111 protein-coding genes, 4 tRNA genes and 1 other RNA gene (1 of these 116 only partly in view) are annotated in these 96,223 nt (G+C 62.7%); 34 read left to right on the plus strand and 82 right to left on the minus strand.

Features of this window, described 5'->3' with window-relative positions:
• A protein-coding gene (locus tag DP106_RS05530) for a type I 3-dehydroquinate dehydratase (RefSeq protein WP_120083940.1) crosses the window boundary here: on the plus strand, window positions 1-614 show its 3' portion. Its footprint begins 115 nt before the window's first position; only the last 614 of its 729 coding nucleotides appear in the window; its start codon lies off the left edge, out of view; its stop codon occupies window positions 612-614.
• Between the two features lie 24 nt (window positions 615-638).
• Window positions 639-1,112, plus strand: coding sequence for a zinc ribbon domain-containing protein (locus DP106_RS05535; RefSeq protein ID WP_120083942.1), 474 nt, complete (start codon window positions 639-641; stop codon window positions 1,110-1,112).
• Window positions 1,113-1,117: 5 nt separating this feature from the next.
• On the opposite strand, the gene DP106_RS05540 is transcribed toward DP106_RS05535, so the two are convergent.
• From DP106_RS05540 to DP106_RS05555, 4 genes are all read right to left on the minus strand, one after another.
• Window positions 1,118-2,287 (minus strand): 3-dehydroquinate synthase II, encoded by a 1,170-nt coding sequence (locus tag DP106_RS05540; RefSeq protein WP_120084085.1) that lies wholly within the window; start codon window positions 2,285-2,287, stop codon window positions 1,118-1,120.
• 112 nt (window positions 2,288-2,399) lie between these two features.
• Window positions 2,400-2,828: a type II toxin-antitoxin system VapC family toxin gene (locus tag DP106_RS05545; RefSeq protein ID WP_120083943.1), complete on the minus strand. Its 429-nt coding sequence runs from the start codon at window positions 2,826-2,828 to the stop codon at window positions 2,400-2,402.
• On the minus strand, window positions 2,828-3,085 hold the full coding sequence (locus tag DP106_RS05550; RefSeq protein WP_120083944.1) for an AbrB/MazE/SpoVT family DNA-binding domain-containing protein: 258 nt from the start codon (window positions 3,083-3,085) through the stop codon (window positions 2,828-2,830). The genes DP106_RS05545 and DP106_RS05550 overlap by 1 nt, the downstream gene beginning before the upstream one ends.
• A 196-nt stretch (window positions 3,086-3,281) precedes the next feature.
• Window positions 3,282-3,355 (minus strand) — tRNA-Lys (locus DP106_RS05555).
• 200 nt (window positions 3,356-3,555) lie between these two features.
• Here DP106_RS05555 and DP106_RS05560 point away from each other — a divergent pair.
• On the plus strand, window positions 3,556-5,007 hold the full coding sequence (locus DP106_RS05560; RefSeq protein WP_120083946.1) for a DHH family phosphoesterase: 1,452 nt from the start codon (window positions 3,556-3,558) through the stop codon (window positions 5,005-5,007).
• Here DP106_RS05560 and DP106_RS05565 read toward each other — a convergent pair.
• Together DP106_RS05565 and DP106_RS05570 are read right to left on the minus strand one after the other, a co-directional pair.
• Entirely contained in the window at window positions 5,004-5,294 is a 291-nt protein-coding gene (locus tag DP106_RS05565; RefSeq protein WP_120083947.1) for a PRC-barrel domain-containing protein, read from the minus strand. The two genes, DP106_RS05560 and DP106_RS05565, sit on opposite strands and share 4 nt — an antisense overlap.
• Window positions 5,295-5,411: 117 nt before the next feature.
• Window positions 5,412-6,215 (minus strand): helix-turn-helix transcriptional regulator, encoded by an 804-nt coding sequence (locus tag DP106_RS05570; protein ID WP_120083948.1) that lies wholly within the window; start codon window positions 6,213-6,215, stop codon window positions 5,412-5,414.
• Between the two features lie 355 nt (window positions 6,216-6,570).
• Between DP106_RS05570 and DP106_RS05575 the strand changes: the two genes are divergently transcribed.
• From DP106_RS05575 to DP106_RS05595, 5 genes are all read left to right on the plus strand, one after another.
• Window positions 6,571-7,173 (plus strand): FAD-dependent oxidoreductase, encoded by a 603-nt coding sequence (locus tag DP106_RS05575; protein ID WP_120083949.1) that lies wholly within the window; start codon window positions 6,571-6,573, stop codon window positions 7,171-7,173.
• A 77-nt stretch (window positions 7,174-7,250) separates the two neighbouring features.
• Window positions 7,251-8,738, plus strand: coding sequence for a 4-alpha-glucanotransferase (malQ, locus tag DP106_RS05580; RefSeq protein WP_120083951.1), 1,488 nt, complete (start codon window positions 7,251-7,253; stop codon window positions 8,736-8,738).
• 56 nt (window positions 8,739-8,794) lie between these two features.
• Window positions 8,795-9,709 (plus strand): DNA-3-methyladenine glycosylase family protein, encoded by a 915-nt coding sequence (locus DP106_RS05585; RefSeq protein WP_120083953.1) that lies wholly within the window; start codon window positions 8,795-8,797, stop codon window positions 9,707-9,709.
• Between the two features lie 74 nt (window positions 9,710-9,783).
• Window positions 9,784-10,152: a DUF555 domain-containing protein gene (locus DP106_RS05590; RefSeq protein WP_120083954.1), complete on the plus strand. Its 369-nt coding sequence runs from the start codon at window positions 9,784-9,786 to the stop codon at window positions 10,150-10,152.
• Between the two features lie 49 nt (window positions 10,153-10,201).
• Complete coding sequence (locus DP106_RS05595; protein ID WP_120083955.1) at window positions 10,202-11,101, plus strand: HFX_2341 family transcriptional regulator; 900 nt, start codon at window positions 10,202-10,204, stop codon at window positions 11,099-11,101.
• A gap of 3 nt (window positions 11,102-11,104) precedes the next feature.
• Here the strand turns inward: DP106_RS05595 and DP106_RS16365 are convergent, their stop codons facing one another.
• The 21 genes from DP106_RS16365 to purK form a co-directional block, all read right to left on the minus strand.
• Window positions 11,105-11,233, minus strand: coding sequence for a hypothetical protein (locus DP106_RS16365; RefSeq protein ID WP_276310056.1), 129 nt, complete (start codon window positions 11,231-11,233; stop codon window positions 11,105-11,107).
• 106 nt (window positions 11,234-11,339) lie between these two features.
• Window positions 11,340-11,410, minus strand: a tRNA-Pro gene (locus DP106_RS05600).
• A gap of 98 nt (window positions 11,411-11,508) precedes the next feature.
• On the minus strand, window positions 11,509-12,459 hold the full coding sequence (locus DP106_RS05605; RefSeq protein ID WP_120083957.1) for an RNA-guided pseudouridylation complex pseudouridine synthase subunit Cbf5: 951 nt from the start codon (window positions 12,457-12,459) through the stop codon (window positions 11,509-11,511).
• A 12-nt stretch (window positions 12,460-12,471) separates the two neighbouring features.
• Window positions 12,472-13,050, minus strand: coding sequence for a (d)CMP kinase (cmk, locus tag DP106_RS05610; RefSeq protein WP_120083958.1), 579 nt, complete (start codon window positions 13,048-13,050; stop codon window positions 12,472-12,474).
• 96 nt (window positions 13,051-13,146) lie between these two features.
• On the minus strand, window positions 13,147-14,031 hold the full coding sequence (locus tag DP106_RS05615) for a DUF106 domain-containing protein (RefSeq protein WP_120083960.1): 885 nt from the start codon (window positions 14,029-14,031) through the stop codon (window positions 13,147-13,149).
• A 95-nt stretch (window positions 14,032-14,126) separates the two neighbouring features.
• A complete protein-coding gene (locus DP106_RS05620) occupies window positions 14,127-14,744 on the minus strand; it encodes an adenylate kinase (protein WP_120083961.1) in 618 nt (205 codons plus the stop codon).
• 101 nt (window positions 14,745-14,845) lie between these two features.
• Window positions 14,846-15,634, minus strand: coding sequence for a CBS pair associated ParBc domain-containing protein (locus tag DP106_RS05625; protein ID WP_120083962.1), 789 nt, complete (start codon window positions 15,632-15,634; stop codon window positions 14,846-14,848).
• Between the two features lie 40 nt (window positions 15,635-15,674).
• Window positions 15,675-17,129 carry a DHH family phosphoesterase gene (locus DP106_RS05630; protein ID WP_120083963.1) on the minus strand — a complete coding sequence of 485 codons (1,455 nt, stop codon included), beginning with the start codon at window positions 17,127-17,129 and terminating at the stop codon, window positions 15,675-15,677.
• Between the two features lie 54 nt (window positions 17,130-17,183).
• Window positions 17,184-18,713, minus strand: coding sequence for an NADH-quinone oxidoreductase subunit N (locus tag DP106_RS05635; RefSeq protein WP_120083965.1), 1,530 nt, complete (start codon window positions 18,711-18,713; stop codon window positions 17,184-17,186).
• Window positions 18,710-20,239, minus strand: a complete 1,530-nt coding sequence (locus tag DP106_RS05640; protein WP_120083966.1) for a complex I subunit 4 family protein — start codon at window positions 20,237-20,239, stop codon at window positions 18,710-18,712. The genes DP106_RS05635 and DP106_RS05640 overlap by 4 nt, the downstream gene beginning before the upstream one ends.
• Complete coding sequence (gene nuoL / locus DP106_RS05645) at window positions 20,239-22,269, minus strand: NADH-quinone oxidoreductase subunit L (RefSeq protein ID WP_120083968.1); 2,031 nt, start codon at window positions 22,267-22,269, stop codon at window positions 20,239-20,241. Before nuoL ends, DP106_RS05640 begins: the two co-directional genes overlap by 1 nt.
• 3 nt (window positions 22,270-22,272) lie before the next feature.
• Window positions 22,273-22,575: an NADH-quinone oxidoreductase subunit NuoK gene (nuoK, locus tag DP106_RS05650; protein ID WP_120083970.1), complete on the minus strand. Its 303-nt coding sequence runs from the start codon at window positions 22,573-22,575 to the stop codon at window positions 22,273-22,275.
• Window positions 22,576-22,953: a hypothetical protein gene (locus tag DP106_RS05655; protein ID WP_120083972.1), complete on the minus strand. Its 378-nt coding sequence runs from the start codon at window positions 22,951-22,953 to the stop codon at window positions 22,576-22,578.
• Window positions 22,950-23,216 (minus strand): NADH-quinone oxidoreductase subunit J, encoded by a 267-nt coding sequence (locus tag DP106_RS05660; protein WP_120083974.1) that lies wholly within the window; start codon window positions 23,214-23,216, stop codon window positions 22,950-22,952. Before DP106_RS05660 ends, DP106_RS05655 begins: the two co-directional genes overlap by 4 nt.
• A 123-nt stretch (window positions 23,217-23,339) precedes the next feature.
• Window positions 23,340-23,801 carry a NuoI/complex I 23 kDa subunit family protein gene (locus tag DP106_RS05665; protein ID WP_120083975.1) on the minus strand — a complete coding sequence of 154 codons (462 nt, stop codon included), beginning with the start codon at window positions 23,799-23,801 and terminating at the stop codon, window positions 23,340-23,342.
• Complete coding sequence (locus DP106_RS05670; RefSeq protein ID WP_120083976.1) at window positions 23,798-24,871, minus strand: complex I subunit 1/NuoH family protein; 1,074 nt, start codon at window positions 24,869-24,871, stop codon at window positions 23,798-23,800. Before DP106_RS05670 ends, DP106_RS05665 begins: the two co-directional genes overlap by 4 nt.
• Complete coding sequence (locus DP106_RS05675) at window positions 24,871-26,529, minus strand: NADH-quinone oxidoreductase subunit D (protein WP_120083978.1); 1,659 nt, start codon at window positions 26,527-26,529, stop codon at window positions 24,871-24,873. Before DP106_RS05675 ends, DP106_RS05670 begins: the two co-directional genes overlap by 1 nt.
• Window positions 26,526-27,230, minus strand: coding sequence for an NADH-quinone oxidoreductase subunit B (locus DP106_RS05680; protein ID WP_120083979.1), 705 nt, complete (start codon window positions 27,228-27,230; stop codon window positions 26,526-26,528). The genes DP106_RS05675 and DP106_RS05680 overlap by 4 nt, the downstream gene beginning before the upstream one ends.
• Complete coding sequence (locus tag DP106_RS05685; RefSeq protein ID WP_120083980.1) at window positions 27,227-27,640, minus strand: NADH-quinone oxidoreductase subunit A; 414 nt, start codon at window positions 27,638-27,640, stop codon at window positions 27,227-27,229. The genes DP106_RS05680 and DP106_RS05685 overlap by 4 nt, the downstream gene beginning before the upstream one ends.
• A gap of 110 nt (window positions 27,641-27,750) precedes the next feature.
• A complete protein-coding gene (gene purE, locus DP106_RS05690; RefSeq protein WP_120083982.1) occupies window positions 27,751-28,374 on the minus strand; it encodes a 5-(carboxyamino)imidazole ribonucleotide mutase in 624 nt (207 codons plus the stop codon).
• A 396-nt stretch (window positions 28,375-28,770) separates the two neighbouring features.
• Window positions 28,771-30,042 carry a 5-(carboxyamino)imidazole ribonucleotide synthase gene (gene purK, locus DP106_RS05695; RefSeq protein ID WP_276310057.1) on the minus strand — a complete coding sequence of 424 codons (1,272 nt, stop codon included), beginning with the start codon at window positions 30,040-30,042 and terminating at the stop codon, window positions 28,771-28,773.
• Here purK and DP106_RS05700 point away from each other — a divergent pair.
• Window positions 30,031-31,683, plus strand: a complete 1,653-nt coding sequence (locus DP106_RS05700) for a phospholipase D-like domain-containing protein (RefSeq protein WP_120083983.1) — start codon at window positions 30,031-30,033, stop codon at window positions 31,681-31,683. The two genes, purK and DP106_RS05700, sit on opposite strands and share 12 nt — an antisense overlap.
• A 27-nt stretch (window positions 31,684-31,710) precedes the next feature.
• On the opposite strand, the gene DP106_RS05705 is transcribed toward DP106_RS05700, so the two are convergent.
• Complete coding sequence (locus tag DP106_RS05705; protein WP_120083984.1) at window positions 31,711-33,609, minus strand: DHH family phosphoesterase; 1,899 nt, start codon at window positions 33,607-33,609, stop codon at window positions 31,711-31,713.
• 97 nt (window positions 33,610-33,706) lie between these two features.
• On the opposite strand from DP106_RS05705, the gene DP106_RS05710 reads away from it, so the two are divergent.
• The 4 genes from DP106_RS05710 to DP106_RS05725 all read left to right on the plus strand — a co-directional run bounded on the left by DP106_RS05710 (window position 33,707) and on the right by DP106_RS05725 (window position 35,416).
• Window positions 33,707-34,225: a Mov34/MPN/PAD-1 family protein gene (locus DP106_RS05710; RefSeq protein ID WP_120083985.1), complete on the plus strand. Its 519-nt coding sequence runs from the start codon at window positions 33,707-33,709 to the stop codon at window positions 34,223-34,225.
• Window positions 34,222-34,659, plus strand: a complete 438-nt coding sequence (locus tag DP106_RS05715) for an adenylyltransferase/cytidyltransferase family protein (RefSeq protein WP_120083987.1) — start codon at window positions 34,222-34,224, stop codon at window positions 34,657-34,659. Before DP106_RS05710 ends, DP106_RS05715 begins: the two co-directional genes overlap by 4 nt.
• A gap of 74 nt (window positions 34,660-34,733) precedes the next feature.
• Complete coding sequence (locus DP106_RS05720) at window positions 34,734-34,913, plus strand: DUF5786 family protein (protein WP_120083988.1); 180 nt, start codon at window positions 34,734-34,736, stop codon at window positions 34,911-34,913.
• Window positions 34,914-34,996: 83 nt separating this feature from the next.
• Entirely contained in the window at window positions 34,997-35,416 is a 420-nt protein-coding gene (locus DP106_RS05725; protein ID WP_276310058.1) for a DUF5830 family protein, read from the plus strand.
• Between the two features lie 20 nt (window positions 35,417-35,436).
• Here DP106_RS05725 and DP106_RS05730 read toward each other — a convergent pair whose 3' ends face one another.
• The gene (locus DP106_RS05730; RefSeq protein WP_120083989.1) at window positions 35,437-36,627 is read right to left on the minus strand and encodes a DUF7115 domain-containing protein; all 1,191 of its coding nucleotides are present in this window, start codon (window positions 36,625-36,627) and stop codon (window positions 35,437-35,439) included.
• A gap of 173 nt (window positions 36,628-36,800) precedes the next feature.
• Here DP106_RS05730 and DP106_RS15785 point away from each other — a divergent pair.
• A tRNA-Met gene (locus DP106_RS15785) sits at window positions 36,801-36,951 on the plus strand.
• 71 nt (window positions 36,952-37,022) lie between these two features.
• Here DP106_RS15785 and DP106_RS05735 read toward each other — a convergent pair.
• The 4 genes from DP106_RS05735 to DP106_RS05750 all read right to left on the minus strand — a co-directional run bounded on the left by DP106_RS05735 (window position 37,023) and on the right by DP106_RS05750 (window position 39,328).
• Window positions 37,023-37,205 carry a hypothetical protein gene (locus tag DP106_RS05735; protein ID WP_120083991.1) on the minus strand — a complete coding sequence of 61 codons (183 nt, stop codon included), beginning with the start codon at window positions 37,203-37,205 and terminating at the stop codon, window positions 37,023-37,025.
• A 201-nt stretch (window positions 37,206-37,406) separates the two neighbouring features.
• The gene (locus DP106_RS16065) at window positions 37,407-38,309 is read right to left on the minus strand and encodes a hypothetical protein (protein ID WP_205738893.1); all 903 of its coding nucleotides are present in this window, start codon (window positions 38,307-38,309) and stop codon (window positions 37,407-37,409) included.
• A complete protein-coding gene (locus tag DP106_RS05745; RefSeq protein ID WP_120083992.1) occupies window positions 38,309-38,545 on the minus strand; it encodes a hypothetical protein in 237 nt (78 codons plus the stop codon). The genes DP106_RS16065 and DP106_RS05745 overlap by 1 nt, the downstream gene beginning before the upstream one ends.
• A 192-nt stretch (window positions 38,546-38,737) precedes the next feature.
• Entirely contained in the window at window positions 38,738-39,328 is a 591-nt protein-coding gene (locus DP106_RS05750; RefSeq protein ID WP_120083994.1) for a DUF1684 domain-containing protein, read from the minus strand.
• 118 nt (window positions 39,329-39,446) lie between these two features.
• Between DP106_RS05750 and DP106_RS05755 the strand changes: the two genes are divergently transcribed.
• Window positions 39,447-39,737, plus strand: coding sequence for a transcriptional regulator (locus tag DP106_RS05755; protein WP_120083996.1), 291 nt, complete (start codon window positions 39,447-39,449; stop codon window positions 39,735-39,737).
• A gap of 6 nt (window positions 39,738-39,743) precedes the next feature.
• Here DP106_RS05755 and DP106_RS05760 read toward each other — a convergent pair whose 3' ends face one another.
• The 3 genes from DP106_RS05760 to DP106_RS05770 form a co-directional block, all read right to left on the minus strand.
• Window positions 39,744-41,996: an NADP-dependent malic enzyme gene (locus tag DP106_RS05760; RefSeq protein ID WP_120083997.1), complete on the minus strand. Its 2,253-nt coding sequence runs from the start codon at window positions 41,994-41,996 to the stop codon at window positions 39,744-39,746.
• 202 nt (window positions 41,997-42,198) lie between these two features.
• Window positions 42,199-43,329, minus strand: a complete 1,131-nt coding sequence (locus DP106_RS05765) for a DUF7544 domain-containing protein (protein WP_120083998.1) — start codon at window positions 43,327-43,329, stop codon at window positions 42,199-42,201.
• 52 nt (window positions 43,330-43,381) lie between these two features.
• On the minus strand, window positions 43,382-44,503 hold the full coding sequence (locus DP106_RS05770) for a M24 family metallopeptidase (RefSeq protein WP_120083999.1): 1,122 nt from the start codon (window positions 44,501-44,503) through the stop codon (window positions 43,382-43,384).
• Window positions 44,504-44,665: 162 nt separating this feature from the next.
• On the opposite strand from DP106_RS05770, the gene DP106_RS05775 reads away from it, so the two are divergent.
• Window positions 44,666-45,478 carry a COX15/CtaA family protein gene (locus DP106_RS05775; protein WP_120084089.1) on the plus strand — a complete coding sequence of 271 codons (813 nt, stop codon included), beginning with the start codon at window positions 44,666-44,668 and terminating at the stop codon, window positions 45,476-45,478.
• Window positions 45,479-45,517: 39 nt separating this feature from the next.
• Here DP106_RS05775 and DP106_RS05780 read toward each other — a convergent pair whose 3' ends face one another.
• Window positions 45,518-47,014: a replication factor C large subunit gene (locus DP106_RS05780; protein ID WP_120084001.1), complete on the minus strand. Its 1,497-nt coding sequence runs from the start codon at window positions 47,012-47,014 to the stop codon at window positions 45,518-45,520.
• A 112-nt stretch (window positions 47,015-47,126) separates the two neighbouring features.
• Here DP106_RS05780 and DP106_RS05785 point away from each other — a divergent pair, with 112 nt between their 5' ends.
• On the plus strand, window positions 47,127-47,564 hold the full coding sequence (locus tag DP106_RS05785; RefSeq protein ID WP_120084090.1) for a pyridoxamine 5'-phosphate oxidase family protein: 438 nt from the start codon (window positions 47,127-47,129) through the stop codon (window positions 47,562-47,564).
• A 129-nt stretch (window positions 47,565-47,693) separates the two neighbouring features.
• Complete coding sequence (locus tag DP106_RS05790) at window positions 47,694-48,401, plus strand: helix-turn-helix domain-containing protein (RefSeq protein WP_120084002.1); 708 nt, start codon at window positions 47,694-47,696, stop codon at window positions 48,399-48,401.
• Window positions 48,402-48,478: 77 nt separating this feature from the next.
• Here DP106_RS05790 and DP106_RS05795 read toward each other — a convergent pair whose 3' ends face one another.
• From DP106_RS05795 to rnpB, 6 genes are all read right to left on the minus strand, one after another.
• Window positions 48,479-48,853: a DUF5811 family protein gene (locus DP106_RS05795; protein WP_120084003.1), complete on the minus strand. Its 375-nt coding sequence runs from the start codon at window positions 48,851-48,853 to the stop codon at window positions 48,479-48,481.
• Between the two features lie 76 nt (window positions 48,854-48,929).
• Window positions 48,930-49,409, minus strand: coding sequence for a pyruvoyl-dependent arginine decarboxylase (locus DP106_RS05800; RefSeq protein ID WP_120084005.1), 480 nt, complete (start codon window positions 49,407-49,409; stop codon window positions 48,930-48,932).
• A 110-nt stretch (window positions 49,410-49,519) separates the two neighbouring features.
• Complete coding sequence (pan2, locus tag DP106_RS05805) at window positions 49,520-50,743, minus strand: proteasome-activating nucleotidase Pan2 (protein ID WP_120084006.1); 1,224 nt, start codon at window positions 50,741-50,743, stop codon at window positions 49,520-49,522.
• Window positions 50,744-50,845: 102 nt separating this feature from the next.
• On the minus strand, window positions 50,846-52,660 hold the full coding sequence (pepF, locus tag DP106_RS05810; protein ID WP_120084007.1) for an oligoendopeptidase F: 1,815 nt from the start codon (window positions 52,658-52,660) through the stop codon (window positions 50,846-50,848).
• Window positions 52,661-52,684: 24 nt separating this feature from the next.
• Complete coding sequence (gene truA, locus DP106_RS05815) at window positions 52,685-53,542, minus strand: tRNA pseudouridine(38-40) synthase TruA (protein WP_120084008.1); 858 nt, start codon at window positions 53,540-53,542, stop codon at window positions 52,685-52,687.
• Window positions 53,543-53,601: 59 nt separating this feature from the next.
• An RNA gene (gene rnpB / locus DP106_RS05820) (RNase P RNA component) lies at window positions 53,602-54,052 on the minus strand.
• A gap of 117 nt (window positions 54,053-54,169) precedes the next feature.
• Here rnpB and DP106_RS05825 point away from each other — a divergent pair.
• Window positions 54,170-54,772, plus strand: a complete 603-nt coding sequence (locus tag DP106_RS05825; RefSeq protein ID WP_120084009.1) for a TIGR00296 family protein — start codon at window positions 54,170-54,172, stop codon at window positions 54,770-54,772.
• A 17-nt stretch (window positions 54,773-54,789) separates the two neighbouring features.
• Here the strand turns inward: DP106_RS05825 and DP106_RS05830 are convergent, their stop codons facing one another.
• The 4 genes from DP106_RS05830 to DP106_RS05845 all read right to left on the minus strand — a co-directional run bounded on the left by DP106_RS05830 (window position 54,790) and on the right by DP106_RS05845 (window position 58,772).
• The gene (locus DP106_RS05830) at window positions 54,790-55,962 is read right to left on the minus strand and encodes a nicotinate phosphoribosyltransferase (protein WP_120084010.1); all 1,173 of its coding nucleotides are present in this window, start codon (window positions 55,960-55,962) and stop codon (window positions 54,790-54,792) included.
• Window positions 55,963-56,016: 54 nt separating this feature from the next.
• A complete protein-coding gene (locus DP106_RS05835) occupies window positions 56,017-57,564 on the minus strand; it encodes an Hvo_1808 family surface protein (protein WP_120084012.1) in 1,548 nt (515 codons plus the stop codon).
• Between the two features lie 31 nt (window positions 57,565-57,595).
• Window positions 57,596-58,165 carry an NUDIX hydrolase gene (locus tag DP106_RS05840; protein ID WP_120084013.1) on the minus strand — a complete coding sequence of 190 codons (570 nt, stop codon included), beginning with the start codon at window positions 58,163-58,165 and terminating at the stop codon, window positions 57,596-57,598.
• Window positions 58,166-58,358: 193 nt separating this feature from the next.
• A complete protein-coding gene (locus DP106_RS05845) occupies window positions 58,359-58,772 on the minus strand; it encodes an Lrp/AsnC family transcriptional regulator (protein ID WP_120084014.1) in 414 nt (137 codons plus the stop codon).
• Between the two features lie 96 nt (window positions 58,773-58,868).
• Between DP106_RS05845 and carA the strand changes: the two genes are divergently transcribed.
• The 5 genes from carA to DP106_RS05870 all read left to right on the plus strand — a co-directional run bounded on the left by carA (window position 58,869) and on the right by DP106_RS05870 (window position 62,030).
• Complete coding sequence (carA, locus tag DP106_RS05850; protein WP_120084015.1) at window positions 58,869-59,930, plus strand: glutamine-hydrolyzing carbamoyl-phosphate synthase small subunit; 1,062 nt, start codon at window positions 58,869-58,871, stop codon at window positions 59,928-59,930.
• A gap of 103 nt (window positions 59,931-60,033) precedes the next feature.
• Window positions 60,034-60,426 carry a DUF5778 family protein gene (locus tag DP106_RS05855; protein ID WP_120084017.1) on the plus strand — a complete coding sequence of 131 codons (393 nt, stop codon included), beginning with the start codon at window positions 60,034-60,036 and terminating at the stop codon, window positions 60,424-60,426.
• Window positions 60,427-60,496: 70 nt separating this feature from the next.
• A complete protein-coding gene (locus tag DP106_RS05860) occupies window positions 60,497-60,718 on the plus strand; it encodes a hypothetical protein (RefSeq protein WP_120084018.1) in 222 nt (73 codons plus the stop codon).
• Window positions 60,719-60,815: 97 nt separating this feature from the next.
• Window positions 60,816-61,064, plus strand: coding sequence for a hypothetical protein (locus DP106_RS05865; RefSeq protein ID WP_120084019.1), 249 nt, complete (start codon window positions 60,816-60,818; stop codon window positions 61,062-61,064).
• Window positions 61,065-61,154: 90 nt separating this feature from the next.
• Complete coding sequence (locus tag DP106_RS05870; RefSeq protein ID WP_120084021.1) at window positions 61,155-62,030, plus strand: homoserine kinase; 876 nt, start codon at window positions 61,155-61,157, stop codon at window positions 62,028-62,030.
• Window positions 62,031-62,132: 102 nt separating this feature from the next.
• On the opposite strand, the gene pdxS is transcribed toward DP106_RS05870, so the two are convergent.
• The 26 genes from pdxS to DP106_RS06000 form a co-directional block, all read right to left on the minus strand.
• Window positions 62,133-63,041, minus strand: coding sequence for a pyridoxal 5'-phosphate synthase lyase subunit PdxS (pdxS, locus tag DP106_RS05875; protein ID WP_120084022.1), 909 nt, complete (start codon window positions 63,039-63,041; stop codon window positions 62,133-62,135).
• Between the two features lie 150 nt (window positions 63,042-63,191).
• Window positions 63,192-64,670 (minus strand): preprotein translocase subunit SecY, encoded by a 1,479-nt coding sequence (gene secY / locus DP106_RS05880; RefSeq protein ID WP_120084024.1) that lies wholly within the window; start codon window positions 64,668-64,670, stop codon window positions 63,192-63,194.
• A 3-nt stretch (window positions 64,671-64,673) separates the two neighbouring features.
• Entirely contained in the window at window positions 64,674-65,156 is a 483-nt protein-coding gene (locus DP106_RS05885) for an uL15m family ribosomal protein (protein ID WP_120084025.1), read from the minus strand.
• Window positions 65,156-65,620, minus strand: coding sequence for a 50S ribosomal protein L30 (rpmD, locus tag DP106_RS05890; RefSeq protein ID WP_120084026.1), 465 nt, complete (start codon window positions 65,618-65,620; stop codon window positions 65,156-65,158). The genes DP106_RS05885 and rpmD overlap by 1 nt, the downstream gene beginning before the upstream one ends.
• On the minus strand, window positions 65,620-66,267 hold the full coding sequence (locus tag DP106_RS05895) for a 30S ribosomal protein S5 (RefSeq protein ID WP_120084028.1): 648 nt from the start codon (window positions 66,265-66,267) through the stop codon (window positions 65,620-65,622). Before DP106_RS05895 ends, rpmD begins: the two co-directional genes overlap by 1 nt.
• Window positions 66,264-66,818 carry a 50S ribosomal protein L18 gene (locus DP106_RS05900; RefSeq protein WP_120084029.1) on the minus strand — a complete coding sequence of 185 codons (555 nt, stop codon included), beginning with the start codon at window positions 66,816-66,818 and terminating at the stop codon, window positions 66,264-66,266. The genes DP106_RS05895 and DP106_RS05900 overlap by 4 nt, the downstream gene beginning before the upstream one ends.
• Window positions 66,818-67,276: a 50S ribosomal protein L19e gene (locus tag DP106_RS05905; protein WP_120084030.1), complete on the minus strand. Its 459-nt coding sequence runs from the start codon at window positions 67,274-67,276 to the stop codon at window positions 66,818-66,820. The genes DP106_RS05900 and DP106_RS05905 overlap by 1 nt, the downstream gene beginning before the upstream one ends.
• Entirely contained in the window at window positions 67,269-67,988 is a 720-nt protein-coding gene (locus DP106_RS05910) for a 50S ribosomal protein L32e (RefSeq protein ID WP_120084032.1), read from the minus strand. The genes DP106_RS05905 and DP106_RS05910 overlap by 8 nt, the downstream gene beginning before the upstream one ends.
• A gap of 1 nt (window position 67,989) precedes the next feature.
• A complete protein-coding gene (locus DP106_RS05915; protein WP_120084033.1) occupies window positions 67,990-68,529 on the minus strand; it encodes a 50S ribosomal protein L6 in 540 nt (179 codons plus the stop codon).
• A gap of 2 nt (window positions 68,530-68,531) precedes the next feature.
• The gene (locus tag DP106_RS05920) at window positions 68,532-68,924 is read right to left on the minus strand and encodes a 30S ribosomal protein S8 (protein ID WP_021041401.1); all 393 of its coding nucleotides are present in this window, start codon (window positions 68,922-68,924) and stop codon (window positions 68,532-68,534) included.
• 2 nt (window positions 68,925-68,926) lie between these two features.
• The gene (locus DP106_RS05925) at window positions 68,927-69,118 is read right to left on the minus strand and encodes a 30S ribosomal protein S14 (protein ID WP_120084035.1); all 192 of its coding nucleotides are present in this window, start codon (window positions 69,116-69,118) and stop codon (window positions 68,927-68,929) included.
• Window positions 69,115-69,639, minus strand: coding sequence for a 50S ribosomal protein L5 (locus tag DP106_RS05930; RefSeq protein ID WP_120084037.1), 525 nt, complete (start codon window positions 69,637-69,639; stop codon window positions 69,115-69,117). The genes DP106_RS05925 and DP106_RS05930 overlap by 4 nt, the downstream gene beginning before the upstream one ends.
• Window positions 69,636-70,472 (minus strand): 30S ribosomal protein S4e, encoded by an 837-nt coding sequence (locus DP106_RS05935; protein WP_120084038.1) that lies wholly within the window; start codon window positions 70,470-70,472, stop codon window positions 69,636-69,638. The genes DP106_RS05930 and DP106_RS05935 overlap by 4 nt, the downstream gene beginning before the upstream one ends.
• A complete protein-coding gene (rplX, locus tag DP106_RS05940) occupies window positions 70,469-70,831 on the minus strand; it encodes a 50S ribosomal protein L24 (protein ID WP_120084040.1) in 363 nt (120 codons plus the stop codon). The genes DP106_RS05935 and rplX overlap by 4 nt, the downstream gene beginning before the upstream one ends.
• On the minus strand, window positions 70,828-71,226 hold the full coding sequence (locus DP106_RS05945) for a 50S ribosomal protein L14 (protein WP_120084042.1): 399 nt from the start codon (window positions 71,224-71,226) through the stop codon (window positions 70,828-70,830). The genes rplX and DP106_RS05945 overlap by 4 nt, the downstream gene beginning before the upstream one ends.
• Window positions 71,226-71,567 (minus strand): 30S ribosomal protein S17, encoded by a 342-nt coding sequence (locus DP106_RS05950; protein ID WP_120084043.1) that lies wholly within the window; start codon window positions 71,565-71,567, stop codon window positions 71,226-71,228. The genes DP106_RS05945 and DP106_RS05950 overlap by 1 nt, the downstream gene beginning before the upstream one ends.
• Window positions 71,558-72,043, minus strand: a complete 486-nt coding sequence (locus tag DP106_RS05955) for a ribonuclease P protein component 1 (protein WP_120084045.1) — start codon at window positions 72,041-72,043, stop codon at window positions 71,558-71,560. The genes DP106_RS05950 and DP106_RS05955 overlap by 10 nt, the downstream gene beginning before the upstream one ends.
• Window positions 72,044-72,113: 70 nt before the next feature.
• Complete coding sequence (rpmC, locus tag DP106_RS05960; RefSeq protein ID WP_120084046.1) at window positions 72,114-72,320, minus strand: 50S ribosomal protein L29; 207 nt, start codon at window positions 72,318-72,320, stop codon at window positions 72,114-72,116.
• Window positions 72,317-73,279, minus strand: a complete 963-nt coding sequence (locus tag DP106_RS05965) for a 30S ribosomal protein S3 (protein ID WP_120084048.1) — start codon at window positions 73,277-73,279, stop codon at window positions 72,317-72,319. The genes rpmC and DP106_RS05965 overlap by 4 nt, the downstream gene beginning before the upstream one ends.
• The gene (locus DP106_RS05970) at window positions 73,279-73,746 is read right to left on the minus strand and encodes a 50S ribosomal protein L22 (RefSeq protein ID WP_120084049.1); all 468 of its coding nucleotides are present in this window, start codon (window positions 73,744-73,746) and stop codon (window positions 73,279-73,281) included. The genes DP106_RS05965 and DP106_RS05970 overlap by 1 nt, the downstream gene beginning before the upstream one ends.
• Before the next feature lie 3 nt (window positions 73,747-73,749).
• Entirely contained in the window at window positions 73,750-74,172 is a 423-nt protein-coding gene (locus DP106_RS05975; protein WP_120084050.1) for a 30S ribosomal protein S19, read from the minus strand.
• Window positions 74,172-74,900, minus strand: coding sequence for a 50S ribosomal protein L2 (locus DP106_RS05980; protein ID WP_120084052.1), 729 nt, complete (start codon window positions 74,898-74,900; stop codon window positions 74,172-74,174). The genes DP106_RS05975 and DP106_RS05980 overlap by 1 nt, the downstream gene beginning before the upstream one ends.
• Window position 74,901: 1 nt before the next feature.
• A complete protein-coding gene (locus tag DP106_RS05985) occupies window positions 74,902-75,156 on the minus strand; it encodes a 50S ribosomal protein L23 (RefSeq protein ID WP_120084053.1) in 255 nt (84 codons plus the stop codon).
• Window positions 75,153-75,899, minus strand: a complete 747-nt coding sequence (gene rpl4p, locus DP106_RS05990; RefSeq protein ID WP_120084054.1) for a 50S ribosomal protein L4 — start codon at window positions 75,897-75,899, stop codon at window positions 75,153-75,155. Before rpl4p ends, DP106_RS05985 begins: the two co-directional genes overlap by 4 nt.
• 2 nt (window positions 75,900-75,901) lie before the next feature.
• On the minus strand, window positions 75,902-76,918 hold the full coding sequence (locus DP106_RS05995) for a 50S ribosomal protein L3 (RefSeq protein WP_120084055.1): 1,017 nt from the start codon (window positions 76,916-76,918) through the stop codon (window positions 75,902-75,904).
• 4 nt (window positions 76,919-76,922) lie between these two features.
• Complete coding sequence (locus DP106_RS06000; RefSeq protein ID WP_120084057.1) at window positions 76,923-77,801, minus strand: putative RNA uridine N3 methyltransferase; 879 nt, start codon at window positions 77,799-77,801, stop codon at window positions 76,923-76,925.
• Window positions 77,802-78,026: 225 nt separating this feature from the next.
• Here DP106_RS06000 and DP106_RS06005 point away from each other — a divergent pair, with 225 nt between their 5' ends.
• Both DP106_RS06005 and DP106_RS06010 read left to right on the plus strand, forming a co-directional pair.
• Entirely contained in the window at window positions 78,027-79,067 is a 1,041-nt protein-coding gene (locus DP106_RS06005; protein ID WP_120084059.1) for an NAD(P)-dependent alcohol dehydrogenase, read from the plus strand.
• A 185-nt stretch (window positions 79,068-79,252) separates the two neighbouring features.
• Entirely contained in the window at window positions 79,253-80,497 is a 1,245-nt protein-coding gene (locus tag DP106_RS06010; protein WP_120084060.1) for an inorganic phosphate transporter, read from the plus strand.
• 52 nt (window positions 80,498-80,549) lie between these two features.
• Here the strand turns inward: DP106_RS06010 and DP106_RS06015 are convergent, their stop codons facing one another.
• A complete protein-coding gene (locus DP106_RS06015; protein WP_120084062.1) occupies window positions 80,550-81,785 on the minus strand; it encodes an RNA-guided endonuclease InsQ/TnpB family protein in 1,236 nt (411 codons plus the stop codon).
• A 3-nt stretch (window positions 81,786-81,788) separates the two neighbouring features.
• Complete coding sequence (locus tag DP106_RS16370) at window positions 81,789-81,917, minus strand: hypothetical protein (protein ID WP_276310059.1); 129 nt, start codon at window positions 81,915-81,917, stop codon at window positions 81,789-81,791.
• A 204-nt stretch (window positions 81,918-82,121) separates the two neighbouring features.
• Here DP106_RS16370 and DP106_RS16225 point away from each other — a divergent pair, with 204 nt between their 5' ends.
• Entirely contained in the window at window positions 82,122-82,367 is a 246-nt protein-coding gene (locus tag DP106_RS16225; RefSeq protein WP_240625332.1) for a DUF2270 domain-containing protein, read from the plus strand.
• 13 nt (window positions 82,368-82,380) lie between these two features.
• Window positions 82,381-82,451, plus strand: a tRNA-Gly gene (locus tag DP106_RS06025).
• Between the two features lie 170 nt (window positions 82,452-82,621).
• Here DP106_RS06025 and DP106_RS06030 read toward each other — a convergent pair.
• On the minus strand, window positions 82,622-83,071 hold the full coding sequence (locus DP106_RS06030; protein ID WP_120084063.1) for a type II toxin-antitoxin system VapC family toxin: 450 nt from the start codon (window positions 83,069-83,071) through the stop codon (window positions 82,622-82,624).
• Window positions 83,068-83,343, minus strand: a complete 276-nt coding sequence (locus tag DP106_RS06035; RefSeq protein ID WP_120084064.1) for a hypothetical protein — start codon at window positions 83,341-83,343, stop codon at window positions 83,068-83,070. The genes DP106_RS06030 and DP106_RS06035 overlap by 4 nt, the downstream gene beginning before the upstream one ends.
• Window positions 83,344-83,449: 106 nt before the next feature.
• On the opposite strand from DP106_RS06035, the gene DP106_RS06040 reads away from it, so the two are divergent.
• From DP106_RS06040 to DP106_RS06050, 3 genes are all read left to right on the plus strand, one after another.
• Entirely contained in the window at window positions 83,450-83,788 is a 339-nt protein-coding gene (locus DP106_RS06040; RefSeq protein WP_120084066.1) for an MTH1187 family thiamine-binding protein, read from the plus strand.
• Between the two features lie 23 nt (window positions 83,789-83,811).
• Window positions 83,812-84,747: a methenyltetrahydromethanopterin cyclohydrolase gene (gene mch / locus DP106_RS06045; RefSeq protein WP_120084068.1), complete on the plus strand. Its 936-nt coding sequence runs from the start codon at window positions 83,812-83,814 to the stop codon at window positions 84,745-84,747.
• Between the two features lie 98 nt (window positions 84,748-84,845).
• Window positions 84,846-86,060, plus strand: coding sequence for a potassium channel family protein (locus DP106_RS06050; protein WP_120084069.1), 1,215 nt, complete (start codon window positions 84,846-84,848; stop codon window positions 86,058-86,060).
• Here the strand turns inward: DP106_RS06050 and DP106_RS06055 are convergent.
• The 4 genes from DP106_RS06055 to DP106_RS06070 form a co-directional block, all read right to left on the minus strand.
• The gene (locus tag DP106_RS06055) at window positions 86,057-87,688 is read right to left on the minus strand and encodes a GTPBP1 family GTP-binding protein (protein ID WP_120084070.1); all 1,632 of its coding nucleotides are present in this window, start codon (window positions 87,686-87,688) and stop codon (window positions 86,057-86,059) included. The genes DP106_RS06050 and DP106_RS06055 overlap by 4 nt on opposite strands.
• Before the next feature lie 108 nt (window positions 87,689-87,796).
• Entirely contained in the window at window positions 87,797-88,324 is a 528-nt protein-coding gene (locus tag DP106_RS06060; protein WP_240625334.1) for a J domain-containing protein, read from the minus strand.
• A 75-nt stretch (window positions 88,325-88,399) separates the two neighbouring features.
• Window positions 88,400-89,215, minus strand: coding sequence for an orotidine-5'-phosphate decarboxylase (gene pyrF, locus DP106_RS06065; RefSeq protein WP_120084071.1), 816 nt, complete (start codon window positions 89,213-89,215; stop codon window positions 88,400-88,402).
• 59 nt (window positions 89,216-89,274) lie between these two features.
• Complete coding sequence (locus DP106_RS06070) at window positions 89,275-89,670, minus strand: universal stress protein (protein WP_120084072.1); 396 nt, start codon at window positions 89,668-89,670, stop codon at window positions 89,275-89,277.
• Window positions 89,671-89,780: 110 nt separating this feature from the next.
• Between DP106_RS06070 and DP106_RS06075 the strand changes: the two genes are divergently transcribed.
• Together DP106_RS06075 and tgtA are read left to right on the plus strand one after the other, a co-directional pair.
• The gene (locus tag DP106_RS06075; RefSeq protein ID WP_120084074.1) at window positions 89,781-90,323 is read left to right on the plus strand and encodes an NUDIX hydrolase; all 543 of its coding nucleotides are present in this window, start codon (window positions 89,781-89,783) and stop codon (window positions 90,321-90,323) included.
• A gap of 69 nt (window positions 90,324-90,392) precedes the next feature.
• A complete protein-coding gene (tgtA, locus tag DP106_RS06080; protein WP_120084075.1) occupies window positions 90,393-91,892 on the plus strand; it encodes a tRNA guanosine(15) transglycosylase TgtA in 1,500 nt (499 codons plus the stop codon).
• Here tgtA and DP106_RS06085 read toward each other — a convergent pair.
• A complete protein-coding gene (locus DP106_RS06085; protein ID WP_120084077.1) occupies window positions 91,889-93,781 on the minus strand; it encodes an ABC transporter ATP-binding protein in 1,893 nt (630 codons plus the stop codon). The genes tgtA and DP106_RS06085 overlap by 4 nt on opposite strands.
• Window positions 93,782-94,003: 222 nt before the next feature.
• On the opposite strand from DP106_RS06085, the gene arcS reads away from it, so the two are divergent.
• On the plus strand, window positions 94,004-95,767 hold the full coding sequence (gene arcS / locus DP106_RS06090; RefSeq protein ID WP_120084079.1) for an archaeosine synthase subunit alpha: 1,764 nt from the start codon (window positions 94,004-94,006) through the stop codon (window positions 95,765-95,767).
• The last annotated feature ends 456 nt before the right edge of the window (window positions 95,768-96,223 follow it).

Genomic DNA, 96,223 nt, shown 5'->3' on the forward strand with positions numbered 1-96,223 from the left:
TCGCCGACGACCCACTCGATCAGCTGGCTGGCTACGACGGCGAGCTCCCGATTATCGCCACCAACCGCGCCGCGTGGGAGGCCGGTGGCGCGAGCGATGAGACCGAGCGACTTCGCACACTGGAGACGGCGCTTGAACACGATGCCGTCGCCGCGATCGACCTCGAATGCCGCGCTCTTGATCGGAGTGTGGCTGCGGCCGATACCGAGACCGCCAAGCAGGTGCAAACGAGTGCCCGCGAGGCGGGAGTGCCCGTGATCGCCTCGATCCATGACTTTGAGGCAACACCGCCACGCGAAGAGCTGATCGCGCTGTTGGATCGCGCAGCCGACGCCGGCACAGTCGGCAAACTCGCTGCGACGGCCCACGACCGCGGGGACGCGCTTGCGTTGTTGTCCGCGACCCACGCGGCAACAGCAGCCGGCAAGACGGTGGCGACGATGGGGATGGGCGCGGCCGGCCAACACACCCGCGCGGTCGCCCCGAGCTACGGCTCAGCGATCGGCTACGCGCCGGTTGAAGCCGCCGAGGCGACCGCCCCGGGGCAGTACCCGCTTGCGACGCTCCGGGAGTTAGTCGACAGGCTGGCGACGCCGACGAACAACGACGTTTAACACGGACATGGTCTAATCCGGGGTATGGACAGCGCACGACGACGGGTGTTGGTGACCGCCCTTGTCGCCCTCGCCGGCGCGGTGATCGGCGTCCCGGGGGTCGGCCACGCGTATCTCCGTCGCTGGAAACGGTCGCTGCTGTGGCTGACGGTGACGCTTGGGGCGGGAATCTTGCTGCTCAGCTACTACGTGCCGGATCCCTCAACGCTCGATCCCTTCGATTTCGGAGCTATCCCGATGGAGGTGCGGCTGACCATCTTCGTTATCACAGCCGTCAGCGTTTTCGATGCGACGCTGCTGGCGTATCTGGACGGCCGATCGACAGCCGGGATCGGCAGCGACGACGAGCCAAGCGAGGATGGAACACGCTCGTGTCCGCACTGCGGCAAGCCGACCGATGCCGATCTCGACTTCTGTACGTGGTGTACGGAACCGCTCACCACTGAAGCCGAACAGGAACCGCCTGCGGAGCCGACCGCCGACGAACGCGGCCGGTAGCGAACTTATTTTTCGATAATGCTCTCTTCGACGGCTTCGCCGAAGTGCCGGGCGACATCCTCGTAGTACAGTAGCATCTCGTCACCGGCTTCGAGATCGGTGACGGCTTTCCGGCCCTCGCCGGTGGCAACCTTGATCGTCTCGGCGTTCTGCAGCAGCGTCTCGATGCGGTCGCCGTCGATATCCAACTCCACCCGAAACATCGGTCGCTTCTCGATTTTGACGCGGCCGACAATGGCCTCGCGGGTGTTGCCATCGGTGTCGACGACCTGCACCTTGTCGCCGCTTTTGAGCTCCGAGAGGTATTTTGTGCCGCCATCAGGCGTCCGCACATAGGCGTGTACCGCGCCGGCGTTGACCCGGAACGGCCGGGAGGCAACATAGGGCGATTCGGCGGTTTCGGCGTGAACAAAAAAGAGGCCACGCGACATCGAGCCGATAAGCATCCCCTCGTCGTGATCCATCAGACTGCCCGTGTCGATACAGACCCGATCGGCCATCCCGGCGCGTTCGACATCAAGCACCTCGCCGTACGTGAGATCGAGCGTTTCACGCTCGGCGGCATCCCGAACCTCGACCGTGTTGTGGATCTCATCGGGGTTGTCGGTGTCGAGCAGGACGCCATCCGCGCCGAGTTCCAGCGTCTCGAAGGCGGTTTGGGCCTCCTTGGCGGTGGTGACGCCGGCCAGCAGATCGGTCTCCTCGCCGATACGGGCGATCAGGTTTTCCAGCGGGATGATCGTCCAATCCTCGCCGATGACGGCGGTGTAGTCGGCGTCTTCGGCGGCGGCCTCGGCGAAGGCCTCGTAGTTGTCATCGAAGATCCGAACGTACGCGCCCTGCGGGCCGGTGCGACCGCGGCGGAGCGTCGAGAGGTCGGCGGAGCCGGCGAAATCAGCTGGGAGATCAACGGTGCCGTCGCCCTCGCCGTCCTTACCGACAAAGTAGGCGTCAGCAGCCGCGCCCTCGCCGGCCGGCTCGGCCTCGTCGAGCATGTCGGCATCCGAGCGGAAGGCAGCGACGTTGATCGCGCCGAGTTCGCGGACGCGGTTGACATCGGCCTCGTCAACGAGCACCCAGTCGACGCCGGCCTCGATGGCGGTCGTGATCCGTTGTTTGCGGGTCTCCCAGTCGCCGACGGTGTCGTCGGCTTTGATCCAGACGGTGCGTGTCATTACCGGGCTGTCGCCGCGCGTCGGCTTGAACATGGCGGAAGCGGGTGACGTGGGGAGCTACAGATACCGCCTGGTAGCGGAACACAGCCACAGAGGTGATGTGGTGACTGATCTACGAAAACGGATTCTCAGCGGTATCAAGCCGAGTGATCCCATCGACGCTATCGAAATCATTGTCAAAGGAATAGATGTACTCTATCCCTTCTCGATCCATATATGCTGCAATCGTCGCGTCACCAAAGGCAAGCCCATCGCGCGTTTTGAAGCGGTCGATTGCGTTGATGAAATCCTTCTGTGCAGCGTGAACGAGTTCGAAACCGGCGGATTGGTTGAGGCGTGAATACGTATCAACCGCCTTTTGATGGCGTTTCCGGGTATGAATCCAGTTGAGCGTTTCGAGGAGCACGTAATTCGTCACGCGACCAGTCGGCAGCGTTCCGTGGTCGATCTCGCGGACGATCTCCATCGCACCATCGTGGTGTTGATCATCAGTATCGACCATCCCGATGAGGACACCCGTGTCAACGACTGCGACTGCCATTACTGGGACTCCGTGACCGTCGGATCGTCTTCATGGCCTGCAACGTCATGTGTCTCGGTTCCACCGCCGCCCATCGCTACCGGTTCGAAATCGTCGAACGCACCGTATCGCTGTTTGACGACCTCGACGGAGAGGTTCCCCTCGTCGTCAGCCTCCCACCGTAGTTTATCGCCAGCCTCAATGTCGAGCCGGCGGCGAAGTTCGGCGGGGATCGTGACCATCCCCCGATCGCTGACTTTGGTTTCCTCGACGGCCATACGCAGGAATAGTTCCGCAGCTCGTATACATGTTGCGCCGCATGTGAAGGAACTATAGAGACGAATCAACACATAGAATACGGATACATCTGAACAGCCAGCTGTTGCTACATGCTACAAACAAACGTCTCAGACGCTAACGACCTAACTCCAAATCGGTAGCCGCTTTGCTCCTCACGTTTGTTCGTCACAAAAGCGGGCTGAGCGCGATTCGAACACGCGACCGACGGATTAAGAGTCCGTCGCTCTGCCAAACTGAGCTACCAGCCCTCGCCGCTCCGTACCCGTGTCGTTCTAAAAGAGGTTTCCTTTCGTGGACGCCTGCCGGCGGGCCAGATCGCCAGCAAATCGTTTGACAGTAACAGCCGGTTGCCGGCAGAGCCGCGGCCTCGGTCGCGTTGGCGGCCGCTGTGGCGGTCATAGAGAAACAAACGGCATTAAGTGGTCACCGACGCTGTCTCATAGTAATTATGAGCCCTGGTGTGACCGGCTCCTCACGGTCGACCTACGCGATCCTCGGCTGTGGCAGTGTCGGCCACGCAGTTGCTGAGGATCTCGCCGAGGCGGACAACGACGTGCTCATCCTCGATACGGACGCCGACCGGGTTGAGGCCCTGCGCGATCAGGATCTCAATGCGACGGTACAGGACATCAGCAAGCCCTCGGTCGCCGAGGCGGTCGCCGACCGCGATATTTTGCTGGTGTTGGCCTCCGATATCGAGGCCAACAAGGCGGCGGTCGCGGCGATCCGAGAGGCCGGTGGCGATCAGTACATCGTTGTCCGTGCCTCCGATCCCGTCAGCCAAGACGAGCTCAGCGAGCTTGGGGCAGATGTCGTTGTCAACCCCTCGGAGGTGATCGCCGACTCCGCGCTGCGCAGCCTCGAATCCGGCGAGCTCCAGTATAAGGCCCGCCAGCTCGCCGATATCCTCGAATCGACGGAAGGCCGGCTGGCGATTCTCACACAGGATAGCCCCGATCCCGATTCGATCGCCAGTGCGACCGCGCTGCAGGCGATCGCCGCCGAGTTCGGCGTTGAGGCCGACATCCGCTATGAGGGCGATATCGGCCACCAAGAGAACCGCGCGTTCGTCAACCTGCTTGGGATCGAACTGCTGGCCAGCGACGACGAGCCCGCAATCGAGGAGTACGACCGGGTTGCTCTCGTCGACAACGTCCAGTCCGGCAGCGACGATCCCACCTTCGAGATCGATATCCTCATCGACCACGCCGAACCCGACGAGGAGGTCGACGCCCCCTTCGTCGACGTGCGGACAAACCTCTCTTCGACATCGACGATCCTCACCAAATACCTCCAGGAGTTCGATCTCGGTCCGGGCGAAACGGTCGCTACCGCGCTGCTGTATGGGATCCGGGCAGAAACACTGGATTTCAAGCGGGATACGACACCCGCGGATCTGACCGCCGCCGCCTACCTCCATCCCTTCGCCAACCACGACACGCTTGAACAGGTCGAATCGCCGTCGATGTCGCCGGAGACGCTGGATGTGCTCGCGGAGGCGATTCAGAGCCGCGAGGTACAGGGGAGTCACCTGTTTTCGACAGCCGGCTTCATCCGCGATCGGGATGCCTTAGAGCAGGCCGCGCAGTATCTGCTGGATCTGGAAGGGATCACCACCAGCGCGGTCTTCGGGATCGTCGACGAGCGGATCATCGTCGCCGCTCGCTCGAAGGATATCCGGATCGATATCGGCAGCGTCCTTGAGGGAGCCTTCGAAAACAGCGGCGACATTGTCGGCCACTCCACACAGGGCAGCGTCGAAGTCCCGCTGGGCATCTTCACCGGTATCGAGACCAGCGAGGACAACCGCGACACGCTTCTGCGGTTGACCGAAGAGGCCGTCAGAAAGAAGCTCTTTGCGGCGTTGGGCGTCGAAGGCAGCGATACAAACGGGTCTTAGGCAGCGGCTTCGTCGGTGTCGTCGGTCTCTTGGAGGCGTTCGATCGTACTGTTGACAAGGACGATATCGCCGACGGCTCGCACCCACCGGTAGGGGATCAACACGCCCTTACCTGGGCCAACGGTGTCAGCAAACAGTTCGTCGTTGAGTTCACCGACCGCCAAGCTCGTGACCGATTCGCCATCCAAGTTCAGCTGTACGTCCTCGATCTCGCCGACAAACACACCACTGTTCGAGTAGACCTCACGGCCGACGAGCGTCGTGATCTCCTGGGGAGTCCCATCCATGCACCTACCGTTGGGGGCACCGATAATAAGATTTCGTGGTCGACAGACAGGTGTCAGACAGCGACGCGTCGACGACACCACTACCAACCTGTCACTGCCCCGAACCGAGCACGACGGTTATCGTAGCATCGACTCCTCGCCATCGAGCTCGGCCAGCGGCAGGGGTGTCGATGCCCCACGCCAGTGATCGAGTCGGCTGGTGGCCCACGAGATGGCGTCGTCGCCACAGTTGCGGATCAGCGCGCGGCCACCACTGTCATCGATAACCAGCAAGCCGGCCGTCGATCCCATGGGACGGTCAACGACAACAAGACCATGCGACGGCGTCGTCTCGAGCAACCGGAGATCGGCACCGGCCTCTTTGAGTGCGGCTAAGGCGTCCGAATAGGTATCGACAAGTGCTGACACGACCGAATCGGTGACGATGATCTCAACTGTTTCCGTGTTGTCGGTCGCCAGCGCACAGGCGTCGATCAGCTGTGGAAACACCGCTGGACAGAGAATGCGGATCGACTGGGCCTCGCCTAACAGCGCACAGAGCGCGGAGATCGGCTGATGGGGCGTCGCCTGGGTGGCGGTGATGATCGTCGCATCATCAAGCATCGACCGATCGATCTGCTGTGTTGGCGGCAGCTCGGCAAAGACATCGCCCGCCGAGAGCAGTTCGGCCGTCTGAGCTTTAAATCGGTAATACTCCGAGAGCAACAGTTCGCCGAGGAGCGTCCGTCGGTAACCCTCCGGCGATCGAGTCACGAGGCCAGCGGCTTCGAGATCACGGATGCTTCGGTCGACAGTCGAGCGTGAGGGTGGAACCGCTTCAACGATATCGCGTTTCTCACAGCCGGCGACATCGACGGCGTACAACACCGACTCCCGCTGGATGAGCGTCGACAACACATCGGATGGGTCAGTGGTTACCATTGGTGGACGTGCGGGAACCTCGTATACTGGTATAAACGACCGTGATATATTTAAACGTTCGTCACACGGCGATACGTTCGTGCAGACGGTGATGTAAAACCATAGCCTACCATTATGTTAGACGCCGGAGTGCCTCTGATAACCCGGCAATCCTGTCGGTCGCCCTGCCCGGACGACCGTATTATGTTTGTCGACCCTGCCCGGATCGACAAGCGATACCGGCCGGCTTGCCCGGGTCGGCTTGGTACCGTCACGCTGGCTGCCAGGTGGCGGCCACACGACACTTTTCAACGCCTGACCACGTGACATCCATGTCGCCTGTGTTTATTTACCGCTCCCGCACCCACAGCAGGATATGAGTCAGACTGACGCTGACGCGACCGTCAGTATCGTTGGTGGCGGCCCCGCCGGCCTGAGTGCCGCGCTATTCGCCCAGAAAAACGGCCTCCAAGCCCGCGTTTTCGACACCGACGGGACGTGGATGCACAAAGCGCATCTGTTCAACTATCTCGGCGTTGGCTCCCAAGACGGCACAGCGTTCATCGAGACCGCTCGCCAGCAGGTCGATAGCTTCGGTGTCGAGCGACACCAAGGCGAGGAGGTCACCGACGTGACCGCAACTGACGATGGCTTCAGCCTCGAAACCGCCGAGAGTAGCTACGACGCCAACTACGTCGTGTTGGCGACAGGTGCCAACCGCGACCTTGCGGAATCGCTTGGCTGTGGCTTCGACGGTGATGTCGTCGATGTTGGCGTCGACATGGAGACCAGCGTCGATGACGCCTACGCTACGGGCGCGATGGTACGCGCCGAGGAGTGGCAGGCGGTCATCGCAGCCGGTGACGGCGCGGCGGCCGCGCTCAACATCCTCTCGAAGGAGAAGGGCGAACACTTCCATGACTTCGACGTGCCGGCCGACGCCGACGGCGTTTTCGGCGCGATGAGCGACGAGGCGTAACTCGACGGCAAGGCTCGTCGTCACCGCGGCCGCCGAAGACCACAACGTTTGACACGGATGCCACCGACAGTGCGGATATGGAGTTCGATCGAACGAGCGGCGTCTTCCTGCATCTCACCTCGCTTCCGGGGCCACACGGCATCGGCGATCTCGGCGACGGGGCGCGGGAATTCCTCTCATTTCTCGACACCGCCGAACAAACCTACTGGCAGTTCTGCCCGCTGGGGCCAACCTCGGCGGCCCACGGCAACTCGCCGTATCAGTCGTTTTCGGCGTTTGCGGGCAACCCGCTGTTGATCAGCCTTGACCGCCTCGTCGACGACGGCTGGCTGACCGACGACGACCTCGAACCTGTCCCTGATTTCGATCCCCACGCCGTCGAGTACGAGCGGGTCGCCGAGTACAAACGTGACAAGCTCAGAGCCGCCTACGGGCGGTTCGACGAGACGGCGACCGAGGACGACCGCGCGGCCCTCGCCGAGTTCCGTGAATCCGAGCCGTGGGTCGAGGAGTACGCCCTGTTTCGGGCGCTCAAACAGAAACACGACGGCGTCGCGTGGATCGACTGGCCCGAACCGATCCGTACCCGCGATCCCGGCGCACTCGACGAGGCGCGCGAAGAACGCAGCGAGGAGATCGAGTACCGCGTGCTCGTCCAATACTGGTTCGACAAACAGTGGAACGCGTTTAAAGCCGACGCCGAAGACGCCGGTATCAAACTCGTCGGCGACGTGCCGATCTACGTCGGCCTCGACAGCGCGGACGTGTGGGCTAGCCCTGAAACGTTCCAACTCGACGACCAGAACCGGCCGACAGCGGTCGCCGGTGTTCCGCCGAACAGCGGCGACGACGGGCAAAAATGGGGGAACCCGCTGTACGACTGGGGAACGCTTGCCGACAACGACTACGACTGGTGGGCCCGCCGGCTTGAGCGGCTGTTCGGCCAGGTCGATGTGACGCGACTGGATCACTTCCAGGGCTTTCTGGAGTACTGGGCGATCCCAACCCATGCCGACTCAGCAGCGGCGGGCGAGTGGCGCGACGGCCCGGCCTACGACTTTTTCGAGACGATCCGGGATCGACTCGGCGAACTCCCATTTATCGCTGAGGATCTCGGCTTTCCGGACGCCGAACTCAACGCCCTGATGGATCAGTTCGGCTTCCCCGGCATGCGCGTCCCGCAGTACGCCGACTGGTGTCAGGACGGCAACGCCCACCAGCCGATGCATTACCCCAAAAATTCGGTCGGCTACACTGCAACGCACGACACCAACACGTTCCAGGGCTACTACAACGGGCTTGGCGACCGCCAGCGGGAGTGTCTGCACTACAATCTCGGCGTCGATGGCGAGGAGATCAACTGGTCGATAATCGAGGCGGTCTGGCGATCCGACGCCGTGTTGGCGTTTACAACGATGCAGGACTTGCTTGCCCTCGACAGCCACGCCCGGTTCAACACGCCCGGCACCGCCGAGGGCAACTGGGCCTGGCGTGTTACCAGCGATGGTCTTGACGAGGATGTTGCCACCAAGCTCGGCACGATGACGATGATCGAGCTTCGATAACACGGCCAGCCGCGGAACCGAAACCCCGAAGCCCACCGTATCCTACCTACTGTGTAATGGAGACAGGCGTTATTTCGATCGATGACCTCGCCGGGCCGTTCGATCTGCAAGCGACGGTCGAAAGCGGTCAGAGTTACCTGTGGAGCCGCCTCGACGGAAAGATGTACACCACCGACGACGCCCACGGCGGGCAGGCGTGGTACGAAACGGTCGTCCCGCCGCTCGACGGCGTCAGCGACGAGCAGGCTGTCGTTCGTATCCGGCAGGTCGATGACGGAATCGAGTGGGAGTCGACGACCGATGCCGTCCCGATTCTCACCCATCTCCTCCGGCTTGACGACGATCTCACCGAGATCACCGCCGGCGCGCCCGATGAGCCGCTGTTCAACCGCGCCTTCGAGCAGTATCGTGGGCTGCGCCTCGTCCGCGATCCACCGTTTGCCTGCCTCATTTCGTTCATCTGTTCGGCCCAGATGCGCGTCAGCCGAATACACGGGATGCAGCAGCGACTCGCCGCCGAGTACGGCAAGTCCGTTGAGTTCGACGGCCGCACGTATCAGGCGTTTCCAACGCCGGAGGCGTTGGCCGCCCGCACCGAAGCCGAGTTGCGCGACCTCAGCCTCGGCTACCGCGCGCCGTATGTCCAGCGAACCGCCGAGATGGTCGCCGACGGCGAGGCCGATCCAACCGCTGCTGTCGGCCGCGAGTACGAGGCCGCCCGCGAGTATCTCACCCAGTTTGTCGGCGTCGGCGACAAGGTCGCCGACTGCGTGTTACTGTTCTCACTTGGCTATCTCGAAGCGATCCCCCTTGATACGTGGATTCGCACCGCTATCGAGGAGTACTACCCTGACTGCGAGCAGGGCAACTACACCGACACGTCGCGGGCGATCCGCGGGCGGTTCGGCGGCGAGTACGCCGGCTACGTCCAGACGTACGTGTTCAACTATCTCCGCAACGGCGGCGAGTAGGTCGGCAGCGACAGTTCTGTGCAAGCTGTCGTTGCGGCCGAACTTTCATACTTGCTGCCCTGCTATCCAAACACATGGATTGCCGGGTCGTCGTCGAAGCTGCGGTATCGGTATACGACGTAGAAACAGTCGATGAGGCCGTCCGTATTGCGATCTCGAAAACCGGCGAGCTGTTGAACCCGGATCTCAACTACGTTGAGATCGATATGTGCTCACCGACCGGCCCCGACGGCGAGGAGTTGCCGCCGGCGTACATCGTCGCCGACGAGGCCCTCGTTGCCCTTGAGTTGACAATGGACGTCTTCAACGTCGAACAGGAAGAACACGCAAAGCGGGTCGCCCGCACGGAGATCGGCCAGCGACTCACCGAGATCCCACTGGAGATCGCATCGGTCACCGAGATTGTCGACGAGGAAGCCGACACCGAATCCACCGACGAGTAGTCTCCGCCGAGCAGGAGTGTTTTTAGGGCCCTCCCCACCACCACCACGTATGCAAACCCATATCGTCCCGGTCGGCTTTGATTACGACCGGCTCATCGCGCCACTGATCCGCGATCAGTTCGACGTTGATCGCGCGATCCTGCTTGAGGGCGCGGTCGGCAGCGAGGCCAACGTCGAATACTCCCGCAACCTCGCCTCCAAGCTCGAAACCGACTTCGAGAGCCTGCTCGGCGCGGAAACCGACCGAATCCGCCTCGAAGACGTCTACGACTACGACACCGCCTTCGAGGGTGCCTTCGAGCTCATCAACGAACAGCTCGACGGCGGCGCGGAGGTCTGGGTCAACGTCTGCTCAATGCCCCGACCCGTCAGCTTCGCCTTCGCAACCGCGGCCCACTCGGTGATGGTCGAACGCCAGGAGGACAGAGACCGGATTCACACCTACTACACCGCCCCTGAGAAGTATCTCGAAACCGAGTTGGCCGAGGAGCTGCGGGCCGAGCGCGAACTGCTCGGTGATCTGCTTGCGGCCGACGATTTCGACCGCGATCGCATCGAAGAACGATTAGAGAGCACGGCCGACCTGCTGGCTGAGTTCGACGAACGCGGCAGCACCATCGGCGCAAAGGAGATCAACGGCAAACATATCGTCGAACTCCCGGTGGCCTCCTTTTCGAGTGTCAAACCCTTCGAGGAGCTCATTCTCTTTACGCTCGGCGAACACGGCGAGTTCGACTCCGTCAGCGAGCTTGCGGAGGCACTCGCCCGCGATCTCAACGAGGAGTACACCGACAGCTTCCGATCGAAGGTGATCTACAACGTCGACCGCCTCGGGCCCGGCGGCAAGGGCTACATCGAACAGGAGGAGGTCGGCAAATCCTACCGGACGACGCTCTCGCGGATCGGCGAGCTATGGGTTCGCTCACACGCCGATACGACCCGGCAGTGAGCCTTAGAGGACGACCGTGATGAGTTGGTAGAGCAACCCGAGGGCAAACACCGCGACCAACAGCACCGTCGTCATAACGACCGCCGGCGAGAGCTCCGTTTCCTCGGTGGTGATGTACGAATCCAGTTTCATATCCGGAGTGATCACTCCGAGGTGTAATGTTTTGGGACTTCAGGTAGCTGTATTTCAATGACGACGCCAGCACGCCAGAGCGGTCGCTCACGAGCTACCGACAGAGTGGGACTGCCGAGAGTCGAACTCAGGTCCTACGGACCCCATCCGCAGAGGATACCACTACCCCACAGTCCCGCATCCGGGAGAATGCGAGGCGGTCGTTTAACACCTTTGTTTCACTCGTCGCTGCCGACCCCGTCCGGCGGTTTGCGGTAAAACAACGCGGCCACCGATCAGACCAACACGGCTTCGAGATCAACCACAACACCGCTGTCGGCGTCGGGGTCGCCGACGAGCCGGCCGAGACAGACCGCACTCCCATTGGGCGTATAGCAGGCCACAAGCGCGTCGTCGACGACGGTGTCTGGGCCCTCGATCACCCCCGGCGCGTACACCGGCGCGCCGGTGGCGACTTGTTCGGCCGCCGAGGGGGCGATAATGACGCTCGGCAGATGGTCGAGTGCGCGTTCAGCCGGCTGAACAACCTCCCGCAGCCACTTGGTGTCGCCCTCGCGGGCGACCGCCAGCGCGTCGGTGAACTCGTGAAGATCGATCAAGGAGGTGTCGTCGAAGGGATCGGTCGCGGTGCGGCGAAGGTGGCCCATGTGGGCTCCTGTCCCGAGTGCCAACCCGATATCGTGACACAGTTTGCGGACGTAGGTGCCGCTTTCACACGCGATCCGGAGCAACGCCTGACGGTCGGTGTAATCCAACAGCTCAAGAGCGTAGATCTCTCGAACACGAAGCTTGCGGCGCACCGCGCTTTTTTTCGGCGGCTTCTGGTAGAGTGGGGCCGCAAACCGATTCAACACCGACTCAAAATCCGCCGGCCGCGGGCCATGGAGCTCCAAAACGGCGATATACTCCTTGCGGCCTTCGAGAAAGACCTGGGCCGTTCGGGTGGCGTCGCCGAGCAGCATCGGGAGACAGCCCGTCACCTTTGGATCCAGCGTCCCCGCATGCGCTGCGCGGTCGACAGTGGGTGATTCCGCAGCCGATGGCGATCCCTCGTTGTCCGCAACCGAGGCACCGAGGTCGTCAACGGCGTCGCCGGCCAGATCCCGCACCCAGCCGGCGACCTGGTGGGCCGAAGGGCCGGCGGGCTTATCCAGATTGACGACGCCGAAGGCCAACAGTTCGGCGGGCGTGCGGTCGTCAGGCGCGGAACGAAGTGGATCACTCATTGGTAGCTGAGCTCAAAACTCGTAGGCGACGCCCTCGACCGGGGCTTTCCCCTCATCGATAGCCGGATCGTAGGCCCCGACGGCGGTGGCAAGCATCCGCTGGATAGCCTCAGGCCCCCAGCGGGCGGTGTTGTAGGTGATATCGTAGATCGAGAGATCCGCGATATCGATGTTGTAATACGCCTGATACCGCTTGCGCTCGCTGTGTTCGCGACGTTCGGTCTCCTCGCGGGCGACGCCGATCGATTTGTCCTCGCGGTCGGCGATACGCTCGGCGCGGACAGCCAGCGGCGCGTCGAGCCAGATTTTCACGTCCGCGTGGTCGCCGGCAAGCCAGCCGGCGAGCCGGGACTCCAAGACGACATCGTCGTCGTCGACGGCGATCTCCCGCAGCCGGGCGTCGAGATCACGATCGATCTGGTCGTCTTCCTCGGCTAGCTCGTTGAACTCGACGGGCGAGAGGCCGCGTTCGGCGGCCAGCTCACGGAAGATATCCCCGCCGCTGACGTGGTCGAGATCGAAGGCGTCGGCGAGGGCGGCAGCGTTCGTCGACTTCCCGCTGCCGGGGGGGCCAGAGACGGTGAGTAACATATCCACCCTGCGGTCGTCCACCTAAAAGAGATTACCCTTCACCGCGCCCATGAGTCCCAATCGCACACCGACGCCGGTAGCACCCGAGGCCCCGGTTCAGTTTGCGGACGGCGTCATGCTGATGTTGAGCCCCTTCTGGATGATCTGGTTGAACGCCATCGAACACAGGAAGTACCAGACGATCCAGATCTGCATCGGGCCGACGATCCCGGTCGTCCACTCGACCTCACCCGCAAACGGGATGACGATATTCTGGAAGGCGTAGTGTTCGACCCCGCCACGGAAGCCAAGCGCCCAGTACATCCAGAGGAACGCCGGGATGGTGAGAAACATAATCCAGACCATCGGGCGGAACTGCTCTTTGAACATGCCGAGTTGATCGCCCATCGCCTCCATCTGCTCCTGTTGGATCTCTTCGAGAGCCTCATCATCGCCGCGCTCCTTGGCGGCCTCGCGTTTCTCCTTGATCTCATCCATGCGGGCCTTGTACTCGCCCATCTTTTCGGTGTCCATCAGCGCGACCCGCAGCAGCGTCGAGTACAGCCCGGTCGCCAACGCGATGATCATCACGACGACGTAGAACGGCACGACGTTCGTTAGCGGCCCGATGACAACGTCGATCGCCCCAGCAACGACATTGCGAGCGGGGGCCCACGCGTAGCCCGCAAAGAGGCCGACGGTCAGGCCGGCGGCGGCCTTATCCCATTTCGTCCAGGAGGTCGATTCGATCTCCTCGGCGTCGCTTTCCTCGGTCAGCCCCTCACGGACGGCCTCGGGCGATTCGATCCGGAACCCACCCTCGCCGTCAACGAGAATCCCCTTTTCGATCAGCCGGCCCCACTGGCCGCTGGTGATCTCATCCCGAACGTCGACCCACTGCACCTCGTTGTCAGTGGCGTTATCGAGGACGGTCTCGATGGCGGGTTTCATCTCGGCGTCGGCGGTGACCAACGAGCGAACTTTGCGTTCGATTCGGCTCATTGTGCTCTCGTTGGCAACGCGTCAATAAGAAGGTTGTACTCTGTCGGCGTCAGCGTCGATGGGTTGCCGGTCGGTCGACAGGCGCCGATCGCCGGTCAGTCGTCGAGACCGACGGCGTTGACGATGCGATCGAAGACACCGTCCGGGTCGGCTTCGCCGTCAACTTCGATCAGCTCGCCGGTCTCCCGGTAGTGTTCGACGACGGGCTCGGTGTTTTCCCGGTAGACCTCCAGTCGCTCGGTGGCGACCTCCTCGGTGTCGTCGTCGCGCTGTTCGAGTCGCTCGACGATCTCGTCGTCGTCGGGCATGTTGAACTCGGTGTGATACACGTCGCCCGTTTCAGGGTCGACACGTCGGCCCGTTAGGCGGCGGAGCAGCTCGTCTTCGCCGACATCGAGGAACACGACCGCATCAAGCTCGGTGATCGAGTCGAGATACTCGACCTGCGAAAGATTTCGCGGATAGCCATCGAGAATGAAGCCGTCGGCCTCGTCGATGGCGGCCTCGACGATCTCGTTGACTAGGCCGTCGGGGACGAGCTCGCCGGCATCCATATACTCCCGTGGGGTGCCGTACTCGGTTTCCATGTTCTTGTTTGCCCGGAGGGCGTCGCCGGTCGTGATGTGTTCGAGATCGAAGGTCTCGGCGAGTCGTGAGCTTTGGGTTCCTTTACCGGCACCGGGCGGACCAAGCAACAGCAGTCGGTTGCTCATATCACATTCACTTCGGGCTGCCTTATAGGTTTGAACAATTCCGTCTCTCGGCGTCGATTGCGCCGTCGAGATCGGCGCTGCTGTCGCCGACGACGACCATGCTACCCTTGTAGCTGCGTCGTTGTTTCGACCAGGGGGTGACGATCCTGTTCGATAACGGTTACATCCTCGATCGAGGATAGCCCCTGCTCGGCGGCGGTTTGGGCCATTCCCAGCTCCAGTGGTTCGGCGGGGACGATAACATAGGAATCCATCTCGTCGATGCCGAGGCGGTCGGCGGCGAGCACGCGGTGGTGACCATCGGCAAGATACATCTCCTCACCGCCGCCGGCATCGATCACGACCAGCGGCTCGGCAAGACCGCGTTCAAGTTCGTACCGCCGACCGTCGAGTTCGTCGCCGTACACCTCCGCCTGTGTTGGCACAAGCTCGGCGAGTGACACCTGCCGGCGTTCCTGGGTAAGCTCAACGCCGTGGAGCTCGGTGAGCGTTCGGCTCAGCTTGGCGACCTTCTCGGGGGTCGCTCGCTCGATCTGGCTGCGGATCACGTCTGTGTTCGAGAGAATGCCGACGAGTTCGCCGTCATCGACGACCGGGAGCTTCTGAATGTCGGAGCGAACGATCACCCGCGCGGCGTCGGTGACCGCCATCTCGGGGTCGGCAACGATCGTCTCCTCGCTCATCACCGCCGCAACCGTTGTCTCGGGGTCGGCAGCAAGCAGATCCCGCCCGGTAACAAACCCCTCAACGTGGCCGTCACGGGTGACCGGAAACCCGTTGTGGCCGTCGTTGCCGCCGATCTGCTCGCGGACAGCCCCGACAGTATCGGTCGGATCGACCGTCGTGACCGATTGGGTCATGTACGCTGCAACCTGTGGCTCGCTGTCCATCAGCGGTTCTACACGAAGCCTCGTAAAAAAACCACGGTCGTTACTCCGGCGGAAACCGCACCAGCGGGTGGCCGTACTGGCCTGGTTCGGGTGCGGTATCGAGGGCTTCGAAGAACCGCCCGGCGATCGTGTCGTGGACAACAACCGACAGCGTCTCCCAGTCTTCGACGGCATCAAGGACGCCCATCGGTACCTGCGCGCCGGCCATCGTCGCGTGGCCGCCCGCGCTGCCGACCTGGTCGAAGGCCTCACGTAACGTTTCACCAAGATCGACCGCCGAACCGCGGGTACGGCCGGAGACGTAGATGGTTTCGGCGTCGTAGCCGAAAACGATGATCGTCTCGACACCATCCATATCCAGCAGCTTGTCGGCAGCCTGCGGGAGTGCGTCCCGCTCGGCGAGCCGGCCGACACAGCTCGCCAGCGCGGAGCCACGAACCTCCCGTCCGTCGATGGCGGCCGCCAGCGTGTCAGCAACGCTGTGGCTCATCGTTGGCGATTCGATCTTTGTGAGCGCGCGCTCGTCGGCATGTGCTGAGAGGAAGGCAGCCGCCTCGAAGTCAGCGGGGGCGACCCCACGAGTGAAGCCATCGGTGTCGGTCTGAATCCCATACAGTAGCGCGGTCGCCAGCGATTCGTCGGGCGTCAGGCCGAGCTGTTGGAAATACTCGACCATGATCGTACTCGTCGATCCCAGTGCCGGGCGGATGTCCAGATAGCCGCCGCGCTCGTCGATCGGCTCACGCTGTGGATGATGGTCGACAACGAGCCGAACGATCGTCTCCGGCGGCAGCCCGTCGTTGACGCCGGGACGAGCATGGTCAACCAACGCGATCGCCCCCACGTCATCGACCGCAAATGACTCCGGGGTCGTCGCCGTCAGCGACAGCGACAGGAGGTTTACCAGCGCGCGGTTCTCTTGATGGGTAATCTCCCCAAAGTAGTAGGCCTCACTGTCGACGCCAACATGGTCGGCGATCTCGGTGAGCGCGATCGCACTGGCGATAGCGTCAGGATCTGGGTTGTCGTGGGCGACAACCGCCAACGGCTCCGATAGCGGCCGGATCGCCGCCAGCAGCCGCGCCATTCGGCCGCCGCGGTCGTCGCCGGCGATCGAGTGGAGTTCGGCCGCCACCGCGTCGGTCGATTCGACGAGGTCGTCGGCAACGCGCCGGAAGGTTGTGCGGTGGGCGTCGTCAACGGTCTTCGTACAGACCGCGATCAGCGTCGCGTCGGGAAAGGACATCCGCGCGCGCTCGGCGATCGCACAGCCACGAGCGTCGTCGCTGGCGGCAACAACGACCACGTCGGCGTTATCAGGATACTGTGCCGGATCGGTCGGATCACCCTCAGTCGCCCCGATCCCGGCCTCCCGAAGCGTGGTTGACCAGCCATGGTCGTCGGTGACGACGTACAGCGTCCCGGGCTTGTCGGCGACGCTGGTCGCGACGGCGTTGCCGACGGCACGGTCACCGAGGACGAGCCGACGCATCATAGCTGTGGGTTGGTGGGAGTTTGGGAAAACCCTGCCGTGTCGACGACAGGCGTCTTAGGCGAACAGTGCGGCCGCGGCGGCCTCGGCGGTCTCGATGACCGGCCCGAAGCCTGGTAGCAGCAGGACGGTCACAACGCCGGCGACGATGACAGCGGCGTAGAGCCCGGTTGGCGCGTCGCCGATGGCGTCGAGATCGGTTGTCGCCTCTTCAAGCCACAGGGCCTTGACGACTCGGCTGTAGTAGAACAGCGACAGTGTGCTGGTGACCGCCCCGACCGCCGCAAGCCACCAGAAGCCGGCGTTGATCGCCCCAAGGAAGAGAAAATACTTCGAGAAGAAGCCGCCAAACAGCGGGAGACCGGCAAGGCTGAACATAAAGACCGCCATCGCCAGGCTGGCCATCGGCGCGCGCTCGGCGAGGCCGGCGTAATCCTCGAAGGTGCGGCCGACGCCCCAGCGTTCGACCATCGCAATGAAGAGGAACGCGCCGGTGTTCATAAAGCCGTAGACGAACAGATGCGCCATCGCCGCGCCCATCACCGTTGCGTTGGTGGCACTCGCGCCGGCGGTGACCGCCGCCAGCCCGATCAGCGCGTAGCCGGCATGGCCGATCGAGGAGTACGCCAGCATACGTTTGACCTCGGTTTGGGTCGCCGCCGCGAAGTTGCCGAGCACCATCGTCACGACCGCGAGGATCCCGAACAACAGCCCCCAGTCGATGCCGATATCGATGGCGGGCTGGAAAGCGGTCGCGAACACGCGGAACCCAACGGCGAAGCCGGCGGCCTTCGACGCAGAGGAGAGGAAGGCACTCACGGGGGCGGGCGCGCCCTCGTAGGCCTCCGGTGCCCAGAAGTGGAACGGCACCGACGCCGTTTTGAACGCGACGCCGCCGGCGATCATCACGATCCCGATCCCAAGCACGCCGTTGAGATCGCCGATCGAGCCGATCTGGGCGGCGATATCGGGTAGCAACAGCGATCCCGTCGCCGCATAGACGAGGCTGATCCCGAAGGCCAAGACGGCCGAGGAGACCGCACCGATCAGGAAGTATTTCAGGCCGGCCTCGACGCTGCCACGGTTGTCCTTGAGATACGCAACGAGCGCGTAGGATGGCAGCGATGTCATCTCAAGGCTGACAAAGACGGTCACAAGCGAGTTCGAAACCGCCATCAGCCCCATCGCCGTCGTCGACAGCAACAACAGCGAGTAGAACGACGCCGGGTTGGCGTCGGTCTCGAAGTAGTCGTAGCTGGCGGCGATAACGAGCGTGGCGACGCTGGTGAAGATGGCGGTGAAGAACAATCCGAGCCCATCGACGACGATCGCCCCGCTGAAGAGGCTGATCGCACCGCCGTGAGTCGGCTGGCCGGTGCCGGCGAACAGATACCAGACGGTAACCGCCAGCGCCGACAGCGTGCCGGCGATCGAGGTCAGTGCCAACAGCTTGTTGTCACGACCGTCGGGCCGCAGGCTGTTGATGCCGAAGACGGCGAGGCCGGTGAGTGCCAGCAAAACGACCGGCAGCAGCGCGCGCACGCTGAACACCCAGTCGGTTGTGGTGCCTTGGAGAACGAGGCTCATGGGGCCCCACCTCCCAGCAGCTCAACCAGCGGAACGGTTGCATCGCGGATCATATCGAAGAACAATGACGGAACAACGCCAAGCACGATGATCGCCGCCAGCAGCGCGACCAGCGGGGCGACATCGTGGAGCGGCGCGCGGTCGAGGTCGTAGTCAGTTTCGAGGTTGAACGGGCCAAACAGCGTCCCCTGCATCGCACGCAGGAGGTAGCCCGCAACGATGACGATGCCAAACATCGCTACGGCGGTAAACACCGGCGCGTACGGCAGCACCGTCGAGCCGAAGGAGCCGACGAAGATGAAGAACTCCCCGGCGAAGCCGGCCATCAACGGCAGGCCCATGTAGGCGAACGCACCGGCAACGAGAATCCAGACGGCGATCGGCATCCGATCGGCCAGCCCGGACATGTCGCCGACCAACCGGGTGTGGGTCGCGTTGTAGATGACGCCGACGGCCATGAACATCAGCCCCGAGATCAGGCCGTGAGCAACCATCTGGAACGTTGCACCGCCGAGGCCGAACTCGGTGAACGCGACTAACCCAAGGAGGACATACCCCATTGAGGACACAGAGGAGTAGGCAACGATCCGTTTGAGATCCTCCTGGGCGAGGGCCAACATCGCGCCGTAGATCACGGAAACGACGGCGATAATCGCGATCGGCACCGCGAAGTACTCCGCCTGTGTGGGCAACATCGTGTAGTTGTACCGGAGAAGCGCGTAAGTACCCATCTTCAGCAGGACGCCCGCCAGCATCACCGACACCGGTGTCGGAGCCTCAACGTGGGCATCCGGCAGCCACGTATGAACGGGCACGACCGGCACCTTCACCGCAAACCCGATGAACATGGCCGCGAAGGCGACCAAGGCGAGGGTGTCTGCGGGCAGCCAGAAGAAACTGCCAAGTTCGCCGGCGGCCAGCGACTGGCTGATCTCCGGCAGCCCAAAGCTGTTGACCGGCAGCCCGATCACCAACATCATAAACCCGATAAACATCACCAGCGAGGCGATGTTGGTGTAGACAAAGAACTTGATAGCGGCGTACCTCCGGCGTGGGCCGCCCCAGATCCCGATCAGGAAGTACATCGGGACGAGGACAGCCTCCCAGAAGACGAACCAAAGGAAGAAATCCAGCGCGGTGAACACGCCGAGCAGGTTCGCCTCCATCAGCAACATCAGGCCGTAGAACTGACTCTTGCGGTCGTCGATCGGTGTCCACGCGCTGACGATCGCCAGCGACGTGAGGAAGCTCGTGAGGATGACCAACGGCAAGCTGATACCGTCGAGGCCGACGTACCACTGCAGTTGGTAGCCAGCGACCTCCAGCCACGGCACGGCCGTGCTGAAGGCGATCTCGCCGCCGGTCAGCGCGTTGCCGCCGGCCTCAAAGGCCGACCACAGATAGAGGCTGCCGGCGATCGGCAGCAGGCTGAGGCCGAAGGCGAGTTTGGGTGCGTACTCGTCGGGGGCCGCAAAGACGAGCAGGGCCGCTGCGAACGTGACCGCCAGTAGTGCTCCGAGTATCATTAGAACCACCCTCCGAGGAGGCCAAAGACAACAAGCAGCGTCGTCAGCCCCAGGGTCAACAGCAGGGCGTAGTTGCTGACGACGCCGCTTTGAATCCGTCTGATCCGCTCGCTGCTCAGCAGGCTCACCGAGGAAACACCGTTGACCACGCCGTCGATGACACCCTGATCGAAGATGTCGGCACTTCCGGCGGCCGCGCGGGTGTTGTCGGCGACCCAGACCTGGAACTCATCCTGATAGTAGTTGTTGTACAGCAACTCCTTGATCCCGCCGAGTTTGTCGGTGTGCTCGTCGGGATCAGCCACATTGTACAGCACCCACGCCAGCGCGAGGCCACCGAGGGCGAGCCCAAGCGAGACAGCCGCACCGGCGAGGACGGTTGGCACCTCGCCACCGAAGAGGTACTGACTGCTGTAGGGGTTGAGCTCGGCGTAATGATGCGACGAGAGCCCCTCAATGCCGCCCCAGTGGTTGTCAAGCCAAAGATGCAGGTAGTCGATCCCCTTGATGCCGAGTACCTTTTTTACCGGCACAAGGTTGATGCCGCCGGTGACGACAGCCAACACGCCGAGTACCGACAGCGGCCCTTTGATGTTCCACCGAACCGGGTGTGGGTCGCGAGCGAGGCTGCTCCGTGGCTCGCCGTGGAAGGTGAGGAACACCATCCGGAACGTGTAGAACGCTGTGACGGGTACCGCAAGCAGGCCCATCACGTAGGCCCCGAGGATCAGCGGCTCGTCGAGGCCGTGGATCAGCGCCTCATACAGAATCTCGTCTTTCGACCAAAAGCCGGCAAACGGGAAGATGCCGGCGAGTGCGAGCGAGCCAGCGAGAAACGTCCAGTAGGTGACCGGTAGCTTGTCTTTCAGCCCGCCCATCTCCCACATATCCTCGTTGTGGTGCATGGCGATGATGACCGAGCCAGCCCCGAGGAAGAGGAGTGCTTTGAAGAAGGCGTGGGTCGTCAGATGGAAGACCGCCGCAACGTAGCCACCCGAGCCGAGTGCGAGCATCATATAGCCGTACTGTGAGATCGTCGAGTACGCAAGCACCTGTTTGAGCTCGCGTTTGACGACGCCCATCGTCGCCGCAAACAGGGCGGTAAAGCCACCAACGAAGGCGATAATCGCCATCGTCGTCGGCGACAACACGTAGAAGCCGTACATCCGGGCGACGAGATAGACACCCGCCGCGACCATCGTTGCGGCGTGAATCAGCGCCGAAACCGGCGTCGGGCCTTCCATCGCGTCCGGCAGCCACGTATGCAGGGGGAACTGCGCGGATTTCCCGATGACGCCACCCAAAACCAGCAGGCCGACGATCGTAAACCACGTTGACTCCGCGAGGCCGCCGGGCGTCCACACCGTCGCCTCACCGTTGAGCGCGGCCTCAGCGAGTGCCGGGAACGATTCCGCGCCCGCAAAGGCGGCGGTTCCAAAGGTCGTGAAAACGGCGACGACGCCGACAAGGAAGAAGTAGTCACCGAACCGGGTGACGAGGAACGCCTTCTTCGCTGCCGACGGCGGGCCAGGCTCCCGGAAGTGGAAGCCGATCAGCAGGTAGGAACACAGCCCCACCAGCTCGAAGAACATGAACGCCATGAGCAAGTTGTCGGCGATGACAAAGCCGAGCATGCTGGCCGTAAAGAGGCCGAGCCCGGCGTAGTACCGCGGCAGATCACGCTCGTCCTCGTCGTTCATATAGCCGAGACTGAAGATATGGACGAGCATGGCGACCACGGAGACGATCACAAGCATGAGCGCCGACAACGGATCGATCAGCGCGCCGAATGTCAGCGTCCAATCTTGAGCACCGGCGCCAGTCGCCCACGTGTAGTAGGTCTCCTGGAACGCCGCGCCGTTGCGCACGGAGAGAAGTACCCACAGCGAGAGCCCCAGCGACCCCGCGGTCGCGGCGATCCCGCCGAATGCCCCCCGTTTTGGGAGGTGCTCACGACCAAACAGTGCGATGATAAACGAGACGAACGGCAGCAGGACGATTGCCGGAACGGATGCGGATGCTGATACCATGGATTACCACCTCATCGAGTCGGCGCTCAGCACATCGATCTCACCGAAGTTACGATACAGTACGAGGACGATCCCGATCCCGACGGCGACTTCGGCGGCGGCCAGCGCGATCACGAACAGCGCGAACGTCTGGCCGGTAAGGTTGCCCCACTGGAAGGAAAACGCGACGAGGTTGATGACCGCCGCGTTCAACATCAGCTCGGCGGACATCAGGAAATACAGCGCGTTCCGCCGGGTGAGAATGCCGAACAGGCCGATACAGAAAACGGCCGCCGACAACACCAGATAGTATTCCGGCGGCACCATCTATCGGTCACCCCCCTTATCAGCGGGGTCGCGTTCAGCCACGTCGCCGGCGACGATCTCGCGGCCGCCGTCGGTCAGCGCCGAGACGATCGACCCCTCATCCTCGCGTTTGGCGAGGTAGATCGCGGCATCGAGGGCGACATCGAGGGCCAGCGCGATGATCAGGAACGCGGCGAGAAAGCCCTCCGCAGGGATCTCGCCGAGGCCGATATCGAACAGCGCGTAGCCGATGTTGTGGACGATCGATGCGTCGGCCGGGAAGCCGGTTGGCGCAGGGAAGCTACCGGCAGCCCCGAATGCCATCGTTGCGATGACGGCAAACAACGCGGTCACAGCCAACGCCGCGGCTGCGCGGTCTGAGCCGTCGGTATCGGTCATACGTTGGTCACCTCCGGGTCGGTCTCGCGTCGGGTCAGCATCACGGCAAACGTGATCAGGATGAGAACCCCGCCGACGTAGACGAGGATCTGCATCGCCGCAAGGAACTCCGCTTGCAGCAGGACGTAATGCACCGCGACGCTCAGCAAGGAGCCGCCCAACAGCAGCGACGCGTGAAACACGTCGTCGACAAGGACAACACCCAAGCTGAAGCCCACCGTCAGGAGGGCGAACAGCGCGAACGCGATGGTCTCATAAACCATTACCTGTATGTCCCAATGGAATCCCTTTGAAGATTTCGAGACTGATCCGTAACCGATAGATCCGCTCAGACAGCTGCACAGCTCTGTATAGCAGGAAAACAGGGACAATACGTGATGGGATAACTACTGGTAGTCGACTTCGCCGTCGCCCTCGCCGATCCAGGCGTCCCGATCCGGGTTCCGTGAGTTCAGCGGGTCGATCCCTTTGTACCACGGCACGTTTTTGAGCTGTTCTTTGTTGTAGACGAACTCGTCTTTCGTGTCGGCGGTGAACTCGAAGTTCTGTGTCAGCAGGATCGCATCGACGGGACAGACCTCCTCACAGAGCCGACAGTAGATACACTGCCCGATGTGGAGGTTGTACTGCTCGCCGTTGCGTTGGTCGTCCATCACGATCTGGATCGTGTCGTTCGGACAGACGTTTTCGCACTGTCGACACCAGATACAGCGTTCCTGGCTGAACTTGTGGACACCGCGGAACCGCGGGCTGACTTCCGGGGCTGTTTCGGGGTATTCGACCGTGAAGGTCTTGCCGTTCAATGCGTGTTTCATCGTCGTCGCCATCCCTTTGAGAAGTCCGATCATGCTATCACTCCCACGATAATGGCCGTGAGCACCAGGTTAGCGAAGGAGAGCACAAGCATCCCCTTCCAACCGATCTCGATCAGTTGGTCGATACGAACGCGCGGCAGCGCCGAGCGACACCACTGCGTGAACAGGAAGAACGCCCAGATCTTGATCACAAACCAGACGAAACCCGGCAGTACCGGCCCCGCCGGGCCGCCGAGGAAGATCGTCGCCATGATCGCCCCGCCGAGGAAAACGTGGAGGAACTCCCCGAGATAAAACAGGACGAAGTACACCGACGAATACTCCGTCTGGTAGCCAGCAACGATCTCGGTCGGTGCCTCCGGGATATCGAAGGGGTTGCGGCCGATCTCCGCCATGTTTGCCACGAGGAACAACACGAACGCGAAGGGGTTGACGAAGGCAAACCACGCCGGAATCGACACCCCAGCGATCGAGAACAGCGTTGTGCTCTGTTCGGCAACGATCGTACTCAGCTGCAACGAGCCGGTGAAAACGACAACCGACATCGCTGTCACAACCAGCGGGATCTCATAGGCGATGTTTTGGGCGACCGCCCGCAGCCCGCCCATCAGCGAGTACTTGTTGTTCGAAGCGTAGCCGCCCATCACCAGCGACACTGATGCGATCGACGCAAACGCAAAGACGAGCGCGAGGCCCGCCTCGGGGTCAGCAAGCTGGATGTTGAGCGGGCCAAGGCTGCCCATCGGGATCACCGCAAAGCCAAGCATCGCCGACGCCGGCAGGATCAGCGGCGCGAGATCGTAGGATGGGCGATCGGCCCCATCCGGGATGATCAGCTCCTTCGAGAGCAGTCGCACTGAGTCGGCGACGATAATGAACAGGCCGAACGGCCCGATCCGGTCGACGGCGATCCGGTCGGTGAAGGCGGCCGTGATCTTCCGTTTGGCCCACGGGCCGGCAACACCGGTAAACGCCAACATAACATTGCCGACGACGAACGCGCCGATGAGCGCGCCGACAGCCGCGCCAAGGGCACCCTCAAGCCCGAGCAGATCGGCGATCTGTTCCGGCAACAAGACCTCGCCTTGGAGCACGCCAGCCATCAGCGATCCACCTCGCCAAGCACGATATCGAGGCTCCCGAGTGAGGCGATCGCATCGGGGACGTACTCGCCGTTGGACATCTCCGGCAGCGTCTGCAGATTCGAGAAACACGGGCTCCGGATCTTAAACCGGCCGGGCTCCTCGGTGCCGTCCGATCGGATGTAGATCCCAAGTTCGCCCTTCGCACCCTCGACGGCTTTGTAGATCTCTGTGTCGTCGTCGGGTTTGATCGTTCGCGGGACGTTTGACTGAATGTTGCGCTCATCTTCGGGCCAGTCCTCCAGCAGGTCGATACACTGCTCGACGATCTTGGCTGATTCCTCAACCTCGCGCATCCGGACGAGCAGGCGGCTGAAGTTGTCACAGCCATCCTCGGTGACGACATCCCAATCGAGGTTCTCGTAGTAGCCGTAGGGGTCGTCACGTCGCACGTCGTAATCGATGCCCGAGCCGCGGGCGACCGGGCCGGTCGCACCGTAGCTTTTGGCAACCTCCGGCGGCAACACGCCGGTGTCGACCGTCCGCACCTGCAGGATCTCGTTGGAGGTCATCATGTCGTGGTATTCCTCCAGTGCGGTCGGTAGATCCTCAAGGAAGTCCCGGGTCATCTCGAAGAAGTCCTCGCGGGGCTCCGGCAGATCCCAGACGACGCCGCCGAGCCGGAAGTAGTTGAACATCAGCCGCTGGCCGGTCAGCTCTTCGAGGATGTTCTGCACCTTCTCGCGATCCCGGATCGAGTACATGAACAACGCGGTGAAGTCGCCGTAGATGTCGAGGGCGAACGTCCCCAACGCGAGGAAGTGCGCCGCCATCCGGCAGAGCTCCGCGCCCATGGTTCGGATGATCTGGGCGTATTCGGGCACCTCGATGTCAGCCAGCTCCTCGGCCGTCCGCGCGTAGGCCCACTCGTTGAGCAACCCCGCCGAGATGTAGTCCCAGCGGTCGGGGTACGGCATAATCTGGTAGCGATACGTGCTGTTCTGACACATCTGCTCCTCACACCGATGGAGGTAGCCGATGTCGGGTTCGAGGTCGACGACCTGCTCACCGTCGAGGACGGTCTTGATGTGGAGGACGCCGTGGGTTGCCGGGTGATGCGGGCCGATGTTGAGGTACATCGTCTCGCTGTCGTTGTCGGCTGTCTGATCCTCCAACAGCGGGTTCTGGTGTTCCCGCAGCGGGACAACCTGTGGCTGATCTTGGTCGTAGGACTGCCCCAGCGGGTGGCCCTGCCACGTTTCAGGAAGGAGAATCCGGCGGAGATCGGGGTGGTCGTCGTACTCGATGCCGATGAGATCGTAGGCCTCCCGCTCGTGCCAATCAGCCGTCCGGAAGACCTCGTTGGCCGATTGGCTGACGGGGTTTTCCTTGTCGGCGGGGACGACGATGCTGACCTCCTGGGTGCGGTCGTCGTAGCTCGTCAGGTGGTAGATCGACTCGTAGCGATCCTCGTACTCTTGGGCGGTGACACACGAAAGGTGATCGAAGCCGGCCTGATCGCGGAGCCGACGCAGGGCATCGACAACGGAATTAGGTTTGATGACGAATCCCGGCGCGTTCAGGTGTTCCTCACGGCCGATGACGAGGTCACCAAGGAGGTCGGCGACCTCCGCGGGGGTCTGTACCGCGTCGGCGTCGGCGGGGAGTTCCACGCTCATGGTGAATCAGCCCAGTTGTACCGCATCACAAGATCCTCGACATCGATCTCCTCGGCGAGTTGGTCGATGATCTCATCGCGTTCGAGGTCGCCGAACTCCTCAAGCTCGTAGGGTTTGACCGTCACCGGCGAGGACTCGCCGTTGGCGATCCGCTCTTGGAGCTTGGCAACGCCGTAGACGAGCGCCTCCGGCCGCGGGGGACAGCCCGGGATGTGGATGTCGACCGGGATGACCTCCTCGGCTCCCTTGACGACGTTGTACCCCTCCTGGAATGGGCCGCCGGAGATGGTACAGGAGCCCATGCCGATGACGAACTTCGGCTCGGGCATCTGGTCGTAGACGCGTTTCATCCGTGGGGCGAACTTCGAGACGATTGTGCCGGGGATGATGATCACGTCGGCCTGCCGGGGCGACGCGCGGGGGACGCCAGCACCGAAGCGGTCGAGGTCGTGTTTGACCGCGTAGGTGTGCATCATCTCGATGCTACAGCAGGCGATGCCGAACTGCAACATAAACATCGAGGAGCCCCGCACCCAGTTCATGAACTTATCGAACTTGGTAAGGATAAACGGCGAGGAGCCAAACGCCTCCCGCAGCCGGGAGTTAAACCGGTTGTCTTGTCCCGAGAGCCGGGCCTCGCGGGTTGCTGTGCCTACCTTCGAACTGTCGGTAACGAACGGTTGTTGATTGTCGCTGCTCATGTGTTCTGTCGCTCCGTTTTCTGTGTGGCCGCACGAATACTCCGCGTCCACTGGACGGCACCGACGCGCCACGCCCAGATGAGGCCGACGACGAGAATCCCGATGAAGGCCAAAAGCGGGAGTACCGCCTGCGAGAGGGGGACACCCGCCTCTAGCGCGGAGCGGTACATAACCGCCCACGGGAAGACCATCACCGTCTCAATATCAAAGACGACGAACAGCAGCGCGACCATGTAGTACTGAATGTTCAGCTGGACGCGCCCCGAGCCGGTTGGGATCTCACCGCTCTCGTAGGTCGTTTTCTTACCGCTTTCTGGGACGGCTGGACGTAACAGCGCCGACACCACGATCATCGCAAGCGGGATCGCAATGCCGACCAACGCCAGTGCCCCGATAGCTAACCATGACATTCGATATACTCCGTAACACCTCTTGGTTCGCGCTGGGCCCTCATAAGCATTGATTTTCTACCGGCTAGGTGGGCATTCATGGGTCGACACACCGGTCGGCGAGCAGCACGCTACGCGTCGCGCTCGCGAAAGCCGTCGATTCCGCGGTCGTGAAGGGTTTTTGAAACCTCGCCGACGCCGCCCTGCAGCGAATCGTGGTACTCGATCAGTGCCTGCTCGATCTCGTCGTGTTCGCGCGCGATGATCTGACCCGCTGAGAGCCCAGCGTTGAACGATTTACCGGCATCAACTGCCGTGAGCGGCGCGCCGGTCGGCATCCCGATGACGCTATCGACGGATTTCTCCTGTACCGGGACACCGATCACTGGAATCGGGTAGGCGATCGAGGCGGTCATATTCGGCAGATCGGCGGATTTCCCGCCCGCGCCGGCGATGATCACATCCAGCCCACGGTCGGCGGCGGTCTCGCCGTAGACAGTCATCAGTTCCGGCGTCCGGTGGGCCGAAACGACGTAGCTCTCGAAGGTAAATCGACTTTCAGGCGGATTCTCAACATCCGTCTGTTCGGCGAAGCCGAGTTCTTCGAGGGCGTCGTACGCGCCGGCCATCACGTCGAGATCTGAGTCCGAGCCCATAATGATGCCAACGTCCGGCGTCGCCGCCGAACCACGCTGTTGGTCGGCTTCGGCTTCGAGTCGATCCATCAACGCTTGGACTTCAGGTGCGGTTGTCATTGGCCGTGAATGCTCCCAGCGGCGGCAAGTGCGTTGCGGTTGTGGCTACTGGGCGTGTTCAGATACATCGGAAAAATTGGAACCTTCTCGAAAGCCCCGAGTCGCTCCGGTCGAGAGCCTCGCCGCGCGCCTCGTTCGCTCCGCTCACTGTGGTGCTTGCGTCGGCCGTCTTCCCGGAGCGACTCGCCCCTTTCAGTCCCGCCCGACTGCGGCTGCTCGGCCTGCCAACGCGGGTGGGACTGAAAGGGGCCGGCGGCTCGGCGCGCCTGGACGACGCAAGCACCGCAGGAGTGAGCACCGCGAACGACAAGGAGCGCAGCGAGTCCCGGGAGCCGAGCCGTCGGGGGCTTTCGGGGTGGTCTCGATACAATCGCAGTGAGCTAAACAGTACCGTGGCTACTCGTCGACGAAGGTGACGCCGTCGCGGAGCGATTCCGCGCGATCAAGGAGTGCGTCATAGTCGTCGGCGTCGGCAGCGTCGGGATCGGTGACGGTGATATGGCCCATCTTCCGGAGCGGGCGGGCCTGTTTCTTGCCGTACCAGTGGAAGTGAGCATTCGACGATTCAAGCACGCTGTCGACGTTGTGCAGCGTTGCAGACTCCGGTTCGTCGACATCGCCGAGGAGGTTGACCGAGACCGTCGGCTCGGCGAGATCAGTCGATCCGAGCGGCCAGCCGAGGACGGCACGAACGTGGGTTTCGAACTGTGAGGTGTGCGCGCCTTCGATCGTCCAGTGGCCGGAGTTGTGTGGCCGCGGTGCGATCTCGTTGACGAGAATGTCGCCGTTCTCAGTTTCGAAGAGCTCGATCCCGTAGACGCCGTAGCCGTCGAGGAACTCCAGTACGTCAACGGCGACCTCGCGGGCGCGATCACGTACGCTGTCGTCGGTGCGCGCTGGCGAGACGCTGGCCCGAAGGATTTCGTCCTCGTGGATCGTCTCGGTGACAGGATACGTAGCGACGCCGTCGGGCCCTTTGACGCCGATCACCGAGAGCTCACGCTCGAAGGGGACGAACGCCTCGGCCATCGTGTCGACGCCGAGTTCGTCGAGGGCGGCAGCCGCGTCGTCGGGCTCCTGTACTGGTGTGTTACCCCGGCCGTCGTAGCCGCCCTCCCGTGCTTTCAGCATTACACCGTCGAGTTCCTCAACTGCCAGTTTGAGATCTTTCTCGCCGCCGACCCCGATAAAATCCGGTACCGGAATCCCGGCGTCAGCGAGGGCCTCCTTCTGGACGAGTTTGTCCTGAATCGTCCGGAGGGTGCCGGGATCGGGATTGACCGGCACGTCATGCTCGTCGGCGACATCTGCAAGCAGGTCGGGATCGGCGAGTTCGATCTCGAAGGTGAGGGCGTCGCTTGCGGCGGCGAGTTCCCGTACTGCGTCGGGATCGTCGAACTCGCCGACGATCTGCTCGCGGGCGACAAGCGAGGCCGGACACTCGGGCGTCGGATCAAGCACGATTACCTCGACGCCAAGCGGCGCGGCGGCTTCGGCGAGCATACGACCGAGTTGACCACCGCCGACGACGCCGAGCGTCGGGCCGGGAAGCGTTGTCATACGCGAGAGATTCCGGCGGGCGAAAATAAGGGTTCTCACCTGGGATGTCGTCGGTGCTGACCGGACGTTTTTATCCAAAGCCGCAGCAGACCCAGCGTGACCTGTCACCGCTGGCTCCGGCCGGTTGGTTGGCTTCTCGTCTGTGGCTGCCTCCTCCTCGCCGCGCCAACTGTGGGTGTAGCGGACGCGACAACAGCGGTAGCAACGACAGCAGCGACAGGAGAGATTACCGAACTCTATCCGAATCCAACGACCGACGAAAACCGCGGTGAGTACGCGGCCGTTAAGATCGCCGAACCGGGCAACTGGACGCTCACCGACGGGGAAGGCGTCGTCGACTTGCCGGATGGTCAGACGGGACGATTCGTCGCGACACGGCACCCCGACAAAACCGCGGCCTACACGAACGCAGCCCCGGTCGTCGCCAGCGGCAGCTTCCAACTCGCTGTCAGCGGCGAAACACTGCGGCTCCGCCGTGGGAACAGCGTTGTCGACACCGTTAATTACGAGGATGCGCCTGAAAGCCAGCAGTGGCGCGCCGGCCGCGAACCACGCTGGCAGCCCGCGGGCTTCGAGCCGCGGGCACCCACCACCGTTAGCGACGCGTCAGTCGAGGCCTTCGTGCTCCCTGACAATCCGGCCGCGCCGGTCGAGGCGATCGACAACGCCGACAACCGACTGTATCTCGCGGCCTACACGCTGACCGATCAACGGGTCGTCGACGAGTTGATCGCCGCCCGCGACCGCGGGGTCGACGTGGCCGTCCTCGTTGAGGGTGGCCCAGTCGGCGGTATGACCGAACAGCAGGCGACCGTCCTCGATGAGCTCGCCGCCGCCGGCGTCGACGTGCGCGTGATGACCGGTGACGCTGCCCGGTTTCGGTACCACCACCCGAAGTACGCCGTCGCCGACGACACCGCCGTCGTGCTCACCGAAAACTGGAAGCCGGCCGGCACCGGTGGAGCCGACAGCCGCGGCTGGGGGCTAACAGCCGAGTCGGAGGGGGTCGCCAACGAACTGGCCGGGATTTTCGAACACGATACAACGTGGAAGGATACCCCAGAATGGGAGACTGTCCGCGAGGAGATCGAAACCGTCGAAGCCGAGGCGGCGACCGGCTCGTATCCACAGCACCATCCGCCGGTGTCGACGACAGCTGAGGAGCTCACCGTGCTCGCTGCCCCCGATAACGCCGAATCGGCACTGGTCGAACGCATCAACAACACCGACGACGAGTTGCTTGTGATCCAGCCGTCGATCGGCGACCGCGACTACCGACTGCTTCGGGCGGCGATCCGCGCGGCCGACCGCGGCGTTGAGGTGCGGATCCTACTAAGCGGAACCTGGTACGCCGAAGAGGAAAACACAGCACTGGCGGAGCAACTCCGCGAGCGAGTGGCCGATGACAACGTTCCGCTCAATGTCCGCGTCGCCGAGGAGAACAACCGGTTTGGGAAAATCCACGCAAAGGGGATCGTCGCCGACGACACCGCTGTCATCGGCAGTCTCAACTGGAACGACAACTCCGCCGAAAACAACCGCGAGGTGGCGGTCGCCGTCACCGACGACGTCGTCGCCGACTACTACCGGGAGGTCTTCACCGGCGACTGGCAGGCCGGCGGCGACGGTGGTGGATTCAGTCTTCTCCCGAGTGGTGAGCTTCCGACCGGGCTCGTGGTTGTCGCTGTCGCTGTGATCAGTGCCACCGCGCTGCTCGCAAAGCGGTGGCTGGTCTTCGCTGAAAGGTAATGTGAAAACAGCGGTGACGGAGCCGTGTTATTCCAGCGGAGCGGTACTCGACAGCGACTCATCGAGGTCGGCGTCAGCCATCTTCTCGACCAGCAGATCGATCACAGACTCGCGGCGACCCTTGACGAACTTGATCGAGCCGACAACGAGGTGGCCGCCGCCGGAGACGCCGGCACCCGGCAGTTCCTCGTTGAGTTCGGTGACCATCCGCGGGATGTCGAGGCGGACGCCATCCGAACGGAGCACGGCGAAATCCGGACCGTAGCCGATCGTGATCACGGGTTCGCCGGTCTCGGTAACCTTCCGGTCGTGGAGGTTGCCGGTCGTCTTCCCGGGTGCGGGGTAGGTAAACCGGTGGGCGAAGTTATCGAGGTCGATGCGGTAGAGATGCGCCTCGGAGTCGAGTCGTTCGTGTTCGACGTGTGGCTCAAGAGCGTCAAGTTGGCGTTCCACGTCGCGTTCGGCGCGCTCGGCGAGGAACTCGATGAGGCGTTCGTGGCGCTCGGAGTCGTCACAACCCACGTCGAGCACGTCGTTGACGAGTGTTTTGCCCTCGTTGTAGCGCAGCCAGTGGGCGGCGTAATCAAGCGCTTCGCCGATGGCTTCGAGATCGTCGCGGTCGTAGCCGGCCTCCTTGGCGCGGAAGACAAACCGCGGCATCACGTCAGCCTTCGAGCGATCCGAGAGGCCAGCGACCGCCGGCACGTGTTCGACATCGTCGCTGATCGAGGGGTCGATCAGCCGGGCGAGTTCGACCGACATCATCCCGGTCGTGATCCGGTAATCCTCGCCGTAGAGATAGGGATTGATATGGGCATCCAACAGCGGGTCAACCGCCTCCGGATCGGGGTGGTGGTGATCAAGGACGGCGATCGGGATATCGTAGTGGGCGAGGTTTCGGTAGGCCGGCACATCCTCCTCGGTCGAGCCGTTATCCAGCATGACCAACAGTGGGAGCTTCTGGCCGTGGCGATCCTGGCCCTCTAAGGCGAAGTTGAGATCCCGCGTTACGTCCTCCATCTCGTAGTAGGGGGCCTTACTCGGCAGCCGTTTACAGAGGTGTTCGGGCGCGTCAGGGTCGGCGTGTACCTCGGCGATGAAGTTCTCCAAGGCGAGTTGTAGCGGCGTCGCCCCACACATCCCGTCGCCGTCGGCGTGATGCCGGATGCGGATCGGACGGCCCTCAAGAACGGTCTGTCGCAGGCGTTCAGCGAGGGCAGCGAGGTCGTCGAAGATCGGCTCAAAGGCGGGCCACTCGACCAGCGGCTCAATGTCGGCCGGTGTCGCCCGCTCCGAGAGCGTCTCATCGATCGTCTCGCGTGCTGCCGCGGCGGTCTCGTCGGCGAGCACCGTCAGCGACTCGATTTCCAACTGTCGCACATCGTCGTGGAGCTCGACATCGCCGGTGATCCGGACGGCATCGTCGACGGCGGCGTCGGGATACGCTCGAACGCCGGCCTCCTCAAAGGCCGCACCGCTGACGATCCCGGTGCCGTCGGTGGCCTCGAAGATGGTCGGGCCGCCGGTCTGTTTGATCTGGACGAGTCGCCCCTCGACGGTCACGGTTTCGCCGGTTTCAAGCTCATTGATCGGCGTGATATCCGGTTCATGTTCCCGAAGCTCTGTCCGGTAGTCGTCGAAGGCGGGGATAGCAAAGGCGATATCACCGTTTTCCTTCTGAGAATCGAGGGTAACGACGAGGCGGTCGCCCACGTCGTAGGAACGATCGAGATTTGACTCGTGAATCAACCCCGAGACGGTATCGGAGATATCGACGAAGACGCCGTAGTCGACGACACCGTTGACGACAGCGTGGTAGTGGTCGTCCGGTGAAACATCGGTGATCGTACAGTCAGGGGCGAGATCGTACACGACGGGACGCGAATCATCCCGAACGCCGGAATCCCCGGCGGACTTATCGCTCATATATCCTCGGTAGGAGTGACCAACGTGTTAACCTTGTTATCTCCGCTCGGCGGGGCTTTCGGAACGCTTAGATGGCCGCCCGGCCGAGATGGTGGCAATGCGGCTGTTCCGTTCGAGTGAGATCCTCGGCATCGCCCGTGAGACCTTGGAGTTCGCACTCGAAGCCAGCGAGGCGACACACCCCAACGAGTATATGGGCCTGCTTCGGGGTGAGGACGCCCGCAAGTTCGATCTTGAACGGCGCGGCCAGGTCATCACCGACGTGTTGGTGATCCCCGGCACCGAATCCGACCCACAGAGTGCGACGGTCAAATCAAATATGATCCCCAACGACCGCAAAGCAGTCGGCTCGGTACACTCCCACCCAAACGGCGTGTTGCGACCGAGCGACGCGGATCTGAAAACCTTCCACAAGGGTAACGTCCACATCATCATCGGCGCACCCTATGGCTGGCGCGACTGGAAGGCCTTCGACAGCAGCGGCGACCCACGATCACTCGATGTGCTCGATGTCGACCTCCCCGAGGAGCAGTTTTTCGACTTCACGCAGGCTGATATCGACGCCGAACTGCGGGCTGAGGGCCGTGATCCCGGCAACGAGGAGCCAGAGCGATGACCGAGCCGACACGCGCGGTCGCCCAAGGCACCTTCGACCTGCTGCATCCGGGCCATATTCACTATCTGGAGGCGGCGGCGACCTACGCCGATGAACTGCATGTGATCGTCGCTCGACGGGCCAACGTCACCCACAAGCAGCCGCCGATCCTCTCGGATCGCCAACGCCGGGAGACGGTTGGGGCCCTCGACGTCGTCGACGAGGCCCACCGCGGGCATCCTGAGGACATCTTCGTGCCGATCGAACAGATCGACCCCGATGTGATCGTCCTCGGCCACGACCAACACCACGACGCCACGGCGATCAACGAGACACTGGCCGACCGTGGGGTTGACTGTGAGATCGAGCGAGCAGGCACCCGCGAGCCGAGCCACGACGCGGAGCTGCTGTCCTCGCGGGCGATCATCGATCGGATCATAGAGCAACGCGGCTGAGAGCCGGGTCGGTGCCGACAAGGCGACATAGCGACATCGGTCGGTTTTTGTGGGCGACAGATGGTTCGATCAGTATGGGATTTGGAAGCTACGATGAATCCGAACAACAGGATCAGGACGTCGAAACAGATGACAGCGACAGCGTCGCGGTGCACGAAACCGACCACGACGGCGAGATGTCGTTTGAGTCCGATACCGATACCGACGATCTCATCGACCGGCTCGCAGAGATGAAAGACGACGAAGACGCGTAGGCGACGCCGATAGCAGTCCGGCACAGATGAGCGACCACCTCAGTTGACGGAACGATTATGCGCACCGGCGGCAAAGCCGGGCTGTGACCGACGGCGACCCGGCAGCCGGTGGAGCGTCCGACGGCGGTGAGACGGCCCAGCGGCGGGCGAGAAAGCGTGAGCTCGCACTCACGCTTATCGAACACCTCGAAGCCGATGAGCTGTCGCTGTCTGCGGTGATCGATCGGATCGAGACGGTGACCACGAGTCCATCGCTCACCCGAGAGATCCTCGATACCGCCGAAAAACGGGGGCTCATTGAGCGTGAGGACGGCAGAATTCAGGTACGGCGCGGCGGAAGCTTCGTCCGCTTCGACCAGCAGATCGTCGCCCGCGACGGCGAGTTTACCTGTCAGCGATGTGGTGCGGGGCTCTCAACGGGCCATTTCATCGTCTTTGAGACCGGCGAACTCGGGCCGTTTGGCTCGGCGTGTATTCGAAAGGTTGTCGGCCGCGACGATTAGACTAACAAAAATGAGGGCTGTTATCGGCCACGGCGAAGCTCTTCGATCAGCGTCTCGATCAACTCGTTTTGACGGGCCAACTGCTCCTCTTGGCGGTCGATCCGCTCGGCGAGGGTGGCAACTGTCTCGGCCAGATCACCCTCGTCGACCGGGCCAGCGGACTCAAAGCCGGAGTTTGTAAAGCCACTCGACTGTGTCGTTTCGGGCGTCGTGGCGTCGGCGGTCGTCGCCGAATCAGCTGTGGATCCGGCGGTAGTCGTCGGCTGGCTCTCAGGTTCGGTGTCAGTGGGTGCCGGCGGTGTGTCCCCACCGGTGGTCGCTGTCCCGCTGTCAGCGGTCGTCGCGGGCTGACCCTCGGCAGCGGTCGATGATTGGTCGCTGCCACCGTCGTCGAGCGACGCCGCAAGAGCTTCATCGCCGACGGTGTCTGTCGATTCCGTACCCGAATCCAGGGCTTCGTCGGCATCGACCGCTGGTGGATCAGCTCCGAGCGGGTCGATCCCTTCGCCGAAGTCGAGCTGATCAGCCGAGGCCTCCGCGTCGGCTGGCGTGTCCGGCTCGTCGGCGGCCGCCTCGGCGACCTGCGCGCGCAACGCGTCGATGCTATCGACATCGTGGAACGCACAGACCGCATCAACGACAGCCTCTCGGACGGCACGAGCGTCATCGCTGGGGATCTTAAACCGATCCTGCCGGCCGTCGTGGGTGAGGACGACCGTGGTGGCGACGCTGCCCTCCTCGAAGGTCACGTCGGTGATCGACGCGTACTCAAAGCTCTCGAAGTCCTCGGTCCAGACCGGCGTCCCGATATGTTTGACGACCTGCCGGCTGGTGATAATCAGCGTGATCTCACTAAATCGGAATGTCTTCAACACGCTTTCGCCGGGGTCGGTGACGCCGGCGGCGTTGATGACGCCGGCAAGGATCGGGAACAGCGCGTCGTCGATCCGGGATGACGGCAGCGACAGCGTCTCCGTGCCATCGAGGCCGTACTCCATGGTCAGCTTGGCCTTCCGACGGCCCTCCGACAGCGTGAGGCGTTCGGCGTCGTGAGGGTACTCCTCGACGGCCTCATCGGAGAGGAGCCCCTCAGCACGGTAGACAAGCGTCCGCGTCGGCGTGACCGCAAGGATGTCGTCGCCGCCCAGCGAGACCTCCGCGACGGCAGGTTCCTCGCCCAGTGCGGACGTGAGTGCGTCGGGCAGACTCATTGCCGTATGATGCCGGTGGTGGGTGATAAATCCGGCTGTCTCATTGGGTATAAAAGGGCCGTCGACAGCGAAATCGACGGGACACCGGCAGTTCGGATAGCCGATAAATCGCCTGCCGAGAGACCGTCGCAGATGAGAAGGTTAAAGAACCGGATCGGGGTATATTGGGGTGCGGCCGGGTGGCTTAGCTGGACATAGCGCCGCACTCATAGGGTTACTGAGATTCGGTGCGGTACCGCCTTGGAAGCGTCCGCTCCCATGAGGCCTGCCGAGCCTCGTACCTGGGATATGCGGAGATCGTGGGTTCGGAGCCCACCCCGGCCATGATTCGACTGGCAGCCTCGTGTGACACCGAGTAACCACGCTTTGAGCAGTTGCAAACGAAACGTGAGCCGTTAGACCGGTCGTTCGGTACCGCTGGTGCCAAAGAGATAGGTGCCGGTCGTCAACAACACAGCAGCGACAAGAAGAATACTGTACGTTAGCAGTCCCCCCTGCCACAGCAGACTGGGGATGAAGAGCAACGCCCCGACAACGAACAGTGCGATCCCGATACCGGACTGATTCGGTATATCCATACTGCCCGACAGTCCGGACGCAACTGTCTTGAGCGTTCTGCTCTCCCGGCTTCAGGTGGTAGCAGTCACTCACAGTCACACCAACGGTGGCAGAAACGCTGGGATCGGAGGCAGAGTGCCACGCAAACGAAAGCAATGTGATTCGGGCATATGGCAGAACAGACCGACCGCAACAGAGGACGCCGGCAACGAACCGGTCAGCTATCCGTCAGCGGGTTTGATGACTGTCGTTGCGCTGTCGGCAGCCGCGGGAATGAACACGTCGGTGTCAACCGTCTTTTTTTGTCCGGACGCGATAGTGCCAACCGGACAACTCCGACTCGATAGCAGTGTCTCGCCGTCATAGAACTCGACAACGAGGTCGATATCGATGGCTTCGCCGTCGTTGTCGATCGTGACCTCGGCGCGCCCAAGTTCATCGTTGATATCGGCTACAGCCTGTTTGGTATTCGTACTGTTGTAGAAGGTCGGGTCGGTGGCTGTAAAGTGCTCTGCTGTGTCGCCGATATACCGGAACAACCCTTCGCTGATCCGCTCGTAGTGGTTGTACGCCTGGCTATCCTCGTCGAGAATCGTCCCGATCGGGTTGAGATCGGCCCGGAGGTCACTGGCGATAGTCGATCGGTTGCTGGGGTTCGTTTTGAGCCGCTTGTACTCCGTAATAAACGGATCAAACTGTTCAGGGAGATCACCGTCGTACTGCTCGCTCAGTGCCTGGAGCTCCTGATCAAAGTTGAGCATCGGCGGCAACGACGCAGACACCGGCTCGGCTGGAACCCACGGTCGCTTTGTGTCGGTCGGACGGGAGGTCTCGGCGCTCTGCTCCGGCACCGTCGCATCGAAATACCCCAGCGAGTCAAGGAGTGCGGCAAACCCGGCACTGACCACGGTGATGATGAGCACACCAGCGGTCAACAGGTGTGAGACCGGCGGTTCAACCGGGCCGAGCTGAAACAGCGCGATAAACACGCAGGTAACGCCACCGATCGTCAACAGGAACGAGCCGAGGTTGGGATCCTCGCCGGTCAGAAACTCGATGCCAGAAAGGAACCCTGCCTCGGCGGTCGATGTCGTACTGTCAGATGAGGATTCTGGCGAGCTCATTAGTCGGCCTGTAGCTGGCTGGTGGCGTTGTTGGCATCGATGGCCCGCCGAAGCACCTGCACGAGGTGTGACACCCAGATGCCGGCGGTAAACCCAAACAGGGTGCCAACGGTTGTCATTCGGAGCGTGTATTCAAACGGCGAAAACGCGGCAAGAATACAGAGCCCACCGAAGATGACCATCAACACATACTGAACGCGGGTGTCGCTGTTTGCACGGCGTATCTCACTAAGCATCTTTACGCAGTGGAGGGGGTACAGTGTGTTAAATCCATTGCGTAGCACAGGCTCACAAGTTGCGGCGGTGTCGGCAGGATACGTCAGGAGAACAGCGATCCGCTATCGTCGTCGGTGATCGCTTACGCTGACTGCTGGCAGCAGTTGAGATGCAATGGTCGAGAGCGGGCAGTCGGTATATGCAACCGGTGGCTACTCGACGATTTCCTCGGGTGGCTTCCGCTCGCCGGCCGGCACAACGACATCAAGCCAGTTTTCCTCCGGCGGGAGTGGACAGGCGAACGTCTCGCTGTAGGCACAGAAGGGGTTGTACGCGAGATTGAAATCTAGTGTGACGGTGTCGCCGTTAGTCAGTTCCTCATCGGGCTCAGTCTCCATATACCGCCCGCGGTCGTAGGTTTGTTGCCCCGTCGTTTTGTCGCGGAACGGGATGAAGATCGTCTCCGTATCCTCGTTTTCCTGCTGATAGCCGGCGAGCTGTTGGCGTTCATCGCGGAGTTCAAACTCGAAGATGTAGGCACGAAGATAGCGGATCGGTTGGCCCGCCGTTACGTCAAGTTCGACCGGCTCAGGGTTCCCGTAGACACGGACGCGCGTCGGCACACGGAATTCTGGCTTGGGGTCGAAATACGACAGCCCCTGGAACGCATCCCGCACCTCTGGTTGGATCGGCGACTGTGGGTGTTCGGTCAAAAACTCGTCTTTATCGGCTCGCATCTGTTTGATCTCGCTGACCCAGCGTTCGTACTCTGCTTCGGCGTCAGTCGCGTCGGGATCGGTCATACCCCGAATGTGAGACGAAGCTACCTAACGGCGTTGCACCGTGGCGCGCCTCGTTGTCTGTGGTCGGCGGACGACCCGCAATCGAAGGGTCGTTACTGCCAGGGGTCGAACGCCGGGTATGGCCGATCTCAACCCGATCGCAAAGCGGATTCACAACGTGACACCAGACCCGGTTCAGCTAACACTAGCTGATGGCACCGAGGCCGTCTTCGAATTCGAGTGGACGGAGTTCTTCCAACAGGAGTTTCAGGCGGAGGGTAGCCGCGTTGACGACGATGCCAGCTATCGGCTCGTCTCCAGTGACGACAACGAGGACATACTTATCGGCCGGCAACCCGCCGGCGACGATGGCTGGGAGATGCTCGGCGCGATCGACGCCGCTGAGGCCGCCGACGGCGACGCGTCCTGACGGCTGTTAGTCGGAATCCTGGGCGTCGACGACGGCGACGCCGGCGAGATTAACGATATCTTTGACCTCGTCGCCGCGCTGGAGGACGTGTACGGGTTTGTCCATCCCGACGAGCATCGGGCCGATCGCCGCCGCGCCGCCGAGCCGCTGGAGTAGCTTATAGCCGATGTTACCCGACTCCAGGTTTGGGAAGATGAGCACGTTTGCGGGTGCGTCGAGTTGGCTAAACTCGTAGGTGTCGCTGAGGATATCCTCGACGACAGCGGTGTCGGCCTGCATCTCGCCGTCGATCGGGAAGTCAACCGCGCTGTCGCCGTGGAGCCGTGAGACAGCCTCCCGGATGGTGGCCGTCGCCTCGTTGCGAACGCTGCCGAAATTCGAGTACGACAGCATGGCTGCTCGCGGCTCAACGTTGAAGCTGCGGGCCAGCTCGGCGGTGTGTTTGGTGACCTCCGCCAACACGTCGGCGTCGGGGTGCTGATTGACCGTCGTATCGGCACAGAAGACAACGCGGTTTTTAAATGCAAGCAGGTAGACCCCGGCGGCGTAGTTGGCGTCGTCAGCGGTGCCGATTACCTGCAGCGGGGCGCGCAACGCCGAGGGGTAGTGGTGGGTAAGCCCGGTCAACATCGCGTCGGCGTCGCCGGTTTCGACCATCACACTGCCGAGGTAGTTGGTGTCGCCTTCGATGAGCTCCGCCGCCTCGCTGCGGGTGACCCCTTTGCGACGCCGCAGCGCATACAGCTGGTCGGCGTAGGCATCGAGTTCGCGGCCGCTTGGGTCGACGACCTCCGGCTCGAAGGCCAACCCAAGGCGGTCTGCTGTCCGGCGGATTTCGGCTTCATCGCCCAGAAGAACGGGGTCGGCGATCCCCTCCTCGGTGAGCTGGTAGGCCGCCCGGATCATCTTTTCATCCGTGCCCTCGGAGAGGGCGACACGTTTGGGATCACTTTTCGCCTTGTTGAGGACGATCCGCATCATCTCGCGGGATTTACCGAGTCGCGCTTCAAGCTGTTCGGCGTAGGTGTCGAGATCGTCGATCTCAGTGCGGGCACAGCCGCTGTCCATCGCCGCCTCGGCAACTGCGGGGGCGACCTCAAACAGGACGCGTGGATCAAGCGGTTTCGGGATCACGTAGTCGGGGCCGAATTGGAGTGGTTGGTCGCCGTAGGCTTTGACGACCTCATCGGGGACATCCTTGCGGGCCAGTTCCGCCAGCGCCTCGGCGGCGGCGCGTTTCATGTCCTCGTTGATGTCGGTCGCCCGCACATCGAGCGCGCCACGGAAGATAAACGGGAAGCCGAGGACGTTGTTGACCATGTTTGGATAGTCGGAGCGACCGGTGGCGACGATCACGTCGTCCTCGCGGGCAGCCTTGGCCGACTCGTAGTCGATCTCCGGATCAGGGTTGGCCATCGCAAAGATGATCGGGTTGTCGGCCATCGACCGCACCATCGACTGGGAGACGATGCCGCCAACCGAGAGGCCGACAAACACATCGGCACCCTCCATCGCGTCGGCGAGATCGCCGTCGGGCACGTCGCTGGCGAACCGCTGTTTGTACTTGTTGAGGTCATCCCGGTCGGTCGTGATGATCCCCGAGGAGTCACACATCGTGATACTGTCGTGGTCGACGCCGAGTGAGACATAGAACTCGGCTGTCGCAATCGCCGAGGCCCCAGCCCCAGAGAAGACGATATCCAACTCATCGAGGGGCTTGCCGGTGATATCGGCGGCGTTCAGCAGGGCTGCACCCGAAATAATGGCTGTGCCGTGTTGGTCGTCGTGGAAGACGGGGATATCCATCCGCTCGCCGAGTCGATTCTCGATCTCGAAGCATTCCGGCGCTTTGATATCCTCTAAGTTGATGCCACCGAAGGTTGGCTCCATGGCGGCAACCGACTCGACAAAGGCGTCGGGATCGCCGAGATCGAGTTCGATATCGAAGACATCGATGTCGGCGAACCGCTTGAAAAGCACACCTTTGCCCTCCATGACGGGTTTAGATGCCTGCGCGCCGATGTCGCCGAGGCCGAGGACGGCCGAGCCGTTGGAGACGACACCGACGAGGTTGCCCTTTGCGGTGTACTCGAAGGCGGCCGTCGGATCGTCGTCGATATCGCGACAGGGGGCGGCGACACCCGGCGAGTACGCGAGACTGAGGTCGCGTTGGGTGTTGGTCGGCTTTGTCGTCTCAATGGCGATCTTGCCTGCTGGGGGCTCCCGGTGGTACTCGCGTGCATCGTCATCTAATCCCATAGGCGATGATTACAGGGCAGTTACAAAAACGATTGGTCGATTGACGGCGACACCCAGGCGTTGTCGGCGAGTCAGTAGATCACCCCTCCTCGTCGACAGCGGGGAGACGCAGACCGGCTGCACCGTCACAGGTGTCCTGTCGCGGTGGAATCATACCGTGACGACCGCTGGCGACGGGTACAGACGGCGAAGTCAACTGTAGTTAGTCGATTACGGGGGATTCGCCATCGTCGGCACTAGTCGTCGTCGCCGGTCGCAGCCGTAGTTCCTCGTCGCAGGCTGCCAGCATCGCCACCTCGTAGTTTGTGACGTAGGTCAACACCGCGATCTGCACCGGCAACAGCACCACCCAGCCGATCAACAGCGTCACCAAAGCGAGCAGCCCCAACACCACGAGGGCGGCTGTCGACGAGGCGGCCGCGCTGAGCCCACCAAACAGCCCGAAGACGATGACAAGGCCGATCACGCCGCCGATGGTAAGAACGATCCCGTAGACGATGATCGAAAGGATTGCTCGGGCGATGCCGACAGCCAACAACAGCAGGAGGTGGACAACGAGGTAGACGCCGAACTGTGACAGCTGCCCGCGGAAAACGGGCCAGAACCGCCGCCACCCATCGAGAACGCCGCTGTCGGTGACGACCATCGTTGGGACAACAAACTCATCCGTAATGCGGCTCACAATTGTCGAGAGGAGCATGACGCCGATGATAAAGAGGCCGGCTGCCGCAAATACCAGCAAGCCAACCGGAATGTCGGCAACAGCGAAAAACACCACAAGTCCAGCGAGCGGCCCGACAGTCAGCAGCCCGAGCCCAAGCTTAAACGCATACAGCCGGAGTGCCTGCCCGAATCGACGTTTGGCCGGCTCAATGAGCCGCACCGTGTCGGTCTGGAGGTCGTCGTAGAAGACGAACCGCAGCGTCTCCGTGAGGAGGCCGATCACCAGCACGATAGCGAATGCCAGGAGCCCGATCGCAACAAGCAGCCCAAGCTCGGCACCGGCCATCTCAAGCAGTTCACTCGGTGGCGGCACCTCGCCGGTCGGCGGCGCGCCGGCAGTTACGTTGCCACCGGGGGCAAATTCGCCGCCGGATGGGGGTGTGATGTTCCCATCGGTTGTCACGTTGCCGCTGCCGGCACTCATGTTACCGGGAGAGTCGTCGCCAGGAATCGAGGAGGGGAGATTCAGCAGGCTGAGGCCGGAGCCGCCCGTCCCAACAAAGATCGAGATGAGGGCGAGTTTCAGCCATCGACCGACGGCAAACGGGGACAGAAACGACCGGGTTTCCTCGATCGCTTCGTCGACACTATCGATCGCGTGCCATGACATACCCGTGACCAGTCTTGACGAGCTAAAAGGGGTTTCGAAGGCTCAAATCCCGCTAAGGATTCCGATGTAGCACCGCCGGCCGAGCGAGTGTGGCGTCGCCGACGGTATCATCAACGGCGTCGACATCGATCGTCGGCCACGCGTCGGACAGCGTTAGTGGCTCGATGGCGTCGTCGGTGACCACCACGGTGCCCTCGCTTTTCGCGCCCTGCACGGTCGGATTCCACGCGTAAGCCATCGGCGTGAAGATGCTGGCCGCGTGGTCGGGCATGGCGATCCACTCCCGGCCGGCGAAGCCGGCGGCCCCACCCTGATGGTGGTGTGTCCACTCGTCGGGCCAGTCGACAGCGGCGTAGGCCTGCTGGATGGCGTCAAACACGTCGCCGGCGGTGCCATCTGTGGCTGCAACCTGCTGGGTCGCCGCCAGCGCGCTTGTCTCGACGACCGCAGCGGTGCGGTGGCGGTCGACGAGCCAGTCCGGCGCGTCGAAGGCAACCGTTCGGGTCGCACTCGCATGGAGGCCGCCGCGGTGGGTGGTCACCGACAGCAACGCGTAGTCGCCAACTGCCGTCTCGGTCGGCGTGTAGTGCCGATACTGTTGAGCGCGCTCGTCGCCACCGACGAGAACGACCGGCGCGACGAGCCCGCGGGCTTCGAGTGCCGCCCGGAGCTCGGTGGCGACCTCGCGTTCGGTATCCGTGGGGGCGATCGATCGCCCGGCAGCCTCGATGGCCGCGGCCACATCCGCGCCGACAGCCCGATAGCGGTCGATATCAGCGTCGGCTAGCGGTTGCCGGAGTGTTGTTGGGTCGACCGTCGCAAAGCCCGGCACATCGAAGTCGGCAGCGGCCGGCGTCGGCGACCGCTCGGCGACAGCCTCGGCCAGCGAGTCGGCATACCAGTCGACGGCGGCGACCGTGAACTCGGATGGAAGCTCTTCGTCGCGAAGTCGCGGGGCTTCGATGGTGTCGGTGACGACGCGGAAGCCGGCCTCGCGGTCGTAGCCGGCGGCGGCGACGCCGACCGACCCCTCACGGTCGACGACATTGCTGCCGCCGGTCAGCCACGCGAAGCTGTTTGGGCGGGCAAACCAGACGGCCGCGAGATCGGTCGCATCGAGATAGCGTTCAACTCGTGGCTGACGGTCGGCTACCGGCGGTGCTGCGGGTGGCATATCACGCTCTTCGGTTGCAGCTACTTGAAGCCGGAGCACCCATACAGATGACAGCGAGCGCGCGTGTGAACAGGTCTAAATAGCCGGCGGCCTGACCTGCGACCAATGCTTGAACGCCCAAACTGGTTCACGTTTCGACGGTTTGCGGCGGTCACAACAGCCCTGACGGTGTCGCTGATCACCCTCGGCGTCTACACCTCAGCGACCGGCTCCGGGCTGGCCTGTCAGGCCCAGTGGCCGCTGTGTTCCGACCAGTTGATTCCGACGCTAACGATCAACCCGGATTTCATCGAGTGGTTCCATCGTTTCGTTGCGATGATCACCGGCTTTCTCATTCTCGGCACGGCCGGCTGGGCGTGGCGACGCGGTGATCGGCGGACGACACGCACCGCTGTTGGAGCGGTTGTGCTGCTCCCGCTACAGATCTCGATCGGCGCGATCACCGTGACGATCAACGGGCTCGTGCCGTGGGGGTATGCGGTGCCGACACATGCGGCACACCTCGTTGCCGCGCTGTCGATTTTCACGCTGTTGTCGCTGACAACGATCTACGCCTACCGCGAGCACCACAGTCGCCCGCCGCGGGCACGGGGCCGACGCGCGCTTGGTGTCACCCTCGTCGCGCTGCTGGTTAGTGGCCTGTTCAGCCGTGGCGTCCCGCTGTTGCAGTATTCGCCGGGCGCACAGGCGTGGTATTATGCTGTGTCGCTGATCGCGGTCATCGGGCTGTTGGCGACGGTGTACTGGCTGACCGGCGTCGACCGGCTTGGTCGGCAGTTGGCCGGTCTCGCTCTCGCGATCATTGTCGGCACCATGCTGATCGGTCGGGATCTTGTCGCTTACACACCGACCGTCCAACTCCTCAATTTCGGGCTGTATGTGGCCGCGGTGGTGCTCGTCGCCGGCGGGCTCTGGCGGCTGTTTGGGCGGGTACAGTCGCCGTCAACGCCGTTTGGAACCGAGCACTCAGAGTAAGACGCAACGACGACAGATCCTCACGAGTGTGCCCGCCACCTACACGAAGTCGTTGAGCCCGGCCTGATTCTCATCGTCGTCGTCGGTCTTGGCTGGATCGTCGCCGTCAGTGTCGGCATCGCTATCGGAGCGACGTGTCTCGCTGTCGTCACCCCGGTCGGAGACAGCAGAATCGCTGTCCGCCGTTGTAGCGTTGTCGTCGCCGTCTCCTGTGCCCCCGGCAAACGCGCCGCTGGAGTGGGCTTTGATCGCCTCCGCGCGTAGTTCCTCGGCGTCGGCGACGATCGACTCAACCTTGTTCGTTGACTCGCCGCTGCCGGTAATGAAAGACACCGCCGCTTCGTCGAGGTCGTAGGCCGCCGTCATCGTCACAGTCAATTCCCTTGGTTTGCAGTGGTGTGTCATCGCCGACAGGAACGGCAACACCTCACGGCGGGCGGTGTCAATGCTGAGGCCGCTCCGCTCGGCGATCCGTTGGCAGACCTCGTCTGCGGTCTCATCTGATCCGGGCCAAAACTGCGGGCGGCTGTAACGCGTCCAGCCGCCGTTGGTGCCGTCGCGGGCGGCGGCGACGCCGGCAGCCGCGTTGTCGGTCGCATACCGCCAGTAGCTGTAGTTTTGGGTGGCACGCACGCGGCCCAGCCACCGGTCGGCGTTGGCTAAGACATCGTAGGCGCGGGCGGCCTCGGTTGGCTCATAGACCGCCAACAGATTGTTTTCGAGCCATTTTGTCAGATCATCGGGCGTCTCATCGACGCGGTAGGCCGACTGCAGGGCCTCCTCGGCGGACTCCTCTTTGAGAACAACATCAAGGAACGGAAAGAGACCCATCGCCCGATCCCGCCCGCTGGTGACGACATCCTCGGCGGTGATCGCATCGCGGCCCTCTGTGGCGGCTTGCAGATCCTTGATCGCCCCACGGAGGTCACCGTCGTTGGTGTCGGCGATCACGTCGAGGGCGTCCTGTTCGTACTCGATGTCCTCCCGGCGACAGATATCCCGCAGGACAGGAACGATCGAGCGTGCGGATACGTCGCGAAACTCGATGTCCTCACAGGCGTTGCGCAGTCCGCGAGACATCTCGTAGAACTCGTTGGCGATCAGCACGATCGGTTGGCTGGCGTCTTTGACCAGCTTCGTGATCGCCGACGCGCCGCCGCGGTCGTATGTGCCGTGGATGTTGTCGGCCTCATCAAGGATGACGAGTTGGCGGCTCTCGGTGTCGCCGCCGCGGGCGCCGCCACCGCCCGCACTGCCGGCCAAGGTGGCGTTGTTTGCCGCCCGCCCGGCAAACCGCTCGATCACGTCAGCGGTTCGCTGGTCGGAGGCGTTGAGTTCGACTGTCTTCCAGCCCATATCCGCGGCCAGCGCGTGGGCCGCGGAGGTCTTGCCGACCCCCGGCGAGCCATAGAGGATCACCGCCTGCCCGTGGTCGTCCCACGTTGTGGCCCACTCGTGGAACGCATCGCGGGCTTTGTCGTTGCCGCGAACCTCCGAGAGGGTCGTCGGGCGGTAGCGTTCGGTCCAATCAGCCATTATTGTGATGTGGCTCGTCGCTTGCTTAGTGGTTGCGACCGCGGGTGCCCCGACAGTCGGGCGGACTCGTTCCGCCGGTAGATTCATGCAGACTGTCCTGAAAGAGTGTGGTATGACAGAGCATCAATCACACGCGATGGACGACAACGAGATCGGTGCCTTGCTCGGTTCCGGCGGCACCGGCGTGATCGCCTTCGCCGACGAGGACGAGCCATACGCCATCCCGATCTCCTACGGCTACGATGACGACACCGAGGCGTTCTATATCCGGTGTGGGTTTGCTCCCGACAGCGAGAAACGCCGGTTTGTCGACGACGGCGTCACGGCGTCGTTGGTCATTACCGATGACACCGGCACCTGGCGGAGCGTCATCGCCCGTGGGTCGCTCACCGAGATCTCCGAACCCGCGATCGAGGGCGGGGCCGCCCAAAGCATCCGCCGGATGAACATCCCCTACGTGACGATTCACGAGACGCCAGCGACAGCGATGGAGTTTGAGCTTTACCGACTCACCCCTGAGTCGGTGACCGGTCGCAAGGAACAACCCTGACCGGCCGGGCGATATGGCACCACCAGCGGCCAATCAAGCATATACGACAGTTGTCTAGCCCATGGTTCGACAGATTTTTTCCCAGACCGTCGGTAGCAATGATATGGGACAACTGGCGGTAGGGCGGCGATGACAGCGACCGTACGCGAGGATCTCGCCCACCGGATCGCCGGCGAGGTCACGCTGAGTGACGACCCCGGCGCGACGCTGAAGAAGTGGCGCACCGATTTCAACATCTCCCAAACCGAGTTGGCCGCCCAGATTGATGTCTCCTCGTCGGTGATCTCGGATTACGAGAGCGGTCGCCGGGAGAGCCCCGGCATCGGCATCGTCCACCGGCTGGTCACCGCCCTGCTCGATGTCGATGAGGCCCGTGGCGGCAGTCACATCCGACAGTACGGCCGTGTGCTGTCGGCCGGCTTCGAGAGCGACATCGTCCACGACCTACGAGAGTATCCAGCCGCGCTCCCGCTGGATGATTTTTATGACGCACTCGACGCCACCGAGGTCAGCGAGGGCAAATGGGACTACGTCAACGGTCACACCGTCATCAACAGCATTCAAACGATCACCCGGCTGAGCAACGAGGAGTTTTATCGACTGTACGGGCAAAGCACCGACCGCGGACTCGTGTTTACGAACGTCAGCCGCGGCGAGGGGCCACTGGTCGCCATGCGCGTCGTCACACCGACGCCGAACGCGGTCGTCCTCCATGGGATCGAGGCCGATGACCTCTGGGAACACGCCCCCGCACTTGCCGAGATCGACGGCTTCTCGCTGGCGACCTCGACCCGGGATCTTGATGACGCGCTGGCGGAGCTGCGGGAGTTGGCCTGATTGACGGCATCGACACCGCTCGGTAGTCGCGCTGGTTGTTGATGCCGACGACTGCGACTATCGGAATCTCAAAACCGCTATCTGGCTGTCGGCGTAATGCCGTCGCCAACGGCGTCCATCACTTGGAGGACGGCACTGGCAGCCAGCCCTTGGGCAACCTCGCGTTGGGTCTCGTCGTCGAGGCCGGCTTCCAAATCATCAACGTCGGGCGTGTAGCCCGCGGTCACGGGGTGGCCGGCTGGGGGGTCGACCGCAACGGTGGCGGTCGGGCCGCCGTCTTGGAGTTCTGAGCCGACATGGTAGCCATCCGGGAGATACGACTCCGTCTCAGAAACGATAGCTGCGACAGCATGTCGAAGCGCGCGCTTCTGGCCGCCGGAGAGTTCGACATCAGCGGTCGGCTGGTCGTCGATGCCCATCCCGGCACCTGCCCCCGGATAGTTTCCGTTCATTGAAAGTCAAACGGAATAGGTGCGGCCGTAATAAAAAGGCGTCGGCGATCCGCCGGGGCGCGTTGGATCGATGGCGTCAACAGATCGGCTCGCTGTCGCCGTAGGCTGCGAGTACGACCGCGGCGGTGTGGCTACTACCGTCAGCATCAACGGTGGAGACAAGCGCGTCGCGATCAGTGAACTCCCACTCGCGGAGTTCACAGCCGGCATCGAGGCCGCGGCCGGCGGCAGCCTCGATGGCGTCAGGATCGGTGCCGGAGGCCTCATAAAACAGCCCTGGCCCTGGCCCGGTCGCCCACGCGATGGCGGTTGCCGCCGTCTCGGCCGCCGCATCGGGGCCGACGACAGACCGCCCCTCAACGACAGTCAGTTGATTGCCGGCCGCCCCGAGATCCGGCGCGCGGTCGACAACCTCGATCGTTGCGTCGGCCGGGATCACCGAGGAGACGGCCACAAGATTGTAGTTGTGGAGGTTCGCGTCGGCGAGGGCGGCGTCGTAGGCAGCCATCGCTGTGGGGGCGCGACCGATCCCGCCGGCGACGTGGATCGTCGTCATTACCATACCGCGGTGGCCTGACGGCTAATCGGTTACGACTCAGCAGAAGAAACGAGACGGGTCACGCAGCCGCTTGCGGATGCCACCGCCGTCAGTTGGCAGCAGCAGCGTTAGTGGCGGTACCGAACAACGCCGTCGTCTGTCTCGTTGGCGTCGAGTTTCTCGCGGGCGTCGTCGATATCCGCTCGGGAGACCGTCGTCCGGTCGTCACGGATGGCAAACATCCCGGCCTCGGTGATGAGGCTCTCGATGTCCGCGCCGCTGTAGTCGTCAAGCTCGGCTGCGAGATCCGCAAAGTCGACGTCGGTGTCAACGCTGATCTGCTGGCTGTGGATCTCAAGGATACGCTCGCGACCCTCGGCGTTGGGTTTCGGCACCTCGATGAGACGGTCGAAGCGGCCCGGGCGCAGGATGGCCTCATCCAGCATATCAAAGCGGTTCGTGGCGGCCATCAGCTGAATCTCGCCGCGCTCATCGAACCCATCCATCTCCGAGAGCAGTTGCATCATCGTTCGCTGCACCTCGGCGTCGCCGGAGGTTTTCGAGTCGGTTCGGCGGGAGGCGACAGCGTCGATCTCGTCGATGAAGACGACGGCTGGTTCGCGCTCGGCCGCCAACGAGAACAGATCGCGGACGAGCCGCGCGCCCTCGCCGATAAACTTCTGGACGAGCTCGGAGCCCGTCATCTTGATGAACGTGGCGTCGCTCTCGTTGGCGACAGCCTTCGCAAGCATCGTCTTTCCGGTTCCGGGTGGCCCATGCATCAGCACACCCGACGGTGGGTCGATGCCGACAGCGTCGAACTGCTCGGGGTTTTCGATGGCGTCCTCGACGGCTTCTCGCACCTCCGTCACCTGGTCGTCGATTCCGCCGATGTCGTCGTAGGTGACGTTGGGGGATGCGGTGACCTCCATCGCCTGCGCTCGGGCATCGGTTTCGTCATCAAGCAGCTGCTGGATGCCGAACGATTCGTTGATCGCAACACGGTCGCCGGATTCGAGTTTGTCCTCCAACTCCGGCGTTACCTCGGTAAGCACCTCTTGATTGTTGCCGTGCTGTTTGATGACGACATTGCCGTCGTCGGTCAACTCCTCGACGCTGGCAATATAAAGGGCGGCCGTCTTCAACGCCTCGTTGCGATCTTTGAGGCGGCTGACCTCATCATGGAGGTCGGTGCGCTGTTCGGTGGCTTCCGAGAGCCGTGTTTCGAGCTCCTCGTTGACAGCCATAAGCCGCTTAAAGTGTTTCTTGAGTGCTGACAGCCGCTCGGCTGGTGACATCTCAGGATCCAGATCCAGCCGCGGCCGATCGGGAATCGACGGGCTACGTGACATTCGTTATGTGGTTCGGTCTGGCGGTAAATGTGCCTTTGGGTCGCGGGGAATGTGCCGTGATACCACGGTTGATATGCGTGCTGAACACCGCCGGAGGCTCGTTCAGCGCAGCTCGTCGATCCGGTCGAGATAGGTGTCGTAGACGCCGAGAGCGGACTCGATGGGGTCAGCACTGGTCATGTCGATACCGGCGAGTTCGAGGGCCTCGATCGGGTAGACGCTGCCGCCGGCGGCCAGCATCTCGCGGTAGTCAGCGGCTGCGGCGTCGTTGACCGCGTTGTCACTGCTGTCGCCGTCGCCGAGAATCCGATCGACGATGGCAACGGCGGCGGAGATGCCGGTCGCATACTGATAGACATAAAAGTTGTAGTAGAAGTGTGGAATCCGCTGCCACTCGCGGTGAATCCGGTCGTCGATGACGGCTGGCTCGTAGTAGTCTGTTTTGAGGCCACCGTAGAGTTCGTCGAAGACATCCGGCGTCAGCGGCGCATCATTCTCGGCGCGTTCGTGGATCTGGTGTTCGAACTCCGCAAACATCGTCTGGCGGTAGAGCGTCGACCGGAACCGTTCGAGATACTCGTCGAGAACGTACAGCCGGAGTTCGTCGTCGTCGACGGTCTCAAGCAGGTGCTGTGTGAGCAGGGTCTCGTTGACCGTCGAGGCGACCTCGGCGACAAAGATCTCATAGCTTGCGTCGTGCCACGGCTGGGCCGCTTGTGCCAGCTCCGAGTGCATCGAGTGGCCCAACTCGTGGGCCAGCGTAAACATCGAGGAGATATCGTCCTGGTAGTTCAGTAGGATGAACGGCTGGGTGTCGTAGGTGCCCGATGAGAACGCGCCGGAACGCTTGCCGCGATTCTCATACACGTCGACCCAGCGGCTGTCCAGCCCCTCGGCGAGTCGATCACGGTAGGCCTCACCAAGCGGTGCGACCGCCTCGATGATCCACTCCTTCGCTTGTGTGTATTCGACATCCGGCCCCTCCTCACCGGTGATTGAGGTGTAAAGATCCCACATCCGAAGATCGTCGACACCGAGAGCATCGCGTTTGAGCTCGGCATGCCGGTGGAGGGAATCGAGGTTGTCGTGAACCGTCTCAACAAGTGTGTCGTAGACCTCGACGGGGACGTTTGGGCCGTCGAGAGCGGCTTGGCGGGCTGTCTCGTAGTTTCGGGCGCGAGCGACTTTCACATCCTTCCGCACCTGTTTTTTCAGCGATGTGCCGACGGTGTTGCGAACCGTCTCCCATTCGTCGTAGTAGGCCTCATACACTCGTTGGCGGAAGGCACGGGTTTTGTGTTTCTGGAGCGTCGTGAAGTTGGCCTGGCTGATCTCGATCTCTTCGCCGTCGGGGGCTTCGACGGTCGGGAACTCCATATCCGCATTCGACAGCATTGAGTAGATCTCACTCGGCGATGAGGTGACCTCGCCCAGCTCAGCCAGCAGCTCCTCGACTTCCTTCGATCGGGTGTGGGGCTTGCCCCGAAGCACGTCATCAAAGAAGTGCTCGTAGGCGGCGAGGGCCGGCTCTTCGTCGATGAATGCCTCGATGTCGTCGTCTGTCAGCGCCTGAAGCTCGGGTTCGATGTAGGAGGTCGCACTAGAGGCCTCCGAGGAGAGCGCTTCAGCCTTTCCCGAAAGCGCCTGATACTCCTGATTTCGCGTATCCTCACTGGAGCGAAGGTTCGCATAAACCGACAGTTGGGCGACCTCGCGCATGAGCTCCTCACGGAGCTCCAGCAGTTCCAACAGGGTTTCAGGGCTCTCGGTGACCCGTCCCTCGTAGGCGTCGAACGCCTCGATTCGCCCGGAGAGATGCTCAAACTGCTCGGCCCATGCGTCATCAGACTCGAATATCGATCCGAGTGCCCACTTGTGTTCCTCGGCGATCTCGGATCGCTCGGGTACCGTGCTCATACAGAAAGATGGCCGACAGCGCGCCTAAAGGTTGTCCTCCGCACCGTCGAGGTGAGCAGCCAACCTCGTGGTAACGCGATGGCCAACGAACGCATCGACTGCGCGCTCACCGAAGGCCGCAGCCCCACTGGCCGTGGCGTGGGGGTCGCGCTCGAAGTCGATTCCGGGATACTCGACGGCCGACAACACCAGCGGTTCGGGCGACGCCGTCTGTGGCCGCGGGTCGACCGGCGTCTCGCCGAGTAGCGAATCAATCCACGAGACGGGTTTGTTGCCGCTGCCGACGGCCTGCACGACCGCGATGAACCGACGGACGAAATGGCGCGGGAATCCGCCGGCAGCGATCGTGAATACCAACATATCGCCGTCACGGTCAAGGGTGGCGGTAAGGTCGCGCTCGGTACCGGTATCGTCGGGCGTCAAGTTGTGAAAATCGTGGAAGCCGGTGAGCGCGTCAACCGCGTCGGCCACGCGGTCGTCGTCGATGGTAGGTCGGCCGTCGAGCGTTCGGCCGTCGTCGCCGACTTCTTGGGGCGCGTAGAGCTGATAGACGTATTCGCGTCGGGTCGGGTCGTGAGTCGCATGAAAGTCGTCGGCAACGTCGGCACTCGCCCACGCCCGAATCGTCGCCGGCAACTCGCTGTTGAGCGCGCGCGGCGACAGCCAGTCGGGACACTCAAACGCAACTGTCTGGGCGACCGCCGACACGCCAGCGTCGGTGCGACCGGCGGCGGCGTAGCCGGTCGGCTTGTCGGCTTCGGGTGAGAGGATCGACAGCTCCCGGAGGGCGTCGAATAGCGCGCCCTCAACGGTCGGCACCGACGGCTGTCGCTGAAAGCCGTAGAACGGGCGGCCATCGTAGGCAAGACGGAACGCTCGCATCGGCTGTTCGTTCCACCGCGGCGGCGAAAAGGGTTCACCTGTCGCTCAGCGACGAACCGGGTTGAGAGGAGTAAGCCCCCTTCTGTTTTGACCCGACATTCGGCTGAGCAGTCGCGTCGTGTTCGGACTACCTCGGCGACCGTCGACCACTCCGCATGGCCGATCGACCGCCTGACGCGACCTTGCACCGGTGAGGATTCACCGTTCCATCCGTTCCTGCCCGTCTGGTAGGCAATGCCTACGACGGTTCGATGGCGATGCCATCGTAGCCCTCGCGGCTTCACCGCTCGGGGTAACGTGGCGCGTGGCACCACGCCCTCGACGGGTTAGCTCCATTCCCTTACGGGTCAGTTCACACGTCTCATCGGTCAGGGCAGGGGGTCTCGTTGCTGTTTCAGCGCCAGCCGTCTCCGACTCCGGACTTGCGCCCGGTCACCTGTCCGAACGGTGGGGGGACTTTCCTCATAGCCGTCACCGAGTGACAGCCACGGGGGTCGGGCTCTCTCTACCCAGCTGATATGGGCGCAGCCGTCGCATAAACGGTTCGGTGATGCGGATGGTCGGCGATCCCGGTTCCTGCACAACGAATGGGAAGAATTGAAGTCGGCAGCCCTCATGCATACCTCTATGTCCGAGGCACAGACCGTTCAGCTGAGCTATGATGACGGTGCACGAGCGGTCGAGCTTGCGCGGGAAGCAGTCGAATCGTACGTCCGCCACGGTCAACGTGAACACCCGGGAAGCATGCGAGATGCCTTCTATGCCCGAACGGGTGCGTTCGTCCGTATCCGATCAACACGCGGACGGGGACAACTCCGCGGCTGTGCTGGCGCGTATCGCACCGACGACCAGCTCGGCCACGCCATCGTCGACGCCGCGATTCAAGCCGCCTCTGGCGATTCGGCGGGCTCGGAGATCGGCGGAAAAGAGCTCTCCGATCTCTCGATTTCGGTCTGTGTCGTCAGCAACACGCTGCTGACAAACGATCCGACCGAGGATATCGAACTTGGCACCCACGGCGTTGCCCTCGACACCGGCAACGACCACGCGTGGCTGTATCCGACACTCCCCATCGAGCAAAACTGGAGTAAGGAAAAGTATCTCTCCTTGGTGTGTAAAAAGGCGAATGTCTCCCCGGTTGCCTGGCAGGATGATGATACGATGCTCACCCTTTTCGAAGGTCAAGTCTTCCGCGAGCGCCCGGATGGCGGTAGTGTCGAATCGCTCTGACTGACCGATCAAGCGTGTTACACCCGGTCTGTCCCACCGAATCCGACCAGCGACGCGTCGCGCGCCGCCCGCTTGGTAGCCCCTGACAACGACAGATCGAACTCGTCGACAACGTCGCCATCGCGGATAAGCGGCTCTAACAGCGGCTCGCCGTCGGCCGGTGGCTCGCTGTCACGGTGGCCAACGTGGTGGCCGCCAGCAGCCGTTCGATAGACCGATTTCACACCGGAGAGTTTCCCACGTTTGGAAACCGCCTCACCGTCGATAGCGACGATATCAAGCGCGAAATCCACCGGGTTGGCGTTCGATATCGCACTCCCAACCCCAAACCCGTCGGCAACGTCGCGTAGCTCCCGTAGGTCGTGAACGCCGAGGCCGCCGCTGACGAAGACATCCACGTCCTCGTGGCCGGCGGCGTCGAGCTCCCACCGTACCTCGCGGATGATGTGCCGGAAGTCGCCGCGCCGTGAGCCGGTCGTATCAAGCCGTACCCCATCGAGCGCGTCGCCGAGGGCGTCAGCCGCCCGGAGCGATTCGTCAACCTCGTCGCTGAATGTATCACAGAGGGCGATCCGTTGGGTGTCATCGCCAACGGCCGCATCGAAGGCCTGCCACGCGGCCTCCTGCTCGCCGCGACCGAAACACAGCAGGAGGGCGTGTGGCATCGTCCCGCTGGCCGCGCGGTCGATCTGGTCGCCGGCGGCGACGTGGGAGAACCCATCAAGCCCGGCCACCAGCGCGGATCGCTCGACGACCGCCGCGATCGAGGGGTGGACGTGTCGCGCGCCGAACGACAACACCGGCGAGTCGGGAGCGGCCTCCCGGACGCGCCGGGCAGCGGTTGCGATCCCCGAGGCATGCGACAGAAGGCCGAGCAGCGCGGTCTCCAGCCGGGCAAAGTCACGATACGGCCCCGAAATCCGCATGACAGGCCCACCATCGAAACAACGGCCGGGGGGGATCGCGTCGACATCGACCGCGTGATCGGCCAGCAGTGCGGCGGCGTCTTTCACACCCGCAAGCAGTTCGAACTCACCGGTCGGGAACTGGTCGGCGGTCACCTCAGCAACGACCTGAGGGGTGCGATCGGCGTGGGCAAGCGTGGCGTCGGTGCGCTCGAAATAGGCGTCGGTCGCCCGGCCGCTATGGATGGTTTCAGGCGAGATAATGTCGAGCTCGAGGTCGCGCATAGCCCGGCTTCGGTGGCGGCCATAAAAAGCCCGGTGGCCCACGGGTCGCTGTGGTCAGTCTCGCAGCGTTGTGGTCGACCACACGAGAGCCCATCCGGCAGCAAGCAACGCGAGAAGCGCGCCAGCGACACCAAAGCCGGGGCTCTGATCGGTCGTCGCCGACGGTGTGAGCCCGGGTGTGAGTTCTCGGAGCCCATCGGTCGTCAGCGCGTGGACGATCCGTACCCGGGTGTCGTCGCGTTCGATCCCGTATGCCCCGCCGAAGGCGTCGTTGTCGAGCTCGTAGACCCCAGGGTCGGTTTCGGTAGCGTTGCGTGCCGTGAGAATCGCCGTATACGCACGGTGGAACTCGGCGGCGTCATCGGTTGTCTGCCACTCGGTCGTCCAGACGTAGCCATCGTCGTTGCCGCGGCGGTAGGGGACGAGCGCGTCGCCAGCCCAGCCCGCAGCGGGTCGGGCGCTGTAGGTTCGGCTGTCGTAGTCGCCCTCTGACTCATACAGCGTGCCCGGATCGACCGTGTCGCCCCCGGCGGTCGTCGCCTGATACCAAAACATGACAAAGGTCGATGCCTCGCCGGCGACCTCCGTTCCGTTGCGGCCCGGCTCGGTGTATCGCTGCCAGCCGGCGGTCGCCGTCGACGGCGGGTCGACCGGGTGGGGATCGATCGGTTCGCGGTGGATGATCTCGCTGGTCGTCGTCGGGGGATCGGCCATTCGCTCGTCAACACCCGCCCACCCCTCTGTGGTGACGATCTCGTGGACGTAGCCCGGGCCGTCGGCGTACGGCTGGAGGACAACGGTGAGAACCCCGCGGTTGATCGCCCCGCTATCGCCGCTGGTTGGAGAGGCTCGCTGACATCGCCAACGGTCGTCGCCACACCGCTGTCTGTAGCGGGCCTCGATGTAGCCAGCCTCACCCTCATAGAGGCCGGTTACCGCCAGATCGGCATCCTGTGTCTCGCCGCTGAACCGCGGGCTGGTGAGATTGTGGCGTTGATCCTGCAGCGCGTGAGTTAGCTCGTGGATCAGTGTCGCCTCGCTGATCCGTGGGGACGCAGGATCGTCGGCGACGATGACGATCTCGTCGCGTGTCGGGCTGTAGAGCCCGTTGACCGAGCCGGTCAGCGTTTCGGTGATCGCCGTTCGCGTGCTGGTGTTGTCGCCGACGATGAACAGCGCCTTCCAGACCTGATCGTTCCAGCGCGTAAATCGCCGATCGGAGCCGTTGGCCGCCAACTCCTCGCGGCTGAAGGTCTCGCTGTCGACAACACGGATCGGCACCGACTCGGTGAACGGTTCGCCGCGGAGGTACTCGACGCGGGCCATCGAGCGGGCCAGCAGTCGGTCGCGTTCGGCAGCGTCCAGCCCGTCGACCTGCGTGACGTTGATCGGATCGTCATGGCAGATCCCATCGACACAGCCAAGGCTCGTGTTTGCGGGGTGGCTGGTCGGAGATATCGGAGGCGACGGTGTCGCCCCTGCTGCCGTCGTTGCCGTCTGCGTCGCAGGTGTCGTTGTCGTTGCTGCCGCTGCCGGAACCACAGTGCTGACGGCAAGAACAAGGGTGGCGACGACAAGCAGCGATCGACCGCGGCGATCCATACTGATCACACGTGGATGGGTCGGAAGAACGTTACTCGGCGTCAAAATCCCGGCGCATGGCGATCTTGAACCACGGACAGAGCCGCAGTTGGCGATACCATTCTGGGTGGTCGTGAAGATGATCGTAGTCGACCCACAGCAGGCCGCCGATCTCAGCTTCGTCGGGATCAAGCGTCGTGTCGTCAAGGGTGACCTGCAGGACAGCACAGACCTCCCACTCGACGCCGGCGTTCTCGTAGTAGCGTTTGTACTCAAACCGGTCGGTGAGTTCGACCTCGTCGTACTGGTCTGGGGTGACGCCAAGCTCCTCTTTAAGTCGCTGGATCGTGGCGTCGACCTGGCTTTGACCCTCGACGGGGTGTGAGGCGACGGTGCCGTCCCAGTGAGTATCCCAGAGGCGTTTGTCGGGGCTGCGCTGGGCAAGCAGGAGTCGCCCCTCGCCGTCGAAAACGAGACAGGTAAACGCCCGATGGCGGATGCCGTCGCCGGTATGGGCGTCGAGACGGTTGACAAGCTCCTGTTCGGTGTCGTCGGCGTCGACGGCGATCACGTCCTGACCGGCGTTTGCGTGGCGGTCGTCGCCGGCGTCGTCAGCACTCATAGGTTGGTATGCACACAGCGGGGTCAATAAGGGTTCGATACCGCGTCGGAACCCATCGCTGCCGGCTCAAAACAGACTTAGCATCTCAACGACCCCATCGACAGTCGTTCGTACCACGACCGCGAGTCGCGCTTGCTGCTCTCGTCGTCGTCCATACCACAACGAGTTCGGAGTCTGACAAATTTTCCTGTCGTTACCCGAGCCGTTCGTCCAGAATCAGCCGCGTTGTCGTCCCCTTGACCTCATCCAGTTCGCGGGCTTGAGTGATGAGGTCGTTGACCGCCTGCGTGTCGACGCAGTCGACAACGAGAACGATATCATCCTCGCCGGAGACCTGCCAAACGAAGTCGACTTCCTCCCAGTCGGCCATCCGCCCGGAGACCGCGCTGGTGGTGACGTTCATATCGACCGAGACTTCGATCATCGCCTTCACGTTCCCGGTGCGCGTGGTAACGGTGAACCGCTCGATGATCCCCTCGCTCGTAAGGCGATCGACGCGGTTGCGCACGGTACCCTCCGAGGTGCCGATCTCGTCGGCGATCTCGGTGTAGGGCGTCCGGGCGTCCCGCCGCAGGATCGAAAGGATCTGTCGGTCGAGATCGTCCATGCAAAATGATAGGCGAGCAGGCCCTTACCGATTACGAATTTCGTAACTAACCTTCGAACGACGCACTTATTAGCGATCACCGATACGTATCTCGTAATGTCAGATGCCTACATCGCCTTGGCCGACGGTCGCGTACTGGAAGCGCGCTGCCGCGCGCCGGGGCGCACTCGCGGCGAACTCGTGTTCACAACCGCCTACACCGGGTATGAAGAAAGCCTCACCGATCCCTCCTACGAGGAACAGGTGCTCACCTTCTCGTATCCGCTGATCGGTAACTATGGGGTGCGAGCCGACCGCTTTGAGTCCAGCCGCATCCACCCGCGTGCCGCCGTCGCTCGTGAGTTCACGGACGAGATGGCGACCTGGTTCGAATCTGAGGGGGTTCCCGCGATCGACCACATCGAGACACGTGATCTCGTGACCTCCATCCGTGAGGATGGCGCGATGAAATGCGGGATCGTCGCCGGCGAGGATGTCACCCCGGAAGACGCCAAAGCCGAGCTCGAACAGTGCAAGGAGATGAGCGACCACACCGAGATCGGCCAGCAGGTGACGACACCCGATCCGACCGTCCACCGCGGCGGCGGCGAAGCCGACGTGGCACTCATCGACTGTGGTGCGAAAGGCTCGATAACCGATTCCCTTACCGAGCGCGGCGCGGACGTCCACGTGTTGTCGTGTCAGGTCACCGCCGAGGAGATCCGCGAACTCGATCCCGATGTGCTGTTCATCTCAAACGGGCCAGGCGATCCCGCAAACTTCCAACACACCCAGTCGTTGGTTGAGGAGTTCGCCGGCGAGATCCCGATCGCCGGCATCTGTCTCGGCCAGCAGATCGTCGCCCGCGCCTTTGGCGGCGACACCGAGAAGATGGCCTTCGGCCACCGCGGCGTCAACCAACCCGTCCGCGATCTTGAGACCGACCAGGTCGTGATGACGACCCAAAATCACGGCTACACCGTTTCTGATCCGGGCGACCTTGCGGTCACCCAGCGCAACGTCAACGACGACACCGCCGAGGGGCTGGCCGACGACGATCGTGGGATCATTACCCGCCAGTACCACCCCGAGGCCAACCCTGGCCCGCATGACTCGCTTGGCTTCTTCGACGACGTGTTGGCGATGGTTGACACGCAGTCGGCTGTCACCGCCGACTGAGATACGACATCGAGGCGACCACAGAAGGCGATCGGTTCGAACCGTCCACCACGGGCCGGAAATCGGTGGTCGTTTACTCCTTGCTCACCGAGTTGTTAGTATCATGGCTGACGTGCTCGATCAGGATCTCTATGAGCGAACCAAGGCACTACTGGAACCCGGCGACATCGAGCTGGTTGGTGTAATCGTCCACACTGACCTCTCGGGCGAGGAAGACCTCGAAATGCAGGAGCTCACCGTCGACCTCAACGACGTGATCGCCACCTACACAGACAAGGGAGAAAGCTACATCTACGCCGGCAACGACGACCCCGAGTTCGCCTCCAACCAGTTTCATGGGCGCACCCTAGAGGACGACGAATTCGTCTGGGAGTGTCAACAGCTGCTGCGAGACGGCCGGTTTCATCTTGTCTTTTATTACGAGGCGACCGCCGACCACGCGGCGATCATCGAGGCGATCGAGGATCGTGACCTGTCGGTGACGCCGGTGCCGTAGTCGACCGCTGACAGCAGGCAGTGGCGACGATAACCGAGAGGTTGAGTAGGCTGGCGATCCAACTGCCGGTATGGCAGAGACGACGTTGCGAGAGTTTCTCAGCACGGATGCCCTGCTGTTGGCGGCGGTCTTGCTCGTCGGCGTCGCCGGCTCCGGGGTCGCTCGGTGGAGCCTCGGCCAACTCGGATTCACGACACTGGGTGAACTGGTCTACATCGCCGGTTACGGTGGGATGGTTGTCGTCGTCTGGTATGGCTGGATTCGGCCGCTTGATATCACCGGGCCGGAGTGACGGTACTCACATCGCAGGTGAGAAGCCGACACACCGGCGGTGACGGCGACAGAGAACGGAACTTTAATGCGCGTTTCAACGACACCTCCTACTAGGCATGCTGCCGTTATTCATCGACGCGATCCTGGTCGACTACAACATCGGGCAGTTCCTGCTGCTCGGGTTTGTCCTCACGACCCTCGGTGCACTCCCACTGAAATCACAACAGGTGATCGGCATCAACACGATGCTGTTCGGCGTGATCTTCGTGTTGACGCCGGCGTCGCTGCTGCCGAACGTCTACCTCTTTTTAGGATTGACGCTGCTGGTCATCGGGCCGATGGTCTACGTCACCGCCCGTGGATGACGGTCGTAGGCCGATACACACGACGGCAGCCACCGGCCGGCGGCGGCCGGCTTCGCTACCTTTTTTGGGCGACTGCGATAACCCCAACGCATGATTACGGTTCGGGCCCCGGCGACGAGCGCGAACCTCGGCAGCGGCTTCGATGTCTTCGGCGTCGCCTTCGACCGGCCGGCCGACATCATCCGCGTCGAACGCGCCGAGCAGACGACCATCGACATCACCGGGGTCGGCAGCCAGTATATCCCAACTGATCCCGATGCCAACACCGTCGGTGCGGTCGTTGAGGCCTTAGACGCGCCAGCGCACATCGAGATCGACAAAGGCGTCCGGCCAGCTTCGGGGCTCGGCTCCTCAGCGGCCTCAGCAGCCGGCGCGGCCGTCGCGCTCAACGAACTCTACGATCGCGGGCTCAGCCGATCGGAGCTTGTCCCAATCGCTGCCGAGGGCGAGGCGGTCGTCTCCGGGACGGCCCACGCCGACAACGTCGCCCCCTCGATCCTCGGCGGCTTCACGATCGCCACCGCCAGCGGTGTTGAATCCGTCAGCACCGATATCTCGCTTGTCGCCTGTCTGCCGGAGATCGCCGTCTCGACACGGGATGCCCGCCGGGTCGTCCCCGAAACCGCACAGATGGCGGCGGTCGTCGAGACCGTCGGCAACGCGGCGACGCTGGCCGTTGGGATGTGCCGCGGCGACCCGGGTCTCGTCGGCCGTGGGATGGATGACCCGCTGGTGACGCCCGCCCGTGCGGAGTTGATCACCGGCTACGGCGCGGTGCGGGAGGCCGCAATCAACGCCGGCGCGACCGGTGTCACTGTCAGCGGGGCCGGCCCGTCGGTGCTGGCGGTCTGTCGTGCACGCGATCAGCGAGCGGTTGGGAACGCAATGTTGACGACCTTCGATAACCACGAGGTCGACGCCCGCGTCTATCAGACGCAGGTCAGCGACGGCGCGACGATTCTGTAACGCGCGGGCTCGTTGTTACTGAAACATACGTGACAGAAGCGAAAAACAGTGCGAACAGCACAGCCAGAAACAGCGCGTCAACAGTGTTGCTGTTGTACCGAGTTAGACACCGCGGCCCTGCAGCTTTTCGTCCTCGTCAAGATCAACGTTTGCCTGCCCGCGCATGCCCTTGCCGGGATCCTTGGCGATCTCTTTCAGGGCCTCGGGATCGTCGTAGTTGTTGACCGCAGCGACAACCGAGGTGCCCATCGCTTCTGGGTTCTCCGCGCCGAAGATACCTGAGCCGACGAAGATGCCGTCACAGCCGAGTTGCATCATCAACGCGGCGTCAGCGGGTGTGGCGATCCCGCCGGCAGCAAAGTTGACGACCGGCAGCCGGCCCATCTCCGCGGTCTCGTGGACGAGCTCTCGCGGCGCGCCGTGTTCACGAGCCCACTCGTCGCGTTCCTCGTAGGCCATCTCGGCGAGCTTCCCGATCGCTCGCTGGATATTTCGCTGGTGGGTGACTGCTTGGTTCACGTCGCCGGTGCCGGCCTCACCCTTGGTGCGGATCATCGCCGCGCCCTCGTTGATCCGGCGAAGGGCCTCTGGGAGGTTTCGGGCGCCACAGACGAACGGCGCGGTGAACTCAGTTTTGTTGATATGATACCGGTCGTCGGCCTGCGTGAGCACCTCGCTTTCGTCGATCATGTCCGCGCCCGTGGCTTCAAGAATCTGCGCCTCGGCGGTATGGCCGATCCGGGATTTCCCCATCACCGGGATCGAGACCTCCTCGGCGACCGCCTCCAGCGCGCCGGGGTCGGCCATACGGGCAACACCACCGCGTTTACGGATATCCGCCGGGACGGATTCGAGATGCATCACCGCGACCGCGCCGGCATCCTCGGCGATCCGGGCCTGTTCACGGTTGACGACATCCATGATAACACCGCCTTTCTGCATCTGTGCAAAGCCGCGTTTGACCAACGAGGTACCACGCCGCAGCGTTTCTAAATCGGTTGCCTCCGACATACATACAGTAGGGGACGAACACACTTAACGGGTGCTTTTCTCGGGATTATGACGGGAGAGACGGCTAGGTGACACTGAGTAGCGCAATCGCTCAGATCAGGGCGTCTCCGAGGTAGCAGCAAAAAATGAGACGACAAATCGGCGTTGCGGCTACTCGTTGCCGAACATCTGGCGCATCATCGGATGCATCTCCATCAGCTGCTCCTCGGCGATCTCCTCGTATAGCTTGTACGTAATGGAGACCGTTAGCAGCAGCCCGGTTCCGGAGACGTTCCCGATCGTGCCGAGCATGTTCGCCATCACCGCAAGCAGGCCGACCAGCGCGCCGCCGATAACGGTCACCTGTGGGATGTACCGTTCCATGACCTTCTCGACGACCTGCGGGTTCCGGCGGAAGCCGGGGATCTGCATCCCCGAGTCTTGGATCTGCTCGGCGGTCGCCTCCGGGCCCATCCCGGTGGTTTCGACCCAGAAGATCGCAAAGATCGCCCCGCCGACGATCATGAAGATCAGGTCGATCCCGACCCGAAGACCGATCTGCCAGGGGTCGATCCCGCCGGGCGTCAGCCCGAGGAACCACATCCAATCCTGCCGCGACTGGATCGGCGCGAGGTAGTAAAACAGCCCGCCGATCGGCTGGCCGTCGCTGTACTGGCCGAGGATCGCCGGCAGCCCACTGCCAAGCTGGCTGTAGAGGATCTGGCCGACGAACTGGATATTTGCCTGCAGCGCCCGCACGAGGATCATCGGCAGAACACTCGCGTAGATCAGCTTCACCGGAAACCGGCCACGAGCGCCGCGGACACGGGTGTGGCTCAGCGGGATCTCGACCCGGACGGATTCGGCATACACGACGATCACGAAGATCAACAGCGTCGTGAACAGCGCCAGAATGCTGCCCGGATCAAACAGGATGCTCTGGAACCACTGGCCGGTAAACGTCGGGCCAAGCGAGAGGTCACCAAAGAGAATCCCATACCAGCTCGCAAGGATCCCGGTTGTCGTGCCGAGACCCTGCCAGCTGAGGATCCCACCGATGAGCTGTTGGCTCACGCCGGCGATAATGAAGAGACCGACACCGGAGCCGACCCCCCATTTGCTGACGATCTCATCCAAAAACAGGATCAGAATACCGCCAACGAACACCTGCGCGAAGATGATCAGCTGCACCCCAAAGGTGCCAACCCCAAGCGATTGGCCAAGGGCTTGATTCGCCGGGAGGAAGCCGCCGCTGAACACCATCGGCGCGGCGGTCAGTGCCGTCATGACGACGACGAGGAACTTCTGGAGCCCCTGATAGAGGATCTGATCGCGTGGATCATTGTCCGTATCAAGACCAAGGAGGTTCGCACCACCGAGCAGCTGCAGGACGATCGAGGCGGTGACGATCGGGCCGATCCCGACCTGCAGGATCGAGCCCTGCCCGCCAGCGATAATCGAGCGGAACTGTCCGAAGATGTCGCTGCCTTGGCCACCCAAGCCGAACAGCTGGATGTTCGTCAGGAAGAAATACACCATGAGGACACTCGCGGTCCACAGGAGCTTCCGTTTGAACGGGACGTGGCCCTCCGGCCGTGCCACTGTCGGCATGCGGGTGAGAACCGGTTCGGCGGCCTCCTTCCAACCCATGTATTAGTCCTCGTCAGAGTCGTCGTTTACATCTTCCGCTTTCTGGCCTGCCTCGGTGAGTTCCGCCGCGCCGCCGGCGTCTTCGAGCAGCGCGACAGCATCAGCACTGAAGGCGTCGGCGGTGACGACCAGCTCGTTGCGAACCTGGCCGTCGCCGAGTACCTTCACCACGTCGACATCGTGGCCGGCGTCGGCAACGTCGCGGGCGTCGATGACGTAGGCGTCATCGTCGGTTTCCGCAACGCCGTCGGCTGCCAGCAGTGCCGCGTCCTCATCGAGCTTCTGGACGCTGATCTCCGCAACCGAATCCTGCAGCGAGTCCGGTCGGGTGAAACCGTGTTTGCCGATCGGCTTGTAGTTGTGGAACTCGTGTTTGTCACGACCCGCGCGGCCGCGGCCGCCACGGTGGCCGGCACCGCGGCCGTTCTTGTGGGAGCCGCCGCTGTGGGTACGGGAGCCGCGTTGTCTGCGTTTTTTCGATCCCATTATCGCATCGCCTCCAGCAGCGCGTCGATAGCCTCGGTCTCATGACGGCCCAGCTGGCCGCCCTCAATGACCGGGTGTTTGATGCCGTCGTGACCGCCACGTGGCGGGTGCAGTCGGACGACCGGGGCGAGACCTTCGTCTCGAAGCGTCGTCTCCTCGTCGACGAGCGCTGTCGCAAGCGCGTCGACATCGGCGTACTCGGTGTTGTCGGCGACCCACGCGTCGTCGATGTCGCCGTTACCTGTCTCGGGCTCGCCACGGCGACGAATAAGCGTGGCCACCGTCGCAACGCTCGGTTCGCCGAAGGCAACGTAGTCGTTGACCTTCGTGATCATGCCGCGGTAGGGGTCGGTCTCAGGCACAAACGTGACGTGGTTGCTGCTGTGGAGATTCAACATTTCCAGGGTGTCACGCACGTCCTGTGACATGTTGACCTCACCGCGGAGTTGGACGATCGCTTGCATTATTGGTTGGCCTCCTGTTGGACGGCTTGTGCGCGCTGTGGTGTCCGCGCCTCGCCGGCGTTCTCCAAGGCGTTGTAGGTTGCCTTGGCGAGATTGAGCGTCGTCCGGGTGTTGCCGTGCGACTGTGTCCAGGCGTCCTGAACACCAGCCAACTCAAGGATGTACCGGACGGTTTCGGCCGCGGCCAGCCCGAGCCCCTGTGGGGCGGGCTTGACCTGCACGGTCACCGAGCCGGCTTTCCCCGCAGCTTTCCGGGTCAGGGAGTTGACGCCACCGGCGGAATCCTCCCAAGAACCCGAGCCACGGTCAACCTTGATAATGTTCATCTTAGCGACATCGATGGCTTTCTCGATGGCACCGCCGACCTGCTCGTCGCGGGCCTGGGCGTAGCCGAGATAGCCGTCACGGTTGCCGATGACACAGACACAGCGGAATTTGACCCGGCGACCCGAGTCGGTCATCCGCTGCACCATGTTGATGTCAAGCACCTCATCTTCCAGTCCCGGCAAGAGTTGGTCGACGAGTTCCGGCTCCTTCAGCGGGAGGCCGGACTCCATGGCCTGATCCATCGTCGTGATATCGCCATCCTGTACCTTGCGGCCGAGCCGCGTGCGCGGCTCCCAGCCGTTGTTGTTACTTTGGCTCATGCGTCCTCCTGCAGTGTCTCGAGCACATCGTCGAAGTGCTCAGGTAGTTCCGTGGCGTCGAATGCCCCGCTGTAGAGCGGCTCGTCCAACTGCTCGGCGTAGTCGGCGATATGCTCGCCGCGATTACGCGACCAGTCGGCCAAGACGTCGTCGCTGTGGGGGATTTCGAGGCCCGCGTCGATCGCTCCTTCCTGTACCGAAAACACCTTGTTACCCGGCGTTGCCGTATGCAGCCCGATGTCGAGGACGGCCTCGCTGTGGCCGGCTTCGACCGCGCGGCTGCCCAAGAGGTAGCCGGTCAGATACGCGCTGGGAACGTTGCCCGTTGGGGCCTCCCAGCCGTAGTCGTCGAGCTCCTCGCTTGTGGCGGCAACGTGGGTGATATCGCCGTTAGGGCCGGTGGTGATCAGCTGCGCCCTGACATGGCTGTTGCTCGTCCGAGCGACCAGACGGGGATCACCGGATTTCAACAGGCGCAACCGCTGGTGGTAATCAGTGCGACCCTCACGGCGGCGGCGCATCGGCACGCTGTATCGTGGTCCAGTTGCCATTATGCGTTCACCTCAATGCCGTAGTTCGTTCGCACGTACGCTTCCAGCCGGTCAACACTGTCAAACTCGCCACCGCTGGCTTTGTTGTACAGCTCGCGGTACTGTGTTCGGTCGATCGTTCCCTCCTCGCGAAGCTCCTTGAGGCGGGCGCGCTGGGCGCGAATGCGGGCGACCCAGTCGTCCTTCCGTGCCTCACGGGCCCCGGATTTCCCTTTGCGGGAGCCGGCACCGGTCTGGTGGCCGTAAGCACGCTTTTCGGCGCGTTCTCGCGCGCGGCCACGGGAGTTCGTCTTCGCATCCTTCGCGCGAATGATCCCCTCGTCGACAAGTTCGCGGATGTCGTCGCGGGTGATCGCTTCGGCGATTGCTTCTTGTTCGCCGGGATCGAGCCAGACGCGGTTTTCGCCGACATCGAGGATGTCAGCGGCCAGCCGCTTCTGGGAACCAAGATCAGTCATCGGATTCGACCTCCACTTCGATGTAGGTTGGGTTCAGCACGCGGATCTCTTCGTCTTCACAGATCTCCTCGATCCGTTCGCGCTTCCGCTCGCCGACCTTGCTGGCGATCCGCACCGCTTGGGTGTCGCCATCAACATCGTCGAGGTCGTCGGTGTTGTGGACACGAACCTCCTCGAAGCCGCTGGGGTGGAGCCCGCGGGCGGCTTTCGGCGATCGGAAGCCGGGGGCGACCTTCGGGCCGCGGCTCTTCATGCCGCGTCGCTGTTTCGAGAGGGTGCCACGCGGCGCGCGCCAGGATTCCGGCGTGCGCTTTTTCATGTGGTAGTCGTCTCGCTTGAAGGCGGGTTTGCCCTCACGTCGCTTCTGTTGGAGTGCCGATTCGGTCTCCTCATCAAGATCGGGCGTCTTGTCAGCGTGACCGCGAGCCCGAAGCTCGGTTTCGACATCCTCGTCGGAGTCGGCCTCGGCGGCCGCTTCCTCGGTGTCGTCTTCGACCTCGGCCTCGGTTTCCTCGCTGACCTCAAGATCGCCGACGCCGGCTTTGATTCGCGCGGCAAGCGCGTTGCCAACGCCGTCGACCTCACCCAGTTCGCCCTGGCTGGCGGCTTGGATGTCCTCAACGGACTCGTAGCCGGCCGCCCGCAGCGCGTCAGCCTTCGAGGGGCCGACACCGCTGATATCTTCAAGGGATTCGGGGGCGTCGTCAGCCATCTCAGGCACCTCCAGCCGTTGCCGGCTTCTCGACGATGTAGACCCCGTCCTGGAAGACACGGTTGTCCTTGTCGGTGACCTTCGTCAGCTGTTCGATATCGGCGGCAGTCTGCCCGACAGCCTCCTTATCGGAGCCCGTCAGGGTGATCTCTTCGCCGTCGATCTGTACCTCGGTGTCGCCGCGGATCGGCGTCCGTCGTGCCGCCTTCTCCCCGAGGAAGTTTTCGATGACAACCTCGCTGTCCTCGACGTCGACCTGCATCGGGAAGTGCGCGTAGTGGACTTCCATCTTGTACTCCCAGCCGTCGGTAACGCCGTGAACCATGTTGCGAACGTGGCTCTCGAAGGTGCCGACCGTCGCGGTGGTCTTGGCGTCCTCGACGTCGGTCGCAATGACGACTTCGTCGCCCTCGACACTGACGTCGATATCGGGGTACCAGAGGCGGCGTGAGACGCTGCCGTCCGGCCCCTCAACGGTGAGGTCGAGATGATCGACCGTCGCGGAGACATCGTCCGGAAGTTCGATTGTTGTACTGGTCATTGTTAGTAGACGTATGCGATCACTTGGCCACCGATGCCCTGCTGGCGGGCCTCGTAGTGGCTCATAACGCCGTGGCTCGTTGTGACGATGAGAGAGCCGTAATCGCGGGCCGGGAGGAACCGCTTCTCCCATTTCTCGTAGCCGTCAGCACCCACGGAGTAGCGGGGTTTGACGATGCCACACTCGTTGATCGCGCCTTTCAGTTCGACCTCGAACTCGCCGGCTTTGCCGTTGTCGACGAACTCGAAGCCGTCGATGTATCCTCGGTCGTAGAAGACCTCAAGAATGGAGCCGATGGTGTTCGAGGCGGGCTGTACGGTGATACCAAGATGGCCGACGCTTTCGGCGTTATCGATGCCGGACAGCGCGCTGGCCAGTGGATCGTTGCCTGCCATAGTTAGCTGTACTTCCTGAATCCCATATCGCGGGCGACCTCACGGAAACACTGCCGACAGAGGTTGATGTCGTACTTCCCGACAAGCCCCTGTTTGCGCTCACACCGGCGGCACTCGCGCTGCTGGCCGGTCTCGGTGTCGGCAACCTCCGTGGTCTCCTCGCTGTCGTCGCTTGTCTGTTCGCTCTGGCTCATTCGTCGACCTCCACGCTGTATTCGGATTCGAGGTACGCCGTTGCGTCCTCAGGGGTCATCCGGTGTTTGGACGGGATCGACCGCGTCTCCCGATCACGTTTCGAGACCCGGTAGCCCGGCCGGACGAGCGTGACGGTCACGTCAAGCCCGTAGATGCCGATCTGTGGGTCGTACTCCTGGCTCGGGAACTCGGTGTGTTCGGCGATCCCGAAGCTGATGTTCCCGGTGTCATCAAACTGACTGCGGGCAAGATCAGCAAGCGGCAACGCCGTTTCCAAGAAGGCCTCGGCGGCCTCGTCGCGGAGCGTCGTCTTCGCGCCGATCGGATCGCCCTCGCGGATCTCGTAGGCCTGAACAGTCTGTTCGGCGAGCGTCCGAACGCTCTCTTGGCCGGTGATCTCTTCGAGGATCTCCTGGGCGTTCTGCAGTTCACGCCCGCCTTCGCCGACGCCCATGTGGACGACGACCTTCTCGATTCGCGGCTGCCGCATCGGGTGGAAGTCGGCGGCTGACTCGCTCATTCGGCATCAGCCTCCTTGTCGGCGTCTGCGTCGGCAGCCTTGTCGTCAGCGTCGTCCGCACCAGCAGCATCGCTGCCGGCGGCGAACTCGCTGTCGGCGTCGACGAAGTTCTCGTCGATGACGACGACGTACTCTTCGACCGTCTCGAAGCCGCCGCTCTCGTTGTTCGCGTACACCGTGTTGGAGCCGCTGCCCTGCGTGACAACGATCTCGTCGATCTCGCCGATATCGCCGGCGTGTTGGCCGTCGACAGCGGTGACAAGCGCGCCCGCCTCGTAGGTGAAGTGGGCGACGATCGATTTGTCATCGGTGTCGATAACGAGCGAGTCGTTTGTCGCGTACTCGCTGGCGTCGACGGCTTCGCCGTCTGCCCGAGACTCCGAAGGAGTCTCGCTGTTCTCGATACGAATGTTGGTGCCATCGTGGAGCGTCAGCTGGAAGTCGCCACCGCTGACCTGCTCTTTGCGAATGATCTTGCCGAGGCGGCTGCCGGCGGCGTCGCCATCGATCGGCGTCAGCGCAAGCCGGCCACCCTCGTCAGGGAAGACCCGGTAGTACTCCTCGCGTTCGGTGAAGGCGATGATGTCGAACATGCCGATCGGCCGGCGTTCGTCGCTGATCGCATCACCGTTAACCAGCACCGAATCCTGGTTGAGCGCGTAGCGCGCCTCCTTCTTGGAGTCGACGTAGCCCAGCACATCTCGCAGCAACACGAGCAGCGGCACCCCGTCTTCGCCGTGGGGGCCAGCCCCTGCTTTGACCGTGTACGTCTCGGTCTTCCGCTCGACCGGCCACGAGTTCGGCACTGAGAGTCGTTTCTGGTGGTTGCTCATGCGTTATCCTCCTCGCCGCGGAGTCGGGCCTCGCGCCGCTCGTCCTCAAGGGTCAACTCGGTCACGGTGACGTTGCTGGCATCGAGTGGGCGGGGAACCTCCTCCCCGTCGGCTTTCTCGATGGTCACGTCTTCGACGTGAATGACGGCGTCCGAGAGATCGACAGTGAGGACTTCGGCCTCGGTGCCGGCGAAATCGCCGCGTTGGACCTCGACGGTGTCGCCCGCGTTGACGCGGACGCTGCGGCGCTCGTACTCCTCGCGGAGGTCGCTCGACAACGGGGCCATGACCTGCTTGTGTCGCTCGTGGAGCGACGCGGTCGCGTCGGCCTGTCGTTGTTTGTGTGGTTGTGTCGTCATACGATCATACTCGCCGTGGATGCAATGCTCCCGAAGCGTTCGGCGACTTCGCGTGCGATGGGCCCCTTGATGTCGGTGCCGCGGGGCTCCTCGTTTTCGTCGATGAGGACGGCCGCGTTGTCCTCGAACTTCATGCGAATGCCGTCGGGTCTGCGGATCGGCTTGCGCTGGCGGACGACGACCGCCTCCAGCACCTGCCGCCGCATTTCGGGCGTGCCCTTGGTGACCGAGACGGTCACCTTGTCGGCAAGCCCGGCTTTGGGGTGTCGATTCTTCGTCCCGGAGTAGCCAGCCACGCTGATAACGCGCAGTTCGCGCGCCCCACTGTTGTCGGCACACGTGATCAGCGAGCCCTTTTCGAGGCCCTGTGTCACGTCAGCTTTGAGCGCCTCCATCAGGCATCGCCTCCGCTTGCGACGACAACATGGGATTTCGTCTTCGACAGCGGGCGGGTCTCCGCGATCCGTACTTCGTCACCAACATCGAGTCCGTCGAGTACGCCGGGTACGTGCGCCGGAATACGGGATCGGCGTTTCATGTACCGATCGTATTTGGGCACGAACACGTCGTACTCCTGCTCGACGATGACGGTCTTTGCCATATCCGTCGAGACAACAGTCCCACTGCGGGTCTGGCCTCGAACGGGTAGCTGTCCGTAGAACGGACACGTCTCGTAGTCATACTCCTCCGGGTTTTCTGGTTCCGGAGGCATGGGTACGTCAAGTCCTATCGCCATTTCGAATCTCCTGTGCGTTCAGTCCGCGCTGCAGGCCGCACACACAGCGTGTGTCCATCCACCGTTACGTAGACTCCGCCCTCGCATCCACCCGTAAATGGGTTTGCGGAACATCCCGACGGCCACGACTGACGGGGGCGAACCCCCGCAGTATCCTCGCCGAGTTCGAACGGAGACCCTGCGGTCGGCCGACCACCCGAGTGGGTGTCCGGTGTGGCCTCAGCCACGCCGGCCGCAGCGGCTTCATCTGTGTCGCCTGCAGTCTGATCAGCGGTCGATACAAGTGCCATCTCGAAGGTCGTCCCCGCCTTTGGGACGCGTTTCTCACCCGAGTCGGTCGCAACCACGAACGTCTGCATCGTCTCGCTGACAACGCGGCCGCTGAGCCCGACAAGGTCGGGGTTGGGCGCGTCGGCGACCCGGATCGGGACGCCGATGAGTTCGTGTCGCGTGAGTGTCTCGGGTGTCAGTGGCATCGTTATTCCTCAGTCTCGTCTGCGTCGAGGTCGCCCGTCTCACGGCTATCGCCGTTCGACTTTGGTGATCTCATTCGAGATCACCCTCTTCGCGCTGGATCGTCTTGATCCGCGCGATCGCCCGCCGCAGCTTTTTCAGCTTGGTCGGATCCTCAGGCACGCCACCGGCGGCCTGCAGCGCCTTCGTGTTGAGCAGCTCAGTTTCGAGCTCTTCGAGCTCGACCTCGCGCTCGGCGGCCGTCATATCACGGAGTTCTTCGGGGCGAATCATCGTCATTGCTCAGCCTCCGTGTCCGCGTCGCCGTCGTCGGCGTCTTCCATCTCCTCAACGAGATCGGCTGCCTCTTCGGCAACGTCCTCGTCGAGATCCTCGTCGGCGACGGAATCGCCGTCGTCGGCCGCCGCGTCGTCGTCGCTGGCGTCAGCTGCCTCGTCGTCAGCATCGGTCTCGGCGGTCTCGTCGATAACTTCCTCGACGATCTCCTCGTCGATGACCTCGGCCGGATCCTCATCCGGCACCTCGACATCCTCGTCGTCGACGGCTGCGGCGTCGTCATCCTCGGGTTCGCCGGCGAGGAGCTCCTCGACGCTCTCGTCATCGTCGGCGTCAACAACAGCCTGCTCGACGGGGTCGATCTCGACATCCTCGTTGATGGCGAAGTCGTCGGGCAGGGTTGCTCCCGGCGGGATGATCTTCACGGTCACGCCGATCGTGCCGAGCTTCATCACGGCGACGCCTTGGCCGTCGTCGACCACGTCTTGGGCAGGTTCGCCGTTGTGTTTGATGTAGCCACGGTTGAACTTCTCGACGCGTGAGCGTGCACCCGTGACCTTGCCGCTGAGAACGATCTCCGCGCCGAGCGCGCCGGCTTCCATGATCCGGTCGATCGTGGTGTGACCGGCTTTCCGGAAGTACCAGCCGCGTTCTAAGGCGTTGGCCAGCCGGTCGGCGACGATCCGGGCGTTGAGATCCGGCTCGTCGACCTCTTGAACATCGACCTGTGGGTCGTCCATCCCGAACTCCTCGGTGAGGGTGGTGGTGATCTTGCGGATGTTCTTCCCACCTTTGCCGATCACCATCCCGGGTTTCTCGGCTTTGAGGACGATCTGGGTGCCCATCGGCGTTTTGGCGATGTTCATGCCGCCGTAGCCCGCCCGGTCGAGCTCGTCTTGGAAGAACTCGTCAATCTGGGCGCGCTGGAGGCCGTTTTCGATAAACTGCTGTTCGTCGGCCATCAGTCTGCCTCCTCCGGTGCTTCAAGCACCAGCTCAACATCACAGAGCGTGGTGTTTGAGGGGCTGGCGCGGCCGAAGGCTCGTGAGGTACGACCCTGCTGTTCGCCCACCTTGTGGGGGGCGACGTGGGCGATCTCCATCGCGGGGCCGTCGAAACCCTGCTCGCTGCCGTTGTTGCGGGCGTTGATCAGGAGCTTCTTGAAGTCCTTTGCGGCCTTCTCGGGGTAGCGGCCGGCATCCCAGCCGTCGATATCCGAGCGGTGACCGACGCCGGTGTTGTGTTGTTTGAACGGCACCGACCGCTCCTCGGCGATAACCGCATCGAGGTACTCGATGGCCTCGCTGACGGGCATCCCCTTGATCTCGCGGGCGATGGCCTTGCTGTGCTTCAGGCTGATGGGCCGCTCCCGGATAATTGCTTTCGCGGTGGTCTCGGGGTCGGCCTCGACGCTGTAGTTGATTCCCATAGGTTACTTGAGCGGCACGAACTTTGAGGAGCGGGTCGCGCCAATCCCGGCCTGTCCGTGCTCAACCGAGGTGCGGGTGAGCTGGAACTCGCCGAGATAGTGCCCGATCATCTCGGGTTTGACCTCGACGCGCTCGAAGCTCTGTCCGGTGTAGACAGCGAACGTCAGCCCAACGAACGCCGGCAGAACGGGCATGTCCCGCAGATGAGTTCGCAGCGGGTTGTTCGCCGTCTCCTCTTCGGTGCTGTCTCTGGCTTTTGCCAGCAGCTTCTGGTGTTCCGCGGACAGTCCACGGGTGATGGTGCGCCGCTGTCGAGCGGGAAGCAGTTCCGCAACCTCGTCAAGCTCCATGTCCTGCAGCTCGTCGAGCGTGTGACCGCGGTAGGTGAACTCACCGTCACGGCCGGTTCGGTATTCAGTACTCATTAGTTACCTCCCGTGCTGCCACGGCCGGTGCGTTTCGAGGCGATATCGCCGACCTTCCGTCCCGGCGGGGCATCCCGCGAGACCGATTTCGGCTTGCCGGGGTGTTGGCGACCACCGCCACCGAAGGGGTGGTCGATGGCGTTCATCGCAACACCACGGACGCGGGGGTACTTCGTCCCGCGAGCCTTCATCTTGTGATGTTTGTTGCCAGCCTTGACAAACGGCTTTTCGGTGCGGCCACCGCCGGCAACGACGCCGATCGTGGCACGGCACTCGGGGTTGAGCCGTTTGACCTCACCGCTCGGCAGCTGGATGACAGCCACGTTGCGGTCGTGTGTCATTAGCTGCGCCGAAACGCCCGTTGCGCGAGCGAACTTCCCACCGTCACCGGGGGAGCTCTCGACGTTGCAGATAAGCACACCCTCCGGGATCTCACCGATCGGCAGCGTGTTGCCAGGTTTGATCTCCGCGCTAACGCCGACCTGGATCGTCTCACCAACAGCCACGCCCTCGGGGGCGAGAATGAGGCGGCGGTCGCCGTCCTCGAACTCCACGTCTGCGAGGGGGGCACTCCGGGCGGGATCGTGTTCGATGTCGACGATCTCACCGGAAATCGTGTCGGTGTCTTCGGACTTTTTGTGCGACAGTTCGGCCTTGTAGCGGTGTGATGGCGCGCGGAAGGTTGGGCCACCACGGCCGCGTCGTTGTCCCTGAATTCGTCGTCCCATCTTAGAACACCCCGATTCTGGAGGCGATCTCGGTCGCGTCGTCCTCGTCGCTCAGCGTGATCGTCGCCTTCTTGTCGGCATCCGGTGTGATCTGCGTGTTGATGTCGACGACGGTCACGTCGTATCGCTCTTCGATCTCGTCGCTGATTGCGGGTTTGCTGGCGTCGATGTGGGTGATGAACTGCAGCTTGTTGTCGAAGTCCATCTCGTCCATCGCCTTCTCGGTAACCAACGGATGTTCGAGTACCGAGTTCATCGGTCGGCCACCTCCGCGATCGCGCTTTCGGTGTAGATCGTGAGTCGGCCCGGATGCGTGCCGGGGGCCAGATCCTCAACGTTGACATCGTGGGCGGTCGCCACGTCAGCACCCGCAAGGTTGCGAGCGGCCTTCGAGGGTTCCTCACTGGTCACGAAGAGAATCGATTTTGGCTCCTGATACTTGCGGCCACGGGTCGTTCCCTGACCGGCACGGATCGTCTTCCCCTCGTCGGCGCGCTCGATGTCGTCGTCGACACCGAGGGCTTCGAGCAGGGAGACGACCTCCTGGGTCTTCACGAGATCCTCAAACTCGTCGTCGACAACAAGCGGGAGGTCGAGATCATCGTCGAACTCGTGGCCACGGTCGGCGACGCGGTCGGCGTCGGTCGTGGCGGCGAGTGCGGATCGCGTTGCCAGCTGTCGTGTCTGTTTGTTGATCGATTTGCCCTGTTCCTTCTCGGCCTTCGGTGGGTGTGCACGGCGGCCCCCAACGGCGTGAGGGACGCGTTTCACGACGCCGTCCTGTCGGGGGTCGTGAGACATGCCGCGGCCGCTGCCCATCGATTCGGCGGGCGTTCGCAGCCCGGCGAACTCGTCGGCACCGTAGGCCTGTTTCCGGTTTGCCTGTGCGGCGACGACAGCCTGCTGGATGAGATCCGGACGGAAATGGGTCTCAAAGACCGCCGGAAGCTCGACCGAGCCGGCGTCGTCACCGTTCAGGTCGCGTACTGTTGCCTGCATAGTTAGCCCTGATTGGATGCGGTTGAGACGTACCGAACCTCGGGGTCGAGGCGCGGGGTGTCGTTCGGCCGGATGGCCGGGCGGAACCGCAGCAGCCGTTGGTTCGGGCCGGGCAGCGACCCTTTGATCAACACATAGTTGCCGTCGACCTCGCCGTGATTGACGAAGCCGCCGTCAACGCTAGCCTCGTCGCCGTCGCCGATGTCGATCAGGCGTTTGTTGAGCTCGGTTCGCTGCTGGTAGCCGGTCTGTCCTTGCTGTGGCACCGTCGAACGGACGCGGGAGGGGTTCCACGGACCGAGGTTGCCGATCCGGCGTCGCCAGCCCTGGCGGGCGTGTTTGCCCTTCCGTTTCTGGACGCCCCACCGCTTGACGGGGCCTTGGGTGCCTTTTCCTTTCGTGATCCCTGACACGTCGAGATACTCGCCGGCGCGGAACACGTCGTCGACGCTGTGTTCGCCGCCGTCGTCGAGGAGATCGAGCCCGAAGTCGGCGCGCTCGCTGAGTGCGCCGCCGCCGACGCGTGTCTCCATGATGTCGGGTTTCTTTTTCGGAACGTTGGGACTCTCGTCGGGAACGGTGTGGGTGATCAATCGCAGATCGTCGACGTTCCCGGCGTCGAGCTCGTTCCGAAGGGCCTCCGAGTCTGCCTCGAAGGTGTCTTCGGCCGGCAGGTCGAGGGCGCGGTCGAGTTCGTCGTGGAACTCGGTGGCCCAAACCTCGGAAACCGGCTTCTGTCCGTACGGCGTCTCTTCGTAGGCTCGGAGCGCGACCGCCCGCATCGGCGGCACCTCGACGACCGTGACGGGAACGGATTCCTCCATCCCTTCACGCGAGGAGTCCGCCTCGTCGTTGACCATGACAACGTGGGTCATCCCGGCCTTGTAGCCGGCGAACCCCTGCGGCGCGGGTGCGCCGTCGTCGTCAGGCCACGAGCGGATGCGTGGGACTTCCGAGTCCGCACGCGTGCGGGGGCTAAAGCCCAGCGAGCCTTTGCGTGGTCTGCTTGGTTGTGGCATGTGGTTACTCCGTGAGTGTGAGGCAGGCAAGCGTTGCGAACATCGCTTCCTCGGTTCGCACCGTCTCGCTGCCCTGTCGCGGAATCGTATTGAGCCAGCGGTCGAACCCCCGGTTGGAGTCGACGTGGTCGTCATCCAAGCCGTACGGCTTGGCGTCCCCAGCTGCGTCAGCAGCCGAGATTGCCTCGGGTGGGATCCCGAGTATCTCCGGCAGCCCGCGGCCCGGCGCGCCGAAAGCGACGGTCAGCCCGTCCCGGTAGTCGGGACGGAACTCGGCCAATCGCGTGATGGACAGCTGCTGTCCATGACGGGAGGTGGCGATCCGTCGTCCGGCGGCGTCGGCAAGGACGGCCGACAGGTTCACAGTCGCCACGTCGAAGCCCGGTGTGGGCTCGTCGACGAGGCGCGCGCGAACCGGTTCTCTCGAAGAGATCCTGACGGTGACGCGCTCCCCCTCAGCCGGTGTCGCCATCGACGGCGGCACGGTGAGAGAGATCGGGTGTTGCAGTCCGCAAGTGACCCGAACGCGGCCTTCAGATCCGACCTCGGTCACGATTCCCTGGTTGACAGCCGACTCGGACGAATCGGCTGTGGTCTGCGACGAGACCCGTAAGGGCGGAAGCACGCCCGCAAACTGCAGTTCATCGCGTTTGCCCCACACCTCATCTTTGAGCTGCGGCGGTGTCGCGGCGTACTGCAGCACGATGCGGACGAAGGCTTCGCCCCACCGACGTTCGCCATCCCGGTCGGGGAAGACGCGGAGTCGGTCGGCCCGGAACACCGCTGCCGCGCGGGCAACGTAGCCGAGCTTGCGAGTTGCCTCGCGTTTGTCCTCGGCTTCCCGGACGACCGACGACGGAATCAGTAGTGTGAGTCCGTCCATCGGTCTGTCTCGTCGCTAGACTGTAACCACGCTTTCCGACGGGAGCCTAAAAGGATAGCGGAACGACCCGCGCCGTGTGGGCCGTTCACACGCTCGTTAGCCGCTGATACGGCCGAACTGAGGGTGTGAACGGATCGCACGCACCGTGTTATGTCATGCCGTCGGTCATACCGCTTGTCTGTGACGTTAATGAATGTTTATTATTATTCGGCGAGATATGCTATCATGCGCGCTGCACGATTACACGAGTATACCGACGACATGGCGCAGGGCCTCACAATCGATGAGATCGATAAGCCGCAGGTGACCAGAAGTGATGGGGTCGTTGTTGCCGTCGAGGGCGCGGGCTGGTGCCAGACAGACAACCACATCATCGAGGGGATGTGGGAGCAGTATGTGCCGCAGCCGCTGCCGATGACACTGGGCCACGAAAACGCCGGCACCGTCGTCGAAACCGGCGACGAGGTCGGCCTCGTCGACGAAGGCGATCAGGTGATCTGCCACCCCGTCCAGACCTGCGGGACGTGTCGGCCCTGCCGGCAGGGCGAGACGATGTACTGCGAAAACGACGCGTTCAACGGGCTGACGACCGATGGCGGCTTTGCCGACGAACTCCTGACCAGCGAGCGCGCGGTGATCCCGCTGCCCGACGGCGTCGATCCCGCCGATATCGCACCCCACGCCGACGCGGGGATCACGGCCTACCACGCCGCGAAAAAAGCCGTCAACGGGCTCAACCCCGGTGATGCCGCGGTTGTCATCGGGATCGGCGGGCTGGGCCATATCGGCCTCCAGTGTCTCAACGAGATGAGCGCGGCCGACCTCATCGCCGTCGACATCAAGGAATCCGCGCGGCAGTTGGCTGATGACCTCGGCGCACATTACACGGTTGACCCACAAAGCGAGGATATCGCCGACGCGGTCGCCGACATCACTGACGATGTCGGTGCCGCACAGGTACTGGACTTCGTCGGGGCTGACGAGACGACGGCACTGGCGCCCGACCTCTGTGCGGCCGGCGGTGATCATCACATCATCGGCTACGGTGGCCACATCCACGAACCGGCACAGGCGCTTGTCAACGGCGAGTTTGCCTTCCAGGGCAATATCGTCGGGCGATACGCCGAGTTACAGGAGTTGGTCGCGTTGGTCGAACGCGAGGCGGTTGACCTGCATACGACCCGGTACGGCCTCGACGCCGTCAACGAGGTCGCCGAAAAGTTGGAACACGGCGAGATCGACGGGCGAGCCGTGATTACGCCGTAGAACGCGGATCGCTTTCGGTCGGTTCTTTTTATCACACAGCCGGCGTCGCCGGATCGCTATCGTCTGTCCTCAGTAAGGAGGTCGGCGGCTTCTTCGGATCCACCGGGAACAGTTCGCTCCCAGCGCGCCTGGCTGGCGCTGGTCAGAACGCATATACCACCGTCTGGCATTAGTGGCGCATATCGATGGTAGCACTCCTGGCCGTCGTTGGAATCGGTGTCGCCGTGTTTGTTGGCTTCAATATTGGCGGCTCCTCGACGGGCGTGGCTTTCGGCCCGGCGGTCGGCTCCCGGCTTATCCGAAAGCCAACGGCGGGGGTGCTGTTCGTTGCCTTCGGGTTTCTCGGGGCGTGGACTGTCGGCCGAGAAGTCATCACCACGATGAGCAGTAGTATCGTGCCGGCAGCCCAGTTCACACCCATCGCCAGCGTCGCCGTCCTGTTTTTTACCGGCGTGTCGCTGTTGATCTCGAACCTCTACGGTGTTCCGGCCTCAACGTCGATGACCGCTGTGGGTGCTATCGTCGGCTTGGGCCTCGCGTCGGGTACCCTCAATCAGGCACTCATGTTCGTCATCGTCTCCGCGTGGATCGTCGCCCCACTTCTCTGTCTGGTGATCGGGGTAGTAGTCGGCCGCTACGTCTACCCCTATCTCGACCGTTATATCGCCTTCACCACGTTCGCGCTCCACTTCGTGCAGTTCGACCGCTCCGGCGTGATCCCACGGCCGTTTATCAATCCGAACGCCTCACTGCAGGATGTCGTCGGCTCACTGTCAGTGATCGTGATCGGCTGCTATATGGCGTTCTCGGCCGGAGCGTCGAACGCCGCCAACGCCGTCGCCCCGCTCGTCGGGGCCGGCGGCTCTCTCACCGTCAATCAGGGCGTACTGCTCGCGGTGGGCGCGTTCGGGCTGGGGAGCTTCACCATCGCCCGCCGAACGCTGGAGACGGTCGGCGACGATATCACCGAACTCCCGATTCTCGCCTCGCTGATCGTCTCGATAGTCGGCGGCACAGTCATCACGATTCTCTCCTCGTTTGGGATTCCGGCCAGTCTCGCCGTCAGTACGACCTCAACGATTATCGGGCTTGGCTGGGGCCGCGCGAGTCGGGCAGCGACGCTGGCAGCGCTGGCGACGCCGTCGCCCGATCAGCCGGATGTTGCCGTCTCGACCGGCGCGCTGGTCACCTCGCGGGCGGAGGACGCGCCGACGGGGCCGACGATCGGCGATATCGCGCGCAACGAGGAATCGGGCGACAAGCCGGCCGATACCCCGGATGTCCCGGATATCGGTGCTGAGGGCCCGGCGGATCTCGACGCGCGAAGCCTCTTCGACCCGGCGGCGGCCAAGCGGATCGTCACTATGTGGGTGCTGACACCGTCGCTGGCGATCGTCGCCTCGTACCCGGTGTTCGTCATCCTCCTGTGAGTGAGGCCGAACAACAGTTTGATACACTCGGATCGGTGAACGCACCCCGAGGTCAAGCCTCGGGGCTTCCTGCTTCCACGACGCGCTTTGCATCCACTCGCAAGGGAGTGAACGTAGGGAGCGCGGTCTGCACAGGCGTTGATTCGGAGCGTCCCGCCCCTAATTGCTTCCGACCGCGTGAAAGGATGTTCTTCGCCGCGTTCAAGTCTCGATCTTCGGTGTGACCACACGCTGGACAGGAATGTTCCCGAATCCAGATCGGTTTCGAGGTTGCCACACCACACGATGAACACTCTTTGGTCGTCCCGGCTGGCTCTACTCGAACAACGTGAGTACCATGCAGGTCGGCCTTGTATTCCAGCAGGTCAAGAAACCGTGACCATGCGGCATCCTGCCTGTTTTTGGCGTTCTGACTGGTTTCCAGCATCGGTTTCACGTCCAAATCCTCGACAGCCACTAACTCATACTCCCGTACTAACCACGTCGTGAGTTTGTGCTGGTAATCGAGGACTTTTCGCTTGATCCGACGCTTCGCTTTGGCTACCTTTCGCCGCTGTTTCTCCCAATTGTTTGAGCCGTGTTCCTTCCGGTCGAGGTTTTGCTGTTCGCGGGCGTAACGGTCGCACTCGTCGGACAGGTCGAGCGTATCCACAGCTGTATCGTCGCTCGTGTGGATATACGACTGGATACCGAGGTCGACGCCCACACAGTCAGTCGGTGCAAGGCATTCAGGACTCGGCTTTTCGGGGAGATCGTCGTCGGATGTTTTAGTCACAAGACAGACGAACCACTCACCGGTCGGCTCTTTCTTCAACACGACTCGTTTGATCTGGTCTGTGGATGGGAGTTCTCGGTGCGCTCGAATCGGTATGTAGCCGATTTTCGACAGTCGAAGCGTAGCGTATCCGTCTCGGCCCGTGTTGTGATCCACGTCGAAGCCTTCGGATTGATACGCCACTGATCGGCGTTCACCGCTTCCCTGCCATTTCAACCGCCCTGTCTTGTGACCGTTCTCCCGGCGGCTCTGCTGTGTTTTGATGTTCTTGTGAATCTCTGAGACGGTCTGTTGGGCGGCATGAGCCGACACTTCGCCAAACACCGGCCACTGCTGTTTCCATTCGGTGAGTTTGCGGTGCTGATCGTAAGCAGTGGGCCGATTTCCCGGCTGGTGAGAGTAGTAGTCTCGGATCGCGTGATTACGAATCTGTCGGTGGATGTCGATGTGACGCCACGCTTCGCTAGCGGTTTCCTCGTCGGGGTACGCACGAAAGCGAAGCGTAATGTCCATTGATTACTCGGCTTCTTTTTGTCGCTGATCTTTGATCGCCTTTTGTAGCAGTCCACTCGGAGAGAGGTGTGGTTGTTCGTCTAACCACTCTCCTTGTTCATCTGGAACGGTTACTGTGTACTTTCGTGTCACACATACGAAGACGTGTTTGCACCGTTTAACACTTATTGAGGGGTAGAAATTCATGTCGGCTTCACCCTCGGGGTCAAGCCCCGAGGCACTCGCCTTGCTTCTCGGTAGAACGACCAGTTGGACAGTCGTTCTCAGTTCAAGCCTGCTCACGTGGGCGTTTTCCGACGACTCCCGACACACTACGTCCTGCTGCTTGGGGTGGTGATGGCGACCGTTGTTCTGGGAATCGAGATCCGTCGGTACCGGGTCTACAATATCTGGCGATCACAGCTGCGGCTGCTGGAAGAATATGTCGTTCCCAACGTGTATGACTCCGAGAGGAGACGGGTTTCATATTGCGGGACGACGTGGAACGGCAGAGCGCAGGCGACGGCACCCGGCGTATGGCACCACAGACGCGGCTTCGGTAGGGTGGTTTCGCAAACCTTATACAGTCATCAGCGGCTATAATGAAATGCACAGGGCGTCGGTAGTGTAGTGGTATCACGTAACCTTGCCATGGTTACAACCCGAGTTCAAATCTCGGCCGACGCATGATTTCTCCGGCGACCAATCCCTAAGCGGCGCGTCTCGTCGCGCCGCGACCACGGTCTCCGGCTGTCTGCGTTCACGAGATTTGAATCAGAGAGCGAACGGAGTGAGCGACCGTGGTTTAAATCTCGGCCGATGCACTTTCTCTCAACACCTTGCTCCTGTAACAGCACCTACGTATGTCCAGCCGTGTCTATTTCTTCTGGATCGACTCGGTCAACCACTCCATCAAAATCGTCGTCAAAACTCAGGAGGTGGTCGATTTCGTGGCGTTCGATGAGTGCCACATTCGTCGCGTCGGTGAAACTCAGTTGCTGATCTCCATACTGTTCGAAGATCTCGATTGCTGCGGTAAACACCGGCTCTGAAACTCGAAACCGCTCGAAAGCCTCAGGATACGATCCGGCACCACGAAGCCGTTCGCCCAACTGTTTAGCTGGCTCGAACGACCCACCACGCATCAGCGTGAGTGTCACCGCTTCGTCGTAGATGTAATCACTGACGTACGGCTGGCCGAGTGTTCCGTCGTAGACGGCTTCGAGTGCCGCACTGGCTGCCTCGTGTCGTGATGCGTCCGTATCGTGATCGGCATAGAGAACGCCGGTATCGACCAGCACCGTCATCCGTAGAGCGTGTCGTCGATATCCTCTTCGGTCGTTTCGACGCCGGAGCTGAACCGCCCGCGCCGCATCGCCGCTTTCTCGCTCTCGGAGAGCGGCACTGTCGACTCCCGAAACGAGTCGATTATCTCCTCACGGGATTCGTAGGCCTCGTCGATGAACCGTTCGAGGAGTTCCTTCTGTGTAACCGAGGTTCCCGTCCGAAGCCTGACCTCGGCCTGTAGCTCTTCGAGGCGGTCTTTCCGTTCCTCGTCGATTTTGACAGCAGCTGTCACACGTATTAGTTTCGTCTGCAACCAAGTAACGTTTACTACCAAACTTATACAATCGACAGGAGTTCTCATCAGCGGAGTTAGGAGCTTCGAGCGTGACGCCTCAGCTATGACCGTTATCGCGCTCCTCAGCGTCGCCCCGGTGATCGAAGACAGCATGGCCGGCGAGGTCGCCAAGGCCGTTGACGCCCTCGACGACCACGACGTGCGCTACGAGACGAATCCGATGGGCACCGTCATCGAGGCCGACGGTATCGACACCTTACTTGCGGCTGTCGGTGACGCCCACAAGGCTGTTGACGGTGACCGCGTCAGTACGGTGCTCAAGATCGATCACAAACGCACCAGCGATCAGGCAGCCGCCGAGAAGGTCGATGCGGTTGAAGCCGAACTGGGTCGACCGGCGAAAACGGATCGATCACCCGGAACCGACGACGAATCTCTTTAACAGATCACGAGTAACCCACCTGTATGGAGAGCATCAACCGATCGGCGATCGAACTCGTCGATGAGGCGTTAGACTTTACAGACGAACTTGGCGTCGAGATGACTGAACTTGATTGTGGGGGGGTCGTCCTCGATTTCGGCGTCGGCGTCGACGGCGGGGTCGAAGCGGGCCTCATGTTGGCCGACATCCAGACCGCAGGGCTAGCGACGATCTACACCCAGATGGATCGGATCGCTGACGCGCCAACCCCCTACGTTGAGTTGACAACCGACCGCCCCCCGATCGCGTTGCTGTGTGCCCAGAAAGCCGGCTGGGAACTCGATTTAGGTGATTTCGATGGGCTTGGCTCAGGGCCGGCCCGCGCGCTCGTCGGCGAGGAAACTGAGTTCAAGCGCGTCGGCTACTACGATGAGTTCGACTTCGCCGTGTTGGCCGTCGAAAGCACCGAACTACCCAACGACGAGATCGCCACCTACATTGCCGAGACCGCCGGTGTCGATCCGGGCAGCCTCTTTTTACCAACCTACGCGACCGGATCGATGGCCGGTAGCGTCTCGATGGCCGCCCGCGCCGCCGAGTTGGCGGTCTTCCGGCTCTCCGAGTTGGGGTATCCGCCAACCGAGATCCTGACCGCAACCGGTCGCGCGCCGGTCGCGCCAGTCAGCTACAACGAGTCGGTGGCGATGGCCCGGACGAACGACGCCCTCGCCTACGGTGGCGAGGTGTATCTCCAAGTGCGGGAGGAATCAACCGTTTTTGAGGAGGTGCCGTCGAATGCCCGCGAGGAGTACGGCGTTCCCTTCGAGGAAATCTTCGAGGAGGCCGGCTGGGACTTCTACGAGCTGCCGGAATCTGTCTTCGCGCCCGCGAAGGTAACAATCGATGTCGTCGACGGCGACACCTACGTCGTCGGCGAGACCGACGAGGAGCTGCTGGCCGAATCGTTCGGACTGCAGTAGCGACACAGTCCGGGCGACCGGCATGGTGAGGTGGCTGCAACGACAGCGACAGCAGGGCCGTGAGAACACTTAACCCGATGCCACGGAAGGGGTAGCGCATGGAACCACTCGAAGTCGAGGGGCTTCGGGAGTCAGTCTCCTATGAGCCGGTGAGCGTCAAGGAGCTGCTCGTCGAGATGAAAGACACCTCGGAACTCCTCATCGATCTGGCCTACTCGGCGGTACTCCACCAAAGCGACCAGATCGCTAACGAGGTCTTAGCACTCGAAGCAAAAATGCAGGTGCTACAGGTGCGCGCCCGGATGAGCCTCATGTTGGCGGCCCGCAGCCCGGATGAGGCCGAGGCACTCGCCCCCGTTTTGGGTGTTGTCGAGGCCGCCGACACGATCGCCGATGCGGCGGGCGATATCGCCAAGATCGTCATCGAGAAGATCGGCCTTCCGCCGTCGATGCGGGGCGCGCTGTCGACGGCTGTCGAGCTGCTGGTTCGCGGAACCGTTGCCGATGACTCGACGTGGGCCGGCCAAACGCTCGAAGCGATCGATCTCGAATCCGAAACCGGTATTCGTGTCATCGCTGTCCGCCGCGGCGACGAGTGGATTCGTAACCCTGGCCCAGAGACACGGATCACGGCTGGCGACGTAACGCTGCTCCGGGGCCCTGAGGCCGCGATCGGCGAGGTTTACGAGCGGCTGACCGGTGAGGCATACGACCCCAAGCCGGCCCCCGAACCGGCGATGGCGGATCTCGAACGCGCCGTCGACTCGATCGTCTTGATGAAGAACCTCTCGGAGTTAGCCGTCGATCTCGCCTATGGTGCAATCCTCTTCGATGACGAGGCGTTGGCCAGAGAGGTCGCCAATCTGGAAGTCGAGGTCGACGCCCTTCAGTCACGGTTTGAGGCATGGGTGTTGCAGGCCGCCGCCGAGGCCGACGATCCGGTCGCGCTACGCGGGCTGATTCATCTCGGTGTCAGCACCGAGGTTATTAGCGACGCCGCCGTCTCGATCAGCGAGGGGGTGTTGCGCAACATCGGCGTCCACCCGGTTGTCGAACTCGCGGTGCAGGAAAGCGACGAGCTCATCGCCCGTGTCGAGATCGACGCCAACAGCGAGCTTGCGGGCACCGAGATCGTCGAGGGGGTACCGGCCGTCGACATCTCAACGAGCGTTATCGCGATCCGCCGCCCGGAGGACGGGTGGCTCGTTGGGCCGGATATGGACACACGGCTGCGAGCCGGCGACGTCCTCATTACGAAAGGCACCCGCACCTCGGCCACTGAGTTCGAATCGTTGGCGGTATCGCCCGATTAGTCGTCAGCCGGCGTCGATGGCCCATCAGTATCGGTCGACACCACCGTTCCAACCCCCTTGCTCGCGCCCTCTCGGAAGACGAACCGCTGGCCTTCCTCAATAAAGTACGGCCGGAACTTGAACTCGATGTCGGTCATTCCGGTGTCACCGGGCAGCAGTTTGCCGCCCTCGGGCCGAAAGATCGCGGTCTCGCTGAGCGTTTCGAGATGAACGACCGGTTCGTAGCCCTCCCGGATACGGGTTGGGTGGTTGAGCACCATCACCTCAGCCGCAAACGAGCGGGTCGCCGTCGGTTCGGCGTGTCGTGGGAGCAACGCCATCCCGCGTTTGATCTCGGCTTCGTCAACGCCTTTCAGCGCGATGCCGACGATCCGGCCGGCTTTGGCGGCATCAACACGGTGATAATGCATCTCGATCGAGCGGGCTTCGACCTCGCGGAAACTACCGTCGGGCATTGGCCCCAAGAGGAGTTCGTCGCCGGCCTCAACGTGGCCAGCGTTGATCGTCCCCGAGGCGACCGCGCCGACGCCGGTGACGTTGTAGGTGCGGTCGATATACATCCGAAACTCGCCGTGATCGTCGCTAGTGCGCTTCGGAAGTTGGCCAAAGAGCCGATCAAGATCGTCCATCCCGTCGCCGCGAACCGCGCTCGTCCGGATGATCGGGACGACCGTCTCGCTCAACTCCTCGGCGGCGGTCTCAATGCTGTAGCGGTCGGTTCGAAGCGGACTCCGCTGGACGTCCCGAAGCATCGATTCCACCGCTTTTTCCACCTCGGCGACGCGCTCATCGGAGACGGTGTCGACCTTGGTGATCGTGACGATTGTCGGGAGGTCGGTCGCAAGCAGGATGCCAAGATGTTCACGGGTCGTTTTTGTGGGGCCATCGTCGGCAGCAACCGCCAGCAGGCCGTAATCGAGTTTTTGTCCAACAAGGCCGCGGATCGTCGTTCGCAGCCACGGCTCGTGGCCGACGGTGTCAACAAACGAGACAAGACGGTTGGATTCCTCCACCACGCGTGCACGATCACTTTTCCGGTGCGGATTATCCATCCGGATCGGCTCGCCGGTCGCATCGAAGCCATACACCGCATACGAGAGATCCGCCGACAGCCCGCGTTCGACCTCGTGGGGCTGTACGTCGAGAAAGCCCCGGGTCGCGCCGTTGCCGTCATCGGCCTCGCCGGTGACCAGCGAGCCGACAAGCGTCGATTTGCCGTGGTCGACGTGGCCGGCGGTGCCGATAACGATATGACCGTCGTCGGCCTCTAACATTGCGCCCTCGCGTATCGTTGCCATGCCGACGAGGCCGCTGTCGCCGGCGGCCCACGTCTCCACGTTGTCGATGTGGGCGTCGGCCTCCTCGGCGAGCAGCGAGAGGACATCCATCGTTTCCGAGAAGGCGTCCTGTGAGATGCCGGCGATCCCGCCGTCGTCGGTGACACCGACAACGTAGGTGGCCTCGCCGTCGCCGGAAAGAACCCGATGCCGAAGTTGGGCGACAAGACTCTCCTTTCGGCCGTCTTCAAGATGGAGGGTTCGGGTGAGACGTTCCTTGAACTCGATGTGGCCGTCTTCTTTTTCGCCGTGCGCTAGGGCCTGCTCTAAGGCGGCCCGATCCGCGCTCATAGAGAGGCGTTGGCAAGGGGCGGTGAAAACGCTTTCCGTGGTGTGAGAATACATGTCATAAGTGGGTTCAATACCACTCGGGAGTATGCATGAACCCGCCACGCGCCCCTACTTGCCAAGCGTCTCGTAGGCCGCTTTTACCGATTTAAACTCGTCTTCGTCGCCGTCGGGGGCATCAGGGTGGGCAGTTTTGACCCGCTCGCGGTAGGCGGATTTCACCGTTTCGGCGTCAGCCTCGGCGTCAACATCGAGGATATCAGCGGCCGCTGACTTCGAGAGCCCGGACTGCTGGGCAACGCTTCCACCGTCGCGAGCGCGCTGTCGACGGCGGCGGTCTTGTCCGCGTGCTTGCTGACGGTTCGTGCGCTCGCGGGTGAAGCGACCCTCAAACGGGCCGGCATCGAACCCACCCGGGCCGCCACCACCGCGGGCCGATCGGGCGTAGCCAGCCGGGTTGGCACGGATGCGCTCGGCGAGTTTGCCGCTGGCCTGATACCACAGCAGATAGGCCGCACCGCCGAAGGGGGCAGCGACAAGCAGGAAAAACGGGGAGACGACGATCCCGGCGATCAGCATGAGCGCGGTGATCCCGATAAACACCGCCGCGATCCCCATGAGCAGGCCGTCTCGGTTCACACCCAGTGTTGGGGATCCACCGGTGAAAATCTCTCGGCCGTGCAGTGCGATCGGATCCAGCGAGGACAGTGATACTCAGTCATCGCCGCGATGCTGATTGAGTCGCTGTTTGAGTTGTTTGGCCGACTGGCCCGCAGCGGCGGCAAAGTTCTCACCCATATCTTCGCCGGCGAAAATGATCCCCCGCGAGGAGTTGACGAGGCCGACACCATCACTGCGGAGGCCGTACTCGACGGCGGCTTTGGCGTCGCCACCCTGCGCGCCGACACCGGGGACAAGGAACGGCAGCGACGGCACCTGCTCGCGGATCGTCTCAAGTTCGTCGGGGCCGGTCGCGCCGACGACGAGACCAACGTTGTTGTGCTCGTTCCACGCGACAGCGCGGTCGGCGACGCGCTCATAGAGTGTCCCACCCGAATCGAGGTCGAGATCCTGAAAGTCAGTGCGGCCGGGATTCGAGGTGCGACAGAGCACGAAGACACCCTTGTCGGCGCGATCCACAAACGGCTGCAGCGAGTCGTAGCCCATGTAGGGGTTGACGGTGATCGCGTCGACGTCGTTGAGGATCTCAGCGTACTGTCGGGTCGTATTGCCGATGTCAGCACGTTTGGCGTCAAGGAGGACGGGCACGTCCTTTCCGTGGGCGTAGGCGATCGTTTCCCGAAGGGCACGCCAGCCGTCGGCCGACTCATAGAAGGCGGCGTTCGGCTTGTAGCAGGCCGCGTGCTCGTGGGTGGCGTCGATAATCCGGCGGTTGAACGCCCACTGTGGAAGGTCGCGGTCGTGCAGGTGTTCGGGCAGCCGATCGGGTTGGGAGTCAAGGCCAACCGAGACGACACTGTCGATAGCGGCGATGCGGTCGGCAAGGCGGTCGAAGAAGGCGGTAGCCATTTGCCGAAGGGTCGCAGGCGACCCTCAAGCGTCTTTCGTGTCTCGGGTGACCGTCGGCGTCAGATCTCCAACTCGTGAGGGACGACCACGGTCGGACGGTCGGACTGCAGCAATACCTGCTCGTTGATATCCCCGATGGCGACCGTGCCCGTTTCCGTTGGCGTCCGCACGCCGATGACGACCTCGTCGGCATCAACCGCCTCTGCAAAGGAGCGAATATCCGCAACGGGGGCGTTGCCGGGGTTGAACTGCTCGGTTTCGACGGTTGTCACCGCCGCCAGCCGTGACGCGACGGCGTTGAGCGCGTCCTTGCCGTCGCGGCTCGCTTCGGGGGCATCATCGTGGGGGGAGTTGACCGCATAGACGGTGTCGGCCTCGTCGACGCGGTCGAAGAGATAATCACAGAGTGCCGCGCTCGTATGCACCGAGTCGGTCGCAACGACGAACGTTGTCATGGCTGTTCGGAGGCTGGTGGGCAAGTAAACCCTTACTCACGGACCCGGCAGGCATAACAACGAAACACCGGAACCAGTGCTGTTTAGCACATAGTGACAAAGGACAAGCTATGACCGACGACCCCCTCCGCTGGGAGACGAGTGGTAGCGAGATCGACTACGCATGTCCAGGGTTCGACGTGCGACGCGACGACGTTCGGCTGCCAGACGGCACCGAAACCGAGTACCACTACGTTGATGAGTCGCCGGCGGTCGTTATCCTGCCGCTGACGCCTGACGGTGATGTCGTTGTGATCGAGGAGTGGCGACAAGCCGTCGACCGCATCAACCGCGGACTACCCGCTGGCTCGATGGAAGGCGACGAGGATCGCACGGTTGCAGCCCACCGTGAACTTCGCGAGGAAACGGGCTACGAGGCCGACCGGATCGAACACTTGCTGACGACCGAACCATCGAACGGGATCGCCAACTCGGTACACCACCACCTCGTGGCCTCCGACTGCGAGCCGACAGCCGAACAGGAACTCGACGACAACGAAAGTATCCGCGTCGACACAGTTGGCTACAACGAATATCTCGATAGCGTTGTCAACGACGACTTAGACGACGGCCGGTCGGCACTGACGGTTATGCACTACGAGTTGACGCACTGACGGCCTGCGCTCGTTGCCGCTGTGACCCGAACGCAATCCTTACCGACCAGCCCGCGGTAGCGACGGGTAATGCGTGACCACTTCGAGAGCCGGGACGCCGACGCCGCCGGGCGGATCGGCCGACTTGAGATCCCACGGGCCGACCGAACGGTCGAGACGCCCGCCCTGATGCCGGTGATCAATCCAAACCGGCTTACGATTGAGCCCGCCCGTCTTGCCGCCGAGTTCGGCGTCGAGATCCTGATCACGAACGCCTATATCATCCGCGAGACCGAATCGCTTCGCGAACAGGCCCTCGACGAGGGCCTCCACGAGATGCTTGGGTTCGACGGCGCGATCATGACCGATTCCGGCTCCTTCCAGCTCTCCGAGTACAGCGATGTCGAGGTGACGACAGCGGAGATTATCGAGTTCCAACACGCCATCGGGTCGGATATCGGGACGCCGGTCGACATTCCGACACCGCCGGATGTGAGCCGCGAACAGGCCGAATCGGAGCTGGCAACGACCCAGCAGGCACTCGCCGACGCCGAGGGGCTGGATGTCGACGAGATGCTGCTGAACGCGCCGGTGCAGGGCTCGACGTACCCCGACCTCCGCGAGGACGCCGCCACCCACGCGGCCGAAACCGATCTCGACGTGTTCCCGATCGGCGCGGTCGTCCCGCTGATGAACAGCTATCGGTACGACGATATGGTCGAGACCGTTGCCGCCGCAAAACGCGGCCTCGGTGCTGACTGCCCCGTTCATCTTTTTGGGGCGGGCCACCCGATGATGCTTGCGCTGGCGGTCGCGTTGGGCTGTGACCTCTTCGATTCGGCCGCCTACGCGCTGTATGCCCGTGGTGGCCGGTATCTGACGGTCGCTGGTACCCAACAGCTCGATGAGCTCGACTACTTCCCCTGCTCGTGTCCGATCTGCGGTGAGCGAACGCCGGCCGACCTCCGGAACGAAGACGACGAAACGCAAACTCGACTGCTCGCCGAGCACAACCTCCATGTCACCTTTGAGGAGCTCCGCCGGATCAAACAGGCGATCCGAAGCGGCAATCTGCTGGAACTTGTCGAACGCCGCGCCCGCGGCCATCCGGCGATGTACGACGGCTACCGCGCGCTGTTAGATCACGCCGACCAGCTCGAAGCCGAAGATCCAGTCTCAAAAGGAACGTTCTTCGCCACCTCCGCTGAGAGCGCACGCCGGCCTGAGGTTCGTCGACATCACGACCGTCTCAACCGGCTATCGACGCCAGATCGGCTGTTGTTGACCGAGTCCGGTGTTCCCGATACCGATGCCTACGACGCCGTCTGGCGCGTCAAACCGCCGTTCGGCCCGTTTCCCCGTGCGCTCGCCGAGAGCTATCCGCTCACTGCGACAGTTCCTGATCGGACAGATCGTGCCGCTGAGTGTGCTGCCGCCGAGGGGGTTCGAACGCTCGTTGCGGCGAATCCGGAGACAGCGTTTACCCTCACCGTTGCGGCGTGGCATCCTGACGCCAAAAAGCGGATTCCGGATCGTGTCTCGGTTGAGCCGCTGTCGGCGATTCACCAGTCGGGCTCGGCGGAAGATTAGTCGGCTGACGCCGGTGTCTCGTCGGCTTGGGCCCCCCAGAGAGCGGCGTAGGTGCCATCGGTCGCCAACAGGTCGTCATGGCTGCCACGTTCGATGATCTCGCCGTCGTCCATCACGACGATACGGTCAGCATCCTGAATCGTTGACAGCCGGTGGGCGATCACAAGCGCGGTGCGGTCGGCGATCAGCCGCGAGAGACTGGCCTGGATGTGTTGTTCGGTCTCGGTGTCAACGTCGCTGGTGGCCTCATCAAGGATGATGATCGCCGGATCGTTGAGGATCGCCCGGGCGATGGCAAGCCGCTGCCGTTGGCCGCCGGAGAGTTTCACGCCGCGTTCGCCGATCTCAGTGTCGTAGCCCGCCGGGAGGTCGTTGATAAATCGATCGGCCTCGGCGGCGTCAGCCGCCTCAACAACGGCCGACGGCACCGAGCCACTCGTTCGAAGCTCGGTCAGCGTCTCGCGGTCACCGTAGGCGATGTTTTCGGCGACGGTGCCGGAGAACAGATACGGCGACTGGCCAACGATAGCGACCCCCCGCCGGAGATGCTGGCGGGCGTACTCACGGACGTCAACACCGTCGACACGGACACAGCCGCTGTCGACGTCGTAGAACCGCGGCACAAGCTGTGCTAGCGTTGATTTGCCGGCACCGGTTTCGCCGGCGAAGCCGATTGTTTCGCCGGGCTGTATCGACAACGACACCCCATTGAGCACCGGCTCGCGGTCGCCGTAGGCGAACGTCACATCATTAAACGTGATCTCGCCGTCGATCCGTTCGGGGGTGTGGGGGTCGTCGGGATCGTCGATCGTGGCTGTCTGGCCGAGCAGGCCAAACACACGTTCAGCACTCGATTTGGCCTGCTGGTATTTGTTTGCCGAGCGACCGATCCGCCGCATCGGCGAGTATAGCCGCCGGAGATACAGAAAAAACAACGCGAACGAGCCCGTCGACAGCGCGCCGGCATCCCCGAGGCGGATGATATCCCGGCCACCGATAAACAGGATAGCGACGAAGGCAACGCCGGTCAACAGTCTGAGTCCGGCAAAAAACGCCCGCCGTAGCCGTAGGGCGCTGATCTGCTCGTCGTGATACTGCGCGCTTTGGGTGGCGACCCGCTCGTGTTCAAACGCGTACCGGTCGAAGGATTTGATCACGTCGATGCCGCCGATGTTGTTTTCTAAGCGGCTGTTGAGCCGGGAGACCGTTTCGCGGATCGACTGATAGCGCGGCTCGATCCAGGTGAGAAACCTCGCGCTGGCAAGGCCGATCAGCGGCACCGGCAGGAGGGCGATCGTCGCTAGCTTCGGCGAGTAGCTCCAGAGGATGATCGCGATCCCAGAAACGGTGGCGACAACACGGATCAGCTGTCGGAACTCGCTGTTGAGAAAGCTCTCAAGCCGATTGATATCGCTGTTGAGCACCGACAGCATCGCTCCGGTTTGGTGGGTAATAAAGAAATCCATCGAGAGATGCTGGAGGTGGTCGTAGGCATCGTTGCGGAGATCCCGTTGTACCTTCTGGGCGGTCGACTGCAGCAGATACCGCGAGGCAAACCGCGTTGCCGAGCGAATAAGATAGGCAACCGCCGCGATGATGACAAGCCGGCGGAGAAGGTCGATTCGGGCGGCCTCGCCGGCGATAGCCCCGGTCGGCAACAGCCCAACGTCGGTCAGCAGCCCTGGATCAGCCCCCCCAAGGACGACGCGATCGATCGTGGCCGCGACGATCAATGCCGGGACTAAGCGAGCAAACCGGGTGATGACCGCGGTTACCACGCCGGTCAGAAGTCGCGGCCAGTACCGCAACGCATACCGGATGAGATTAACCATCGGGTGGCCGACAACGTTGTCGCGAACAGACTCGAAGCCCCCGTGCTCGTCAGCCATACTGTGGGTTGCGGAGCCCGACGCCTAACGCTGACGCTCCGGTGACTCACTGTGTGTCTCCGCCGACCATCGATCCGTACCCACCCATCGTTCGACGGCGACGACTGGGGTCGGTCGCTGAAATCCCAGGTATGCAACCGGTTGGAGTTGATCCGGATGCTGACCTCGTCGCGTTCGGGCACAAAGGCAAGATAGTTGCCCGTCGGCGGTCGACGGAAGGCAATGACCGAGTATTTTGAGATCCTCGACCGCGACGGCGCGGCGCGGATCGGCGACCTCCGGCTCGCCGAGCCGGTGACAACGCCGGCCCGCCTCGACGATGTGCTCGTCGACAGCGGGAGCCTGTGGAACGCCGACCACGAGGCACCTGACGGCGACGAACACGAGTTGACGATCCTCCCACATCGCTCGCTGCCGGCTGGGACTCGTGACGAGGTGCAGGATGCGTTCGCAACTGATCACGCTGACACCGATTTTCCAACGGCTGCGGTCGTCGCCAGCAACGACCCCACGCCGCAGGGAGCCGACGCCTACATTCTAAGCGACGCGTCGGGGTTCGTCGGCCACGGCGGGGGGTTCAAAGACGCGATCATCAGCGCGAAGGACGCGCTGCCAGCCGACACCGCGCTCGTGCTTTCGGGCGTTGCAACGCCGCGAAACGTCGCGCTGTTGGCCTACGCCGGCGTCGACGGCGTCGACGCGAAGTTAGCGAAGGTGAAAGCCAGCCAAGGGATGTATCTCACCAGCGATGCCGAGCTGTTTCTCACTGATCTCAACGAACTCCCCTGTTCGTGTCCAGCCTGCCAGCAACCCCGCGAGGAGTTCGACCGCGAGGACTGTATCGATCACAACGTCGCCGCCCTCGATGCCGAGTTGCGGCGCGTCCGCGAGCGGGTTCGGGCGGGTCGGCTGCGGGACTATATTGAGGGCCAGGCCCGCCACGACAACTGGCTGACAGCCGCGTTTCGGGAGTTCGACGACGAGTACAGCTATCTCGAAACCCGGACGCCCGTGATGCGAACCAGCGAGATCGCAGCGGCGACAAGCGACACCATCCGCCGCGTTGAGATTCAGCGATTCGCCGAACGCGTGACCACCCGCTATCGCAACCGCTTCGACAACCCCCTTGTCCTCGTGCCGTGTTCGGCTCGCAAACCATACAGCGAGTCCCAGAGCCACGGCCAGTTCCACGACGCCATCGGCTACCGCGGCCACACCGTCTCGATGACCTCGCCGATCGGCGTTGTCCCGCCGGAACTCGAACTAACATACCCCGCCCAACAGTACGATTCGGTCGTCACGGGTCGGTGGTCGGAGGATGAAAAGCAGTTCGTCGCCAGCGTGCTCCGGAGGTATCTCCAGCGCAATGACTACCCTCGCGTTGTCGCTCACGTGCCCGATCATGGCTACCGCGACATCGTCGAACGCGTCGAAGCCGACCCGGAGATCGACCTCGATTTCGAGTACACAGTCGAGGGCCACCCAACCGATACGGATTCGCTGGCGAACCTCGCTGGCGCGCTTGAGGGCGAACTCAAGTTCTCAAAGCGAGAACGCCAGCACAACACGATCAAAGCCATCGCCGACTACCAGTTCGGCGACAACGCCGGTGACGCACTGTTCGGTGATATCGAGATTCAGACGACGGGCCGCTATCCCAAGCTACAGCTCCGCAACGACGACGGCGATCAGTTGGCGACGATGGTGCCGCAGTACGGCCTGCTGGCGATGACACTCGCCGGCGGGGATCGCTGGCTCGCAAGCGACGCGCCGACAAAACGGGTCGACATCGAGGGGTTCGTCCCCCACGGCAGTGTTCTCGCACCAGGCGTTGTCGACGCCAGCGACGACATCCGACCGGGCGACGAGGTCGTTATCGATGGATCGGCCGCCTTCGCCGTCGGCCGCGCGGAGATGAGCGGCCCGGAGATGGTCGATTCAACCCGTGGCGTCGCCAGCACGGTGCGACACGTTCGCGAGCGATAGCAGGTAGAACAGCTATCACTCTGATGTAGCTGAATGAAACAACAATCAGAGTGGTGATATTGTTACTGGTTGGCGTGCAAGATAGAAGGCGCGTATCTTGCATGACGCATCTTCTAGTTCAGGAGGGTACTCAAGTGATACAACGTTCCTTATATTGAGGTCAGTTAAGAAGCGACGCAAGCCCAACACCAAGGGTTGCTGCGGCCAGACAGAGGGCCAACGTTCCACCTGCATAGATTGCTCCTCGTAGTCTGTCGCCCGTCTCCCACAATCGAACCACCCGTTATCGCCTAAGCAGCTTACCGTAAAATTACGGTAAGATACGGTATTTCTGAGACGCCAGATATCTGTTGCACCTTCTGCTTCAACGAGACATGGATCGGTGTATCTATCGAATCACTCAGTCACTTCGAACAGCCCTCCCAGAAGAGGCCGTGGCGCGAACTGCTCGCGCCA

The sequence above is a fragment of the Halonotius pteroides genome, from assembly GCF_003605635.1.
Lineage (GTDB): Archaea > Halobacteriota > Halobacteria > Halobacteriales > Haloferacaceae > Halonotius > Halonotius pteroides.

Excerpts from the sequence above, each read along its gene's own strand:
- DP106_RS05845 (WP_120084014.1), bottom strand. The coding sequence starts at position 58,772 with ATGGACGATCTCGACCGACAGATCCTTTCGATCCTGCGGCGGGACGCC.
- DP106_RS05920 (WP_021041401.1), bottom strand. The coding sequence starts at position 68,924 with ATGGCAGGCAACGATCCACTGGCCAGCGCGCTGTCCGGCATCGATAAC.
- nuoL (WP_120083968.1), bottom strand. The coding sequence starts at position 22,269 with ATGGTATCAGCATCCGCATCCGTTCCGGCAATCGTCCTGCTGCCGTTC.
- DP106_RS05545 (WP_120083943.1), bottom strand. The coding sequence starts at position 2,828 with ATGGCAGTCGCAGTCGTTGACACGGGTGTCCTCATCGGGATGGTCGAT.
- DP106_RS16365 (WP_276310056.1), bottom strand. The coding sequence starts at position 11,233 with ATGAAACTGGATTCGTACATCACCACCGAGGAAACGGAGCTCTCGCCG.
- DP106_RS05935 (WP_120084038.1), bottom strand. The coding sequence starts at position 70,472 with ATGAGCAACCACCAGAAACGACTCTCAGTGCCGAACTCGTGGCCGGTC.
- DP106_RS05895 (WP_120084028.1), bottom strand. The coding sequence starts at position 66,267 with ATGAGCCAAAGTAACAACAACGGCTGGGAGCCGCGCACGCGGCTCGGC.
- DP106_RS06070 (WP_120084072.1), bottom strand. The coding sequence starts at position 89,670 with ATGACAACGTTCGTCGTTGCGACCGACTCGGTGCATACGAGCGCGGCA.
- DP106_RS05660 (WP_120083974.1), bottom strand. The coding sequence starts at position 23,216 with ATGGTTTATGAGACCATCGCGTTCGCGCTGTTCGCCCTCCTGACGGTG.
- DP106_RS05535 (WP_120083942.1), top strand. The coding sequence starts at position 639 with ATGGACAGCGCACGACGACGGGTGTTGGTGACCGCCCTTGTCGCCCTC.
- DP106_RS05980 (WP_120084052.1), bottom strand. The coding sequence starts at position 74,900 with ATGGGACGACGAATTCAGGGACAACGACGCGGCCGTGGTGGCCCAACC.
- DP106_RS05870 (WP_120084021.1), top strand. The coding sequence starts at position 61,155 with ATGATTACGGTTCGGGCCCCGGCGACGAGCGCGAACCTCGGCAGCGGC.
- DP106_RS05965 (WP_120084048.1), bottom strand. The coding sequence starts at position 73,279 with ATGGCCGACGAACAGCAGTTTATCGAAAACGGCCTCCAGCGCGCCCAG.
- DP106_RS05950 (WP_120084043.1), bottom strand. The coding sequence starts at position 71,567 with ATGGCGATAGGACTTGACGTACCCATGCCTCCGGAACCAGAAAACCCG.
- DP106_RS05800 (WP_120084005.1), bottom strand. The coding sequence starts at position 49,409 with ATGACGACGATCCACGTCGCCGGCGGGATCGGTCGCGCCCCCACAGCG.
- DP106_RS06050 (WP_120084069.1), top strand. The coding sequence starts at position 84,846 with ATGGAACCACTCGAAGTCGAGGGGCTTCGGGAGTCAGTCTCCTATGAG.
- DP106_RS05540 (WP_120084085.1), bottom strand. The coding sequence starts at position 2,287 with ATGACACGCACCGTCTGGATCAAAGCCGACGACACCGTCGGCGACTGG.
- DP106_RS06075 (WP_120084074.1), top strand. The coding sequence starts at position 89,781 with ATGACCGACGACCCCCTCCGCTGGGAGACGAGTGGTAGCGAGATCGAC.
- DP106_RS05565 (WP_120083947.1), bottom strand. The coding sequence starts at position 5,294 with ATGGATGGGACTCCCCAGGAGATCACGACGCTCGTCGGCCGTGAGGTC.
- DP106_RS05825 (WP_120084009.1), top strand. The coding sequence starts at position 54,170 with ATGTCCGAGGCACAGACCGTTCAGCTGAGCTATGATGACGGTGCACGA.
- DP106_RS05930 (WP_120084037.1), bottom strand. The coding sequence starts at position 69,639 with ATGAGCGAGTCAGCCGCCGACTTCCACCCGATGCGGCAGCCGCGAATC.
- carA (WP_120084015.1), top strand. The coding sequence starts at position 58,869 with ATGTCAGATGCCTACATCGCCTTGGCCGACGGTCGCGTACTGGAAGCG.
- DP106_RS05995 (WP_120084055.1), bottom strand. The coding sequence starts at position 76,918 with ATGCCACAACCAAGCAGACCACGCAAAGGCTCGCTGGGCTTTAGCCCC.
- DP106_RS05955 (WP_120084045.1), bottom strand. The coding sequence starts at position 72,043 with ATGCCACTGACACCCGAGACACTCACGCGACACGAACTCATCGGCGTC.
- truA (WP_120084008.1), bottom strand. The coding sequence starts at position 53,542 with ATGCGAGCGTTCCGTCTTGCCTACGATGGCCGCCCGTTCTACGGCTTT.
- pdxS (WP_120084022.1), bottom strand. The coding sequence starts at position 63,041 with ATGTCGGAGGCAACCGATTTAGAAACGCTGCGGCGTGGTACCTCGTTG.
- DP106_RS05605 (WP_120083957.1), bottom strand. The coding sequence starts at position 12,459 with ATGAGTGATCCACTTCGTTCCGCGCCTGACGACCGCACGCCCGCCGAA.
- DP106_RS05790 (WP_120084002.1), top strand. The coding sequence starts at position 47,694 with ATGACAGCGACCGTACGCGAGGATCTCGCCCACCGGATCGCCGGCGAG.
- arcS (WP_120084079.1), top strand. The coding sequence starts at position 94,004 with ATGACCGAGTATTTTGAGATCCTCGACCGCGACGGCGCGGCGCGGATC.
- DP106_RS06040 (WP_120084066.1), top strand. The coding sequence starts at position 83,450 with ATGACCGTTATCGCGCTCCTCAGCGTCGCCCCGGTGATCGAAGACAGC.
- DP106_RS05705 (WP_120083984.1), bottom strand. The coding sequence starts at position 33,609 with ATGAGCGATAAGTCCGCCGGGGATTCCGGCGTTCGGGATGATTCGCGT.
- DP106_RS05780 (WP_120084001.1), bottom strand. The coding sequence starts at position 47,014 with ATGGCTGATTGGACCGAACGCTACCGCCCGACGACCCTCTCGGAGGTT.
- malQ (WP_120083951.1), top strand. The coding sequence starts at position 7,251 with ATGGAGTTCGATCGAACGAGCGGCGTCTTCCTGCATCTCACCTCGCTT.
- DP106_RS05750 (WP_120083994.1), bottom strand. The coding sequence starts at position 39,328 with ATGACCGATCCCGACGCGACTGACGCCGAAGCAGAGTACGAACGCTGG.
- DP106_RS06015 (WP_120084062.1), bottom strand. The coding sequence starts at position 81,785 with ATGGACATTACGCTTCGCTTTCGTGCGTACCCCGACGAGGAAACCGCT.
- DP106_RS05585 (WP_120083953.1), top strand. The coding sequence starts at position 8,795 with ATGGAGACAGGCGTTATTTCGATCGATGACCTCGCCGGGCCGTTCGAT.
- DP106_RS05865 (WP_120084019.1), top strand. The coding sequence starts at position 60,816 with ATGCTGCCGTTATTCATCGACGCGATCCTGGTCGACTACAACATCGGG.
- DP106_RS05550 (WP_120083944.1), bottom strand. The coding sequence starts at position 3,085 with ATGGCCGTCGAGGAAACCAAAGTCAGCGATCGGGGGATGGTCACGATC.
- DP106_RS05785 (WP_120084090.1), top strand. The coding sequence starts at position 47,127 with ATGACAGAGCATCAATCACACGCGATGGACGACAACGAGATCGGTGCC.
- DP106_RS05765 (WP_120083998.1), bottom strand. The coding sequence starts at position 43,329 with ATGTCATGGCACGCGATCGATAGTGTCGACGAAGCGATCGAGGAAACC.
- DP106_RS06000 (WP_120084057.1), bottom strand. The coding sequence starts at position 77,801 with ATGGACGGACTCACACTACTGATTCCGTCGTCGGTCGTCCGGGAAGCC.
- DP106_RS05855 (WP_120084017.1), top strand. The coding sequence starts at position 60,034 with ATGGCTGACGTGCTCGATCAGGATCTCTATGAGCGAACCAAGGCACTA.
- tgtA (WP_120084075.1), top strand. The coding sequence starts at position 90,393 with ATGCGTGACCACTTCGAGAGCCGGGACGCCGACGCCGCCGGGCGGATC.
- pan2 (WP_120084006.1), bottom strand. The coding sequence starts at position 50,743 with ATGTCACGTAGCCCGTCGATTCCCGATCGGCCGCGGCTGGATCTGGAT.
- DP106_RS05710 (WP_120083985.1), top strand. The coding sequence starts at position 33,707 with ATGCGGCTGTTCCGTTCGAGTGAGATCCTCGGCATCGCCCGTGAGACC.
- DP106_RS06010 (WP_120084060.1), top strand. The coding sequence starts at position 79,253 with ATGGTAGCACTCCTGGCCGTCGTTGGAATCGGTGTCGCCGTGTTTGTT.
- DP106_RS05945 (WP_120084042.1), bottom strand. The coding sequence starts at position 71,226 with ATGGAGGCGCTCAAAGCTGACGTGACACAGGGCCTCGAAAAGGGCTCG.
- DP106_RS05860 (WP_120084018.1), top strand. The coding sequence starts at position 60,497 with ATGGCAGAGACGACGTTGCGAGAGTTTCTCAGCACGGATGCCCTGCTG.
- DP106_RS05975 (WP_120084050.1), bottom strand. The coding sequence starts at position 74,172 with ATGAGTACTGAATACCGAACCGGCCGTGACGGTGAGTTCACCTACCGC.
- DP106_RS05560 (WP_120083946.1), top strand. The coding sequence starts at position 3,556 with ATGAGCCCTGGTGTGACCGGCTCCTCACGGTCGACCTACGCGATCCTC.
- DP106_RS05675 (WP_120083978.1), bottom strand. The coding sequence starts at position 26,529 with ATGAGCGTGGAACTCCCCGCCGACGCCGACGCGGTACAGACCCCCGCG.
- pyrF (WP_120084071.1), bottom strand. The coding sequence starts at position 89,215 with ATGGCTACCGCCTTCTTCGACCGCCTTGCCGACCGCATCGCCGCTATC.
- rpmC (WP_120084046.1), bottom strand. The coding sequence starts at position 72,320 with ATGACGATGATTCGCCCCGAAGAACTCCGTGATATGACGGCCGCCGAG.
- DP106_RS05760 (WP_120083997.1), bottom strand. The coding sequence starts at position 41,996 with ATGGGATTAGATGACGATGCACGCGAGTACCACCGGGAGCCCCCAGCA.
- DP106_RS05885 (WP_120084025.1), bottom strand. The coding sequence starts at position 65,156 with ATGGGATCGAAAAAACGCAGACAACGCGGCTCCCGTACCCACAGCGGC.
- DP106_RS05970 (WP_120084049.1), bottom strand. The coding sequence starts at position 73,746 with ATGGGAATCAACTACAGCGTCGAGGCCGACCCCGAGACCACCGCGAAA.
- DP106_RS06005 (WP_120084059.1), top strand. The coding sequence starts at position 78,027 with ATGCGCGCTGCACGATTACACGAGTATACCGACGACATGGCGCAGGGC.
- DP106_RS05830 (WP_120084010.1), bottom strand. The coding sequence starts at position 55,962 with ATGCGCGACCTCGAGCTCGACATTATCTCGCCTGAAACCATCCATAGC.
- DP106_RS05900 (WP_120084029.1), bottom strand. The coding sequence starts at position 66,818 with ATGGCAACTGGACCACGATACAGCGTGCCGATGCGCCGCCGCCGTGAG.
- DP106_RS05985 (WP_120084053.1), bottom strand. The coding sequence starts at position 75,156 with ATGAACTCGGTACTCGAACATCCGTTGGTTACCGAGAAGGCGATGGAC.
- pepF (WP_120084007.1), bottom strand. The coding sequence starts at position 52,660 with ATGAGCACGGTACCCGAGCGATCCGAGATCGCCGAGGAACACAAGTGG.
- DP106_RS05570 (WP_120083948.1), bottom strand. The coding sequence starts at position 6,215 with ATGGTAACCACTGACCCATCCGATGTGTTGTCGACGCTCATCCAGCGG.
- DP106_RS05745 (WP_120083992.1), bottom strand. The coding sequence starts at position 38,545 with ATGCTTAGTGAGATACGCCGTGCAAACAGCGACACCCGCGTTCAGTAT.
- DP106_RS05730 (WP_120083989.1), bottom strand. The coding sequence starts at position 36,627 with ATGAGTCTGCCCGACGCACTCACGTCCGCACTGGGCGAGGAACCTGCC.
- DP106_RS05655 (WP_120083972.1), bottom strand. The coding sequence starts at position 22,953 with ATGACCGATACCGACGGCTCAGACCGCGCAGCCGCGGCGTTGGCTGTG.
- DP106_RS05595 (WP_120083955.1), top strand. The coding sequence starts at position 10,202 with ATGCAAACCCATATCGTCCCGGTCGGCTTTGATTACGACCGGCTCATC.
- DP106_RS05925 (WP_120084035.1), bottom strand. The coding sequence starts at position 69,118 with ATGAGCCAGAGCGAACAGACAAGCGACGACAGCGAGGAGACCACGGAG.
- rpmD (WP_120084026.1), bottom strand. The coding sequence starts at position 65,620 with ATGCAAGCGATCGTCCAACTCCGCGGTGAGGTCAACATGTCACAGGAC.
- DP106_RS05670 (WP_120083976.1), bottom strand. The coding sequence starts at position 24,871 with ATGGCTGGCGTGCTCCAAGGCGAGGTCTTGTTGCCGGAACAGATCGCC.
- DP106_RS05625 (WP_120083962.1), bottom strand. The coding sequence starts at position 15,634 with ATGGACAGCGAGCCACAGGTTGCAGCGTACATGACCCAATCGGTCACG.
- mch (WP_120084068.1), top strand. The coding sequence starts at position 83,812 with ATGGAGAGCATCAACCGATCGGCGATCGAACTCGTCGATGAGGCGTTA.
- DP106_RS05755 (WP_120083996.1), top strand. The coding sequence starts at position 39,447 with ATGGCCGATCTCAACCCGATCGCAAAGCGGATTCACAACGTGACACCA.
- DP106_RS05665 (WP_120083975.1), bottom strand. The coding sequence starts at position 23,801 with ATGATCGGACTTCTCAAAGGGATGGCGACGACGATGAAACACGCATTG.
- DP106_RS05770 (WP_120083999.1), bottom strand. The coding sequence starts at position 44,503 with ATGCCACCCGCAGCACCGCCGGTAGCCGACCGTCAGCCACGAGTTGAA.
- rpl4p (WP_120084054.1), bottom strand. The coding sequence starts at position 75,899 with ATGCAGGCAACAGTACGCGACCTGAACGGTGACGACGCCGGCTCGGTC.
- DP106_RS05735 (WP_120083991.1), bottom strand. The coding sequence starts at position 37,205 with ATGGATATACCGAATCAGTCCGGTATCGGGATCGCACTGTTCGTTGTC.
- secY (WP_120084024.1), bottom strand. The coding sequence starts at position 64,670 with ATGGGTTGGAAGGAGGCCGCCGAACCGGTTCTCACCCGCATGCCGACA.
- DP106_RS05910 (WP_120084032.1), bottom strand. The coding sequence starts at position 67,988 with ATGGCTGACGACGCCCCCGAATCCCTTGAAGATATCAGCGGTGTCGGC.
- DP106_RS06085 (WP_120084077.1), bottom strand. The coding sequence starts at position 93,781 with ATGGCTGACGAGCACGGGGGCTTCGAGTCTGTTCGCGACAACGTTGTC.
- DP106_RS06055 (WP_120084070.1), bottom strand. The coding sequence starts at position 87,688 with ATGAGCGCGGATCGGGCCGCCTTAGAGCAGGCCCTAGCGCACGGCGAA.
- DP106_RS05685 (WP_120083980.1), bottom strand. The coding sequence starts at position 27,640 with ATGTCATGGTTAGCTATCGGGGCACTGGCGTTGGTCGGCATTGCGATC.
- DP106_RS05590 (WP_120083954.1), top strand. The coding sequence starts at position 9,784 with ATGGATTGCCGGGTCGTCGTCGAAGCTGCGGTATCGGTATACGACGTA.
- DP106_RS05795 (WP_120084003.1), bottom strand. The coding sequence starts at position 48,853 with ATGAACGGAAACTATCCGGGGGCAGGTGCCGGGATGGGCATCGACGAC.
- DP106_RS16225 (WP_240625332.1), top strand. The coding sequence starts at position 82,122 with ATGGCGACCGTTGTTCTGGGAATCGAGATCCGTCGGTACCGGGTCTAC.
- DP106_RS05575 (WP_120083949.1), top strand. The coding sequence starts at position 6,571 with ATGAGTCAGACTGACGCTGACGCGACCGTCAGTATCGTTGGTGGCGGC.
- DP106_RS05630 (WP_120083963.1), bottom strand. The coding sequence starts at position 17,129 with ATGATGCGTCGGCTCGTCCTCGGTGACCGTGCCGTCGGCAACGCCGTC.
- DP106_RS05835 (WP_120084012.1), bottom strand. The coding sequence starts at position 57,564 with ATGGATCGCCGCGGTCGATCGCTGCTTGTCGTCGCCACCCTTGTTCTT.
- DP106_RS05680 (WP_120083979.1), bottom strand. The coding sequence starts at position 27,230 with ATGAGCAGCGACAATCAACAACCGTTCGTTACCGACAGTTCGAAGGTA.
- rplX (WP_120084040.1), bottom strand. The coding sequence starts at position 70,831 with ATGACGACACAACCACACAAACAACGACAGGCCGACGCGACCGCGTCG.
- DP106_RS05720 (WP_120083988.1), top strand. The coding sequence starts at position 34,734 with ATGGGATTTGGAAGCTACGATGAATCCGAACAACAGGATCAGGACGTC.
- DP106_RS05635 (WP_120083965.1), bottom strand. The coding sequence starts at position 18,713 with ATGAGCCTCGTTCTCCAAGGCACCACAACCGACTGGGTGTTCAGCGTG.
- DP106_RS05840 (WP_120084013.1), bottom strand. The coding sequence starts at position 58,165 with ATGAGTGCTGACGACGCCGGCGACGACCGCCACGCAAACGCCGGTCAG.
- DP106_RS05640 (WP_120083966.1), bottom strand. The coding sequence starts at position 20,239 with ATGATACTCGGAGCACTACTGGCGGTCACGTTCGCAGCGGCCCTGCTC.
- DP106_RS05615 (WP_120083960.1), bottom strand. The coding sequence starts at position 14,031 with ATGAGCCGAATCGAACGCAAAGTTCGCTCGTTGGTCACCGCCGACGCC.
- purE (WP_120083982.1), bottom strand. The coding sequence starts at position 28,374 with ATGACAACCGCACCTGAAGTCCAAGCGTTGATGGATCGACTCGAAGCC.
- DP106_RS16065 (WP_205738893.1), bottom strand. The coding sequence starts at position 38,309 with ATGAGCTCGCCAGAATCCTCATCTGACAGTACGACATCGACCGCCGAG.
- nuoK (WP_120083970.1), bottom strand. The coding sequence starts at position 22,575 with ATGGTGCCGCCGGAATACTATCTGGTGTTGTCGGCGGCCGTTTTCTGT.
- cmk (WP_120083958.1), bottom strand. The coding sequence starts at position 13,050 with ATGTTACTCACCGTCTCTGGCCCCCCCGGCAGCGGGAAGTCGACGAAC.
- DP106_RS05620 (WP_120083961.1), bottom strand. The coding sequence starts at position 14,744 with ATGAGCAACCGACTGCTGTTGCTTGGTCCGCCCGGTGCCGGTAAAGGA.
- DP106_RS05905 (WP_120084030.1), bottom strand. The coding sequence starts at position 67,276 with ATGACTGATCTTGGTTCCCAGAAGCGGCTGGCCGCTGACATCCTCGAT.
- DP106_RS05915 (WP_120084033.1), bottom strand. The coding sequence starts at position 68,529 with ATGACCAGTACAACAATCGAACTTCCGGACGATGTCTCCGCGACGGTC.
- DP106_RS05715 (WP_120083987.1), top strand. The coding sequence starts at position 34,222 with ATGACCGAGCCGACACGCGCGGTCGCCCAAGGCACCTTCGACCTGCTG.
- DP106_RS06030 (WP_120084063.1), bottom strand. The coding sequence starts at position 83,071 with ATGACGGTGCTGGTCGATACCGGCGTTCTCTATGCCGATCACGATACG.